Source organism: Aurantibrevibacter litoralis (genome assembly GCF_034651555.1).
GTDB lineage: Bacteria > Bacteroidota > Bacteroidia > Flavobacteriales > Flavobacteriaceae > Aurantibrevibacter > Aurantibrevibacter litoralis.
Genome location: NZ_JAYEEQ010000001.1, coordinates 341,026 through 456,368, shown reverse-complemented (window position 1 = coordinate 456,368; position 115,343 = coordinate 341,026). Strand labels below are relative to the sequence as shown.

Below are 115,343 nucleotides of genomic sequence, written 5' to 3'. Positions count from 1 at the left end.
AAGATTCTATTATACGTTGTTTGTCTCTTGAGAATTGTTGTCGGTCTAAAAATTATAACATCCTATTAAGGATTTATTAAAATTGCGTTAATTTAAGTTTACTTTAACACTCTAACTAAAATCAACTCAGCATGAAAAAAAAGTTAAACTGTTTTTTTACGGTTATTGCGCTGCTATTCCTAAATAGCATTACAGCGCAGCAAAGTATCACGATTAGGGGTACAGCCACAGATGATGGAGGACTTCCTTTACCGGGCGTAAACGTTGTCGAAAAAGGTACCGCTAACGGGACTTCTACCGATTTTGATGGCAATTACACCATCAATGCATCTAGTACAGGTATTCTTGTGTTCTCTTCACTTGGATTTACAACCAAAGAGATTGCAGTTAATGGGCAATCTTCTATCAATGTTTCGTTGTCTGAAGATGCAGAACAACTCGGCGAGGTTGTAGTTACAGCTTTGGGAATCAGAAAAGAAACCAAAGCCTTGGGGTATGCCTTAACCGAAGTTGGTGGCGAAGAACTTTCCACTATCAAAACTCCCAATGCAATTAATTCCCTTCAAGGAAAAATCGCCGGTGTTAACATCACTCAAAATGCCACGGGTGCTGCTGGTTCCAGTAGGGTTGTTATACGAGGGGCAAGTTCGCTTTCAGGAGATAACCAACCCTTATATGTTATTGATGGTATCCCAATTGGAAATGACAACAACGGATCTGCGAGCCTTTGGGGCGGATCAGACGGTGGCGACGGTATTTCCAGTATAAACCCAGATGATATTGAAACACTTACTGTTTTAAAAGGTGGAGCAGCCTCTGCTTTATATGGCTCTAGAGCTTCCGGAGGTGTAATTCTAATTACTACCAAGTCTGGAAAAGGAAGAGAAGGTCTAGGTGTGGAATACAGTAGTTCCGCAACCTTCGATGTTATAGATACTTCTATACAGGACTTTCAAAGAGAATATGGCCAAGGTACCCGTGCAAGAAAACCTGTTAACCTTCAAGAAGTAAGGGATAATGGTCTTTCCTCTTGGGGTGCAAAATTAGATGGCAGCAATGTAATACAATGGGATGGTGTGGAAAGACCCTATTCATCTGTAGGAAACAATTTAAGTCATTTTTACCGAACAGGTACCACGTTTATTAACACCGTGGCATTAACCAATGCCTCCGAAAAAACCAACTACAGGTTGTCTGCATCAGATTTAACAAATGAAGACATCATGCCAAATGCTAGTTTAAATAGAAAAACCTTTTCTTTAAATACTAGTTCGGTGCTGGCAGATAAATTAACAAGTTCTGTAACCGCCAGGTATATTGTAGAAAAAGCTAATAACAGACCGAGACTTTCGGATGCCCCAGGGAACGCTAACTTTACGGTAGCTAACTTACCGGCTAACGTAGATGTCCGGCTAATGAACCCCGGAGCCAATGAGGACCTAACTGAGCGTACCTTCTCTAACAATACGTTTACGCAGAATCCATATTTTGCAGCCTTTAACTTTAGAAATGAAGATGTTAAAACGAGAATTATAGCCTCTACTACGCTCCGATATGATATTTTAGATTGGCTTTATCTATCAGGACGTGTGGGCGTTGACCACTCTACCATTAAAAGAGTGGCCGTAGAACCCTTTGGAACGGCTTTCATCCCGCTAGGAAGTATTAACGAAAACGAAATTAGATTTAACCAAGTAGATGCCGATTTAATACTGGGTGTGGAAAAAGACATTACGGACAAATTTTCTACTGTAGCTTTTGTAGGTGCAAATAGCAACCACATTAAACAAGAATCTCTTAATTTAGGAGGTTCACGATTTATTGTACCGGGTCTTGAAGATTTAGGCAACGTAGAGCAGCAATCACGAAGTAGAAATTTCAGCGAAAGAAAAATTGGTTCGGTTTATGGCTCTGTAGAATTTTCATACGATAGATTCGCATATGTCACATTTACAGGAAGAAACGACTGGTTTTCGACTTTATCCTTTCCTGGAAAAACAAGCCCCAACGATGATTTTTATTATTCGGTTAATGGAAGTTTAATTTTGTCGGATGCGTTAGATTTACCTGATTTTGTTTCCTTTCTTAAATTAAGAGGAGGTTACTCAGAAGTGGCCGGTGGTGCACAAGATGCCTTTGCATTATCGCTAAATTTTGAAATTTTCGATCAAGGTCACTTAGGTCAACCCTTAGGAAGAGTTTCTGGAAGTAATGTACCAAATGCCAATTTAGTACCTTTTAGCAAAAGTGAAACTGAAATTGGGTTAGATGCACGTTTATTTAATAATAGGTTAAGCTTTGATTTGGCGTACTATAAAAACAATACCACTAATGATATTGTAAATGTTTCAACCTCTCAAACCTCAGGCTTCACAGGAGCAAGCGCAAACATTGGAGAAGTTCAAAACCAAGGTTTCGAATTCCTAGTAAGTGGTACACCAATAAGAACGAAAAATTTTAGTTGGACAACCACTTTTAACGGTGCCTTTAACGAGGGAAGGGTTTTAGCTACCAATGATACAAATTCTAACATAAATCTAGAAGAACCCAGATCTCAAAATGTGAGGATTACCCAAATTGTAGGTCAGGCTTTTGGAACTATCTTTGGTGTGTCCTATGACCGAGACGAAAATGGCACCATTCGTTACCAAATTGATAGCGAAGGTGTTCCTTTAGCAGTAGAAGGAGAGCGCAAAATATTAGGTGAAGGAGTACCTCCCTGGACTTTAGGTTGGACCAATTCCTTTACCTACAAAAACTTTAATTTAAATGTGTTAATCGATGGTAAGTTTGGTGGTCAAATATTTTCAGGAACCAACACGGTTACCACAGCCAACGGACTTAATAAAAAGACTCTTGCCGGTAGGGAAAATGGTTTATCCGTATCTGGAATAGATGCAGCTACCGGACAAGCCTTTACAACCACTGTAGCTCCAGAAAACTTACAAACCTATTATGGCAGAATTAGTAGAATTGCAGAAGAATTTGTGGAAGATGCAGACTTCGTAAAACTACGACAAATGAGTTTGGGGTATTCTTTTCCATCAAAATTGCTAGAAAACACATTTTTAACCGATATAAATGTTTCTTTAATAGCTTCTAATTTATTCTACATCAGCAGGAGTATCGATAACATTACTCCGGAAAGCGCGATCAACGTCGGAAATTCTCAAGGATTAGAATATTTTGGAGTACCTGCGACTCGGAATTTTGGATTAAATGTAAATGTTAAGTTTTAAAAAAATAATTATGAAAAAAATATTGATTTTATTTTTATCGATGTGCTTTTTAAGCGCATGTGATGAAGGTTTTGAAGAACTAAACGTGAATCCCACCAAACCCGTGCAGGTTGCAGCGGGAACTAAGTTAACGGCAGCGCAGTTATTTACATCTAGCGAACGTTTTGATAATTGGCGAGCCAATCTTATATACCAATCCACAATGATGCAACATTTGGCTACTACGGCCGGTTTTTGGGATGGTGATAAATATACTTGGAACAGAGGTTTTGCTTCTTCTTTATTTGACAGATATTATGTAAATGCGGTAAAATCTATAGAAGATATCTTGTTTCAGTTAGATGAAGAAGAGGCCCCAGAAGAAATGAAAAGCATTGCCAGAATTATGCGTGTTTTTATTTATTCAAGACTTACGGATCTCTATGGCGACATTCCCTACAGCGAAGCGGGAAAAGCAGTTATTTCAGGGATTTTAGCACCGAAATACGACAAACAAAGTGAAATTTATCCCGACCTGTTAAATGAATTAGAGGAATCTGCTGCTGCGCTAGGCTCAGGCGTTTCCGGTTTTGGTAATGCCGATATCATCTATCAAGGAGATCAAGGCAAATGGAAACGATTAGCCAATTCTCTAATGCTACGATTAGGTTTCCGATTAATTAAAGTAGACCCTGAAGCCTCCAGGACATGGGTAACCAAAGCTATTGCCGGTGGTGTAATGCAATCTAACGACGATATTTTTTACGTTGAACACACAGATGGTCCAGCAGGAATAAACCGAAATGGTATTGGCGAAGTGTTTACCGCAGACGACAGCCCAAGCCTTAGTAAGACCTTTGTAGACTTTTTAGAAGATGACCCAAGATTGCCCATACTAGGTCACAGAAGAAGTGATGGCAGTACAAATCCTGATGACTTAATTGGTTTCCCCAATGGTTTGGACTCGCAGCTGCTTTTAGATTTAACCGGAGAGGCAAATATGGATAATTATGCCCGTCCAAACAGGGAAATAATCACCGGTGAAGACGCACCGATGTTTTTTCAAACTTATGCAGAAGTAGAGTTTATGTTGGCCGAAGCTAGTGTTCGTTGGGGCCTAGCAGGCGACCCGGAGACGCACTATAATAATGGGGTACGCGCTGCCATGAAAATGTTAGAACTTTATGGTCCCGCCGCCGTTATTTCAGATGCTCAAGTTGATGCCTATTTGGCGCTAAAACCATATAATCCCTCGATTGCGTTAGAGCAGATAAACACACAATACTGGGCCGCAACGTTCTTTAATGAGTACGAGGCGTTTTCTAACTGGAGAAGAAGTGGTTTTCCTACATTGGTTCCCGTAAACTTCCCGGGTAATGTTACCAATGGCACAATTCCACGCCGCTTAAGCTACCCCGAAAGTGAGCAAACTGATAATCCGGAAAATTATGCCGCTGCGGTTGCATCGCAGGGTCCGGACGAGTTAACCACCCGAGTTTGGTGGGATGTACCTTAATTTTTAATATTCTGTTTGTTAGTAATTTTTATTTGAGTTAGTTTTATAAAGGAGAGGCAACTCTCCTTTATTTTGTTTATGAATTTTCAAGAATATGAAAACTTTACATTCAGCGCGGTTCTTAGGTCTGTTCATAACGGTCTTTGCTACTCTACAAACGGCAATTACAGCACAAGACAAAACGAGATTCAGCCTACTTTCTAAAAAACGAACGGGGATTGATTTTGTAAATAAAATAAAAGACACCAAAGAGGCCAATATTTTTTTATATGCCAATTATTACGGTGGTGCCGGCGTTGGTGTTGGCGATTTTAATAACGACGGCTTACAAGATATCTATTTTGCAGGCAATCTTGTGGACGACCGATTATATTTCAATAAAGGGAACTTCGAATTTCAAGATGTAACAAACAAATCAGGGATAAAAAGTGATGGTGGTTGGTCCACAGGTGTTACCGTAACAGATGTTAATAATGACGGCTTTTTAGATATTTATGTTAGTAGAGAATTATACGATGATGCTCCGAATTTAAGAAAAAACTTGCTTTACATAAACCAAGGAGATGGCACTTTTAAGGAAGAAGCAGAAAAGTATGGTGTAGCAAATGACCAACGTACACGACATGCCACTTTCCTCGATTTTGACAAGGACGGTACATTGGATCTTTTTTTGTTAACTCAGCCGCCAAATCCTGGCAGCTATTCCAAATTATCGGGTACTGAATTATTACTGCCCGAATTTTCACTACGCCTATATAAAAATATGGGGGATCACTTCGTAGATGTCACTGAAAAAGCGGGTCTAAACCTAACAGGATTCCCAAATGCTGTTTCGGCAAGCGATTTTAATAATGATGGATGGACTGATTTGTATGTGGCCAATGACTTCTATGCGCCCGATTTTTTATTTATAAATAATGCCGACGGCACCTTTACCAATATCATAGATACCGCCATGAATCATATCCCATACTACAGTATGGGTGTAGATGCCGCAGATATTGATAATGATATGCTACTGGATATCTTTGTGGTAGATATGGTTGCAGAAGACAATTTTCGACTTAAATCGAATATGAGTGGTATGAACCCTGATTCGTTTTGGCAAGTAGTGGCCAACGGAGGGCATTACCAATACATGTACAATGCATTGCAACTGAACAACGGTAACAACACGTTTAGCGATATTGCGCAGTTTACAGGAATGGCCGCCACAGATTGGAGTTGGTCTAACCTTATTGCCGATTTTGATAACGACGGATTAAAAGACACCTACATAACTAATGGCCTATTGCACGATATTCGCAATACAGATGCAGATAAAAAAGTAGGACAATACATTACGGATACAGCAAATAAATGGGTTATGGAAAATCCGGATGGGGGTAACGCTTCAATTTGGGACATATTAGATCTAAAAGAAGCTATATCTATTTTACCCTCCCAACCCATAGAAAATTATGCCTTTAAGAATAATGGCAACTTAAATTTCGAAAAAATTACAGCGGCGTGGGGATTAAACCAAGCTTCCTTTTCAAACGGTTCTGCCTATGCCGATTTTGACAATGATGGCGATCTCGATATTGTAGTTAATAATATTAATGAGTCCGCATTTATCTACGAAAACAATTCCGAGCTTTTTGCGAACGCCAACTTTTTAAGAATAGCCCTTGAAGATGAGAAAGGCAAATCGGTCTTTGGCATCAAGATTAAACTTTATGCCAGCGATACACAGCAATATTTTGAAACCTCCAATGTACGTGGTATATACTCCACAAGCGAATCCATTGCGCATTTTGGATTGGGAAATCATCAAATTGTGGACAGTATTTTAGTTCGCTGGCCCAATGACACGGAAACTGTTTTAAAAAATGTAAAAGCCAATCAAACTTTAAAATTAAAAAATACATCGGGGAAACAAAAACAACAATCGGAAGAACTTGTACATACGGCAGCACTTTTTAAAGAAACAACCAGCACTTTTCCCATAAAGCATCAACATCAAGAAAATACCTTTAACGATTTTGACAAACAAGTTTTGTTACCGCACAAATTATCACAGTTTGGTCCGGCGCTAGCCAAGGGAGACGTTAACAACGACGGTTTGGAAGACCTATATATAGGTGGGGCTACTGGTTACGAAGCGGCACTTTACATACAACAAAATGATGGAAGCTTTGTTAAAGACTCCTCACCGCTTTGGTCAAAAGAAGCCGTCTATGAGGACATAGATGCCCTTTTTATTGATATTACCGGCGATGGCTTTCTGGACTTGTATGTAGTGAGTGGCGGTAATGAATACCCAGTAAATGATCCGCACTACATAGATCGATTTTATGTTAATGATGGAAAAGGTACTTTTTCTAAAGGAGCCATTTTGAATGCGGATCGAATGAGTGGAGCCACTGTAAAAGCTGGTGACTTTGATAATGATGGGGATGTAGATTTATTTGTTGGCGCACGGCACATTCCGCATCAATACCCCTTGCCGGCCTCTAGCATGCTTTTAGAAAACCAAGATGGCCAATTAATAAACGTCACAAATACCAAAGCTCCCGAGCTAAAAAATGTAGGTATGGTCACTGATGCCATTTGGATGGATTATGACAACGACTCATTTTTAGACCTCATCCTTGTAGGTGAATGGATGCCCATCTCTGTTTTTAAAAATAAGAACGGAATCTTAGTTAAAGAACCGCTAGCCGACTTTGAAAACACCGAAGGATGGTGGTTTAGTATTGAAAAAGGAGATTTTGATAATGATGGGGATATGGATATCATTGTAGGAAACCTTGGTCTCAATTACAAATACAAAACTTCTATAGAGGAACCCTTCGATATTTATTTTAACGATTTTGACAATAACGGGCAATATGACATTGTTTTAGGGTATTACAATGATGAAAAACATTACCCTTTGAGAGGGTTCTCTTGTTCCTCAGATCAAATTCCTTCTCTTAAACAGGAGTTTCAAAAGTATGACCTTTTTGCCTCCTTACAATTGAATGAAATCTACGGCGAGCAAAATTTAGAAAATTCAATTCATTATAAAGCTCATACATTTGCATCATATTATATTGAAAATTTAGGAAATGCTAGCTTTAAATTAAAAGCCCTTCCAAACATGGCGCAACTGTCTAATATCAACGATGTTTTTGTAGATGATTTTAATAACGATGGGCATCTAGACATTCTACTAGCAGGTAATCTTTTTGTATCAGAAATTGAAACTCCGAGAAACGACGCAGGAACGGGTCTTGTAATGCTTGGAAACGGAAAAGGTGATTTTCAACCTATAAGTCCAATAGAAAGCGGATTTTTTGCCAATAAAGACGCAAAAAAAATCGTCCCTATTATTGTAAACCAAAAAAAACAAATCATAGTTGGGAATAACGATGAGTTCATACAAGTGTTTGAAGGCTTGAACAATTAATTTACTAATTTTAAATCCACACTATTAAATAGCTAAAAAATCGGTTTATTTTAAAAAAAAAGCAATGCACAGAATACTTCTTACCTGTCTTATATTTTTCAGTTTATTTTCATGTAATACCACTTCAAAGAAAACAATAGAAAAAACCGAACAACCCACAGGCATACATAATATAGCCTATCAATGGGGACAAATCGCACTTGAAGCTACTGCCAATGATACCGAACGATTTACGCCTCGACCAACAATTACATCGCGCTATCTAGGCCTCATTTTTATAGCCATTTTCGATGCATGGAGCAGTTATGACACCATTGCAAAACCCGTTTACATGACGGGAGTAGCTAAACGACCGAATAAAGAACATACATTGCGAAATAAGGAAATTGCAATAAGCTACGCAGCCTTTAGAACCATGAACGAATATTACTATAGTGATAGTTCAATGTTTTCCGAATTCATGAAACAATTGGGATTAGATCCTATGAATAAATCTCTAGATCCCAGCACCCCGGAGGGTATCGGTAATTTAGCCGCAAAAGCCGTTATTGAAGCCAGAAAAGGCGATGGCGCCAACCAATATGGGGAAGAAGATCCGAAAAATGCAGAACCCTATTATAATTACACCGGCTACGCCCCCGTAAATTCTGCGGATGAAAACGTAAATTTAAATCGGTGGCAACCCAAGTATTTTGCAGACGGTAAGGGCGGAAAATATGCGCCTGAGTGTTTAACACCTTTTTGGCAAAACGTGCAACCAATTACCTTAAAATCTGCCGATCAATTTCGTCCGGGACCTCCACCTATGCTAGGCTCAGAAGAATTAAAATTGGAAGTAGACGAGGTCGTAGCCATGCAATCTAATCTAACAGATTACCAAAGAGCATTAGTAGAATTTATGAGAGATGGGCCTAAATCTGTGCAACAAGCCGGGCATTGGTTAAATTTTGCGCAAGCCGTTTCACGTAGGGATAACCATACGTTGGATCAAGACGTGAAAATGTATTTTTTTAATCAAATCGTAGCTATGGACGCCTTTATTGCCTCGTGGGATTCTAAAATGTTCTATGATTTTGCCCGACCCTATGCGTTAGTACATGAATACTATAAAGATAAAACTGTTTTTGGATGGGGGGGCGAAGGTAAAGGAATGATGGAACTGAAAGGCGAGCAATGGAGACCTTATTCTCCAGAAATATTTTTATGTCCTCCGTTTCCCAGTTATGTTTCCGGACACAGTACCATTAGCGGGGCTTGTGCTGAAGCCCTTAAATTATGGACGGGTAGTGATACTTTTGGTGAAAAAATGACACTGGTTGCAGGTGCACTTACAGAACCGGATAATTTAGGGGATACGGTAGAATTGAACTTCCCAACCTTCACTGAAACGGCTGAAATGGCAGGTATATCAAGGGTTTACGGAGGATATCACATACAATCAGATAATGTTGCAGGATTAGAATTGGGAAGAAATGTGGCTAAAGAAGCATGGAATTTCTACAAAGCCCATGTTGGCGAGTAATTATTTTTTGCGTCTTTTTAATTTGTGTTTCACAAATACCAAAATTTTGGATGTATAAAAATAAACAACAGTCCTACGTATACCAAAAAATTATGGTATTAGAATCCTGCTTTCATTAAAATAATACGTCTTATTCCTATTTACATTTCTTAAAATTCTTAGTGATAAACTAAAAAGAAAAATTAAAAGAATTTAATTCCTTTTAAAAATAACTCGATTTCCCAGACTTCAATTTTTCGCTGTTTAGATATTGTTATCCAGCGACTCGCTTTCGTTGTTGGTCGAAATTTTTGATAATTTTTGTAAACTACAAAGTAAATTAGTACTTTAATATTAATTTAACATCTTTGCTACAAGATGTTGTTGAAAATTTACTAACTAAACTCAATGTATCATGATTAAAAAACTCAGGCTTATTATGATTCTGGCACTTGGCTTGTATGCCGGAAACGTACTTGCACAAACCAAAACAGTAACGGGAACCGTTACCAGTGCTGCCGATGGTTTGGTGCTACCCGGTGTTAATGTTCTGGTTCAAGGAACCACCAATGGCACCCAAACCGACTTTGATGGAAATTATTCCATAGAAGTAGCACAGGGCAGCGTATTGGTTTTTTCCTATCTGGGAACACAAACTGCTACTGTCACCGTTGGGGCATCTGATGTAATTAATATTGCGCTTCAGGAAGATGCCAGCCAATTAGACGAAGTGGTTGTTACCGCTTTGGGTATTGAGCGGCAAAAGAAATCACTTTCGTACGCCACGCAAGGTGTAGATAGTGAGGAACTGGCAAAAGCGCGAAATGTGAACGCCGTAAACGGATTAAGTGGTAAAGTTGCCGGTATATCGGTTACCACAGGATCTACTGGTGTTGGATCTGAATCTAAAGTACTCCTAAGGGGTAACCGCTCTATTGGAGGGAGTAGTCAACCGCTTTATGTGGTCGACGGAATACTACTTAACGGAGACATCTCTAACATTAGCCCCGATGACATTCAGGACATTTCTGTTCTTAAAGGCGCAAATGCGGCCGCCCTCTACGGTAGTCGTGCGCAAAACGGTGCTATTATAGTGACTACCAAGTCGGGAAGAGGCGCTAAAGAAGGTATCTCTACCACCATTGGGTTTACCTCTACCTTAGCCGACGCCATATTTTTGCTAGACTATCAAAATCAATTTGGTCAAGGCTCCGCCGGAGTTTATTCGCCAACTGCCACTACCTCTTGGGGTCCCGTGATGGATGGAACCCAAGTAGCGCATTGGACGAACGATCCGAACAATCCAAATTTCGGTAATACGTACGCTTTTTCTCCGCAATCGGATAATGTAGAGGACTTTTTTAGAACCGGACATGAATTGGCCACCAACGTGGGTGTTAACATTAATAATGAAAAATCGAACGCTTTTATCGGGTATACATTTACAGAAGCGGGGGGCATCATTCCCGGTAACGATCTAAAACGACACAGTATCAACACGCGTTTAACCTCCAGTATTACGGACAAATTGCAATTAGACGCTAAAGTTAACTACATTAGAGACGATTTCTCTAATGTGCTGGCCACAGGCGAAGGTTTTGATAATCCCTTGCGTTATCTGTATATTCTTCCTAGAAACATTCGTACGCAAGATATTAGACAATTCGATTTTATTAATGATGAAGGTAAAGTAAGACAACATTACTTTTTGCCGCGTTTCAATGGCGGTGGTAACCCTTACTGGACTATAAATAACGTTCGCAACCCTCGTTTAGATGAACGTGTTATTGGATTACTTTCCTTAAAGTATCAAATTACTCCAGACCTTTCCATTTTGGGTAGATCTACAATCGACAGAGCTAACAGATCCGAACAACAACTATGGCACAATGATACATTTACGGTAGCCCAGTTCGGTCAGTTCATCAATAGAGCCAGTAATTCTTATGATTGGAATACCGATTTCCTTCTTAATTACAACAAACAAATTACAGATGATTTTAAAATTGATGTGAGTGTGGGTGCCAACCAAAGGGCATTCGAATTCAATCAAATCCAAGGTCAAGGTACTAATTTTACCATTGAAAACTTCTTTGCACTCAGCAATACTGCGCTACCTAGATCTACAGAAGCCTTTAGTAAATTTGAAGTACAATCAATTTACGGCTTGGGGGAAATTTCTTATAAAAATGCCATATTCCTTAATATAACCGCAAGAAATGATTGGAGTTCCACCCTACCCGCAGACAATAGATCTTATTTTTATCCTTCCTTTGGTTTAACCGCTGTGGTAAGCGATTTAATGGAAATGCCAGATTTCTTTAGCTTCTTAAAATTACGAGGTTCATGGGCAGAAGTAGGTAACGATACCTCGCCATTTAGTATTTCCAGAAGAGCAGATATTCTTGCAGGAACCTTAAATATTAATCCTAACCAACCTGCATCCGATTTAAGACCGGAAACTACACAATCTACGGAACTAGGTTTCGATGCCCGTTTCTTAAACAACAGATTCCGACTAGACTTTACGTATTATAAAACCAACACTTTCGATCAAATCTTTCAAACCCCCACGCCGTCAGGATCTGGTATCACTTCAAGATTCCAAAACGGGGGTGATATTCAAAACAAAGGTGTAGAAATTATGTTGGGTGCCAATATCTTTAGCACGCCGGATTTTTCTTGGGATATCGATTTTAATTTTGCAACGAACCAAAGTGAAGTTCTTGAAATTTTAGACGGTGAACAGGATGAATTGATTGTTGCTACCGATTTTATCAGGCAATTCCGCTTGGTAAAAGGAGAGGAATTTGGGGATGTATATTCTAGAGGCTTTCAACGTGATGCTCAAGGCAACGTTATTGTGGGTGCCGATGGTGTGCCCCTTAAAACAAATGGGTTAGACGTTAAAATTGCCAACTTTAACCCAGATTGGTTAGGAGGTATTCGAAACTCTTTCCGCTTTAAGAATTTTAATTTCAGTGCCTTAATTGATATCCGTCAAGGCGGTACTATTGCCTCCTTTTCCGAAGCTATTTTGGCCTCGGACGGACTTTTAGATTTTACGGCTCAAGGACGCGACGGTTCATTGGTTTTTGGCCAAAATATTTTCCGAAACGAAACAGCGGTTACGGAAAGTGGTGCTCCAAACACCATTGCTGTAGATGCAGAAGCCCTTTGGAGCGGTCAAGGTTTGGGCGGTAGAAATGCTCCGGTTGGTGAAGCTTTTGTTCGCGATGCATCTAATGTTCGATTAAGAGAACTCATACTTGGATACACCGTGCCACAAAGTATTTTGTCTAAAACCTTTATCTCTTCGGCAAATATATCCTTAGTAGGTAGAAACCTATTCTTTTTCTCTAACAAAGCCGAAAATGTAGATCCGGAAGCGGTAACCGACCTAGGCAATTCTGCCGAAGGACGTGAAGCTTTTGCGCCACCCACCACAAGAACATTTGGGGTATCTATAAACTTTGGTTTCTAAAAAAATTGTAATTCTAAAAAGAAATAAGATGAAAAAAATACTAATTACATTAAGTTTCAGCCTAATGATTTTGGGGCTGTTTTCGGCGTGCACCGACGATTTCGACGGTATAAACACAGATCCTAAAAACTTTACGCTAGACGCCGTTACCTCAGCGGAATATCCACTGTTTGTGAGAAGCGCCCTTTTTACTCCGCATTACACCCCTTGGGCTCAGCCGGGTAGAGATGGTAGAGGTCCTTTTCAATTAGGGCATTCCTTGTTTCCGGATATTTACGCCAATTATTTCTCAACTACAGCGCCCAACTTTGGCTCCGATCAATTTGAATTGGTAGACCGATGGCTTAACGGAGCTTATCTCTGGTTTTACGGACAAGCAGCGCCCAATATTAAAGTGGCCGAAGACCAAGCAGAAACCTTAGGATTCACCTTAGAAAACGCCATGATGAAGGTTTGGAGAGTGTATTTTTACCACAGAATAACCGACCTTTGGGGTCCTATTCCTTATTTAAATTTTGGCAATCTTGAATCTACAGTACCTTATGATTCGCAAGAAGTTATTTATTCCGATTTCTTTACCAGCTTGGATGAAGCGGTTACGGTTCTTAAGGCAAATGCCGGACAAACATCATTTTTGGGTTCTAACGATATTATCTATGGAGGATCGGCAGATAACTGGTTAAAGTTTGCCAATACTCTTCGGTTGCGTTTGGCCATGCGTATTAAATATGTAGATGCAGCTAAATCCAGAGTAGAGGCCGAAAAAGCGGTAGCCGACGGGGTGATGACCGATAATAGCGAAAGTGCATTTATCCCAACAGGAAACGATTTTCGAAATCATTATACCACCATCACACAATGGGGCGAATTTCGTATGAGTGCGGATATGGAAAGTATCCTAAAAGGATATCAAGACCCTAGGGTTTCCAGTTATTTCTCCGAAGCGGATATTCCAGATCCATTGGATGACCCAGCCGGAGTTACCTTTAACTACGAAGGTATGCGCAACGGGCAAAGCATTGCCCAAAAGCAAGGAACGCCTTTCAATGATATTGCTTCCAATATGGCCGAAGCTTTTATCACAGCAGATACACCCGGACCAGACTGGCCGGTTATAAGAGCATCCGAAGCCTTTTTCCTAAGAGCAGAAGGAGCTGTAAGTGGATGGAATATGGGGGGTACTGCCGCAGATTTGTACAATCAGGGTATTGTTGCCTCTCATATAGAACTTGGGTTTAGTGGCACTGACCTTTCCGGAAACGATTATGTAAGCAGCACCAATGTACCAGCGGCTCTAGATGCATCAACACCACCTGTATCCACAGTACCCGTAGCGTTCGATGCCGGTGCTTCTGCAGAACGGCAATTAGAACAAATTATCACCCAAAAGTGGATTGCCCTATATCCCGACAGTGAAGAAGCCTACGCCGAAAGGAGAAGAACAGGATATCCTACATTGTACGATCGATTAAATTCTATAAACCCAAACATCCCGGTAACCGAAATACCGAGAAGAATGCCCTATGTAAGTAGTGAGTATTCTACCAACGGGGAAGCCGTTCAACAAGCCGTAAGCTCCTTGCTTGGAGGGCCAGATAATGGCACCACAAAACTTTGGTGGGATAAAAAGAATTAAGTTTTGAGTTAGTTTTAGTTGCGAAAAATGCCAATAATTACTCATTGGCATTTTTTGTTTTTCAAAAACCGATAATACCCTATCTTACTTCTATATTCAGCTATAGAAATAAAATATCGTAGACTGACTTTTGACCGTGACAAGATATAATGGCTCCTAATTTAAAAAAAATGGCAGGTACACGACACTTTTTCGCACTTTTGGCTATGCCTTTTCTGTTACTATCCTGCGCAAAGGTAGATGACAGTACCTTATTTTCGTTGTTACCTTCATCTCAAACCAATGTACATTTTAAAAATATTTTAAAAGAAACCGAGGCGTTTAATGTACTGGAATATGGCTATCTGTATAACGGAGGTGGCGTTGCCATTGGAGATCTCAATAATGACGGTTTGCCCGATATCTACTTTACAGGAAATATGGTTGGCAGTCACCTGTACATTAATAAGGGTAATTTTAAATTTGAAGAAATCGCCAAAGAAGCCGGCGTATTTGCAGAAGGACTATGGAATACCGGTACTACTATGGCCGACGTAAACGGAGATGGGTTTTTGGACATTTATGTATGTAGATCGGCAGCCCCCGATCCTAACAAACGAAAAAACTTGCTTTTTATCAATAATGGTGATCTTACCTTTACAGAACAAGGAGCAAAATACGGGATAGACGATTCCGGATACAGTACACAAGCGGCTTTTTTTGATTATGATAGAGACGGTGATTTGGATCTCTACGTATTAAATCACTCCACGCAAGAATATGCCGGATTTGGACAAATATCCGAACAATTAAAGAACAGGAAAAACCCAGCCTATTCTGATAAATTCTACAAAAACGAAAATGGCACCTATGTAGAAGTAGGTGAAAACATTGGACTTATTACCAACGTGTTGGGGTTTGGTCTTGGTATTGCCATTTCAGATATTAACAATGATGGATGGCCCGACATCTACATTTCGAATGATTATAACGAGCAAGATTATCTCTATATTAATAATACCGATGGCACTTTCTCTGAACGATTACAAGACTACATAGGGCACACCCCCTTATATTCTATGGGTTCTGATATTGCCGACATCAACAATGACGGATTTACAGATATGATGTTGCTAGATATGCTTCCGGAAGATAATTATCGGCAAAAAATGGTTTCAGGGCCGGACAACTACGAAAAATTTAGTCGCTTAGCTGCTTCCGGTTTCTATAACCAGACCATGCGCAATATGTTACAGCTTAATAATCAGGGTACTTCCTTTTCCGAAATTGGACAGTTCTCGGGCGTATCAAATACAGATTGGAGCTGGGCCTCCTTATTTGCCGATTTTGATAATGACGGTTTTAAAGACCTGTTTATTACCAATGGCTATAAACGGGACTATACCAATATGGACTTTATAAATTATGCGGTTCAGGAAAAAATTAACGAAAACAAAACAGGAAAGGCAACTGCAATTATGCAACTTTTAGAGAAAATGCCTTCCTCAGTAGTCCAAAATTACGCCTACAAAAACAATAAGGATCTCACTTTTCAAAAGGTAAATACGGAATGGGGACTGCATCAAAAATCACTGTCCAATGGAGCCGCCTATGCCGATTTGGACAACGATGGAGATTTAGATCTCGTGGTAAACAATATAGACGAAAAAGCATTTATTTATAGGAACAACAGTGAAAAATTATCTCAAAATCATTTTGTAAAATTGAATTTAAAAGGAACTGGAAATAATACGTTCGGCATTGGGTCTAAAATTCAAATTTTTACTTCAAATGCAACGTTTACTCAAGAATTAATGCCTGTGAGAGGGTATCAATCTTCTGTAGATTATACGCTTGTGTTTGGGCTTGGTGCACAAAAAAAAATAGATAGCTTAAAAATCACTTGGCCCGACGGTAAGGAACAGGTATTGTTACACATCGCTACGAATCAAACCCTAACCCTTTTTCAAAAAGAAGCAGCAATGCCCAATATTGAAACAGGAATAGCAGAATTACCTTATTTTCTTAAAGATAGCCTCCTCTTACACAATCATATTGAAAATAACTTTAATGATTTTCAAAGAGAGCGGCTTTTACCTCATAAGTTATCTACCCAAGGGCCAAAAATTGCAAAGGGGGATATCGATGGCGATGGTTTGGAAGATTTCTTCATTGGCGGTGCCAAAGGTTATGAAGGAACTGTTTTTAAGCAGTTAAAATCGGGGCGTTTTGTTGCCATGCCTCAAGTAGCATTTATCGAAGATCGACATTCCGAAGACATTGATGCCTTATTTTTTGATGCTGATAATGATGGGGATTTGGATCTTTATGTGGTTAGCGGTGGCAATGAGTTTGACCTTGATGACCCATTACTTCAAGACCGACTTTATCTTAATAATGGCAAGGGAAAATTTAAAAAATCAGTCGGACAAATACCCCAAATGTACACCAGTACTTCTTGTGTAACTGCAGCAGATTACGACAACGACGACGATCTGGACTTATTCATTGGTGGTCGTTTAGTTCCCGGAGCATATCCCACAATACCTCGAAGTTATCTTTTAGAGAATGACGGTAAAGGTAATTTTAGCGATATTACTAAAATAGTAAACCCCGCTTTGGAATTTATTGGCATGGTTACCGATGCTACCTTTGTAGATATCAACAATGATGAAAAACAAGATCTTATTCTAGTTGGTGAATGGATGCCCATTCGAGTATTTCTTAACCAAGGAAATGTCTTTACAGAGCCTACGGGGGCTACAGGATTAGAAAATTCAAACGGTTGGTGGAATACTATTATGGCGTCGGATATGGACAATGATGGCGATATCGATTTTGTGATTGGAAACCATGGTCGTAACTCCCAGCTAAAAGCTTCCCCCAGTGAACCCGTGCGTTTATTCGTAAAGGATTTTGACAATAATGGCACCTTAGATCCTATTATGTGCAGCTATATTATGGGCGAAGAATATCCGGTTTTCTCAAAAGATGATTTAGTGGACCAACTTAGCATGCTAAAAACGAGGTATGTTAATTATTCCGATTATGCAGACCAAAAAATAACAGATATTTTTTCTGCCGAGGAACTAAAAGATGTAACGGTTTTTGAAGCAACCACTTTTGACAGCAGTTTTGTAGAAAATTTAGGAGATGGCACCTTTAAAATAACCCCTTTACCAGCATCGGCTCAGTTTGCGCCCATATACGGAATTTTAGCACATGACATGAATGAGGACGGCTTTAAAGACCTCATTTTAGGAGGAAATTTCTTTGGCTCCAGAGTAAAATACGGGCGGTATGACGCCAATAAAGGTCTGTTCTTAATTGGCGACGGAAAAGGAGGGTTTACCACCGTTTCTCAGAAAGCTAGTGGTCTTAATTTGCAAACAGAAACCAGAGACTTGGCGCTCATAGAACTGCCGGATACCACAAAAATAATATTATGTGCTCAAAACAACGCCCCAATGGTTGCGTATAAAGTGTTGCATCCTAAAAAAAATTAAAAGCCAACGAAGTGCCATCCGTTCTAAAAGTTCAGAATAAATACAATTTAAATGATTAATAAACAGTTGTTTGTACCCATTTACAGCTATGAATCTCTACATTAAAACACACGTACTACTTTTTGTTAACTTCACTTTTACCGCATTGGCTTTCTCCCAATCGGCCACCATTAAAGAAGAAAATAGATCCCTAGATACCTACGGTTTTTTTGATGCCGACCCGGCACCTATTGTAGCAAAAAATCCCAAGATAACCCCCTATGTGATGTTTAACGGATACGAGCACCGTTCGCAAAAAAGAGACTGGAAAGTGATAACCCTCGAAAATGAGTATATTCAGGTTTTTGTACTCCCGGAAATTGGAGGCAAAGTATGGGGTGCTATTGAGAAAAGTACAGGTCGCGAATTCCTTTACAAAAATGAGGTCGTTAAGTTCCGAAATATCGCAATGCGCGGCCCTTGGGCCTCCGGAGGCATCGAATTTAATTTTGGTATTATTGGCCATCATCCAATGACGGCAACCCCTGTTGATTATAAGATTAGCAGCAACGAAGATGGTAGTGTAAGTTGTTTTGTAGGCGCTCTTGATCTACCCTCGCGTACGCATTGGCTCGTTGAAATACGGCTCGAAAAAGACAAGGCTTATTTTGAGACCAATGCCACTTGGTACAATGGGACAGCAGTGAACCAATCCTACTACAATTGGATGACTGGTGCTGCCGCAGCTACTGACGATCTTGAATTTTTTATCCCCGGAAATACCTATTTAGGTCATAACGGCGACGTCCATTCTTGGCCTATTGACGAGGCAGGAAGAAATTTAGCTTTCTATCGAAATAATAATTTTGGCCCCTCAAAATCATACCACATCGTAGGCGAATCCAAAGATTTTTTTGGAGGCTATTATCACGATACCCAATTTGGTTTCGGCCATTGGTCGCCCTATGAAGAAATGCCGGGGCAAAAGCTATGGCTTTGGGCACTTTCTCGGTCTGGTGGTATTTGGGAGGATTTATTAACGGACACGGATGGACAGTATATTGAATTTCAGGCAGGTCGATTGTTTAACCAATACAGTCCCGGCGAAATAAACCCGATTTCTCAAGCAAATTTTGATCCTTATGTCATGGATCGATGGAACGAAATTTGGTTTCCCTACAAAGAAATAGGAGGTATGGCGGCCGTTTCAAAACATGGAGTGCTCAACGTACATCAGCAGAATAGTGAAACCTATATCGGATTCAACGCACTTCAATTCATTAATGCGCCTATTACCGTGTTGGTCAATGGATCTAAAGTGTTTTCGCAAAACATGGTTTTGAAGCCTATGGACGTTTTTTCAACAAAAATAAATGCCCTTGCTTCGGATCGTATAGAGGTATTAGTGGAAAATGCGGATCTTCACTTCAGTAATGACCCCAAAAAATCGATACTAAAAAGACCCTTTAACGCTACCGAAGATGTAGTTTCATCGGCACACCAACAACGCTTTATGGAGGGCTGGGAAGCTATGAAGTTTAGGGAATATGAACTTGCTCGAGAAAAATTTACCGAACTATTACAACAGGAGCCGTCGCATTTAGAAGCACTTGTAAAAATGGCGGAGCTAGAATACAGACGTACTAACTATAAAGAAGCCGAAGAACATGCAAAAAAGGCACTTCAGATAGACACGTACCATTCGGGTGCCAATTATTTTATTGGACTTAGTTATCTGAGGCTAAATGATACAGTAAACGCACTAGAGGCCTTAGGATGGGCCGCAAGGGATATAAAATTTAGATCGGCGGCATATTCTGTTATGGCGGAAATCTATTTAGGATTGAATGATCTTAAAAAAGTAGCCACCTATACAGCCAAAGCCTTAGATTTTAATACCTACAATCTTAATGCAAGGCATGTGCAACTCCTAATTAGTAGAATAGGCAAAGATACTGTGGCCTTTAATAGGCAACAGCAAGTTTTAAAAAAATTAAATCCCCTAGATCATTTTGCTTCATTGGAATCATTGCTTTTTTACGAACGTTCGCCTACTGAAATATACGCCAATATTCAAAATGAGTTACCCGACGAAACTATCTTGGAGCTGGCTTTACAATATGTAAACTACCATGACAAGGATAGCGCTTTGCCACTGCTACAACTTTTGCCCAAAAACAGGCAAGCACAACTCCTTTTAGCATACCTTTCTAAAGAGACCCATCCGAATCGTAGTGAAGCGCTGTTGCAAGAAGTTGTAACGACATCTACAGATTTCGTATTTCCCTATAGAACAGAGATGATTCCGGTTTTGGAATGGGCAAAATCGCAAAACAATAGCTGGAAGTTAAAATACTATTTGGCGCAAAACTACCTTTCTGTAGGTCTCAAGGACAAGGGTATTCAATTGTTAAAAGAGTGCGATTTTCTGCCGGACAACCATACGTTTTACAGATTTCGCGCAGAACTTCTAACAACAGATTCCTATGAACAACGCTTGAAAGATTATAAAAAAGCCCTTTACCTTAATAAGAATTACTGGCAATCTTGGAACGAGCTCATTCGTTTTTATTTAGATCACGATAAATTTGAAGATGCAGAAGCCATGGCAGAAAAGGCATTCAAAAAATTCAAAAACAACTATACTATTGGCTTAAGTTATGCTAAAAGCCTAAATGCTACTAAAAAATACGCCAAAAGCATTCTTGTCCTAAAAGACCTTCAGGTCCTACCCTATGAACACGCCGCTGAGAGTAAAAGCATTTACGATAATGCCCATATTTTCTTGGCACATCAATTCATTACGCAAAAACAATTTGCTAAGGCCATAGAGCTGCTTCATCTTTCTAAAGAATGGCCCGAGCATCTGGGTATAGGAAAACCCTTTGCACCGGATACAAGGCTGCAAGATTACGTATTGGCTTACTGCTACAAAGCAATTGGTAAAGAACAGGAAGCGGCACGTACTATTCAACACATAGTAGATTACACTTTAGAATATACAGATCGAATGGATTTAAATTCGTTGTTTTCCCTTTTGTCCCTCGAAAAATTAAAACATTCTGAAATACAACAAAATTATCTAAATTGCCTCACTGAAATCGCTGTAAGAAATGAAAAAGCAGCCATAGCTTTGGCTTTATTTACTAAAAACGATACGCAAATTAAAACGCTGAAAGCTACAAACAAGATAGATGAAAGGTTATGGCAATTGATTCTTTTAGTATTGCAAGACGCAGACCACAAATAAATAGAAACACCTTAGCAAAAGGTACTAAAACCAAACGATTATGGTACTTTCTTATTGGGACATCGGGATTGTTTTTACGTATATCATTGGTGTATTATTTTTGGGATTTTATCTCTCCAAAAAATCGACCAAAAACATGGAGTCGTATTTTTTGGGCGGCAACCAGTTGCCATGGTACTATTTAGGTCTTAGTAATGCATCCGGAATGTTCGACATTTCCGGCACCATGTGGACTGTTGGCATCCTTTTCGTCTATGGACTAAAAAGTGCATGGCTCCCATGGCTTTGGCCGGTCTGGAATCAGGTATTCGTATTTGTATATTTGGCTATATGGATGCGTCGTTCTAATGTAATGACCGGCGCAGAATGGATTACCTTTCGTTTTGGCGATGGTAAAGGTGCCAAACTATCGCATATTATTATCGTAATTTTTGCGGTTATTAGTGTCTTAGGCTTTATAGCTTATCTCTTTGAAGGTATTGGAAAATACTGTACTTCTATACTTCCTTGGGACATGGCCTTTGAAATACTAGGCTATCAAATTTCTTCAGCGAAATCCTATGCGTTGATTATTTGTGGGTTAACCGCATTATACACCGTGAAAGGGGGCATGCACAGTGTTGTAGCTACAGAAGTGATGCAATTTATTATTATGACCATTGCTTCTCTTGGCGTGGGCATTGTAGCGTACAACATGGTTTCCTTTGATCAAATTGAAGCGGTAATTCCCGATGGATGGACACAGCTGTTTTTTGGATGGCAATTAGATTTGGATTGGAGCACTACGGCTTTCCCCCAAGTGAATGCCAAGATTGAAAGTGATGGTTTTGATCTTTTCGGAATTCTTTTTCTTTTAATGGTATTTAAAGGCATATTTGCTTCTATTGCAGGACCAGTGCCAAGCTATGACATGCAGCGTATTCTGGCCACAAGAACACCTTCCGATGCAGCAAAAATGGGTTTCTTAACTATTTGTGTGTTGTATATTCCGCGCTATTTTATGATTATTGGTTTTGCGGTACTATCCCTTGTATACCTAGGGCCCGAACTTATGGCTATGGGTGCCGAGGTCGATTTTGAACAGGTATTACCCTTGGCAATCAATAAATTTTTGCCCATCGGGCTAAAGGGTCTTGTGCTTGCCGGATTTTTGGCCGCCTTTATGGGCACTTTTGCAGCCTATGTTAATTCGGCTCCTGCTTATATTGTAAACGATATTTATAAAAAATATATAAATCCCGGTGCGCCCGACAAGCGGTTGGTGCGTCTTAGCATCATTTCTTCATTGGTATTGGTTTTGGTAGGCATCATTTTTGGCTTCAATGCCGGCTCTTTAAATTCGCTTACATTATGGCTTAGTTCAGGACTTTACGGTGGTTATGCCGCTGCTAACTTATTAAAATGGATTTGGTGGCGCTTCTCGGGACAAGGCTACTTTTGGGGCATGCTTTTTGGACTTGTCGCATCTACCGTAAAACTTTTCTTTTTTGGTGAGTACATCGACATTTTTGTGTTTCCCCTAATTTTCGGATTCTCACTTTTAGGTTGCATTTTGGGTACATACAGTCAACCACTACCCAATGTGGCTAGTGTAAAAAAATTCTACAAACAAACAAAGCCATGGGGTTTCTGGGGCCCTGTAAGGGATGCGGTTATGAAAGAGGATCCGGATTTTATACCAAATATGGATTTTAAACGCGATAGTTTTAATGTTATTGTTGGTATAATATGGCAAATGGCGCAATTGGTCATTCCTATCTATTTTATGTTGCGTCAAAACACAGAAATGGTTATTTGGAGTGCTGTATTCCTACTTACAAGTTATTTATTAAAGAAATTTTGGTGGGATAACTTAAAAAACATAAGTTGATTTTATGCAGATTACAGGAACTTTCATAGATGAAATAAGCCACGATATTCCCCATCAAAATTGGGGAAGTAAAGAATGGGATGCCGACTTTGCCCACATGAAACGTATCGGTATTAACACTGTAATTCTCATTCGCTCCGGATACCGGCGTTTTTTAACCTATCCATCCCAATATCTCATTAAAAACCACGGTTGCTTTAGGCCTCCGGTAGATTTAGTGCAACTCTTTTTAGAACTTTCCGAAAAGTATCAGATGCGCTTTTTCTTTGGAACCTATGACAGCGGAAAATATTGGGATACCGGCAACATGAGCCACGAAATAGACATCAACAAATACAGTATAGACGAAGTGTTCCAAAAATATGGACATTTCCAATGTTTTGGAGGTTGGTATCTTAGCTTAGAAATGAGTCGAAAAACGAAAGGTGCCATAAAAACAATAGCAGAATTAGGCCTCCACTGCAAGAATATAAGCAATGGATTGCCTGTAATGATCTCTCCTTGGATTGATGGTAAAAAAGCTGTAATGAGTGCTGAAACCACTTTACTAAAAGAAAGCAGTGTGTCATTAAAACAACATGAAAAAGATTGGGATGAGATCTTTGATGGTATTAAGGATTATATTGATATTGTGGCCTTCCAAGACGGACATGTAGATTATCATGAACTGGAAGATTACCTTAGTGTGAATAAATTCCTTGCAGATAAGTATGGAATTACATCATGGACGAATTTGGAATCTTTTGACAGGGATATGCCTATAAAATTTTTCCCTATCAAATTTGAAAAATTACTACTGAAACTAGCCGCTGCAAAAAAAGTGGGCATCCAAAAGGCCATTACTTTCGAATTTTCGCATTTCATGAGTCCCCAATCTGCCTACATTCAAGCACATCACCTGTACCAAAGATATATGGAACATTTTAATATTGAAATCCCTAAAGATTATAACCGTTGAAACAGTACGCCACTTTATACAAACAAGAATTGTTACAAGAAATTATACCATTTTGGGAAACCTATTCCCCAGATTGGGAGCACGGTGGGTATTTCACTTGTATTACAGACACGCATACGGTTTTTGACACGGACAAGTTTATATGGCTACAGGCACGCCAAGCATGGATGTTTTCTAAAATATATCTCACAGTAGAGACCAAACCCTCTTGGAAAGAAATGGCGCAACTTGGCATCAATTTTCTTGAAAAATACGGACGCGATCCAAAAGGCAACTGGTATTTTTCCCTAAACGCAGAGGGAAAACCATTGGTACAAGCCTATAATATTTTTTCCGATTGTTTTGCCGCCATGGCCTTTGGAACTTTTTACCAGATTAGTGGGCAAGCACATTATGCCACTATAGCCAAAGATACATTTTATCAAATTTTAAATCGTCAAAAAAATCCAAAAGGAGTATATAATAAAATAGTTCCGGGCACACGAAATCTACAGAATTTTGCCTTACCTATGATTCTTTGCAACCTAGCTTTAGAATTAGAACATATTATAGGTGCAAAAGAAGTTGATAAAATAGCCAATAGCATTTCTGATCTTATACTAAATCAATTTTACCACAAAGAGAGCGGTTTACTCTTAGAGAATATTTCTGAAACCGGCCAATTTGTAGACTCCTTTGAAGGCCGTCTACTAAATCCGGGGCACGCCATAGAGGCCATGTGGTTCATTATGAACTTAGGAATGCGAAAAAAGGATGTACAGTTGGTAGCCAAAGCCGAGGAAATTATGTACCAACAATTAGCGCATGGCTGGGACAAGGAATATGGTGGAATTTTTTACTTTATGGATCGTAAAGGTTACCCCCCGCAACAATTAGAATGGAATCAAAAGTTATGGTGGGTACATTTAGAAACCTTGGTTGCCTTAGCCAAAACTTATGCTTTTAATAGTAGTCCTAAAGCTAAAGAATGGTTTAAAAAGGTACATGCCTACACTTGGTCGCATTTCAGGGATCCTAAAAATGGCGGGGAATGGTATGGCTATCTCAACCGAAGAGGGGAAGTATTGCTGCCTTTAAAAGGCGGTAAATGGAAAGGCTGTTTCCATGTACCAAGAGCCATGTTAGAGGTGTGGAAGACCTTGGAACACGTCTAATATTTTATTATTTAAAAAATGAAAAGAATTGGTTTAATAAAATATGTAACCCTTATTTATTGCTTGCTCACCTTGCAGAACATCTTTTCGCAATCTGAGAAAGGTGTATGGCTAACAGACATTGCAAGTGAGGCATTGGATTCCAGAGAGGGCATCAGAGAAGTGGTGCAGCGCTGCAAAGTCTATGGTATAGATCATATCTATGTGGTGGTTTGGAACAGAGGCTATACGCTATATCCCAGCACGGTCATGGAAACTGAATTTGGAAAAAAAGTAGCTCCTCGCTTTGCGGGTAGGGATATACTGCAAGAGCTTATAGAGGAGGCGCATGCAGAAGGTTTAAAAGTACATGCGTGGTTCGAGTTCGGATTTTCAAGCAGCTACCAAGAGCCAGACGGAGGCCATATTTTAAGGGCAAAACCAGATTGGCAAGCTTTAGACCATAATAAAAAACTCGTCTCCAAAAATGGATTTCAGTGGATGAACGCCTTCCATCCCGAGGTGCAACAATTTTTACTTTCATTGATAAAAGAGGTAGTTCAAAATTATAATATTGACGGAATTCAAGGAGATGATAGACTTCCTGCAAACCCGTCAACTGCCGGATACGATCCGTTTACCATTGATCTCTATAAAAAAGAACACGATGGAAAATTCCCTCCTGAAGATTACAAAAATGAGGATTGGATTAATTGGAGGGCGCAGAAACTAAACCTCTTTGCCCAAGAAGTGTATCAGACCGTAAATGCCCTTAATCCACAGGTTGCCGTAACCATGGCACCGAGTATTTTTCCATGGAGTAAAGAAGAATATTTACAAGATTGGCCTACTTGGGTTCAAAATGGGTGGGTAGACAAAATAATACCCCAAGTATATAGGTACAACATAAAAGCATATACCCAAACACTAGAAACCAACCTAAATTTTATGCCTTTTCCGAAGCGAAAAGACTTTATCCCGGGGATCCTTTTAAAGGTAGATGAGTATACCCCCTCGCACAGGCTCCTAAAAAAAATGATAAAAGTAAATCGTAAAAATGGTTTAAAAAGTGAAGTTTTCTTTTTTTATGAAGGCTTAAAATTACATTCCAATTTTTTTAAGAAGGAATATTCAAAATTAGAGTGAATTAAAATAAACAATTTCTTGAAACTGACTATGCCCGAGGCAAGCCATAGGGGTATACTTCTATTGCGCTCAGCACAGGCTTCGTCAGTTTCATTTTGGCCTTTGAGCCAAAAACCGAAATTTTGTATTTTACCTCACCCGGAACTGCAAAAAGGCAGTTCCGACCTCTCCAAAGGAGCGATAAATAGGAAACCCCGACCCAAGGGTCTGGGAATCTTTAGATTGAATTGACATAATGCGATCGAATTAGAAAACCGAACTGATAATGGGTAGATCTCATTCCTATAAAAAATTAGGAGGAAGATAGGGTTGAAAGCATATAGCAATGGGCGTACCTACTGCCATTTTTGAGATGTATTAAAGGGTGTCGCCTTCCTTTTTCAGAATCTAAATGAAATAGTGCGATATTCTGAGTTCGATTAGGTTCTTATTGGATGAAAAATGGTCAATTCGAATGGGTTTGTGAATCCAAAATGCCGGTTTTGGATCCTCCTTCGGGGGACACGTACATTCCCAAGTTTTGGGGATCAAAACTGACGTATTTTAGGTTCGTCAAAATTAGAGTACTTCTGAAAACGTTGAAGCGCTCCCGTATAGAAAAGACGTATAATACAATGTATAACAAAAATTTATTCTGATGAAAAAAATCTGCTTGGTTATCGTTGCCCTACTGGGCATTTGTACTAGTAATTCTCAAGAAAAAGTGGACGTTCTTATTATTGGCGGAGGTGCTGGGGGTACCTCGGCAGGCATACAAGCGGCTCGTATGGGTGTATCTGTAAAAATCCTTGAGTCAACAGAATGGCTTGGGGGTATGCTTACCGCTGCAGGGGTTTCTGCCATAGATGGGAATCATGAAATGCCCTCAGGAATATGGGGAGAGTTCCGGCAACATTTATATGATTATTATGGAGGTGCCTCAGCCGTAGCCACAGGATGGGTTAGTCATACGTTGTTTGAACCATCTATAGGAAATCAAATTTTAAAGAAAATGGCAGACCTCCCCAATCTACAGATACTATACAAGACCAGGTATTCCGATATAGCACAGCACCACCAAGGATGGACTGTAAGCTATAATCAAAACGGTAAAAAACATACCACGGAAGCCAAAATCCTAATCGATGCCACAGAGATAGGAGAATTGCTACCCCTAGTTGGTGCCGATTTCCGTTTGGGTATGGACTCTAAGACCGATACTGGGGAAGAAGAAGCTCCCGAGATAGCCAATGCCATTGTGCAGGATATTACGTATGTTCTCATTTTAGAAGACGTTAAAACCTCAAAAGGACAGAAGGGATTGGTAAAAAAACCAAGAAATTATAACCCAAAGGATTTTGAATGCGCCTGTAAACGAGAAGGTGGCGAAATGTTTGGCGCCGTATCTGACTGTGTTCAAATGTTGAACTACGGAAAATTACCCAATAACAAATACATGATTAATTGGCCCAATTGTGGTAATGATTTTTATCTGGATTGGCCCGTTTTATCGGCTGCGGAGCGGAGTGAAAAACTTAAAGAAGCAAAATTATTCACTCAAGGGTTCATTTATTACATTCAGAATGATTTAGGGTTTAAAAATTTAAGAGTGTCCAATGAGTTCCCTACGCCGGACCACTTTCCCATGATTCCTTACGATAGGGAAGCAAGAAGAGTCCGTGGAAAAGCTTTTTTAACCGCAGAACATATGGAAAGACCTTATGATTTCCATCTTTATAGAACAGGCGTCGCTGTTGGGGATTATCCTATAGACCATCACCACGACAAAAATCCGGAAGCGCCTAAAATTAATTTTATCAATATAAAGATTCCAAGTTATAATATTCCTTTGGGAGCATTAATCCCGGAAAAAGTGCCCAATTTTATTGTAGCAGAAAAAAACATTAGCGTATCTAACATAGCTAATGGCGCCACGCGACTTCAACCGGTAGTTTTAGGTATAGGACAGGCCGCCGGTGCTTTGGCGGCTACTAGTATTTTAGAAAACGTCAAACCTGCCGATGTATCTGTTCGAAAAGTGCAGCAAAGTTTATTGGAACAAAAAGCCTACATTATGCCGTTTATAGATGTAAAATCCGACGATCCTGCCTTTTCATCCATTCAGCGTATTGGTGCCACGGGCATATTAAAAGGTTTTGGGATTCCCTACAAATGGGCCAATCAAACATGGTTTTATCCGGATCGTATTGTTTCAGAATACGAATGGCTTCAGGGTCTATTGCCGTACTATCCTCAAATAAAAAACATCCAAGGTTCGGGGGCGGGTATAACACTTCGTTTTATGGAAACTGTTTTCTTAGAATTAGATCCTACCTACCAAAAGGCGCATACAAAGCGGACATGGAATCCAGAAGAAATAGGGGTTACGTACAATGAAAATACCGCCTTAGATCGAAAGGCAGTTAGTGTTTTAACCGATAAATTTCTAAATCCGTTTGCCCTAGAAATTGACTTTCAAGGTTATCTACATTCGCAACCCTAGGTAATCAAGAGTTAGTCTTCATAAAGCTCTACAATCATTTCTACTTCTACGGCAATATTGCTTGGTAAGGAACCCATACCTACCGCAGCCCGAGCGTGTTTCCCGTTTTGTCCGAAAACAGCAACCATAAGATCGGAGTATCCGTTAATTACTTTGGGATGGTCTGTAAATTCGGCTGGGGCATTTACCATTCCCAATACCTTAACAATACGTTTTACTCGATTTAAATTTCCAAGTTCTGCTTTTAGAACCGCGAGTTGGTTCACCGCTGTAATTCGCGCAGCTTCATAGCCCTGTTCAATGCTTAGATCTATACCTACTTTTCCGGAGATGTATTCCCCGTTGTCCTGTAATGGCCCCTTCCCTGCCAAAAAAAGTAAATTTCCGCTGCGCACCGCATTCACATAATTTGCAACCGGTACGGCAGGTGCTTTTAACGTAATGCCCAACGAATCTAACTTGGCTTCCGGATTATAGTTTATATCTGCTTTTTCAGGCTTGTTCGCTTGTAGTGGTACTGCATTTTTTGTTTCTACGGTCTGATTGCACGACAAGGCCATACTTGCCATACCTATCAAAATTAATTTTCTCATACTCTTCTTTTTGTGTTTATTTTTTATTAGCTCGCATTTTGTAAAATCTCCTTTACACGCTGCGCTACAATGCGTTCTTGCCCAGGTTCCATCATCCATGTAGTAATCCCCACAGTTTCTTTATTACCTACAGTTTCAATAGACGGATGACCCTCTCTAAGTTGTTTACGCAATTCGTCTGGAGTAATCCTTACACTCTTCTGATCCCAACGTATGCGCAAACTGGGCACATGATTCGCATGGGGCGGTACATGTATTTCTGTTTTTACCCCGGGTACAGAAAGGGCACTATCACTAATCAGCTTAATTTGATTCTCCCAAAGTTCCCATTCCTTTTTATGATCTTTGGCTAGATACAACTCTAAAGCCACCAACATCCCCAACACTTCTTCTTTGTTTACTTTCATGCCTCTGGCAATGGTTGTTCCTCTTGGGGGTGTATGTAAACGTGCGGCTTCAATATACTTACGTTTACCCAAAAGTAAACCGGCACTCTGAGGACCTCGAAGGCCCTTGCCTCCGGAAAAGGCAACCAAATCAAACCCTAAGCGTGTAAACTTGAAAAGGTTTTCCACAGGCGGTACATCGGCCGCACAATCTATAAAAGTGGGTATATTGTGCTTTTTTCCCAATGTTACAAAAGCTTCCCAACCGATCTCCCCCATATCAGTATTGGCATTTAGAAACCAAAGCATTGCTGTATTTTTTGTGATTGCTTTTTCTAAGTCTTTGGCCGTTTTTACTTTTATTAATTTTGCTCCGGTATTCGTCAGGGCGTGGGTATAGCCAATATCATGGGCCTCCTGCAAAATAACTTCATTTTTAAGTCCGGTTGCATCGGGTAACTTCGCTACTTTCTTTTCATCCATCCCACACATCACTCCAGCCAACCCAATGGTCATTGCACCAAAGGCTCCGGAAGATACTGTGGCATATTCGCATTGCAGTAACTCCGCTATGCGTTCGCCCACCTTATCATGCAGCTCATCCAGATTTACATATTCGGTAGCCCCGTACGCTATAGCCTCGGTAACCTCTTTGCACATCAATGATCCTGTCATAGACGTGTAAGTGCCGGCCGCATTGATAAACGTACGCAACCCTAATTCTTTGAAAAAATTACGGGTTAAAGGCGGAACAGATACCAGAGATTTTTCTTGACCCGACAATAAACCGGGACTTAGCATGCCCGCCAGTGGAAGTGCAGATAAGGTTTTTAATAATTTTCTTCTGCTATGCATAATGTTTTATTTTTAGATTAATCTAATGCCGCAATACAATCCATTTCAACTAAAGAGTTTCCTGGCACCCCCCCATAAGTGGCCACGGTAGTGCGCACCGGCGGATTTTTTCCAAATCGGCCTCGAAATACTTCGTTCATTTGCTTGTAATCGGCCAAATCGGCAAGATACACATTCACTTTAAGCACTTTTTCCATAGAGGACCCGTGTTTTACCAATTCCTTTTCAAGTTCTTTCAGCACATGATCGGTATGTGCTTTGATATCTCCTTCAAAATGAGCTCCTTTTCCGGCTACATAGAGGGTATTTCCATGCTTTACGGCACCTGAAAAAAGCGGAATATCTTGATCTAAGACAATGTCTCCTACTACTTCTTTTTCTGAAACTGCTTCTTTTTCCATAGCACGCACCGAACTAATGCCCAATAGCGCAGCCAAGCCCATTCCTATTTTTTTAAACGATCCTCTTCGAGTGGTTTTGTTTTCCATTGTTTTTATATTTATTGATTAATAAAAGGGTAGTTTACCTTCTAGTACTATTTGTTCCATGGTTCGGCTGCGCGTCCGTTAAGATCGTAGACCACTTTTCCTTCACGAAGGGTAACTTCGCACTCCAATTTTTTATCGCCCTCCATTTTCTTTCCTTGGGTATCAATAAACCCAAAATTCTCTTTCCTTAGGTTTAGAATTGCTATATCGGCAACCGCTCCTACAGACAAATGTCCCAAGTCGGTTCTCTGTATAACTTGTGCCGGATGCCAAGTGCTTGCCGCAATAACCTCCTCTAAAGACATTCCTAAGTTTACGAATTTGGACATAATATTAAGCATATCTTTCATACCGCCATTCATGCTACCTGTATGAATGTCTGTGCTTATGGTATTTGGTTTAAATCCTTGTTGTACCGCCGGTATGGCCTGCGCAAACAGGAAACTACCTCCTCCGTGTCCCACATCGAAAATAATACCTCTTTTCTGAGCCTCAAAGGCAAAATCTTCCACTTTTCCTTTTTGGTTTACTATCGGAGTGCGCCCTTTAACATGGGCATAGGCATGTGTAAAAATATCTCCGGGGCGCAGTTTTTCCAAAAATAGCGTTTTAAGCGATAGTTCTGGCTGACTGCCTCCAAAATCGATCATTACGGGAATATTGGCTAATTTTCCTGCTTCTACGGCACGCTCGGTAGGTGTCCAATCAAAACCACTAAAATGGGCTAATTTAACCCCAACAATGATTCCCGGATATTTTCTGGCAACAATAGCAGTGAGTTTGGGATCCATGTCATTCACATTCTGCTCTACGGCACCACCCTTCATTCCGGCACCTACAATATTCAAAAAAGACAACACTCTGGTTTTCGATCTATCGATAGTCTGTACCTTGAACGTTTCAAAATTTCGCCATCCCGCACCACCTACATCTACAGCAGTGGTAACTCCACTTCTAAATGTAAAACCATCCGGAGGCAAGGCTGTATCACTATTGCTAAGATAGGCATTGGGTTCTGTGCCAAAAAAATGATGTCCGTGTATATCTATCAATCCCGGACTAACATACATCCCTTTGGCATCAATAATTTTTTTAGCCTGACTTAGAGGTATGTTTACGGCTATTTTTGCTATGTTATTGTCTTTAATTGCAATATCGATCACCTTTGAAATTTCATTCTTAGCATCGATTACATGACCATTTTTTATGAGAATATCAAATTCTTGTGTCCAACCTTTACTCATTAAAAAAACAAAAATGAGTACCATACAGTAGTTTAGTCTATGATTTTTTTTCATTTTATATCTGATTTAGTATTTATTCGGTACGTATAGGTATTGGGTTGTTCTCTTTTTGTTCAGATCTTACGCTTTCTACCAAATCGGTTGTTACGGCATCTGCTGCATTCCCAAAACTTGATCTTATATAAGTTAATACCTCAGCAATCTCCTCATCACTCAAAAACCCATGCTGTGGCATAACGCCATTATACACTTCATCTCCTATTTGGAGGCTTCCTTCCATACCATTTAAAATCACTTTAATCAACCGCACCTTATCCCCCGTGACCCAGTCTGTGTTTATTAACGGAGGAAACCGTCCGGAAGCCCCTTTGCCATTTAATTGATGGCAGGCACTGCAGTAGCGGTAATAGGTTTGAGCCCCACCTACTAATTGATCTTTCATTAAATCATCATCAATTATATTTGGCGTACGCACATGTGTTGCCATTTTACGCTCTTCCATTTTTGCCAGTTCTTGATCACCAAAAGAAACCTTATCACCATGAAATGTTATTTTCCAAATTTTACCCTTTACTGAGTCTGATATATACATAGTGCCATCTGGCCCAAAGGCAATACCCATAGGGCGATATACGGCATCTTTAACACTAATTATAGGATCTACCCGGGCAAACCCATCTATAAACACTTCCCACTCACCGTTGGGCTTTCCTTCTTTAAAGGGAACAAAACCAACAATATAACCCGATTGCGGATAAGGTGCTCTGTTGGTAGATCCGTGAAATGCAATAAACGCACCATGCTTGTATCGTTCCGGAAATTGATCCCCTTCATAAAATACCAAATCATTGGGAGCCCAATGCCCGGGAAAACCAATAATAGGGTTGTCAAAATCGGCACAGCGACCTATAATTTCACCATCACCGCCATATTCCGGAGCCAGTACTTTTTTTTCCTTTAATTGATCGTAATAACAATAAGGCCAGCCAAAATTAGAACCTTCGGTAACTTTCATAAATTCTTCGGAAGGAAGTAATGCACTTTGCCAGGGTGAATAGGTGTTCGGCCAAAGTCGCAACAAATCATCGCGCCCGTGTTGTACAATATAGAGTTCTTCATCTACCGGGTTCCAATTCATAGCTACCACACTTCGAATTCCGGTGGCATACTTATACCCGTCTTTTTGCGTTTGCCCCAATTTTTCTGCATCAAAACGCCAAATACCACCATGTTCTTCGAGTTGTGGACAAGGATCTAAGCCAGCTGCACCAGGGGTTCGTTTTGGATCTTGGCAGGCATTGGAAGGTGCACCAAAAGGGATATACATATTCCCCTTATTGTCGAATGCAATGGGTTTGCCTATGTGTTCGTGTGATCCATGCGGATGATCGTCTGTGAGTACAATTTCCATTTCGCCCTCCGGCACTAAGGTTTTAGGATTTAGTTTATACCGATAGACCACCAATTCCGAACTAAAATAAAGGTACCCCTTGTAAATGCGGCAACCCGTGGAATATCCCCAATTCCTTAATTTATCGGACGAGTTGCCGAATTTCTGCACTATATCTGCCTTACCGTCGTTATTGGTATCTCGTAAAGCCGCCAAGGAACCCTCTTTACCGGGATTTTTAAAATTCACATACAGATCGCCATTGGTATTTACAGCCAAATGCCTAGCCGTTTCGGGAATACTGTCTATAACTACAACAGCCTTGAAACCTTCGGGCAAATAGAGTCCGTCATTTGGAATTGGTGTTGTACATTGTAGCAAAGAGAGGGAAAACATGCCCAACAACACAAATTTGAAGTGCCGATTTTGATGCAATATAGTTCGCATTCTTGTTTTCATTGCATTTAGAAATTTATAGAAAATGCTTCACAGTTATTTAATTTTTAAAGCTTTTGTAATCATTGCTTCACATAAATTGCTTTCCCCTTTGTATTGCTCTCAGTTTGATCGATCCTTATTTTACGACTATTAATCTGCACCATTATTCAAAAAAGAGATCTCCAAAAAATAGAGGCTGATGAAAATCCGGCTTGTCTGTGCCTACAGGATGCCATGAGAGGTAATGTGGTTTTGAGGTTTCGTCACCACATTTATAAAAATTAGCTTTCGCATGTAATCCTTTTAAAGAGAGTCCCTGGGTTTGTGTAAATGCCGAAGCGGGTATTACTATCGTCATCTCCCAATACATGTTGCCACTGCGCTCTACAAATGGTGCTGTACCCAAGGAAGATGCTGTCTTTATTTCTGATTCTATAATTTTAGGTGCCACAAAAACTCTGTCCTTTCTTGATGATCCATACGCCAAGTGGGTAACCCCAATGGCATTAAACTCAAAATTGTAATAATTACCATCTTGTAACGGGTCTACAAAAAATTCTACACAACTATCCTTATGGGTGGCACTATTGGTCATTGTACGTTGTGCCAATACATGTGCTTCATTCACATAAAAAGTAAGCCAAATTTGATCGTTGTGATGTCCTATTCTAAACCGTACTTCCGGTTGATACGGAAAGGAGTCCCAATTGATTTGGTCTATGGCATGGAGGTCTGTGTTTTTCTCTAATAACACTTTTACCTCCTCCAAAGTAGGATTTCCTTGATGCTTAATTTCTTTAACTCGCAAGGTTCTTTCTGCTTTATGTGCACTATCACATCCCATACTTATAGAAAATATAAAGGCAACCAAAACTACTAAGGATGGAATTCGCCACATGGTGTATCACTTTTTAAACCAAATACGTTCTTTAATAATCTTCCTTCATCCAGTTATATGGTACTCTTTTAATCCATTGCCCACGAGTAAAATCGGGAAAATCCTGAGGTTCTCCGTTATTGGCTATAGAAAGCTCGGACAAGGGGGTAACAGCACTCCATGCCGCTGCATCATACGCATCCATAGGGGGTGTTATTTTTGCTTTTGCAGATTCCACAAAAGCATTTAAGACAAAAAAGTCCATGCCCCCATGTCCTGCATTTTCGGCATATTCTCCATATTTTTTCCATAAGGGATGATCGTATTTTTTTAACCATTCGGCATCAGCATCCCATTGATGCGCCTTTTTAGATTGTCCTTCGATATACATTCTGTCGCCATCATTTTCCCAAAGTCCATTAGCTCCTTGAACCCTAAATCCGAGGGAGTAAGGTCTCGGCAAATTACAATCGTGGGTAATCATAATGGTTTCTCCGTTAGCCGTGTCAATAGTTGACGTAATTACATCACCTTGCTTAAATTTTATCTTGGCATTAGGATGGTCCTTCCCGCCCACTTCCACGACATAATTGTGAAGTCCTATAGCTTTTGTAGCATGAGAGGTAAGGGATACCAAGCGGTTTCCCCGATTTACATTGGCCATTACGGCCATAGGTCCAAGGCCATGGGTAGGATACACATCGGCATTGCGTTTTACGGAATGTGCGGTACGCCATTTGGCCTCGGATATCCCTTTATCGCCAAATTCTGCACCTCTGCCGTACGGGTCTTTCCCATCATTGAATTTCACAAACCGCAGGTCGTGTTGGTAGCCGCAGCGAAAATGCACCAATTCCCCAAAAACATCTTGTTTTACCATATTGAGTATGGCTAAAATATCGCGACGGTAATTTACATTCTCTAAAAGCATCATATGGGTACCGGTTCTTTCATGGGTATTAACCAAATCCCAACACTCTTCTAAGGTATTGGATGCGGAAACTTCCAATCCTGCATATTTGCCCGCTTCCATGGCATCTACGGCCATGCGTGTATGCCAAAGCCAAGGGGTAGAGATGACTACTGCATCGACCTCTTTTAATTGCAGTAGTTTTTTATACTCCGTCTCATGACTGCTAAAAAGTAGGGGAGCTTTCCCTCCCGCCTCAGCTATTAAATTCTTTGCAATAGCGATACGTGCCGGATCTATGTCGCAAACCGCAGTAATATTTACATCCTTTCGCAACAATAAGTTCTGTAGGTGGTTGGTGCCTCTTAATCCCACTCCTATCATACCCACATTTAATTTGTCGTTCTTACTGTAGGTGCCATAAGTAAATGAAGGTGCCATAATAATGCCGGTTCCCAAAACGGCGGTACGCTCCAAAAAAATTCTTCTCGTCGTATTGCTCATAGGTAGGTTTCCTTATAATTTCTGTTGCTACATGTATAGTTAGTTCGTGTCACTTAAATTAAAACACCTCTGTTTCTCCCGGTGTAGGTATTTTATAAAAACCTTGTTCATCGGGCACTACCGGTGGCGTAGAATTCCAGGTTATGTCTTCCGGAACCAAAGCCAAATTAGACTGCATGGCAGCCTCCCAATCTATTACCTTGCCCGAATACGTAGCCATGCGCCCCATGATCGCTGTTAAGGTGCTTTTAGCCCCATTTTCAGCATCGGCAATAACACCGCCATTTCGGATGGATTCAAACAATCGGTAATGTTCTTCTTGATAGGGATTATGTCCTTTTTCGGTACGGTAGGTAAAAAGCTTTTCTCCGTTGAACCCTGTGATGGTAGCCGTACCTGCATCCTTCATTTCAATGATCCCTTTGGTGGTCTGAAAGGACTCTCCAACTTTATACATCGTATTGGGTTGGTGCCTGCATTGACTCGAAATTACAGCACCGCTCGGATAGGTGAATTCTACAAAATGATGGTCAAATATTTCTCCGTACTCCTTCCCTGTTCGTACTTGGCGACCGCCCATTCCTTGTGCACTAACAGGATACTCGTTCAAAAACCAGTTGGCAACATCAATATTGTGAATATGCTGTTCTAAAATATGATCGCCACAAAGCCAATTAAAATAATACCAATTTCGCATTTGATATTCCAGTTCGCTTTGTCCCGGTTGGCGTTCATTTACCCAAACGCCACCACTATTCCAGTAGACCTGTCCGGAAACAATGGTGCCCGCCTCCCCGGCATGTAATCGCTTGGCTACTTCAATGTAATTGTTTTGATAATGACGCTGAAGCCCAACTACCACATTTAGTTTTTTTTCTTTCGCTAGTTTGGCTGCGGCAAGCACCTTACGTACACCCGGCACATCGGTAGCAACCGGTTTTTCCATAAAAACGTGTTTCCCGGCCGCTATGGCGTATTCAAAATGTTCCGGTCTAAATCCGGGTGGCGTGGCTAAAATCACCACATCAGCAAGGTCTATTGCCTTTTTTGCAGCTTCAAAGCCTACAAATTTGTTTTTCTCAGGCACCGCAAGTTTTTTGGTGCCTTCAAATTCCTTATAAAGCGTGGCATGGCAATCCTTTAATCGGTTTTCAAAGGCATCAGCCATGGCTACCAACACCACGTTCTCATCGGCCTTAAGAGCCTGACTGGCTGCACCGGTTCCTCTGCCCCCACAGCCTACAAGCGCAATTTTTAATTGGGTATCCTTAGCTTCATGAAACATTCCCTGAACCGCAAAGTGAGGCAGCACTAAAGCGCCGGAAGCGATGACGGAATTTTTAACAAAACGTCGTCTGGTCGTACGAATATTGCCTAGATCTTTTCGTTTTTTCATTTCAAAATAATTTTTACACTTAGGTTTGTTGCTTGTTTTTATTGCCTTTTTATAGATTCTATTTTAATTCTCAATAAGGGCTGTAGCTTCGATTATACTTGGCGCCTATTGTGGTTACGCTGATTTTTTTTTAATTTTCCTGAATCCAATACTTTTGTAATTCTACTAAATTTTCAGGCGGATTTGCCCGAACAATCCGAAACCCCACAAAGGCAGCATCTGTATTCCACCATTTACTTTTGGGCAATTGCGGATCCCTCAAAATCCATTCCTCTGATGACGCTGTTCTTGCAGCGCTACGCAACGCCTCCTTTTCATCATCCCACGAACCGCCTCTTACGGCTACAGGATATCTTTTTTTGGTACGTACAAGCGGATTATTGTGAATTTCACCATCCGAAGGATATCCTTCACTATGATATTGATCCAATGTCCACTCGGCCACATTCCCGTGCATATCGAATAAACCCCAAGGGTTTGGTTTTTTTAAACCTCCTTTATAATAGGTAAAATCACTATTATCCGCATACCAAGCATAATTATCTAAAAGGGAAGCATCGTCACCAAAGTGATAGGCCGAAGTAGTTCCCGCACGGCATGCGTACTCCCATTCTGCCTCGGTAGGCAAGCGGTAAAACAGACCTGTTTTGGCAGACAACCATTCACAAAACTTAGAGGCCGCCAACTGCGTTATATTTACCACAGGAAGCCCTTTTGTACCCATACCCAAGCTCATATCCACATAAGGCTTTGTGGCTCCGGCAATGGCATCTATATCCCAAATTATCTCTTTTGCTTCTTGTGTTTGAGCCACATCATCAATATTCCGGTTTACATAAAGATTATACAAATCCCAAGTAATTTCATATTGCGACATCCAAAATGGCGCTAGCTGCACTTTTCGCTGCGGGCCTTCATCGGTTTTACGCCCTACTTCTAATTCCGGACTTCCCATTATAAAAGTACCTCCGGGGATGGCGACCATTTCTATGGTGAGGTCGGTACCGGAAATTTCCTGAGTATAGTGTCCGCTCTGAGCAGCTAGCGATCCATGGAGGCACATGATTAAAAATAATACATATAAACCATGCCTACCTATCTCTAGAACATTTAAGCATCTTCTTATTTTCTTCACCTGAAAGCCAATCATATATATGGAAAACCTTTTGTTTCTGAACCTTCCCGAATATATGAAATCGTTTTTGTTTTTCGCAATACAAAGCACACAATTGTAGGTTTCCAATTTCTTTTTAGTACTAGAATTATCAATGTATTGTAAATATACGTAAAATACCAAAGTAGAATAGCAAAGAATAGCATAGTTATTATGTTATAAACAAACCACGAATTAAGGCATACTTCTGCAATCAATGCAGCGTGGCACTTACCGTACCTGTTCGAAACGGAATTTATAACGATTTCCGTCGAATGAGGTGCATCGGCAAGATTTTTTTAACTTCTTTTCCATCCTTAACATGATTCGCTGCCAAATGTGCCATTTCCGTAAAACTGGTTGATATGGTTGTAATACCACCACCAACAAGTTCTTTAACCACATGATCATCATGGGATAAAATCCCGATATCGTTTCCAACCTGCAATTCAAAATCCCTGCAATCTTTTATTATCTCCCACAGATTGGTATCCGACGGACAGAAATAAAGGGTTCCTCGTTGCAAAGAACCTTCCGTATATTTTTCTTCAATAACACCATTAATGTCATAGGTCTTACTGAATTTTGTAAATGCCCTAACCACCCCCGATGACACTTCCGATTTAGGGTTGAAAAACAGTATCACTTTGTTAAATTTTCTGATATCGGGAAGGAGTGCCACGAGCTTTTCATAGTTACTCTGTTCAAATTCTTGCGCAATATAAGAGTAGGTTTCAGGCATCGTAAGGTACCTGTCTATCATAAGTAATTTTTCCGGGGGTACTGCTTTTAGAATAGGTATTATTTTGGGGTCATCTATAGGCGCTACTACATACTTTCCATATTTCCCTTGGATATTAGACATTATGGTTTGAAACAAACTCAAATTATTATGATGAAAAAACACATCAATTTGATACGGTTTTCCGAGTTGGTTCCTAAAAGTTTTATAGAATTCTTCCTGAAAGCGCTGAGAAGCATACATTAAAAGCGCAATTTTTAGCGTTACTTCTGTATTCATACTGCTAATAAAATAGCCCTTTACTTTCTTGCTTTCTACCAAGCCTCGGTCCTTGAGCTCCTCGTACGCTTTTACAATGGTCTTCCTGGCAAACCCCATCTCCTTTACCATAACATTTATGGAGGGCAACTGATCGCCTACCCCTAACAAACCCTCTTCTATGGCCCAAATAATCCCGTGCACCAGTTGTTCGTGTTTGGACAAAATAGGATCCGAAGCAAATTGTTGAATCTTGTTTATTAATTCCATCTCATAAAAATCATTACTCAAAAACAAAAAATATGTATCTTCCAATTATTTATGGACACATAAATGTATCTATTTCATGTTTTATTACAAAGTAAGAGGTAATTTACATGATAGCCATTATTGTACGACTAAAATTGATACACATTGTAGAATTCTCGTTTGAACACACCAATACGCTTTATATATTCCACAACCATGACAGCCAACCCAACCCAACGCCTGTTTTCCCTCGATGTCTTTCGCGGACTCACCATGTTCCTATTGGTGGCCGAGGCCGCCGGATTTCATCACCATTTTTATGAAATGGTAAAAGAAAGTCCCTTTTGGGCATCCATAGCGGAGCAATTACACCATCATCCATGGCGCGGTCTCCGATTTTGGGATTTAATTCAACCTTATTTTATGTTCATTGTTGGGGTAGCCATGCCCTTTTCCTTGAGAAAACGTTTGGTCGAAGGAAACCGGAAAAGTGTGACCCAACATATTCTAAAACGCTGCTTTCTGCTGTTTGCCTTTGGGGTCTTGCTCCATTGTGTCTATAGCCAGGCGTTGGTATGGGAACTTTGGAATGTCTTGGTACAGTTGGCCTTCACCATTCTTATTGCCTATGCCCTAATGGAACTGCCGCACAAAACGCAACTGCTTTTTTCTGCCGGTTTATTGGTGTTGATCGAAATTGCCTACCGCATGTACAATCCCCAAGATCCTTATACCCATGGGACCAACTTTGGATCCTGGACAGATCTGTTGTTTATGGGTAAAATAAACGATGGCGGTTGGGTCACCATCAATTTTATCCCCACTGCGGCCCATACCATTTGGGGTGTTGTTTGTGGCCAAATGTTGCTGTCTGGCAAATCGCCCGCAGAAAAATTAAAACCGATTATCATTGGGGGTTTCATCATCCTTGTGCTGGGTTTTACCTTAGATCTTTTACACATCACCCCGATGATTAAAAGAGTGGCCACCTCCTCCTTTACCTTAGCTTCGGGCGGTTTTGCGCTGCTTACTCTGGCACTGTTCTACTGGTGGATCGATGTAAAAAACAACCAAAAAAAATGGCTTCGCATCTTTTCGGTGGTGGGTACCAATTCCATTTTCATCTATCTCTTTGCGGAAACCGTTGGCCACCAATGGTTCACCGGCTTTGGAAAGATTTTCACTTATGGACTATTGGCTCCTATTGGCGTTCCGGAGGATATCATCATGGTGGTCAATGCACTGTTTGTACTTTTTATTTTTTGGTATATCACCTATTTTCTGGACCAACGCAAAATCTATTTTAAAGTGTAGCAGAATGATTCTTTTTTTGGGTGGATAATCAACAAAATCAGATTTTTTTACCATACAACCACGGAAATCTAATTTTAAAAAACAAATGCCTAATTTTGCGCCCAACAAAAAAATAGACATGACCTTACTTTTAATGGCCGCCGGGAGCGGTAGCAGATATGGAAAATTGAAACAGTTTGACGACCTTGGTCCCCTAGGCGAATTTTTAATGGAATTTAGTATATATGATGCCCTGGAAAATGGGTTTCAGCATATTGTGGTCGTTACCAAAAAAGAAAATGTAGATTTCTTGCAAAACCACTTGTCGGACAGACTACCCAAAAACATTAAGCTCGATGTCCTTGCGCAAGAACTCACCGACCTCCCCAATGGTGTTGCCTATACTGGAGAACGGCAAAAACCCTGGGGTACCGCACATGCCGTATGGACGGCAAGAAAGGTCATTAAAACCCCTTTCGTAGTCCTAAATGCCGATGATTATTACGGCAAACCTGCCTTTAAAAGTGCTGCGGACTTTATGCAAAACACGGCCCATAAAGATGCTTTCGCGCTTGTAGGTTATACCCTTAAAGACACACTTTCCGAACATGGTTCTGTTTCCAGAGGCGTTTGTACCGCAGATCATTCCAATGTGTTATTATCTGTAAAAGAACGAACCCAGTTACAATGGCAGGAAGATAAGGTGGTAGATTTAGATTCTGCCACGGAATATACCGGCAACGAACTGGTGAGTATGAATTATTGGATTTGCAGACCCTCCCTATTTGAGGTTATTGAAGACGATTTAAGAACCTTTTTCGCAAAGGGTGAAAATTTAGATAAAGGAGAAATCTACATTCCATTCGTAATTCAGGAAATGGTACAAAGCGGAAAAACAACGGTACACGTACTTCCTTCCAAGGGCAAATGGTTTGGAGTAACCTATGCTAGTGATAGAGTCATGGCTGTTGATAGTTTAGCGGAAATGACACAAAATGGTTTATATAGCTCTCCGTTATGGAATTAATAGGGAACCGTTGTGAATGAAGCGCCATTAAATCGCATCTTAGCCCATTTTACCTTACCGCAGAAAAAGTATCGCTTTAAAGGGCTGCATCAAGGGTTCATTAACGACACCTATTTGGTGGTAGAGGATACCAAACCCAAATACATCCTGCAACGTATAAACCATTTGGTTTTTAAGGATGTCCCCGGATTAATGGGAAATATAGACCATGCACTGCACCGCTTAAATGCACCGGATTATACCCGGATTTCCTTAGTAAAAACAACATCTGGTATGCCCTTTTGCCAAGATTCAGGATATTGGCGATTAATGACGTATATTGAAGAAAGTACAGCATACAATACCACTACCGATGTTGGTGTCGCTTTTGAAGCAGGGCGCATTATTGGAAAATTCCACCAACTTTTGGAGCATACCAACGTGGAAGATTACGTGGACACCATTCCCCGTTTTCATGATCTGGAATGGCGCAAGACAGAATTCTGGGAAGCTTTGGAAATGGCACAACCGGACAAATTACATCAAGCAAACGAGGGCATTATATTTGCAAAAAAAACGCTACAAATTTTAGAAAAACTACATGAAGCTAATTTTCCGGTCCGTATTTGTCATAACGATACCAAACTAAACAACATTCTATTTTCTACCGCTACGCAAAAGGCACTGTGCCTTATTGATCTAGACACCCTTATGAAAGGGTACTTTTACTACGATTTCGGGGATGCCATCCGAACCGTTGTAAACCCGGCCAACGAGGACGAAAAAGACCTATTTAAAATACGGTTTGATCCGCAGTTATTTACCGCCTTTGTGGAGGGACTACAGGCCAATGGCGCCTTTTTAACACAAAAAGAAATCGATCTTTTACCTTTGGGGGCTGCCTTTATGCCCTTTATACACGGTCTGCGTGCCCTTACAGACTACCTCAACAACAATCGCTACTATAAGGTGGCCTATGAAAACCAAAATCTGGATCGGGCTCTAAGCCTATTTAATTTTACTGAAAAAGCACTTCGTGAAATCGATTTTATGCGCACTGTCCTGAAGGAAAAATTACTGCCCCTAGCCACCTCTTAACAGCATTCGCAATCAAAATTTCCATTTTTGTGTCCCCTTGGCCAAACAAAAATCCGATCTTAAAAAGGGAATCATAGGTCTATTAGTACAGCCCATTATATACTCCTAGTTAAAATCATATTCAAAAATATACGTACTAAGGAGTTTTGTGTCAAATTGTGTTGTGCAAAGCCTAGGATAGCAACATTAAAATTATAGTTGTATCTTTCTGACAGTAACCATAAATCATCGCCAAACCAATCAACCCAAAGTAAACAAGACATGTGCAAAAAAATAGTACTCTGCGCCATTTTAGGCATGACCATTATAGGTTATCTTAGGGCTCAGGATCTTTCCGCAAAAGCCAACACCTTTCTCCAAACACTCCCTGCCGAATTGCGTTCGCAGACTGTTTTTCCTATAGACGATACCGAACGTTTTAATATGAATTACGTACCCATTCCAAGGAAAGGGCTTACTTTTCACGAGTTTAACGAAACCCAAAAAAGTGCCGCAATACAGCTCCTTAGGGCTACTTTAAGCAAGGAAGGATACCGAAAAACAAATGAGATTCAACAATTAGAAAACGTGTTGATCCTTATAGAAAATAACAACTACCTTATGCCCGACGGCAAGTTACGGCGCGATCCGTTGAACTACCATTTCAGCATTTTTGGAACTCCGTCGCCCACAAATCCTTGGGGTTGGCGGTTTGAAGGGCATCATATTTCCTTGAATTTTACCTCCGGTGACGGGAACATTATTTCCGGTACGCCCTTTTTTTTGGGATCCAACCCGGGTATTGTACGTATTGAAGAGGAACAGGGCAAACAAGTTTTAAAAAAAGAAAGTGAACTTGGGTTTGCATTGGTCAATTCTCTAAATGAAACGCAATTAAAAAAAGCCAAATTCTCAGATGTGGCACCCGCAGAAATCATCACAGAAAACAAGCGAAAAGTAGAAGGCATCGCCCTAACCGGCATTTCTTACGGCAACCTCAACCCTACCCAACAAAAGATATTTGATGCCTTGTTGAACGTGTATATCGGAAATTATATTTTTGAATTTTCGGAACGCTTTCGTAAAAAAATAGAAAACGCAGGTATGGAAAATCTTCATTTTGCGTGGGCCGGAAGTTTAAAAGAAGGGGTAGCGCACTACTACCGCATTCATGGCCCTATGTTACTTATAGAATTTGATAACACTCAAAACAATGCCAATCACATACATACCGTAATACGCGATCTTAGTAATGATTATGCGGAGGATTTTTTGCAAGCGCATTACAAAAAGGAACATAAATAGCAATATCCCCTTTTACTGTTCTTTAGATACCAACCTTAATCGTTGATTCATCCAATAGAGCAAATAATAGGGGATACTATTGATGTAAAGGGCGCTTTTAATGCTTCTTCCAAGCTCTGGAAGCAAACATGGCATCTACCTCGGTATGATTTATATGATTAAAATAATTGCTAAACGTCTTTACCCCAATCCCTGTAATGACACCCAACACATGCTCCGGAGTATAACCGGCGGCCAAAAAGGCATCGATTTCTTCCTGTGTGGCATTGCCACGACTTGATGTCATAATTTTAGAAAAGGTGCTCAAAGCCGCTAGTTTCTTGTCGGACACAGGCTTGCCATCTCTAATGGCATCTGTAATTTCCGTGGGTACGCCACTCATTTTATCGCCCACAAAACTATGTGCAGCTACGCAATAATCGCAGTTGTTTTCTACCGCTACAGAAAGTAAAATAACTTCTTGTTCTACGGATGAAAATCCGGAATGCGCTCTAAAAGAATTATAGGCATAGGCGTAAGAATCTAACAACGATGGATTTATGGCCATCCCGGCATACATATTGGGTACTACACCCATTGCTTTTTTAGTTTTTTCCAATATTTCAGCCGCAACCGGATGGGCATTTTCTATCGTTTTAGGTTCTAGTCCTTCTACTTTTACTTCATTCATTTTCTATCTATTTTAATTAAACTTCTGTTTTTCTATTTTTATCAGATCCTACAATGGAAAAAGAGGCTACTAAATAGGGAACCATAAAATTCATTATAATTTTTAGCCATGGTATTTGCTGCACATCGAGCGCAACCAACGGTTCCCAACAATTGATAAGGCTTAAAATGATCCCTACAAACATGCTTGTTTTTAGCGATCTTCGGATCACAGACTTTTGGAAAATGGCCTGTAGCATTGCCCTCATTACACCAAGCTTTTTACCGAAAGTGTAATAAAGTCATCTAACTCCTTTGAGGAAAAGTGCTTGCTGGCGGTAGATAATCCCTGCAAAACACCCATAAGATAATTGGCATAAGCATGTACATCCACTTCTGCCCTTAGCTGTCCATTGGCCTTGGCCTTTTGAAGTACACCTTGGAATAAGGATTTTATAGTTGCTGTAAATCTGGTAATCTCCATTTTCAAAACTTCATCCTCTTCCTTCAATTCTTGCAGCGTATTGATCATGAAACAGCCTTTCCCCTTGTCATCCGAATGCCGTACAAATTGGACAAACCTGTAAAAAAACGTAGCGATGTCCGTGATATCGCCTGTAGAATCTTCTAAATCCTTTAGCAAATAGGAGGTGATGTGCTTTTCATACAACGAAACCGCCTCCTGCAACAAGCCCTGCTTATTTTTAAAACTGGCATAAATGGAAAATTGGTTAATGCCTAAACGCCCTTCCAAATCCCGCATGGTAGTCCCTTCATAGCCCTTTTCCCAAAAAAGATGCATTGCTTTTTCGGCTACTTCGGCTTCTATATATTCTTTTTTTCTAGCCATTATCTAAACCTACCTCACAAAACTAAGCAATTGTTTAGTTTTGTGAGGTAGGTTTAGCAAGACTTTAACTTTCCCGTCTTTTTTAGAAAAGGTATCCTTTTTTGAAGAAATGTAGCCCGGGCTATTTACCGTAGTCCTTTTGATTATAGATCTTTACAGCCGTCTGTCTGTTTCCGAAATAGCCACATCATTGATACTGGCAAAACGTTTTTGCATTAATCCGTTTCTATCGAATTCCCAATTTTCGTTGCCATAGGCACGCCACCATTGGCCATCCCTATCTTGATACTCATATTCAAAACGTACAGCAATTCGGTTTTCAATATGCGCCCAATATGATTTCTTTAATTTATAATGCTGTTCCTTGTTCCATTTGTCAGAAAGGAAACGAATAATTTCTTCTCGCCCATTTATAAAGAGGTTGCGGTTTCTCCATTCACTATCTAGCGTATAGGCCAAAGCAACCCGCTCAGGATCTTTACTGTTCCAAGCATCTTCTGCGAGCTGTATTTTCTGTTTGGCCGTTTCTTCTGTAAAGGGTGGCAGCGGGTGCTTTTGTTCCATAAAATGAATTTATTTTTGCACTATGCAGACATTTCTCTATGAGTAGCAAACCACAAAGGGATTTCCTCTCTGTTTATTTCAATCTTTTATTTTGACGAAGGCATACATCCTTCCTTACGCACAAGAAGAGCCTTACCGTAGCGTGCTTCTAAAACCGCTTCGATCTATGAAAAAGGATGTTACGAGGTGATTGCTATTGCTCTGAGATGCTGTTTCTTCCGATTTTTGTTTCTATAGGTCGCAAAGTTCCACGTACTTTTATGTGCCAGCGCATCGTATATTATGAACTGCGTTCCGCATCATATTATACACAACCCCTCGTAACCTCAAAAAATTAATTTTTGTTTACCCTATACGTAATTCTTCGGTTCGAAATCACTGTATTCACTTGAATACGTAGTGTAGCCACGGAAGACACGGTTTCGCCACAAAAAAACGAATCATCTCTAATTAAAACACGATATTGACCATTAGTGTCGGTAGTACTTGGCGCGGTTATCGTTAAGGTAGTGGTAGCCGTGCCAGAATACATTCCGGAATCGGTCAGATCATTCCAGTTTGCTCCATCAAATAATTGCCATTGAAACATATTTCCGGAAGAAGTTGCTGTCATTGTTGTTACACATCCAGGGCAGGTAACTGCATTTACGGGTTGAGACGTTATGGTTGGCGCCATCCCCGCTTCCTGAAAATCGAACAGGGAATTGACATTCATATCATTGGGGGTGGTATATCCGTCTGAGCCGCTAGTTACTTTGCCTTGGCTGTCCACCAAAACCGGTAGCGGCCCTAAAATGCCATCAAGATTCAGATCTGTGTACCCGGCTTCTACCACATCAAAACAAGAATCGCCATCTGCATCTAATTCATACGGATCTGTAATTCCATCCCCATCAGAATCTAAAACGGCATACGTAAGATTGGCAAACTCAAAATCATTATCTTCTATGGCATTAAACAATCCGTTGGCGCCAAAAGCGGCCATAGCTCCATCGATTCTTCCGTCGTTGTTTGCATCAGTAACCCCCGACACATTTAACACTCCCGATTCTACAATATCGTAGATACCGTCATTATCAGAATCTAAATCCTTTTCATTGCTTATGCCATCGCCATCCGTATCGCAAATGGCACTCGCTAAGAAATCGCCCGTAAAGCCTTCCGGTCCCGGGCCTTGTTGATTCGTAATCACAAAGGTATTGTTGCTTCCCGGCACCCATGTAATCGTAGAAAAGGGTGTAGACGCTTGCGACCGCATCCGTTCTAGCGTTGTGGCTCCGGTAGTACGCGTGCCGTATAGGCTCACCTGCCCTAAAGCATCTACCACCAACTGTAATCGGGGCAACCCATTGGAATTGGCTACCCAAGGCGAATTAATAAAAGCACCATCGGAATCGAAAACGAAGTATTCCTCACCCGCCCCTAAAGCGCCATTCTCGAACTCAAAAACCGAAGGATGCACTGAAATTCCGTTTATGGTAAGTTGAAAAGAATTGTCCATAGACGAAAAGTTGAGACGCAAATAGCCGGTATCAGTATGGTTTATGGTTACGGAACGCGCTCCTACATCGGCAGAAACCAAAAAAGCAGCGCTAGCTGTAGTGCAATATTCTTCGGTATCCGGAATACCGTCGTTGTCGTCATCCAAATCTACAGTGTCCGGAATGCCATCACCATCTGTATCTACCTGCGGCAACGCAGCCGTAATAGTAACGTTATCTATAAATGCTCGGTCGTTATTTTGGTTCCAGTTTGCACCACCCTTTTGAAAACGTATTGTAGTATTAGCCGAAATGTAGGCAGAAATATCTTGACTAAAGGTGCCGCTTTGTGAACCGCCAAACGTAGCCAAGGTGGTAAATGTAGACCCATTGACGGATGCCTGTACTGCCAAAGTTTCGCCCGCTTCCAAACTGGAGGTGCGCCAATCAAAAGAGAGTGTGGCGGAAGCATAAGCACTCAGGTCCGCAGATCTTCTAATATTTTCATCCCATAAATAAAAAAACCGAAGTTCCTGATTACCCGCATCAATATTTATAAAACCACTTGCAGCAGCGTTATTATCGTTTGCCTCAATCCAGTTCGTGGCAAAATTATGCGTTCCATTATTATTGAAGTACGCTTGTATGGCAAACACATCTCTAAACGTATCCTGCGCTACAAGTTTTGTTATTGTAGTTAAAGTACATACAAGGAAAATTAATTGGGTGATTTTTAGCATGATATACCATTCATCTTGTGCGACTAAAATTAACGGTAACCTACGAGCGATACTAAAAATTGTTGCAAAACAGTGTTTTAATACGGTTAACCCGTTAATTTTGTCGGTTTTAAAAGCCTTTCTCGTGTTTCAGCAAATCGAACTGTACCCTATCTGCCTCCCGATAGAAAAAGATGAGATGCCATTTCCGCCCACAACACGCATTGAAATTAGCCTAACAATGGTGTTCATAGAGGTGCACAACAAATGCGTACCATGTACTACCTTTTGTTGCAAGATGACCCACGCACCATTTTCATCACTATATCCCTTGGTGGTTTCGAGGACAGTATGATTTTTTTTAGTGCTATACTTCCATAGCTAACAAAAACAGGTACGTAGAGAACCTTTATCATGAATCCTATGTACTACATCCCCTATTTTTCGCATTACAACAAACGAGGTTCATGATCTACATTGTAAAAACCTCCCCTATTTTCCTTTCTTTCTCGGGACTGTGCTATAATTAAATACGACACGTTCACCATATTCCGCAATTCGCAAAGTGAAGTATCTACTTTGGACGCCTTGTATAAGGCCTCAACTTCCTTATAAATGACTTCCAATTTAGTAAAGGCGATACTGAGGCGTTGGTTGCTGCGCACAATACCCACATAGTCCTGCATTAAAGCCTGAAGCGCTCTTGTATTGTGCTTTATTAGGATGCGCTCTTTGGCAATCACAGTACCTTGATCATTCCATTCCGGAATACGGATTTTGGGACTATTTTCTGATGCAGCAAGAATATATTTGCAGCTATTGTGGGCATAGACCAAGGCCTCCAAAAGGGAGTTCGATGCCAATCTGTTGGCGCCATGCAATCCGGTACGGGCACATTCTCCACCTGCAAACAAATGGCGTATGGAGGTTCTTCCGTGGGTATCTACCATAATACCACCGCACAAATAGTGGGATGCCGGCACTACAGGAATCCAATCTTTCGCCACCAAAATATTTCTTTTGGCGCATTCCTTATAAATGGAGGGGAAATGCTTCTTAAAAGCGATCATATCCATATGAGTAGCATCTAAAAACACACAAGGTTCACCGGACTTCTTTAGCTCGTTGTCTATACTTTTAGATACAATATCCCTTGAAGCTAATTCGCCTCTGGGGTCATAATCTAACATAAACCGTTGTCCTTCACTATTTCGCAAATAGGCACCAAAACCGCGGACGGCTTCCGAAATTAAAAACGATTGCCCTTCTTTATGATCGTAAAATACGGTAGGATGAAATTGCACAAACTCCATGTCCTTAATTCTTGCTTTAGCCCTATAAGCCATGGCAATGCCATCTCCGGTGGCAATTTCGGGGTTTGTGGTATGTCCGTATACCCGGCCAATGCCCCCGGTTGCCAAAAGTGTAATCCCGGCCTGTATGGTGTGTATTTTTCCTGTTTTTTGATCTAATATATAGGCTCCATAACAACGTAATGCCTCGGCAGGGGGTATCCCCAATTGATGCTCTGTGACAAGGTCGATGGCGAAGTGATGGTTTAACATAGTGATATTGGGCAGTTGATGCATGCGTCGCAACAAGGCGGTCTCAATTTCGTAGCCGGTAAGATCTTTGTGGTGTACAATACGGTGTTCCGAATGGCCTCCTTCCCTACCCAAATCTAAATTGCCACTGCGATCCAAATCAAAATTGGCGCCCCACTGCATCAACTCGTTCAGTCTTTTTGGGCCTTGCCGAACCACCATGTCCACCACGTTTTCATCGCATAGCCCATCGCCGGCAATTAGGGTGTCTTGAATATGTTTTTGAAAGGAATCGATCTTAAAATCCCTTACAGCAGCTACACCGCCTTGAGCGTATTTGGTATTGGATTCTTCCTCGTTCCCTTTGGTTACGATGACGACGGATTGGTCTTTGCATTTTTCGGCCATTTTTACGGCGAAGGTCAACCCCGCAATCCCCGAACCAATGACCAAATAATCTGTTGCTATCATTGTTGTAGGGCTATTTGGAAAGCGCCAACATGCGCTCTATGGGCAGCAATGCCCTTTTACGAATATTTTCGGCTACGTGTATCTCCGGAGTTTCAGATAACAAACAGTCGTATAATTTCTGTAGGGTATTCACCTTCATATAGCCGCACTCACTGCAAGCACAAGTATTATCTTCCTCTGCCGGGGCGGGAATCAGAACGGTATGGGGTACCTGCTTTTGCATTTCGTGCAAGATACCGGCCTCTGTGGCCACGATGAATTTTTCGTTGGGATGTGCGTTTACATAACTTATCATCCCCGCTGTGGAGCCCACATAGGTTGCCGTTTTCAATAGATGTGCCTCCGACTCGGGATGTGCGATGATCACCGCATCCGGATGTTCTTTGTGCAGTTTTAATAACTTGTCGATAGAGAATGCTTCGTGCACCACACAACTGCCATCCCACAGCAACATATCTCTGCCCGTTTGTTTTATGATGTAATTGCCCAAATTCCTGTCCGGCGCAAAGATGATGGGCGTTTCCTTGGGTATGGATTCCACAATTTTTACAGCATTGGAAGAGGTACAGACCAAATCGCTCATCGCTTTTATTTCTGCCGAGCAATTAATATAGGTGATCACTACATGATCGGGGTGTGCTTCCACCAAACGACGGAAGGCTTCCGGGGGACAGGAATCTGCCAAAGAGCAGCCCGCATTCAGGTCCGGCAGTACCACCTTTTTGGTAGGATTCAGGATTTTTGCTGTTTCGGCCATGAAATGTACCCCCGCAAAAACAATGATATCGGCATCGGTTTGGGCTGCTTGTTGGGAAAGCCCAAGACTATCGCCCACATAATCGGCCACTTCCTGAATTTCCGGGCGTTGATAATAATGTGCCAATACTACGGCCTTTTTTACCTTTTTAAGTGCTTTAATCTTTGCTTTTACCTCCATTGTACTCCCTAAATACTACTTTAAATGCAAATATAACGCTTTATGCTTTTGCTATAAATATCATGTGCCACAAATAATATAAAAACATCTTTTTATTACCTTTGGTGTTAAAGACGATACCTATGCTATCCAACGCTGCTAAATATGCCATACGAGCCATTCTATACCTGGCCCTGTACAGTGATGAAACACGTAAAATTGGAGTGAAAAAAATTGCGGAAGCTTTAGAGACCCCGCAACCTTTTTTAGCACAGTTGTTGCGTACACTTACCACCAATAAAATAATTTCCTCTACTAAAGGCCCTGGTGGCGGTTTTTTTCTGGACGGGCAAAACAGAACGATGTCTGTTTGGGATGTGATCATCGCCATAGATGGCACCCATAAATTTGATGCCTGTTTTTTGGGCCTTTCCAAATGCAATGATGAAAATCCCTGTCCTGCACATTATGTGGTGGCGCCCTTCAAGAAAAAAATACTGGCCGATTTTAGGGACAAAACCATTACCCAACTTGCCTTGGAAGTGGAAAAAAAAGGCACCCTAATTTCCTTAAAGGGACTTGACCTAGAGGAATAAAAAATTTCTTGAAACCGACTATCCCCGAGGCAAGCCATAGGGGTACCCCTTCGATAAACTCAGGGCAGGTTTCGCCGGTTTCATTTTGATCCCGAGGCCTAGGGAGCTAAAAACCGCAATTTTATATTTTACCTCACCCGGAACTGCAAAAAGACAGTTCCGATCGCTCCAAAGGAGAGGTAAAGCGGAAACCCCGACCCCAAGGGTCGGAGAATCTTTAGATTGACCCGCCAAGCGGGATTTGAAATTATATTTAATCGTCATTAAGTTACGTTTAAAGAGCCTCGATCTAGGTGCCAACGAATTTTAGCCATTCAGCCAGAATTACGCTTATACAATGTTGTGGGTTGTATTTCATTCGCATCCACCGCTACAATTTTTCCGTTCCTAACTACTATCATCGGACTTTTCTTTTGCTTTTTGTATTCGATAAGCCTTCTGTAAGTTTCTTCTAGGCCTTTGACTATTCTATCCCGTTCCTCTTTCAGCTGTTCTTTAGTTCCCATAGTAATTCCGTTTTAATTCTTCCCATTGTTCTACATTATTAGTTGTTTCTTCGTTCAACGCTCCTTCAGCTATAATTTCATATGTGTCACCTGAATTGTTTACAAATAGCCAGTTGTCCACCTTGTCAAGATATAGATTGAAAAAATTCTTAAGACCACTTTTATACCTCCTCCTTATAACATCTTCCGGTATGTGATGACCTCCTTCTTTTACTCTTGTTTCCACCCTTGAAATGGCCAATTCTTCCGAATTTAGCCAGAAAAACAAGCAAGTCACCTGATAATCCATTTCCTTTGCGCTATCAATAAACTGAACATAGCTTCTAGTTGAAAGCGTAGTTTCAAAGGCAAAATTTTCTCCTGATGCTAACATTCTTTTAATTCTTTTCAACATTAACCGACCCGCTTCTCTTCCGGCCTTTTCTGGCTGAAAAGGAGAAATTCCTTTAGCGATTTCATCTGCATTGACAAATTCTTTACAATCAAGAATCTCCGGTAAAATTGTATAAGAAGCGGTGGTTTTCCCTGCTCCATTGCAACCGGCTATTACGTATAGTTTTTTCATTTCATTCAAAAAGACGATTTACTATTAATGATGATAGATTCTGAATATTACCCACAATTTAAATATATAGAACCAAGTTATAATATTTCTAATTCAGGTTTACTAATTTAATGCATTTAAATCGCTTTAAATGCACCAAGATCATTTAAGGATTCATCAACAGGTTTGTTGTTTGAAATTTTTGTCCATCTTTGGCGGAATAAAAAAGCAGGAGGGTAACACGCTAAAGCCAGGTTATGGTTTTAGTTTTTGTTTAAATAACTGATTATTAATGTCGTGTGAATTTTAAGTTCAAGGTTATAGCTATTTTTTTAGTAAAAACCCTTTTGAAGTCGATAAAATCAGGATGTTTTTAGTAAAAGCTCAAAAAGAATAGTAATAATCGGGTAGGTTGCGCCCTATGCGTTTTTTTTACGTTTATCTGCCCGAACACTACAAAAACCGCAAAGAATCCATGCGTAAAGTTACGGGCTAAGATTTGGCAAACTCTGTAGTACCTGATTCCCCTCTTGGGTGGTTTGATTCCTAAAATTATATGCCCTTTTGGGGATTTAATAGCAAAATTCTTTTTGCTTTTAACCAGTAAGTACAATCGAGACATTGGTTACCTATTCGGTTACCCAAAGATACTAATTATAGTAATATACTGATATTGTAGTTTTTAAGTGGTAAAATTAAATACTGCCACCCCGACCCCAAGGGTCGGCGAATTTATAGATTGAAATGCACTTAGTCCGCCATAAGAACCTTTACCTGACAGGCCTGTTGGCTCCCCGCCAAAATGGAAGGTCTTTTGCGAATGATACCATTTTCCCGCTGATCCCTATGGTAATGCCGTAAGGCGTGTTCCTTTTGCCTGCCCGAGCTAAATGTTAAAAAGGTTTTATAAACAAATAAAACTGCTTTTTTTTATAAATTAGATTAATGGACGAAGCACTAAGAACTTGAACCTACAACTAAAACATCTTTTAGAGAATAAAAAGACGAATGTTTTCTCAATTTTTTTCTTACAAACCTCCATAATGGGTAAAAAGAGATGAAGAAACTGATTTTGTTGGCTCTATTGTTGACCAACCCCTTAACTTTATTTTCACAAGATTACATAGTTGGACGTCTAATTGATTTGGACACCAAGGAGCCTGTGGTTTTTGCGAGCATAGTGCTAAAAGGTATGGCCAAAGGTGTGATTTCAAATGAGGACGGTAGTTTTAGAATACCCTTGGATTTTAAGAAGTATAATGACGCACTACTGATATCATCCATGGGATATGAGACCATTACAATGACTTTGGACACTCTTCGGGAGAATGAAGTCAATATGGTCTACCTCCGGCCCAAAATCCATCAATTGCAGGAAACCACTGTAACAGGGTATGTCAGTAAAGTTCTTGCAAAAAAAATTGTAAGAAGAGCCATAAGGAGCATACCCGATAATTATCCAAAAGCTCCATTTGCAATAGTTGGGTATTACCGTGATTATCAAAAAGATGGGAGCAAGTACATTAATCTTAATGAATCTATTATCGAGATACAAGATAGAGGGTTTGGCAAGAAGGACTTAAAAACTACCAATTACAAAATATATCGTTTTGTAAAAAACCATGATTTTCCCAGGGATAGTATTTCAAGCTTAGCCTACAACTACGAAAACCATAGCAAAATAATAGAAAATGGATATCTCTCGCCCTATGATGGCAACGAGCTGGTCATTCTTAGAGTGCATGATGCCATTCGAAATTACGACTATGGCTCCTATTCTTTTATAGGAGTAATGAAGCGAGATCTTCTTCCAAACCACACTTTTTCTATGGGGAATGATGTTTTTCTTGATGGTTTATGGTTATATTCGATCAACTTTGAGACGAGCAAGACAAATATAACGGCTTACGGTAACATTTTGATTTCCAAAAAGGATTATGCCATTTATAGATTACGATATGGCATATACTATTTGAATGATAAAGAAACCACAGGAGACAACCGATCAGATACAAGGAAAAGGGATGTAATATTCGAGGTTAATTCCGAGTATAGGCCTCAACGGAATAAAATGTACCTGAACTACCTATCTTTTAGCAATAACTTTATGACAAGAATGCCGCCAGTTTTCATGTTGGATAACTTTGTGATTGATATGGATAAAAAAGAAATTTGGCTTTATTTCAATAATCCTTTGGATATTGAATCCACCAAAGATCCCACACAATACGAATTATATTTTGAAGAAAAAAAAATTCCTCTGAAAGTGCTATTCAATCACAAGAATGAAAAGCAGGTGAGATTAAAACCCATGTTCAAAACAGAGAAAGAGGAGCGTTTATTTTTTGGCCTAGTCAAAAATAGCTCGAAAGAGTTGGACTCTGAATCCATTGTCTACAAAATAAAGGGATTAAAGGATATAAATGGAAATACATTAGGATATTCACAAAAAAAGACCTATCTACAAATCAGGGAGTTCTTTGCGCAGAAGACCATATTTTCAGGGAATAATGAGGGGAAAGGAGGTCTTTATATGGACAAAACAAAACCAATATTCCAAAATAACATTAAAAAAATAACCCTTGATTCGATTAATGGCTATTGGATGAATACGCCCCTTAAAGGGCTACCATGACATTTTAGTGTCACAAGCCCATTTGAAAAATAAATTGGCAGTGCTATTGGTAAAACGATGGTAATCGCCACAAATGTAAACTTTACCCGATAGTACAGATTTATGGTGCAAATCCTTGCTATCGGACGGGCAAAACAGAACGATGTCCGTTTGGGACGTAATCATCGCCATAGATGGCACCCATAAGTTCAATGCCTGTTTTTTGGGACTTTCCAAATGCAACGACCAAAATCCCTGTCCCGCACATTATATTGTAGCACCGTTCAAGAAAAAAATACTGGCCGATTTTAAGGACAAGACCATTTCGCAACTTGCGCTGGAAATCGAAAAGAAAGGACCCTGATCTCTTTAAAGGGAATTGACTTAGAGGATTGACCCGCTAAGCACAGATTGAAAAACCACTATTCCGCCATAAGAACCTATACCTGACAGGTCTGTTTGTTCCCCACCAAAATGGAAGCTCTTTTGCGCATGATACCATTTTCCCGCTGATCCCTATGGTAATGCCGTAAGGCGTGTTCTTTTTGTCTTCCGGAGCTAAACGCAGAAACCCGCTTTAAGTACCCGATGACCCTTGTGGCATGATCCACATTTCGGGATTTACAATCGCTGCATTGATATAGGGTACGTTTGTCGATATGCCCACATTCATTGCATATCGTAATACGCACATTGAAACAAAAATAATTGCATCCGGCCCTTGCGGTAGCATGCAGCAGTTTTATATATCCCTCTTTATTGGGGGTTTCCGCTAGGTTTAAATGCAGGGCAGAGCCGCCGTCCAAATAGGTGATGGTCTCTTTTCCGTGCAACATTATTTTGTCCAACGCATTAGTGTTGTCATCCTCTACTACATAAAAATAGGAATTGTAGCAATCGCGTGGCACAAACAGGCCGTCGGCACGATCCCATTGGGCATTCTTGACCCCTAAATTCTCGGCAGGCACAAATTCGGTATTGAACATGTATCCATATAGGTCTTTGGCAGCCCTGTTTTCGTCATAGATCAATTTAAGATAGCCATTCACAAAATCTTTATACTTTTGGTTGTTGCCCACCAATATGCCCTTGCTCTCTGCCGCTTCCACCATACCGTTGATGCCAACCGTTAAAAACTGTTTGTTCAGGGAAATATAACCCGCCTTATACGCGGGGAGCATTCCCGCCATATCGTATTCATCGATCAGTTTCCGAAAGGCCACCTGGTATTTATGCACTTTGCGCACCTCGTCCACAATATTGGCATTTTGCTGTACCAGGCGGTTCATGTTCAAGGTAATCACGTTGATGGATCCCGTGGCAACACCACCGGCCCCCAAAGAATAGCTAAACGTCTTATCGCTAATTTCGTTGCGCAAACGGCAACAAGAAGCTAGGCTGTCCGCATTTTTCGACTGGTACACAAAGAACGAGTTACCCTCGCTCAGTTCTTTGGCGCACAGTGCTGTAAATTCGGCATCCAAAGGTGCCCCATTTTTGGTGAGCATGGCCGCAGTAACCACGGGAAAGGTGAGAATGGCCTTTTTGCGTTCGGCATTGAACCATTCCATAAAGAAAGCTTGGAGTTCTTTTACACGATGCCATTGGGGTTTTACCAAATCGGGAAACACAAAATCGCCGAACATGCTATTAAAATAGGCTTCGTCATAGAGGGAAATATTCCAAAAAACCGATTGATACCCCCTAGCGGCGGCGGGCTGATTCACAGCATAGACCACGTGCTGTAAGTGGTTGGCAATGAGTTGTTGGTGCGTTGCAAGGTAGTCCTCTCCGTAGTCCTTGGCCGCAAAATGATCAAAATACATAAGAAATTCCACGGTGGCCAGTGCCCCTGCAAATTGCGAACTTACCGCAAAAACCAAGTTAACGAACTCTCCGCAAAAACTCTCCAAATGTTTGGGAGCCCTACTTTCGCCTCCCAATTTGGTAAGACCATCTAGTAAAAAAGGATACATGCTAATAGAGGCACAGTATGGCTTAAGGGAGGTTTCGTCATGTACGTAAATCTCATGCGCTTCTATCTGCCGTATGTACTCCTCGGCGAGGTCTTCGCCAAAAAGGGATGCTATTTTTTGCCGTACCAATTCCCGATTTACTTGTATATTAATGTCCTTATTTAGCTCTGCCTCCATGGTGGCTATATTTTTGGAAGTGACATTGGCATTCGCATCCAATTTGGAGCCGTCAGCCGCATTTTTGGAATGCAGATAGTGCGAGATAAATTCTATTTTACGGGTCAATTGTTCATTTGTTAGTCGGATCATGTGTTTTTAGTTTTGGATGAATAAATGATTGCAAATTTTATTGTTTTTAACCTCTATAAATTTTTGATTGGTGGTGGCACTCTTTAATCCTCCCAGCTCGCTACGCCAAGAACCCGTCTTTACCCATGTAAGTTGTTCCAGAAGCCGAGCATTAACCTGCTCCTTACCCGTATATAAACAGGTTTTATATCCTCTTTCTCTGGCCATCTTTAGATGCGCTATAAGTTCCTCGGGGTGCCATTCGCCCCCCATAAAAACCACACAGGTGGCAAAACCAAAATAGCGATGTAGGATATCGGCATAACCATCGGCAGTCATTTTAGTTCCGGCACCTTCTTTCCATAAAAAAGGAGAATGACAACCCCTGCAACGCAGCGGACAACCTGAAATACTGAAGCATAAACTTATTTCGCCAGGCACCTCTTGCAACACTACTTTAAAGTCGTAACAATACATATTTAATGATCTTTTTATCATTTTAAAATTACAATACCTAATCAAAAAGTATAGCAAGGTAGAAATGGAGTTATTAAAAAACTTATGAACAGTGTTGGTTGGTTGTTGTCCGTTGCTGGTTGATCGTATTCTTTTGATTTGCTTATTTGTTGATTCGTTACTTTGAAACCCTTCTAAAGTGATGGAGTGATCGAGTGTTAGTTGCTGGTTGATCGTGATCTTTTGATTTGCTTATTTGTTGATTCGTTACTTTGAAACCCTTCTAAAGTGATGGAGCGATCGAGTGTTAGTTGCTGGTTGTCCGTTGCTGGTTGATCGTGATCTTTTGATTTGCTTATTTGTTGATTCGTTACTTTGAAACCTTTCTAAAGTGATGGAGTGATCGAGTGTTAGTTGCTGGTTGTCCGTTGTTGGTTGATCGTATTCTTTTGATTTGCTTATTTGTTGATTCGTTACTTTGAAACCCCTTTAAAGTGATGGAGTGTTGGTTGCTGGTTGTCCGTTGTCAGTTGATCGTGATCTTTTGATTTGCTTATTTGTTGATTCGTTACTTTGAAACCCTTCTAAAGTTGTTGGTTGTTGGTTGTTTGTTGATCGTATTCTTTTGATTTGTTTATTTGTTGATTTCGTTAATTTGAAACCTTTCTAAAGTTGTTGGTTGTCCGTTGTCCGTTGTGGGTTGATCGTATTCTTTTGATTTACTTATTTGTTGATTCGTTAACTTGAAACCCTTCTAAAGTTGTTGGTTGTCGGTTGTCCGTTGCTGGTTGTCCGTTGATCGTATTCTTTTGATTTGTTTATTTGTTGATTTCGTTAATTTGAAACCTTTCTAAAGTTGTTGGTTGTCCGTTGTCCGTTGTGGGTTGATCGTATTCTTTTGATTTACTTATTTGTTGATTCGTTAACTTGAAACCTTGCTAAAGTGATGGAGTTGTCGTGTGATGATGTGAAGGAGTGAGCGAGTGTTGGTTGTTGGTTGTCCGTTGTTGGTTGATCGTGATCTTTTGATTTGCTTATTTATTGATACGTTACTTTGAAACCCTTCTAAAGTGATGGAGTGTTGGTTGCTGGTTGATCGTGATCTTTTGATTTGTTTATTTGTTGATTCGTTACTTTGAAACCTTTCTAAATCGAAACTTTGAAACAAGAAACCTTTAAAACCGAAATCTCTAGACTTTAGACCTTTCATTATAATTTATCACTTAAATCGGATACCGCATGGGATGGTTTTTTAAGGGATTTTGCGCGGGAAACTATAAAATAAGTTAATGGCACTACCCCACCGAAAAGAAAAACGCAGGCTCCTATGGCACGAAACCACGTAAAGGATTCAAAAATACCTCCTTTTATAAATGCCTCGGAGCGGGCAAACCATAGACCATTTTCTATAACCGATTTCAACTGCAGGGTTCCCGCCGGGAGCAAATCGAGTAAAACCATGAGCATTAATCCCACATTAATAGACCAAAAAGCGAATTTTACTATTTTTTTGTTCCAACGCACCGACTTAAACAACAATCGAGTAGCAAACAGCATGGCGGCCAGCGATATATTACCATAAACACCCATAAGGGCCGCATGTGCATGGTTTATCGTGAGGTAGGTGCCGTGCTCGTAATAATTCATAATGGGCAAGTTAATAATGATGCCTAGTACCCCGGCACCAAAAAAGTTCCAAAAATTAACGGCGATTAAAAAGGAAAACACTTCGGGAAAGCCAAAATCGCCCAATTCACTGGGCTTTATTCCGTTTAGTGCTATGCGCGGCATATTCTTAAACCGCCATGCTTCTACAGTTAACAAGATTAAGGGTACAAATTGCAGCGTAGAAAATATACTGCCTAAGGCCATGGTAGCTACCGGTTTTGCATTCCAATAAAAATTATGCGAAATACCAAGCAATCCGGTACCAAGAAACAATAGTGTAGCAAAATAGATGACCCGAATCGCTGCATTACGGCTAACCAGGCCCATCAACACCATTAAATAACTAACAATTACGGTAACAAATACCTCAAAAAAAGCCTCGACCCACATATGGATCACCATCCATCGCCAAAAATCGGCAATGACAAAATTGGTTTCGGGTTGGGCTACAAATCCGGAGATAAACAATACAGGAATACCCACTACAGAATACATAATCCAATTGGGTAAATTCCATGGAAGTCCTTTTACAAAAGCTGGTCGAACACCGCGATATACGACCACGCCCCACAGTATAAAAATAAGCATCAGAAGTACTTGATACACCCGTCCGAAGTCGACAAACTCCCACCCCTGATGTCCAAAAAAATACCAGCCGTCGCCCAAATACCCCAAAGGTCCCAAAACCATCCCTGTTAAGGAACCGGCTACCAAAACAAATAGCATTACAAAAAGTGTATTTATGAGTGGTAGTTGCCCCTTAACTTCCTGTTTGGCCAACATGGGCAATATAAAAATAGAAGAGGCAATCCAGCAGGTAGAAATCCAATACAACGACAACATAAGGTGCCAGCTACGAGAAACGGTTATGGGAAACGCCTCCGATAAATGAATACCAAAATAGCCGAGATAATCTATAAACTCATTAATTGTAACAAAACCACTTAACACTTGCACTAAAAAAAGTACAATCGCCACCAAAAAGAACTTATAGGAAGCGCGCTGGGTAATAGAGGGTACAAAGTTGCGCACCTTTTCTATGGTTAAAAGCTCGTTGTTTGATGGTTTAAAAAACTTATTGGAAAGCTGGTTGTACTGCCCGATATAATACAGCACAAAACCGCAGGCGAGTACAAAAACGAGCAGGCCGAGCACACTCCATAGCATTACCGGACTTGTTGGTGTATTCCCGGCTTCCTTGTCATAGGGCCAATTATGGGTATAGCTAAAGGCTTCGCCCGGTCTTTCTGTAACACAGACCCATGCCCCCCAAAAGAAAAAATCCGATAGATCTCTTATTTCTGTTTCATTTCGAATGTAATTTTTTAAGGGGAAATGTGGTGATGCATCTTCTCCTAAAAACACACCTACGTAATAGTTCTGCAATGCTTGCTGTGCATAGACACCGGCCTTATTTAAGACCACCAAGTTATCGCGGGAATCAAACCTGTTTTGCTTTAGTTCTTGACGTACTTGTTCGGTGATCAATTTTCGGTCTACCGCCGTAATGGCACCCCCCTTTTCCTTTACCAATTGGTCTTCATAATACTGATTCATGTAAAGGAATATCTGGTGCAGGGCTTCGGCTGTAAAATCGGGACCTCTTTGTGCTCCATCGCCGAAAAAAGAACCATATTCCATTAAAGCATATTTATGAAAAACAGTCTGCCCCCTTTCTATGGTCGATTGATGCATTAAAACCGTACCCTCTTCCGATTTAAACCCGGACATGGGAGGTGCGTCGTTATAGGTTTGAAAGCCAATCAACCCCACACCCGCCACACTTATAATTAAGATAAATAGCAATGGCCCCCACCAGTTTTTGGTTTGCATCAAATAATCGATATTCTTTTTGAGGCCGTTTTCTGGAGTAACGCTATCTGCGGCCGTTGTATCTGGTTTCGTAGTGGTTTTATCGTTTGGCATATCCATGGTGTAAATTTTAATAGGATGCGGCACATCCTAATGGCACATCAAATAAAATCAATTTTTATTTAATATACAATAAAAAGATATTTTTATCATTTATATATGTTATATTTAGACAGACTAAAATACCCCTACCCAAGAACTATGGCTTGTAAATGTATTATGGAGTTACTTTCTACTGACCATCCTATTGCTACGCTGTTCGCAAAACAGCAGATAGATTGTGTTAGTAATGATCTTTGCACCTTAGTAGATATCCCTTTTTGTAGACAGAAAGATGTCCATACTTTGGTTCGTGACATTCATGAAATACGTACCTCAACGTCTTTTGTGTGCGAGGAATTTGCCGCATTTCCGCTTGACAGCCTTATGACGTTTATCACAGCTACCTACCATAGCTATGTGTTAAAAAAAATTCCAAACATAACACAACAGCTCCATACGTTATGCAACAAATACGGTAGCAACCAGCCTTCCCTTTTTGAGATTCACAAACAGTTCAGCAAAATTTCCTATGCCCTTAGCGTTCATGTGAAAGAGGAAGAACACCTTATTTTTCCTGCCTTACACAAACTGTTACAGATAAAGCAAGTTGGCATTCGGTTGTCGCACTATCGTTTTGGAACAATTTTGCCTCCATTACAACCCTTATATGCATCAAACGAAGTGCAGCGCACAAGATTACAAAAAATGAAATCCCTAACCCATGAATATCCAGCGCCAAAGGATACTTGCCACAACTACAATGTCACGTTTATGGCATTGCAACAATTTGAAACCCACATAACGCGGTATATCGAATTAGAAAAAAACATATTTCTCCCCAAGGCTGAGTCTCTAAAGGAGTGCCTCTTTTAAGGTACTCCATACGGCACATTTTACGTCCCTTTTACCTGCTCTTTTGGCGTTGCCGTACGCTGAAGAAGTAAAAGTACAAGGCTTAATACAATAAGGGCACTACCAACCACAAGCATATTAAAGTATCCTTTAGGCAAGCCAAATCCCAACCACGCTGCCAGACCTTTGTACATAATAAGTCCTTCAGTACCTACAAACCCAATAAAATAGAGTCTAAAAATGTTTTTAGATATGTGTATCCATTTACCGTAATCTAAAAGTAAAAATAGGCCTATACTTACTACACCTAAAAAAGTCCAATGTAAATAGCCAATGGTAAAGTCTGTATAGGTTGCGGCCAAATCTGCAAAATAAGGGAACGCGGTGAGTAGTTGTAATGATATTTTTACCGTAAGCAGGACTGCAAAAATATACCCTAGGGTGTGTTGAAATTGAGTTAAAAAAGTGCGCCACAAAGGTCTGGTCTTAGAAAGCATTTTTAGAAATAAAACCAAAGCCGCCACTTGTAAAATGGCTCCGAGGCACCCTAACAAATAAAACACGAAATGGGGCTTTGCCCATAAGGTCGACAGAAAAAAACTGAGTATAATACTCCAATTAAAACACCAATAAAACCATTTAAATCCTTTTGGAGGGAGTTCAATTTGATGTTGCTCTAACACAAATATGAAGAGTCCAAGGAGTCCCAGCAGCATCCATCCGTTATATTGAAAGTGCAGATAGAAGTAGATTGCCATGCGGTACCAAACCGAGTCGGTGCCTAAAGTGGCCATAATACCGCCCAGCACCCAAGGCCCTATACTGGACAACACCATATACCCTAAAGCCATCCTTATACATCTGTAGGAATTAGTAGCACAACGTGCTCCTTGCACATTTTTCAAAAACAACCACGTAAAGGCATAGGACGCAAAAAGAAACAGGGTAGAGAAAATAATTGAAAACAAGGCATACCCCTGAAAGGGAAAACTAAACAACATTCCCACTAACGTTATTTGGGTTCCCCAAAAGAGATAACCATATTTGGTATCTATCGCAGTATTCCTAACAAACCATCCATAGATTAGCGCCGTAAGTGTAAGATATACCCATCCCAATAAGGCAATATGCGAATGTGCATGCACTAAGTACCGATACGTTACGGGTAATTCTACTACATAAAACAACCGCAAGATAAAGCCTAAAGCAGCGGCCAACAGAAAATAGCATAAGGCGCTCCGTATTTGAAGCCTTATATGTTCCATAAAAGAAAAATTTTAAAAAGTAAATGTAGCTTAAAATTTTAATTGCCACCCGTCTAATAGAATACTGCGAACAAATACATGATTTATATCATAGAATTACAAGCTTTAAAAATAGACTTTTGCCCCTATTTGCTGTAACACTGAGATGCATGGATTTTTTTAAAAATAGTACAAGGCTGTTCGCTTTTCTTTTGTGTATGCAAGCCTATAGCCAACTTATGGTAGAGGCAGAAGTACGGCCTCGATTTGAATACAGGCATGGATTTTCGACGCTATTCCCGGATGGTGAAGATCCAGCGGCCTTTATATCTCAAAGAACGCGCCTCACCACTTCATTTAAAGAAGATCGGCTTCAATTCTACTTAAGCGTACAAGATGTACGGGTATGGGGCGATGTGCCTCAACTTAACGCTTCCGATAAAAACGGTATTGCCATACATCAAGCTTGGGGAGAATTGTTCTTTGATACTACCGTTTCGTTACGATTGGGTAGACAGGAAATTGTCTATGATGATCATCGTATTTTTGGAAATGTAGATTGGGCGCAACAAGCTCGAAGCCACGATATCGCCGTTCTGAAATATGCCAAAAATAACCTAAAACTAGACCTTGGTTTTGCCTTTAATCAAGATTCTGAAAAAATTACCGGCACAACCCTAACCACACCGGGAACATATAAAAGCTTACAATACGGATGGTTGCATAAGGATTGGACACATTTTTCTGGAAGTTTTCTATTTCTAAACAACGGACTTCAATTTATAGACCCTATTGATGAGGCCAATAACGAAACTAGATTTAGCCAAACTGTAGGAGGTCATTTCAAATTCAATAAGGGACGCTACGCGCTCAGCTCTAATCTGTATTATCAATTTGGAAAAGACGCTCAAGACAACGATGTAGACGCTCATTTAGTTAGTCTAGAGATTGCGTATAACCTTTCGGACACTTGGAAAGCCACAATTGGTGCAGAACGCATTAGCGGTAATACCAACGGAGCACCATCTAACGGAACTAATGATGCCTTTACACCCTTTTACGGCACCAATCATAAATTTAATGGTCTTATGGATTATTTCTTTGTTGGGAATCATAATGGCAATGTAGGTCTTATGGACATTTATGGCAAAGCAAAGGTGGCTTTAACCCCAAAATCGAGTCTTGAGGGAGCCTTGCATCATTTTGCAGCCGCCGCCGATATTTCTGGAACCAATTCCAGACAGTTAGGACTCGAGTTAGATATAGTGTATTCTCATAGCATTGACAAAAACATACAACTGCAAGCGGGGTATTCCCAATTATTTCCTTCGGATGGCCTTGAAATTGTAAAGAACAATACCGACGGAAACATTAATAATTGGGCTTGGATAATGATTACCCTAAAACCCACTCTGTACAAAAACAATAACTAATACGGAAGCTAAACAGACGTAGTAGATTCCAACATAAAGCTATTTTAAAATGACAACAACACACACCTTTCATATTCCTGTAATGGGTATTGGCTATACCATAGACACTCCGCTAAAAGTTTCTAAATACGGGATCGATTCCGTTATATCGTTAGTAGACGATATTTTGCTGGAGCGACTCCGTAAAATGTACAGTAAAAACTTTCAACTGCCCTACGAAGAGATCACCGAAAAGATGGCCGATTTTAGAGCGAAACGCATTACCTCTTATCTTAATCTAATTCAAGAATTGGCAGAAAAAGAGTTTGAAGCTATAAAGGCTGCCACCCAAGAAAATAGCATAGCACTAAAAAAATATATGGGAATGTTGCCCGCTGCCTCGCACCTTAAAGCCGAATTTGAAAAACTACTTCACGATTGCCCAAGTTGGGATGAACTAAAAAAATGGGCTGCAGACCACCTTAAAATGGGGAGTATCGACGTTAACATTATGACCAAGATCGATAAGGAAAACTACCTTAAAAAGGAAAAATTACCCACCGAATACAATGATGCCCATGCAGCCCTTCGAGGCTTTGCAAAAAGCAATTTACAATCGTCCGTGATCCTTTCTGCAGGCATGAATCCGAGATTGTACGCATACATGGAAGAATTTGAAGATTTTTATCCGGATGCTACTGGCACCCTAAAAAAGAAAATTATTCTAAAGGTTAGCGATTACCGATCGGCCCTAATACAAGGTAAATTTCTCGCCAAAAAAGGATTGTGGGTTTCGGAGTTCAGAATTGAATCCGGTCTCAATTGCGGCGGCCATGCCTTTGCCACAGAAGGCCATCTTATGGGACCTATATTGGCTCAGTTCCGAGACGAAAAACAAACCTTAATGGCCACCCTATATGAGACCTTGATGGCGGCGTTACAACAAAAAAACCGATCCATTCCAAAAAACACATTGCCTCTTAAAATAACCGCTCAGGGCGGGGTTGGCACCTCGGACGAGCATCAGTTTCTTTTAGAACATTATCAGGTAGACGCTGTAGGCTGGGGCACTCCATTTCTATTGGTTCCAGAGGCCACTACCGTAGATAAACAAACCCTTACACAACTAACACAAGCTACCGAAGACCAGTTGTATATAAGCAATACCTCCCCGCTTGGCGTACCCTTTAATACCTTAAAAGGAAACACCAAAGACGATGAAAAAAAGACCCTCATAAACAAAGGAAGACCGGGTAGTTCCTGCCCCAAAAAGTTTGTTGCCTTAAACAAAGAGCTTACAGAAAAGGGAATATGTACGGCATCGCGACAGTATCAGGATTTAAAAATAAAAGCGCTTGATAACGAGGGACTTACCGATACTGCCTATGACAATGAATACCTTAAAATTGTTGAAAAATCGTGTATTTGCGTAGGTTTGGGCACATCTGCGCTTTTACAATATGGACTAGATACCAAAGTAGAAGGTACAGGGGTTTCTATTTGTCCCGGGCCCAATTTGGCTTATTTCTCTAAAGAAATGACTTTAAGCGAAATCACCGATAATATCTACGGAAGAACTAACGTCATTGTCCGAAACGATAGACCTCATATGTTTATTAAAGAATTGCAGTTGTATATCGACTTTCTTAAAAACAAAATAGAAGATGTACATACAGCACGTTCTGAAAAACAAAAACAGGGCTTATTGCAGTTTGCCAAGAACCTAAATGACGGTATTTCGTATTACAAAAACGTATTTGAACACGCAAAAGGGTATTTTCTAGGCATCCATCATCAACTACAGACTGATCTCGAAAATAGTCAGCGAGAATTACAAAGGTTGTTTCTGCGAATAAACCTTCTTTAAAAGGGGAATATGATAAGTGTCATATAATAATTTAGAAGGGCGAAGTATTTTTGCTTAAATAAAAGATAAAAAAGTCTTATTTTAAGATAATACCATTACAGTATCAACTAAAACCGATTTCAAATGAACTTAAAAAAATCCTTTAAAAAATCTACAGCTGCACTTTACGGCATACTACTTTCCGTATGCATTGCTTGTGTAGGTACTAATGAAAAAAAAGAATACGCCAATGCGGAAGACATTCCCGTAAACCGAGAAATGACCGCAGAACTAACAGCACCCCCAAATGTACCCCGGCCAGTTGGAAAACGAAAGGCAAAAAAATTAATTGTCGATATGGAGATTTTAGAATTAGAAGGCGAAATGACCTCCGGCGTACGCTATATTTACTGGACCTTTGGCGGGTCGGTACCAGGAAGTTTTATACGCACACGGGTAGGCGATGAGGTAGAATTCCATTTAAAAAATCACCCCGACAATAAACTGCCACATAATATTGATTTACATGCAGTTACCGGTCCCGGTGGTGGTGCAGAATCTTCCTTTGTGGCTCCCGGTCATGAAAAAGTGTTTTCTTTTAAAACATTAAATCCCGGGCTTTACGTATACCATTGCGCTACGGCGCCCGTGGGTATGCACGTGGCCAACGGTATGTATGGTCTTATCTTGGTAGAACCGGAAGGCGGATTACCTCTAGTGGACAAGGAATATTATATAATGCAAGGAGATTTCTACACCAAAGGAAAAAATGGTGAAAGAGGGCTACAGCCCTTTGATATGCAAAAAGCCGTAGACGAAATGGCAGATTATGTGGTATTCAATGGATCGGTGGGTGCCCTAACCGGCGATAACTCCATAACAGCAAATGTGGGAGAAACCATTCGGTTATATGTGGGCAACGGGGGTCCCAATCTAGTGTCTTCTTTCCATGTTATCGGGGAAATTTTTGATGTGGTACGCGTAGAAGGAGGCGATCTGGTGAATACAAATGTACAAACGACCCTAATTCCGGCCGGTGGTGCCGCCATTGTAGAATTTAAGGTTGATGTACCCGGCACGTTTATTTTGGTAGATCACTCCATTTTCCGAGCCTTTAACAAGGGGGCGTTGGGGATGTTAAAGGTAGAGGGCGAAAAGAATCCGACGATCTACTCCGGCGAATTAAGTGACGGTATCTATTTGCCCGAGGGTGGCGGCATACAAACCATGCCATCTACGAATGGCGTGGTAGAATCGGCTATTCCCGCAAAATCGTTTGAAGAAAAAATGAAATTTGGTAAAGCTACCTATATGCAAACTTGTTTTGCCTGCCACCAAGCCGAAGGTCAAGGCATCGCAAGTGCATTCCCTCCTTTGGCTAAATCGGATTACCTCAATGCCGATGTTAATCGCGCTATAGATATTGTTTTATATGGCCTAACCGGAGAAATTACCGTAAATGGTGAAAAATACAACAGTTTAATGACGGCTCAGAGCTTGTCTGACGATGAAATCTCTAATGTACTCACATATGTATACAACAGTTGGGGAAATTCTAAAAAAGAAGTTACGCCGGACATGGTAAAAGCACGAAGAAACAAATAGACTACACTACTATGATACGTCCTTTCTTTAAAACGATTTGCCTTCTCTGCGGCTTGGTCATGGCAGCTATGGCTATGGGACAAACCCAGACTATGAAGCTCATTAAAGGAGGGACATATATTCCGCTGTATGGTACTGATTCTACCTTGGTCACCGTGACCGATTTTTGGCTAGACACCATTCCCGTAACCCAAAAAGACTATCTATCTTTTGTTTTACACTACCCGGAATGGCAAAAAAGCAGGGTGAAAAAATTGTTTGCCGATGGCAACTACCTCGTTCATTGGGAAGCCAATAGCGTTCCTGGAACTTCCCAAAATCTAAATAGTCCAGTTACCAATGTGTCTTGGTTTGCCGCTAAAAAGTATTGTGAATGTCAAGGAAAACGATTGCCTACCATGGACGAATGGGAATATGCTGCCATGGCCAATGAAACCCAAGCGGATGCCCGAACCATAGCAAGGTATAACCAATACATTCTGGAATGGTATGAAACACCCAAAACATTTACGAAACCTGTGGGATCAACCTTTAAAAATTTCTGGGGAATCTATGACCTGCACGGTTTGGTTTGGGAATGGACGTCCGATTTTAATTCGGTGCTTATTTCGGGAGAATCCAGAAAAGATGTGGACAAAGACAGCAATCTATTCTGTGGCAGTGCTGCCGTTGGAGCCACAGATCTAATGAATTATGCCGCCTTTATGCGCTACGCGTTTAGAGGAAGCATAAAAGCAAATTATGCCATAAAAAACCTTGGGTTTCGGTGCGCTAAGGATAAGGAAAGGCTGCCATGATGCGCTAAAATTTGACTTATGTACCATAAAAACCCTGAGGGTAAATGGTATTATAATTAGAAAATCAACTTTACCTTAGTAACTGAATAACCCTATGGCTTTTACGACATTCCTGTTGCATTCCTAAGTAATGTTTAGGTGCACAAACTAAAATATAAATCTAAAAAAACATGTACATGAAAACGAAACTTCTATTCTTTGCCGTACTTATCATAGCATTAGGTTGTAAGGAAGTAAACAACTCCCAAAAAATGGAAACGGCCCGGACCGAAACTCCTGATGCTGTTTTATCCGATCTTTCAATTTACCATTTGCCCTCCAAATGGACTACACAAGACAATGAAACGATAACCTTAGAGGAATTAAAAGGGGATGTGCTGGTAATGGTTATGATTTATACCTCCTGTCAAGTGGCATGCCCTAGATTGGTGGCTGATATGCGTTCTATAGAAGCCCAAATTCCGGAAGACAAAAAAGATGGAGTTACCATGGTTTTAGTAAGTATAGACCCTGAAACCGACACCCCGCAGCGACTTAAGGCATTTTCCATAGAAAATAAGATGGACTCTAAGCCATGGGTTTTTCTTAGAGGCACCGAGGAAGATACGCGCGAATTTGCAGCTGTATTAGCCGTAAATTACAAGAAAATATCGCCCATGGATTTCTCTCATTCTAACATTATTAGTGTGTTTAACCAAGGTGGAGAACTGGTACATCAGAAAGAAGGATTGGGTATAGATTACAAGGACACGATAGAAAAAATTATCGCCTTAACAGAATAAGTACCATTTAGTTGTTGTCGTGATTTTTTCCTAGCCCGAATATTCTTTTTACGCCAATTACCAGAAGTAACACTATAAACCCGATACAAAGGCCAACCAAGAATTCCTTTATCATATCCGGTACGCCAGGCAAGATATGATGGAAAAAATCTATCTGATGCACAAAAATACCACCAGACACCAATACTAAGGCAATGGTACCAATGACCGACAAGCTTTTAATCACCTTTGGCAAGGCAAGTACCAAAATAGTCCCCATTTTGTGAAGCCAATTCTTGCTTCCGTTGCTTAAACTGATTAATCGAAGCCCAAACTCGTCCATTCGTACTATAAGCGCAACAATACCGTACACGCCAACCGTAGCAATAAGAGCAATTAAGGAAACGACTATAATTTGTGTGGTAAGTGGTTTGCCCATAACAGTGCCCAAGGCAATAATTACAATTTCTACGGATAGAATAAAATCCGTTACAATGGCCGATTTTATTTTCTTTTTTTCTAGAAGTAACATCTCGGAGTTACTGAGCTGTTCCAGAGCCGTCTCAGCATGTATATGGCTATTCGGTACAAAAAAATGATATATTTTCTCCGCACCTTCGTAAGCTAAATACAGTCCTCCCAGCAACAAAGCCACCACTACGGCTACCGGAGCATAGGCACTTAACAAAAAAGCAATGGGTAAAATTATCAACTTATTTACAAAAGAACCCTTCATAATGGCCCATAACACCGGCAATTCTCTGTTCGATAAAAACCCGGAAGCCTTTTCTGCATTCACAGCCAAATCATCTCCTAAAATGCCTGCCGTTTTTTTTGCGGCGACTTTGCCCATAACCGCCACATCATCCATTAAAACCGCGATATCATCGAGCAATGCAAAAAATCCTGATGCCATATATTGTTATCGTATTATATAAGTTTGGGGGGATTTAGGAATGTTCTCAACCCATTTTTCAAAATCCAAAGGTAGAACTTTTGCCCATGCATTAAAATATCTATTTCAGAAATATCATGAGATTTCAGCCAAAATAAGTGCCAAAATTCCCTACTGTTTTAAGGAATACCATTGGTTCTTATCTAAATGGATCATAAAATGAGCCGCCGGGTGGGTTTTTGTCGCATCGGTAACTATCTGCGCCCATAATTGTGCCATAGCATCGTTGGAAAGCGCCATCCGTTCGGCAAGATAGACATACTGAGCCACTCTTTCGTTCCCTATGACGGGAATGGCCAATTCGTCGGCTCCTCGTAATCTATAGTAGTCGTAAATCATATCAAAACCCGTCCATTTTTGAAACGATTGCAATCGCATCCCTCGATTTTTCAATTCCTTCTTGAGCTCGGACTTTTTCAGGTTTTCAAAAGTCTCCTCCAATAATTGGGTGCCTGTATACGCCATTAAATAATCTGCAAATTCCGTAGGCCAGTCTTCCGGTATAAATCGTAAGCGCACCAATTCTTTTAAATGAAATTGCACAAATGCATCATACGCAGTGGTATTCAAGATCGCCTTATCCCACAGTACCTTATCGCCTAATGAAGTTAATTGCACATATTCCATTTTATATAAGGGAAACAATTCATCAAAGTGCGGAACATGCGTTAACGGTATTGTCTCTATTTCAACTTGGTTGGCATCATGCACCGTGAGGATTTTATAGGCCGGTAGATAGGCCGCTAAAGAGGGTACCTGAATATTAAAAAGCGTTTCCCCATTTTCGGCGGTAAATACGCCGGTATCATTGATATGCATATGTCCGCCAAAGTGGATTTTTAGTCCGGCTTTTAGGAATGCTTTGGCCACTTCTTCTGACGGTACTCTGGCTAACTGCATTTTGTTAGCTCCAAAAAAAGACCGCATCGCAGCCGAACTTCCATCGTTAAATTCAACCATAGGATAATGGCTAAAAGCAACAAGCAGCTTATTCCTTTTTTGTGCTTCTGTAGTCACTTTCCGAACCCAATCCAGAAGATGTGGCTTATGCGTTAGTACAAGGTTATACCCCATGCCGGCACCATTAAAATCTGAAGGGTTGTCTGCCATACCCGAAAGCGAATCCTTTGGAAGATACACGTTGCCATCTAACGCCATGAGCCACAGTCCTTCTACAGGCTCTACCAAATAACTGGCGTCCGGCACATTCAGAGTCGTTGTTGGTATAGGATATCGCCGGTAACGTAAAGACGCGGAGTCCATAGCTGTTTCAAAACTATAGGTGTCGTAATTAAACTTAGAAAATGGGGTTTCCCAATACAAATAATTAGCCTTGGGATAAAACCCAAAATGCGATAGTATTTCCACAATTCCTTCATATCCCATTTCTTGGATATCCCTTGAAACCTTTGCCGGCAAATCCGTAATGGACGATGAATTAATTTCCATTGGCATGCTGGCCACTATCTGATTTTTACCGTCTTCCCCTAAAAAATCCTTTTTTATTCCCTCTTTTGCAAAAGGTCGTACCGGATCGTGATTGCCGGTAATCGCAAAAAACTGAATGTTGTACCTATCCGTATAGTTTTGAAGTATTTTTTGCAGCCCTTTTACATGTACCGGCTGCCCGTCATCGCTAAAATCTCCGGGAAGTGCTACTAATTTTATTCCTCGCTTTGCCACATCATTTAATGCAGCTAGAAAACCGAAATAGTTTTCATTAAAAATACGGGTCGAATGTAATTGTGCATTCATGGTTCTCAGCGTAGTATACTTTCCGGTGCCGGGATTTAAAATACCCTTATACTCGCTATCGGAAAATTGCCCATAAATATCCTGAAAATGCACATCTGCCAGAAAGGCAATTTTCACATTTACCGTATCCTTATTTTCGACTTGAGCCGTTGCACCGGATGAGCCCAAAATAAGAATTACGCCAAAAAAATACTTAAAATACCATTTTATACACATGCTATTCGGTTTCCTTTACCCGCTCATAGGTGCCATCCGGGAAAATCACTTGAAAAGAACTACGAAACAAGCGGCTAGGAATGTAATAATCCGTAGTGATTACTTGCGCTCCGGAAGCCATTGCCCGATGAAATCGGGTATAATCATTTGTTCGTGCTTCTTTTGTATCTGCATCAGCCCGCGTTCTTACCATATATCCTAAATGTACCAAATTTTTAATTTTGTCGAAATTTTTAATGGGATCATTTATAATTCTAAATGCGGCCTCAGGATTTCCTTCTTCCTTGTTTACAAACAGTACTGCCCCTTTTAAATGAGGGTATTTTTGAAGGTATCTTTCGGTCTTTGCCTCACCTTCATCCAGCACAAACAAAAATCTGTTCTTCACTTCATTCCATAAAGGCCAACCATTTGTCAGAACGGCCATTTCTAAAGTTTCGAAGCTTCCTCTTACCTTGTCTGGAGTAATTAACTGTTCTTCACTAAACACCGACCGAATTTCATGATCTATCTGCTGCAAGGCGTCTGCGGTAAAAGGCAGTGGGGTTCTGGTAAGTGGTATTTCGGCATCTTTGGCATTTAAGGTAACAATAATTGGCGTATGTCCTTGGTTTTCTTCGGACCATTTTTTTAATTCCCTAAGAGCGTCTGTAAATACCAACTGATGGCTTCTAAAATCTATTTCCTGTACATGAAACACTTTTAAGCCCGGTGTTTGTAGTTTTTGTGCGGCATCAAAGGGTTTTGGTTCTTTGCCTAATGATTGTACAATTTCCAATCCCTTGGGATTTGTATAATATCCCCCTTCAGGATCATGGAATACATCGAGTTCCAAGCTACGGAGGCCCAAGTTTAATTGATCTGATAACGGAAGGTGTTCGTATTCTAATCCTATAGATGAAGGATTATTAGCTACGACATAGTCTAAAAGGGGTTTGTCTATTGCTATTTTGTAACTGTTATGACTGCCAATGACCTGAATTTGGTTGAAGGGTATGCCCTCTGAACGCTCCTGACTTGCACCATTTTGGATACAAAGTCCGAAAAAGGCAATAAATAAGATGCTATATTTCATGTGTATAAAATTAATTTTTTTAAGGTTTAGTGCCTGTTTTACCGTATAATTAAAAAACCACGGCAAGAAAATCGCTTCCTTACCGTGGTTTTTTTCATTATCCTATCAATTTAATAGCCTTGGTTTTGGACTAAAAATCCTTCTACGGTAGCGCTTGATGCACCATCAATTGCCCGTTGTGGTATAGGAAACAATCTTTTGTTTACATCAGCGTCCGTTTTTCCGGTCCAAGAATCTTCATATTTACCAAACCGTATTTGATAGGTTCTTCTTTGACCCTCCCAGTACAGTTCAAATCCCGATTCTCGGAATAATATATCTAGATCAATAGCGTTCAAAGCATCCGGTGTTTGCGCTGGTCTGGCATTTCGAGATGTTCTCAACGTATTGACATCGGCTAGTGCGCCGCCAGTATCTCCGTTTCTCAATTTCGCTTCTGCTCGCATCAAATAAATTTCACCCAAACGAATCAAAACTATGTCCACACTACTAAAGGAGCAACAATTGTTAGCCGTTCGACTAAATTGGTGTTTTGAAAACCTATATCCTGTGTTGTGTAAACTCCCCTCATTGGTAAAATCGACCTGAAGATTATGGTCTACATAAGTTCGGTTAGCGCCGCTTGTTCTTCTATTGACCACGGGATAAATCCGAACTCGGCCATCGTCGCAAGTCAATATATTACCCGCTGCGTCTTTTCTTGGACCCCAGATGACGCCGCGTAACAATCCTCTGTCCATTTCAAACTCGTTAGCTTCTACGCAGAAAAAATGATCCTCATCATTATCCGGGGTTACCCCAGTAAGGTCCTTTAAATTATCTGGTATTACTATATTTTCTTTAAAGAACCGCGCATCTGCATCTGCCGGATCTACTTCCCCATAGGCATCAACCCAAGTCTGATAAAAATCAGTAGTGGCAGCTACCGCGTCCGTTCCTCTGGTATTAGGAAATTCTGGTCTTGGCACCTGATCCCCGGAAATAGACCAATAGGCCCAACGCTGATGCTCTGTTTGAAGTACCCCTCTTTGGTCAAGCGCAAAAATAAGTTCCGGATTGGTGTTGTTATCATCATCAAACAAATCAAAATATTCTGGAGATAATGCATAAGGCCCAGAAATAATACTATTTGTTAATTCGATCACCCGATCCATATCCTGTCTATTAAATTCCGGAGTTCCATAAGGATTACGATACACAGCAGCATTCAAATATAACCTTGCCAACAAGGCACGCACGGCATCTCTTGTAAACCTACCGGGGCCCTTATCATTATTTATCACATCTACAATCGATAAAAGTTCGCTTTCAAGATGATCTACTGCCTCTTGTCTTCTCAAAATTTCAGATAAATCATTTGATCTCTCCTTCTTAAAAACCAATCCCCAGTTGTCTAGCATCATCATATTAAGATATGCCTTTAGGGCTATCATTTCATATAGTGCATTTTGCGCTTCTGCGTTACCTAAATCGGCTTCCGGTTTTAATCTTTCTATGGCAACAACTGCTCGCGACAAATTTAAGGTTACTTCCGTCCAAGTATCGCCCACTAAACTATTACCCGGAGTCATTAGGTGCTGGTGCACCGCAATAAATTTTCCCCCGTCAAACCAATCCGTGCCACCTCGAAACGGCAGTATACCCTCGTCTGAGGCAACTTCTTGAAGTCCAAAATTACGGGTATGCAACCACACGTTGCGCAGTAATCCATAGACCGGCGCAATAGATCCGCTCACAAGTTCCGCTTGTCCTGTGCCGGTAAGCGACTCATCTAAAATATCTTCCTCTAAGGAAGTACAACCCAAAAAAGCGAATAAAAACGCTGTTATTGGTAGTATTCTTTTAAATTGTTTTGTTTTCATTTTCTAATGATTTTATAAGATGTATTACAATGATTTGCTACTGATTAAAAGGTGAAATTGAGTCCAAACAAAACGGTTCTTGCTCTAGGAAATGTAAATCGGTCGATACCGAAAGTTTGAATACCCGCTAATGAACTACCTGTATTCACTTCCGGATCAAATCCGGAATAGTCTGTTATTACAAATAGGTTTTGACCTGTTAATGAAAGACGGATATTTTGGAAAATATCTCCAAGACCAATCTTTTCAGAACTTAGGCTATACGCCAATGTGGCATTGTTTAATCGTAAGAAAGAGCCATTTTCCAAGAAACGGGTAGATACCGTGTTGGCATTTGTACCCGCTTCTTCAGGAAACTGTACGGCAAAATCAGTTGTATTATTTGACCTAGCCAATTGTGGCTTATTAAAAAGTGTCATGGTAGTATGATTGAAGATTTTGTTACCACTAACACCATTGAAATTTAAACCTAAATCAAAAGCCTTATATTTAAAATTGAGATAAAAGGCATAAATGAACTTGGGTATAGCACTGCCTACAACCCTACGGTCGTCGTCCAGAATTTCACCGTCGCCATTACTATCTGTAAATACATTAAGACCATCCGGACCAATACCTTCAAATCGCTGCATATAAAATGCCCCTATTGGCTCGTCGTTAATAAATCCGTTAATAGTAGCACCTGTTTGGCCGGATCCTTGCGCTGCACCAGTGGTTAAAACAGAAAATGGTGAATCTCTTACTTCATTTTTTATGTAGGTTACATTACCCCCAATATTATAAGAGAAGTCTTGTTTTGGGTTACTGTTATAATCTAAAGACAATTCAATACCATTGTTATGGATTTCCATATTCTCAATATTGGTCCAAAATGTGGCGGTTGGCTGTACGGGATCTGCAGGAACGACTTCTAACAAAATATCAGTTGATTTTTTGTTGAAATAATCCAAAGTTCCCGTCAATCTATAATCAAACAAGGCAAAATCGATACCAAAATCCAGTTGTGTTGATACCTCCCATTTTAAATCTGGATTTGCCAAACGCGTAAAAACAACTCCGAATGGAAATTCTTCGATAGAACTGCCATTGGTATCTATAGGATAGGTGTTTAAACTTTGACTCCCCGTTATCAGTCTGTCTTCCGAAAAACTTGCTTTTGTAATTTTGGAAGGTATCTCCTCATTTCCGGTTTGCCCCCAACTTGCACGAAACTTCAAATTATTAAAAACTGAGTTTTCCATAAAATCTTCATTACTTACATTCCAGCCCAAAGCAAAAGATGGAAAATAACCATATCGGTTATCCTCACCAAATTTAGAAGATCCGTCGGCCCGCAAGGTTGCTGTAAAAAGATATCTATTGTTGTAGGAGTAGTTTGCCCGCCCAAAAAATGACTGTAGCTCATTCCTTACCGCAGAGGAGGTTAAGGTCGTTGGAAATTGGGTAGAGCTTGTCTGGTCTTGAAATTTGGGCTCAATATTATTATTTGCAAAACCTCTTGCAGAAAAAATCCTCGTAATGTCTTCAAACTTTTGATAAGAATGTCCCGCTAATAAAGTAACATTGTGCATATCATTGCTCCAATTATAAGTAAGCGTATTCTCTATAAGTTCATTCGTATTCGTGCTGTTAGCACTGTCTAAAACCCCATCAGAAACATTGGATTCATTGGTTACCGCAGGAAAAGGTTTAAACTGTTGATCTCTATTCGTATCAGAATAATCAACACCTAAATTAAGTCTATAGGTAAGTCCGTCTAAAATTTCAAAAGAAGGTGCTATGTTGATAAGAATACGATTGTTAACAGACAAGTCGCTAAATAGTTCATTCCTTTTTATAGGGTTTAGGGCATTTGTTGGCAGTAAAGTAGGTTCACCATCTGTAAACGTGGGTACGGTTGGGTTTAGACTGAGCATATCACTTATTATAGATGTTATACTCGGTCGCAAGTTTTCAGTATGTGAAGCCGTAAGGTTATAGTCAATATTCAACCTACCATTTAGCCCTTTTTGATTCATGTTCAATTTTCCAGAATAACGTTTTAGATTGCTATTTTTTAAGATTCCTTCTTGGTCTTGAACCCCAATAGAGGCAAAGTATGAGAATTTATCACTAGCAGCGCCACTCATAGAGAAGTTATAGTTTTCTGAAAAACCGGTTTGACTTAGCTCGTCTTGCCAATCGGTATTTCCTCCCAAATCTTCTAAAGTGCCGCCTACAGCCAAAACCTGAGTTCTAAATTCATCGGCACTAAACACATCTAATTTGTTCGCTAACGTGGAGAAGGCCGCAGATACCGAAAAATTCATTTCTGCTTTTCCTGATCTTCCTCTTTTGGTGGTGATTACGACAACACCATTGGACGCTCTGGAACCATATACCGCAGTTGCACTGGCATCCTTTAGCACGTCAATGCTTTCAATATCGTTAGGATTAATAAAGTTTAAAGGATTGGTATCTACGCCAGTAGAAGAATTACTTAGCAAAAACCCATCGACCACAAAAAGTGGCTGAGTACCTGAACGCAAACTACCAATTCCACGGATGATGAAATTCTGAGCCGCACCGGGTTCACCACTACTTGCAGTTACATTTACTCCTGCTAGCTTACCTTGTAAAAGTTCGCCGGGATTGGTAACGACCCCTTTGTTAAAATCTTCACTTTTGAGGGACGCGATTGCGCCCGTAACATCTGACTTTCGTTGGGTTCCATACCCCACCACAACAACATCATCGAGCTGGGCGGCATCCGATTCCATCACGACTTGAATGGTAGTGCTGTTGCCAATGGTGACTCTTTGCGTTTTGGTACCCAAATACGAAATTTCTAACACATCGCCTTGAGTGGCTGCAATCCTAAAGTTACCGTCAAAATCGGTAACCACTCCAGTAGAAGTACCCACAATAACCACATTTGCCCCTGGCAAAGGTGCTCCATAATCATCTGTTACCGTTCCGGTAACCTCTGTTTGCGCAAACGACATGGCAAAAAAACCCATCGAAAGCGCACATAATAGTAGTTTTAAATTCATCGTGTTCTGATTTTATATTTTTGAGCCACAAAGGAAGATTGTCCATGTTCCGTGAGCGTTAGATTCAGTTTAATAAATAATGAATAATAACGGGCTTTAGGTATTTTTTGATTACCTTTTCATAACATAAAACCACAAAGTTTTTTTAGACCTCACTTCATCAATTGGAGGTATTCTATTTGTTTTTCAGGGCGTTGAAGTATCCTTATGACTTATTGACCACACTCCAAGCCCAGTGTTAATTTTACGTAATCCTTGAGTGCTGCACTTTTTCTTGCTTCTAAGGCACCTGATGCCGACTGCCAAAAGCATTGGTAATTTGTGTTAATTTCCATTAATTTGTGTTGTAGATGTATCTATTGATAGCCTCTAGTACGCATCACAATGGCAGGACATAAGGAATCCTTTAATACAATGCCATTCTGAGGCAGGGCACACAACCCATCGCCTTTAAAAATGAAATACCAAAAACACCATGAAACCCTTGTACAAAATTCTTAGCCTACTTACCATATGCTGCTTTCAACTCGCTAGGACGCAATATCGGGAAGCTATAAAAATACATTCCCACAATGACTACCATCAGACCATTCCTTTTTGGGAAGCCTATGGCCATGGACTACAGTCTATAGAGGTAGACGTGTTTCTTAAAAACGATGAGCTCTTTGTAACCCACGACGAAGAAGATATTAGGACCGATCGTACCGTAGAGCGACTTTACCTTAAACCACTAGAAAATGCCCTTGCCTTATCTTTAGGAAATGAAAATCAGCCTTTACAATTGCTTTTCGATCTAAAATCGGATGCCGAACCGACACTTAAAAAATTAAGTAGGCTTCTGGAAAAATATCCCCATTTAACCCAACGAAAGGAAATTACTTTTGTAATCTCTGGCAACAGGCCAAAACCCGAAACCTACCCTACATACCCAGCTTATATTCAATTTGATTATCAAAATTTGGATAACATTGAATCTCCGGAAATATGGAACAAAGTAGCGCTTATCAGCTTACCCTTTCAAAAATATTCGCACTGGAATGGGAAAGGACGGCTTACCCATGAAGACTTGGCCAAAGTAACCACAGTCATAGCCCAAGCGCACCAATTGGGAAAACCGTTTCGTTTTTGGGGCGCTCCGGATTCTGAAACTGCCTGGAAAACCTTTGTAGATTTGGGTGTCGATTTTATCAATACCGATATGCCTTATGCTGCCTCCCAATATATACGAAGTTTAAAAGAAAGGGTGTATTATAACCCTAATGAGACCATGGTTTACAAGCCTACCTTTGCTTCTGACAAAAAAAATGGCCCAATTAAAAATATTATTTTACTTCTTGGCGATGGCAATGGTCTTTCGCAAATATCGGCCACAGCTCTGGCCAATGGGGGGCAGTTAACCCTTACTCAACTAAAATCTATAGGCCTCCTTAAGACCCAATCTGCAGACGATTTTACGACCGATTCCGCTGCCGGTGCTACCGCTATTGCCACAGGATATAAAACCAATAACAGGTATATTGGGGTGGATTCGGATGGAAAAAAAATCCAAAATATTACGAAAATTTTGTCCGATTTGGGTTTTAATACCGGATTCATTACCACAGATGAGATTACCGGTGCTACCTCGGCTGCTTTTTACGGCCATCAGAAAGACCGAGATTTAGAGAAGGAACTAGTAGCTGATCTTTTGAAAAGTAAATTAACCCTATTTGTAGGTCATGGAAGTGCTAAATATCAAAAAAATATTTTTAAAGATCATTTTACACTGGTACAACACACTCACGAATTAGGTAAAAGTACGGCGTCTAAAGTGGGTTTATTTTTGGAGGCATCAAAAGATAATGACACATTGGAGCACAAAACGCCAAGCTTAGCTGAGGTTACCAAAAATGGATTACAGTTCTTGACTACTAAAAACAAACCCTTTTTTTTAATGATTGAAGGGGCTCATATCGACAGTAACGGCCACCGCAACAATACAGCGGGTATCATTACTGAAGCCCTTGATTTTGATGGTGCCGTAATGGAAGCGATTCAATTTGCTGATACGCATAAAAACACCTTAGTCGTAATTACGGCAGACCATGAAACAGGCGGATTTAGCATCCCCCAAGGACAACTACAACACAAGATGATCGAGGGCGATTTTACATCCTTTGATCATACCGCTACCATGGTTCCTTTGTTTGCCTATGGCCCGCATTCGGATGTATTTTCCGGTGTTTACGACAACACTGAAGTTTTTCATAAGCTACTACAGCTTGTAAAAGGCCAATATTAACGTTTTAAATGTACTCGTCATTCATTACATAAATGCAGGAAGCCCCGTAATATCGGCTCCGGTAATTAATAGATGAATGTCGTGTGTACCCTCATAGGTAATGACACTTTCAAGGTTCATCATATGCCGCATAATACTATATTCGCCGGTAATACCCATGCCTCCAAGAATCTGCCTTGCTTCTCGGGCTATATGTATAGCCATATCCACATTGTTGCGTTTGGCCATAGAAATCTGGGCTGTGGTAGCGCGACCCTCATTTTTGAGTTGCCCTAAACGAAACGCCAGCAATTGTGCCTTGGTGATCTCCGTAATCATTTCGGCCAGCTTCTTTTGCTGCAATTGGGTGGCGGCAATGGGTTTCCCAAATTGCACCCGTTGTTTGGCATAGCGCAAGGCTGTATCGTAACAATCCATAGCCGCACCAATGGCTCCCCAGGCAATGCCATACCGAGCCGAATCTAGGCATCCTAAAGGCGCTCCAAGTCCATTTTTTCCGGGTAATAGATTCTCTTTTGGCACCTTAACATTATCAAAAATAAGTTCCCCGGTAGCCGAGGCGCGCAACGACCATTTATTGTGGGTTTCGGGCGTGGTAAACCCCTCCATGCCCCGTTCTACGATAAGCCCATGAATACGCCCTTCTTCGTTCTTAGCCCAAACGACGGCGATATCTGCAAATGGAGCGTTAGAAATCCAGAGTTTTGCTCCATTTAAAAGGTAATGGTCGCCTTTGTCTTTAAAGTTGGTTGTCATCCCACTAGGGTTAGAACCATGATCGGGTTCGGTAAGACCAAAACACCCCATAAAGACACCGCTGGCTAATTTGGGTAAGTATTTCTTGCGTTGTGCTTCGGTACCATACTTGTAAATAGGATACATCACCAATGACGATTGCACAGAAGCTGTGGAGCGCACTCCGCTATCTCCCCGTTCTATCTCTTGCATGATAAGACCATAACTAATCTGATCTAAGCCTGCGCCGCCATAAGCTTCAGGAATATAGGGGCCAAAAGCACCTATTTCGGCCAATCCATTAATAATTTGTTTAGGAAACTCTGCCCGCTGTGCATAGTCCTCAATAATTGGAGATATCGCTCTTTTTACCCATTGACGGGCCGCATCGCGAACCAATTTATGCTCTTCGGACAATAGGTCATCCAACAAATAATAATCTGGTGCTTCAAACAAATCAGGTTTCATAGGACATTTTTTCTAAAGTTAGGCTTCTTTTAGCCTTTATGTAAAGAAGCCGTAGCAATCTCATCGAAATGATACCGAAGCTCCATTGGCAAAAATAATCAAATATTCAATCTAAATTAAATATAACAATCATAAGTGTTATTGTTGTATTTCGAACAATAAAAAAACAATCTATAGCGGTACAGTAGATGCAACTTCATTTTGTTTCACAGACACGCTTCCACATGATGGGATCTAAATCTGTCTCCCGAATTTCCTAAACGCACCATGCCACCATTCCTTATACGGTGGGGTCTCCTTGTGACCTTCCACATTTACATTTTCAAATAAAAATCTTTAGTGAGCTTAGTATAGGCATCCGTGTACCTATGCCTTGCCTCTTCAATTACCAGTTCGCTTATGTCGTGGGTTCTTTTGGTGAAACTAAACGCCATCAAACTTCGTTTAATTTCCGAATTGGGATGCCCCTTGGTTCGTGTAATCTGATTTGGATATAGTCCAAAATTATAAGCCATTGCTTTAAAAGCTTCTTCTTCTTTAAAGGGAATAATAACGGTGAAAATCCCGATTTTGGATAGCAATTTGGAAACTCCCGAAAGCAATTTCGAAAAAGGAAGTGCATGGCTATTCCGAGCTAAATCGCGTGGCATAGCGCCACTAGCAACAGAATCGGAGTAAAAAGGCGGATTAGAAACAATAAGATCGTAGGTGTCGGTTATTTCGGCGACGAATTCATCGAAACCTGCATGATAGCAAAAAAGACGATCTGCCCAAGGCGAGGCCTCAAAATTAGCCACGCATTGTTCAAAGGCTTTGTCCTCAATTTCTAAGGCATCAATGGTTGCTGCAGTGCTTCGTTGTGCCAGCATTAAGGCGATAAGACCTGTACCTGTGCCAATGTCTAAAATCGTTTCCGGTGTGTGCGCCAAGGTAGTCCAAGCTCCCAATAACACCCCATCGGTGCCTATTTTCATGGCACATTGGTCTTGCTGTATCGTAAATTGTTTGAATTGAAAAGCGTCTCCCATACGTCCTATACTATTTCAGACAATGGATTACAAAAATAGTTTGGATATGTACTGGTACAAATTCCTTTGCGGTTATTAATCATGGTTCTGGTTTATTCTTTAAAATCTATGTCTGTTATAAAAAAGTGAATTCTCCACCCTTGGTGCTTCTTTTAACTCTTTTGACTTTCCTAAGGCGATGCCCAAGATTATGGATTTTGTACCCTTGGCGCTCTTTACTTTTATCATTTATGCCCGGACTGATGCTCATGGTTAAGGTTTCATAGGGCGATGCCCAAGGTTAACGATTCTGCACCCTTGGTGCTTCTTTTTAACTCTTTTTGCTTTCCTTAGGCGATGCCCAAAGTTAAGGTTTCATGCCTAGGGCGATGCCCAAGGTTATCGATTTCGCACCTTTGGTGCTTTAGGATAATCAATGCACCAAAGGTGCAAAATCATTAACATAGCCCGCAAGGGCTATGTTAATAAGCCTCCCGAATTCCGGAGCACCAAAGGTGCGCCATCACTATCAGTCCCACAAATAATGCGCATCATAATCCACCTTATATTTTTTCAAAAATGCCATATACTCCTCTTGAAACGTTTTCTTCCTATGATGCTCGGCCTGATTTTCAATATATCTTACTACAACGCCGATCTCTGCAGGATTCACCGAAAAACTACCATAACCCCTTTGCCAATAAAAGTTTTTATATTTATCACCTTTCGTCTTCATCCATTTGGACGAATGTGATTTAATTTCTTCAATAAACTTCATTAATGTCACTTTTCGTGATAAAACACATAATATGTGGATATGGTCTTTATAGCCACCTATTTTCACAGGTTTAAAATCTAAATTCTTGCAAATACCCCCAATGTATTGAAATAATTCATCTTGAATTTCCTCGTCAATAAATGGGTATCTTCCCTTTGTACTAAAGGTAATATGGCTGTAATTATAAGCTATTGATTGTGGCATCATTTAAATATATTTTACCTACTAGACTCTTTCCTGATTTATATCGCAAGGTTGACACGCGATTGTATTTCTTATTTTTTAATCTTTGGGGCGATGCTAAAGAATCTTGTTGGCATAGCATTGGCTTTTCATATCTTTTAGTGCTATGGTTCTGCCTTATTTCTGTAGGTTTGTCATTTTTACATAATACGCTAACATCTAGACTTGTAAATCAACCCCACCGTCTACGCCATTTTGCTACAAACCATCTAAAATTCATTAGCCTCCGCGGTGCCGGGAGATCTGTTTTCAGTGCCTTCCACTCCCTGTAGCGCATCGCCTAGTTTAGAACGCATTTGGTTTGCCAACGCTTCTATTTTGGCAACTATTTCCGGATTTTCGGCGGCTACATTTTTAGTTTCGCTTATATCCGCTTCCAAATCGTACAAGGCTATATCGGTAAGATCCACATAGGCATAGTCGCCCGGTAGTCCGTCTTTTCCGGGTGTTTGTCCGTCCATAGTTCTATAATTATGCGGAAAGTACAATTTCCATTTACCGTAACGCACCCCGTGGAGCTCATTTACTTTGTAATAAAAATAGTAGGCTTCTTGTGGACTCTTTTCTTCTACACCGGAAAGGAGATTCCATACATTTTTACCGTCTATGGGTTTTTCAGGTAACGCAGCCCCGGTAACGGCGGCAATCGTCGGCAGTAAATCGATAGCCATAACCGGTTCATGAATGATGCGGCCAGACTTTAGCCCTTTTGGATATCGCATTATAAAAGGTTCTCTTTGTCCACCTTCCCATGCGGTGCCTTTACCTTCTCGTAAAGGCACCGCACTTCCGCTATGATTGCCATAGGAAAGCCAAGGGCCATTATCTGAGGTAAAAATAACGATGGTATTATCTTCTAGTCCATTCACTTTTAGGGCACTTAAAATCTGACCCACAGACCAATCAATTTCCATAATAACATCGCCATATACTCCTTTATCCGACTTCCCTTTAAATTTATCAGACACATATAGCGGTACATGCGGTTGGGGATGTGGAACATAAAGAAAAAAGGGATGTGCTTTATTTTGTTCGATAAACGCCACGCTACGCTCGGTAATTTGTGTAGTTAATTGAGATTGGTCTGTAAGGGTATCGATTACCTTTTCATTCTCATAAAGTGGTAACGGCCCAAAATTGAAAATGGGGCCTTGTTGCGGGTGCAAAGGCCACATATCATTGGAATAAGGAATACCAAAATAGGTGTCGAATTCCTGACGGGTAGGCATAAACTTGGGATGATCGCCCAAATGCCATTTTCCAAAAATCCCTGTTGTATAGCCTACCGTTTTGAGCATTTCTGCCAAGGTTGTTTCGTCTGGATGTAAACCAATAGCACTTTGAGGCATAAGTGCATTGTGGATCCCCACCCTATTGGGGTAGCAACCTGTAAGTATGCCGGCACGAGACGCAGAGCATACCGCTTGCGCCGCATAAAAGTTAGTGAGCACAACGCCTTCTTTTGCCAATTGATCCAGATGAGGCGTGGGCATCCCTTCGGCACCAAACACACCGACATCGGCGTAACCCTGATCGTCTGTAAAAATCAGTACAATATTTGGTGGTCGCTCCGGTACCACTGTTACCTCATTCTTGTTTTCTTTGCACGCTACTATTAAAATACCCCATAAGGCCACTGTAAAATACCGAATCATCTTAAAAATATTATATACGGAAAGATACAAATAATATGGGCATTGCGAGGCACTTCCATAGAATTAGAGACCACCCCTTACAGCGAAACCACAGAAATAAACAAGGTTTTGGAAGCTTATTCTGGCACTATTAAAGCTGCTCCATTAAGAAAAAAAAAGTGCGCTTAAACATTGAGATACAAGGCAACCAAACCTTCCGGTGCATCTACAAAAATAATTCGTTGTTCCCGATCTACCTTATCAATAATTTCGTCGGTAATCGGAATCAAGATTTGTTGGCCATCCTTATCTACTTCAAACAATGCTTGGGCAGTAGTGTCATTGATATTTTGTATTATTCCTATATCGCCGTGTACCTTATCTATAACCGAAAAACCAATGACCTCATGATAATAGAATTTATTGCCGGACAGTTTAGGCAAAAAGTGAAGTGGAAGGTATATTTCGGATCCCATGATACGATCGGCATCGGCTTCATTTATCACCTTATCAAAACGAACTCGTAATAGTGCCGACCTGTGTAGTTGTGATTTTTTAATAAAAAATGGAACCAGATTGCCTCCTAAGAGTACAAATACTGATTCCATGTTTTCGTATGCTTCGGGTTCATCGGTATCTAACTTAATGAGCACCTCCCCTTTAAAACTATGCTTGGAAACGATTTTACCTAAATAGAAACAATCGTTTAGTTGCATTGATTTTTACTCTTATTTTTCTTCTTCGGTAGTAGTTTCGGCAGCCGGTGCATCTTCTTCCGTGGCAGCCACAGCATCAGCCGTTTCAGAGGTTCCATTTTCAGGAGAAGTTTCCACAACCTCAGCAACTTCTTCTACAACCTCAGCAACTTCTTCTACGACCTCTTCAACCGGTGGTGCCGCAGCTTCAGCCGCAGCCATAGCGCGCTTTTCATTTACCTCTTTTTCGGCCTTCAAGGCTTCTGCTTTAGCTTTGGCCTGAGCCTCTGCCAAACCTTCAACCTTATTGCCTACTATTTTAGATTTTTCTTCTAACCAAGCGTTGAATTTTTCTTCAACCTGCTCTTCAGTTAAAGCCCCTTTTCGGACGCCTCCTAATAGGTGGTGCTTAAGAAGTACGCCTTTGTAAGACAAAATACGTTTTGCCGTATCGGAGGGTTGTGCCCCGTTTTGTAACCACTTTACAGAACTATCAATATTTAATTCTATGGTTGCGGGATTCGTGTTAGGATTGTAGATGCCCAACTTTTCTAAAAACTTTCCATCTCTTTTTGCACGGCTATCTGCGGCAACTACCCAATAGAATGGTTTTCCTTTTTTTCCGTGTCTTTGTAATCGTATTCTAACTGGCATATCACATTAATTTTGTAGGGTGCCCGACCCTTGGTTATTAATTCAATTATTTTATTCCATTTCCACGAAACCGGGAAACCAACTTTGCCTTTCTTTTGAAAGCGGCTGCAAATATAGCAATACTATTTGAATTTGAGAAGCCTTACTGCCGAGAATTAGTGTCGCTCTAGCAATTAGTGCCAGTATTATATGCGTTCTATACGTTTAGGTTGATAGCCCTATGGCTCTATTTCTTTAAAACACTTAAAATAAACTATTTAGCCTTGGCTAAAGCGAATAAAAAAAATAAAAATCTTCTTCTAAAAACAAATACCCTAGTAATCGCAACTGCCAACAAGTATAAAAATCCGTTGTGTATTTTGATTATTACGTGCTTATTGGATACTAAAATCTCCATTATTTGCTTCAATCCTTAAGGAAGTACTAAAAATTTCTTGAATGTATCCTTTAGCCCAAGGCAAAAAATAAAAAATTTCTTGGAACTGACTATCCCCGAGGCAAGCCATAGGAGTATACTTCTACTGCGCTCAGTACGGGTTTCGCCAGTTTCATTTTGGCCTTTGGGTCAAAAACCGAAATTTTGTATTATACCTCATCCGGACCTGCAAAAAGGCAGTTCCGATCGCTCCAAAGGAGCGATAAATAGGAAACCCCGACCCAAAGGTCGGGGAATCTTTAGATTGAACAAATCAAGACAAAATGAACAACGGGGTATAAAAATGATTTTCTATATTACGAATCACCCAAAATATTTTACTTTTGCCCCCTTGGTTTTCTGTTTTTACTGATTTCTAAATTGGCCTCATAGTTCAACGGATAGAATAGAAGTTTCCTAAACTTTAGATCCAGGTTCGATTCCTGGTGAGGCTACTTTTTAAGGTTTATGTAGCCTTCCCCAGTTTAACGCATCAACTAAAGCTTCATATTGAGTTGTTGAAATGGTTTTGTTAAACTCAACAAAATTATTATTCAGCTTAATTAGTTCTCGAAGTTCTGGGCTTGATGGCGGTTCTATTCTTCGGCTATTTACTGCTATTTTTATGATTTTAGAAAAAATTAGAGAAAGAAGAATTCCTGTAATTGAGGTAAACATGGCAAGTTTCAATCCATCTAAAAGGATTTTGATACTTTCCTTTATTTGTTCTGGGGAAGTGTCAAAGTACAAAAGACCGTAGGCAATACCTGTGAAAGTTCCGAATAAACCAAGTGTTACAAATACGCTTGGTATAGACTCAACGATATAGAAATTTGAAAAACCACGTCTGATAGGTTTGAAAATTAAGACTAGAACTGAATAAAACGCCCACGTAGCAATTAGAATCCACGGTAATTTTTTTAAAAGAAACTCAACCGTTTCACCATTTGCTTTCAAAAGTTCTTCCATAAATATTTGTTTGTCGTTTTATTGTTGATTATATCGTTTAGTATATGAAAAGTAGGCGATTTCGAAGCACTAAGCTTTTGGTTAAGCACAAAGTTTGATAGAAGCCAAAAGTCTTGATTTTATTACTGTTTCGCCTATTTTTTATATACATTTTTAGCCACTGGCATTTCTTTCACGTTGTATTGAATGTCCGTTATTTTTAATTTTAACCAAGTCCATTTACCATTTTCCAATTCCCAACTTGCTTCGCATTCAATAGGTATTTTAATTCCATTCCGTTCTTCTGTTCTTGTTGCAATCACAGTCCAATCAGTAGGTTTGATAGCGTTTGAATCTTGATAGCGCATTGCTACGAATTTTTTAAAATTACCATCTTTATCAAAATGAAATTCTCCTGAACCTTTAGTCCCTTTAAATTCCATTGTTGCTCTTGCAGAAAAGTCGTCTATAGTCTCCCATTTTATATATTGACTTAAAGATGCTGAAGGAAACCAAACGATTTCAGCCAAATATCGTTGCAAAGTTGCTTGATTTACCTTTTCGTCATTTTTTGCATTTGCAACTGGAATTAGTGAAAGAACTTTAATTTTCATTTCGCCTTTACCATCTTCAAATTTGTCTCTACCTACTACACTCAATATTGAATTCATTTCAGTATCAATATTCCAATTGAACGCTGGCGGTTGAATAGTAAAATATTGTTCTGCCATACCATTGTTCCAACTAGTTTGTTCGGGTTTCATTTTGAGCTGTAGTTCTTGAACTAAATGCACATTAGAAATCAATTTCTTTCCGATTATTCCGCTATTAGTCAACCATTTTTGAACAATTGGTGGTAAATAGAGCAATGATTTATCGGTAACAATCTCTTGATTTTTGAGTTGCGAATTTTCAAACAGACTTATTCTTTCTCTTTCGATTTTATTGTTAAAGTTGAAACTTGAATATCCAATAATTGTCGCCAATAGAATAATGACGTTTGCTACCGTACCAAATTTTGCGTCAGACCAATAATTAAAAATCAATACCTGCGAAATAATCACAGCCAAAAAACCGCTTAACCACCAATAGTCCGAATAAATAAGTATTAAAATGATAGTAATAGCAAAAAGTAGAAATGTCAAGAACCAAAATATTCCATAGGTCTTTGAAATTGGTTGTGACATCGCATTAATTTCAGATATCCCAAATGCCTTGAAAAATCCAAATAAATGGATAATTCCGTGTATTCCTATCAATATGATTAAAGCTATTCGCATTGTTTTTTTGCTTCTGACTAACGTAAAATTATGTTTCTGAAAATCAGCTTTTTATAAATATTTAAATTTCTCATTCCATCTTTAGATTTTCAGCCACAATTTACTCATTTTACGTTAGCTTACGTACTGAAGAGTTTTGGGCTCTATGAGGGATTGTGCACAACGGTTTGGCTATGAGCAGTAGCGGATTTATGCACTAACTTTCGGTTTAACCTTATGTCTATTAATATTCAAATCGTTCAATTTAAGCACTTTATCCGCTATTGCGTTTATACTGTGTTGCCAGTAGTTTTTATTCTTTCTCGAGTTTTACAAATTCAATAGGTTCTTTTTGAGAATATAGTTTTAGGTGCGACACATTTCCTTCCAAGTCGTTGAAGAATTCTAATCTAAATTCAGGATTGAAAACTTCAGAAAATTCGCTGGTGCCTTCTAAATGAAAAGCGTTAAAATTTAAGTGCTCTAACTGAAATAAAAATGTGGGAAATTGTGCAAATAATTTTGTCCCTTCAAGAGTAATTTCAATGGTTCCAAGATCTTCTGCATCAAACTTACCGCAATAACCTTTCAATGGGTGTGAGGGCAGTTTTTCTTGATTGAGTGGTTTGTCGTTGGTATTCGGGTGGTAAATTTCCTTAACTACTACAGGGTAATCTCCACCATAGGGTTGTATACCAAAAAGGTTTCTTGCAATCATATCCACAACCATATATGGCAACTGAGAATTATCTTGGTTGGTCAAAACGACAATACCAACATTGTCAAGTGGGAATATGGCTAAGTCAGAGCTAAATCCATAAGTATTGCCACCATGTTCTATTCTAAAATTGCCATAGCTGCTTCGTAATCGCCAACCAAAGCCTTGCCCAAAAAGAAATGCATCTTTCTCGTATGCGTCATGATTTATATTTTGAAGTTTGGTAGCTCTTTCAACATAGTCTGTTGGTATGATTTGCTTTTCCTCAAAACGTCCATTATTTAGCCATGTCATCATCCATTTGGACATATCTATAACATTACTTTTGATAGCTCCTGCCGGACTCAAAGAGTGAAACTTTTCATATTGCACTTCTTCAATATCTCCTTTATATATTCCATAGGGTAATGAATAGTCAGCAGTTTGCTCCATTTGGGATAATTTTGTGTAGGAGTTTTGCATTCCTAAGGGTTCAAAAATTTGTTCCTTTATATTAACATCCCATGTTTTTTTTGTGACTTGCTCAGCAATAGTTCCTGCTAGTGTATAGCCCATATTACTATAGGCGAAGCTATTTTGTACGGCTGCTTCTGGCTTTAAATACTTTAATCGCTTCACTGCGTCTAGTTTATTTTCAATTGAGAAAAAGACATCAGCTGTGCCCGTATTGCCTATGCCGCTTTTATGACATAGCAAGTCTTCGATGATGATACGGTTATTCATTTCATCATTATAGAATTCAAATTCGGGAATATAATCTGAAGGTCTTGCTTTTAGATCAACCTTATTCTCTTCTTCCAAAATACCCAACAATGCACCTGTGAAAGCCTTAGTAACTGACCCAATAGGAAAAACGGTACTGGTTGTAACCGGAAGTTTCTTTTCTAAATCCCGATACCCAAAACCTTTTGAATAGATGACTTCATTATTTTGGATCACAGCAACCGACAGTCCAACTGCGTTGTAATCTTGCATAAGCGACTCAATTTTTTGGTCAAATTCACGAAAGACTTTTTCATTTGATTGAGCAAACCCAGTATGCACGAAAAAAAGGAAATAGATGGTAAAAAAAATGTTTTTCAAGTTCAAATATCTAATATCTTTCATAATTGCTTTCATTTTCATAATTATATTAAGTTGTACACAGTTATAATCGCATAATTTTATGTTATTCATTCATTAAAAGTAGATAACCGTTAGCTTTAGCATAGTCCTCAAGCGTTTCTAGCCCTAATTTTTTTCGCCTTTCGTTCACCGATTCCATATTTTCTGTGGGATATATTTTATTTTTTTTCAATACATTATCCCAAACGGCTTGAGTACCATAAATTTGCTTTTTTTTATTACGCATTAAAATACGGTCTTCAAGAAATGCAAGATGCCAGCCTTCGGACTCTCCATTTTTTACAGATTCTTTTAATAAAGGAAGATATTTTTCTTGAGTTTTTAAATCCGAATGTTGAATTGTGAGCCAAATGGTTTGGTTTGCAGTATTTCCGACCCTGCTTTTACCTAACCAACCGTGGTTATCTAGTATTGTAATTAATTTATTAGAGCTAATGCTATCTTGTTTTTGTATTAAAAACCAGAAGTATTCATACTCTTCTGATTTACGCCCAAATTTTTCTAGCACAGTTGGAAGCAAAAGGCGTAATGTTTGGTCTTCAACCTTGATAAGTTCAAGTTCGTTTTTTATGATGCTGTCAGTTTTATTTGCCTGATTTTTAATTATTTCAATTCCCTTTTCTAAAGTTTCATCTTTGTTCGTTTTGGATTGTTTTACATAGTTTGTTGGAACGTATTTTTCTCTTAAGACCCCGTTGATGTGATATAATTTGGCACCGGATAATTTATAGCCATATTTTTGATGTTTAAATTTAAAGTTAAAAACTTCACCTGCTAATCTTTCCATCTCAGAACCTACTATTTCTGCGCTTCCTATACTTTCAAAACCTATAGCAAGACCTTCGCCCATACTTCCTGTCCAACGTCCAACTAACACAATAACAGGTTTTATGTAAGTTTCTCCTCTTGGAATTACATACTCAATCCAATTTCTTTCAACATCTGGATTACCTTCAGATTTTTCAATAAATGAATGTTGTTGATATGGTCTTTTTTCGGTAATAAACCTGCTCATAATACCACGGGCTTCATAAGAATCACCACCATTTGGGGTATTTCTTAAATCAAGGATTATACCATTGGTGTTCATTAAGTGATTTAAAGCTTTGTCAAATTCTGTAACTAAATTATCATTGCCAAGTGAATTGTTAATTCTAATGACTCCTATTCCGTTTACAATTTTTGAAGTTAAAAGACCATTATCTTTTTTGATTTTAACCTTGTCTAAATCAAATTCAATTACTTTGTTGTCAACTAATTTTAAAGTTAAAATGCGAGGTTCATTATATCTACCTGCTAAGATTCTGTTTGCAATCCATTCTTTCGTTTCTAGATTGTTTTTGTCGTTGCAATGCGTCGGGAAATCATTAATTGCTTCCTGAAAGTCAGTTCCATTGAACTTTAGAATTTCAGCTCCAACTATATTTTGATTGAGATTTTCAACTTGTGTTTGCCAAACATTTGCTACTATTAATTTGGTATTTTCCAATGTTGTATAAATTGGTGCAAACAAACGAAATGAGGATTTTCGGTTTGTGTTTAATAGTAGGTGGCTATCATAAAATTCATTCAATAAGTATTCAAAAAACAAAACAGTTTCCTCTTCAGTTTTTATATATTTTATTTCATTGGAATAATACTCCTTTACACAGTTTATGTCAACATTTTTATCCTCTAGATAAACATAATTTTGTATTACATTATTGATGATTTCTTCTAAATCTTCTTCGATTTTTGTGTGGTTGATTTTAATTTCCTGAGAATGAACATCAGACAAACTACATAAGGCAATAAGAATTAATATTTTTATTTTCATAATTAATTGAATCTTTCATTCATTAAACTATTCGCTTTTAAGTAGATAGCTGCACTGTCCTTATCAAAGATGATATTGAATCGCTTTATCATATCTCCACCCATCACACTCATTTTTTGTTTGCCAATAGTCCCCTCAAAAAAGCCAACAGGCACATCGAAAAATTGCATTTCACCCAGGCTAAATTTTGGTAATATTCCTTTTTTGGTCTTTAAAATATTGCCGAAAGAATCCTTCAACACCTCCTCTGAGGTGATTTTAATATACTGACCCATTTGTGTTTCGTTAGAAAATTTATCATCAAATAGCAAAGCACCCGAGTAGCCAGAATGAATTAAAAAAGGATTATCATAATCTGAGCTGTCAATGCGGCTTGTTCCCGTAATAAAGAGTAAACCATCTTTATTATCCAAATTCATTTTAATGTAATCTTCAGTATTAGGAAGGGTATGATGCAGCTTTATTAGACTTTCGTCAAAGTTGATCTCCACAACATAATCATCAAAAAGGTTTATACCAAATTTACCATCTGTACCGGGACCGGACTTTTCGTTTTCCCAAATGCTAAGGCTATCAAAAACCATATTGCCAATTTTTAAAGTATTGGCTTGACTATATCTCGAAACACCATTGCCTCCCCAAGAAGCGGATACTGCTGTTTCGTTGGTCCATGTTATACTGTTTAGGCGCTCAGAAGATGATTTTATTACAGATGCAGAATTAGCTGCTGTATGAAACATCAAATTGACTGTGTCTGTAGTATTTAAGACGGCTTCAACAACTATGTTGTTGTATGTGCTTAGTTTGAATGGAATGATATCTACAAGCGTAATTGTTTGATTTCTATGTAGTTTATGACTACACCCAAATAAAAAAATCAAAACAAATAATATTAGCAGTTTCAATTGTTTTGTATAGATCTTTTTGTTCATATCATTTATGGAGTATTTGGGATAATCCGATGCATTAAAAATTACACTTTGAATTCTCGTGCTTCCATACTACCTCAATTTCGGAAAGTTCATCATAAAGCTCATTTGTATTACCCAAATTCTCGCCAGCGCAGTTTAGGATGAATGATACGTAATTGACAGCTGGGTCGCAATTAACATAAAAGAAAACCCTTTCGCTTTGATACAAAGCCGTGGAATAATAGGAGTATTCATCATTACGCACCTCATCAATGGCTTCTTTTAGCCACTCTAATTCCTGTACTGCGTTTTGTACTCCACACAGATTTTTTGGTGATAAGTCGGAGTCGTTTTTTTCACATGAAATAAGTGTGAATGAAAATACCAAAATGATTGATTTTGTTAGATTTAAAATAGTTTTCATTTTATAAGTCATTTAATTGTTTATTATAATTTTATTTATTCGCTTACTCTTATCACTATATTCCCCTTCTTTCTTCCTGTATCCACATAGGCATGGGCTTGCTGAATGGCTTCAAGTGAATATGTTTTATCGATTATTGCTTTCATCTCTCCCTTTTCAAAAACAGTTTTAATAAATTCCAATTGAGCTGTTGTTTCAGTTGCATAGGACAATCCGTCAACAGAAACAAATTTCCCCTCAGGTTTTAAGAGGTGTCGGCAAAATTTTAGCTTGGTGCATCCAACGGCATCAAAAAGGATGTCGTAGCAGTTGGATTGCTTTCTAAAATCATCCTGGTCGTAAAAAATCGTGTTTTCGACCCTCAATGCTGTCATCAGTGCTTTACTTGATGAACCACAAACAGCCGTTACTTCTGCTTTATAATATAGAGCGATTTGAATGGCAGCTATGCCCACCGAACCTGTTGAACCTATGATCAAGACCTTAGGCCTAGATCTTTTGGAAAGTCGGGCCTTTTCCAGAAAGTAATGTGCTGTTTGTCCACCAAAGATTAATGCAGCCGCCTCTTCAAAGCTTGCGTTCTTTGGCATTAAATGAACAGGACTATTCTCCTTTGTGGAAAGATATTCAGCATATGTTCCAAAATGGAAACCTGTACTCCCGAAAACCTTATCTCCTGGTTTAAATCGGGTAACGCTTTCCCCAATCTCCTCCACAACACCGGAATATATCGTTCCCAATATGGGGTTTCTTGGCTTTTTGAATCCTAAAACTACTCGCATCAGTGGCTTTAAAATGCCTTTTACTGCTAGCCCTCTAACTTTTACATCAGCAGAGTTTACTGCGGTAGCCATTACCTTTGTCAAAAGCTCATGACTACCACATTTGGGCTTTTGTGCTCCTTGAATCTGGAGCACTTCGGGACTTCCATATTTGGTACAAATAACCGCTTTCATTACCTAAAAATTAAATCCAAAATGTAGACCTGGTTCTCCGAAAAAGAATTTCGAATTTTTATCATCAAGTTGTTTAAGCGAATCAGGCATTTCTGTGTGATACAGGCGATGCGTAATAGCAATAGATGGTTCTATAAAGAATCTGTCTTTAAAAAGTTTAACTTGATAGCCCACTCTATAAGTGTTGAATATTTGAAAGCCATTGTCGATTTTCTTATTATCTTCATCAACAAAACTTTGCCAGGCATTCATAACATGAATTCCCGTATAGAGTCCTTTCCACCAAAATCGCTGATATACCAATGCGAAGCCATACTCTCTAATATAGCCGGGAAACTTCTCTTTAGATGCTTCATAGGAATCTCCATAGGGAACACCCAGCGACCATGCATATTTCCATGTTTTGAACTCCAAGGATACCACATCCTTTTCTGTTAAACGGTAGCCAAAATTAAGCTGAGCAAAATCAGGTTTATTGGTCTGAGCGAAATTTCCCAACACGAAAAAGGTGCTTCCAATAAAATTTCTTTTAGAAGTGCTATCCTGTAGGGTGTATTGTGCATTGACGTGGAAGCAATTTGTCATCAAAATGACAAAACCCATCCACATTATTTTTTTTTGCATATCTTCTTTTTGTGTAAAATGATAATGCAAAAGTAGATTAGTGAGCTGCTATAACTCGTTCACTTAAGTTAAGAAAGCAGGCTAACCCTTATTTTTTTCATTGACTCTTGCTCTTAACCTACTTAAAGATTGTGGCTTGATTCCTAAAAAACTGGCTAACTGATATTGTGGCACCCGTTGGATTAAATCTGGTCGTTTTTCTAAAAGGTTGAGGTAACGTTGCTCAGGCGAAGAAGTTTTAAAGGCATCAAAGTCTAATTGTTGTTTAATCAATAGTTCTTCAGACAAAACCCTGCACATCGTTTCAAACTTTGGGAATTTCTGAAAAACTTCAACTTCCATGCTGGAGTCAGAAATCGTAAGGATAGAGTCTTCCACACAAGAAATAGAATATGCTGAAGGCTTTCCATTTAAAACACAGGGAGGAGTTAAGCCTTCCATTTCAGTATAAAATGCTGTTGTTTTTTCTTCTCCATCAACATTATAATATGACCGAATACAACCTTTTAATACAAAATATCCTTTATTCGATTTTTGTCCTTCTTCCAACAAAACAGCGCCTTTTTTGAAGGAGTGAAATATATCTAGATCAATCAGTGTGTTTTTTTCTTCTTCTGTCAACGAAATGTATCTTGATATGAAGTCAAAGAGTAAGTTTTTCATTTATCGTCATGTTTTTTAAAATTACTGGCAACGTTCTCTGGTATGGCAAGTAGCGTGCAAATAATCGCTAGCCTTTCCGAGTTGGTTTCATGTTTTTAAATATACAAAAAGTTTGGGTTAAGCACTTAGCAGCTATTTGTTATACCAGTTGTTGGCATTAGTTTTTTTAATTTATAACATTTAGAATTTCAAGTGTATCTTTTATTCCGTACTTATTTTCTAAAATTAAATCGTGATAAAGATGGTTATTCTTTTTAAGAATTGCTGAAACATTAAAACCTGCATTCACATTTGGATATATTATCCTAGGATTAACTTTCACCTCGTCGATTATAGAATCATATTCAATAAAATAAGTTTTATTTTGAGAGAAAGCTGCGATTACAAACTCAGCAGTTAACTCCGAGTTGGGCTCGTAAGAATTTGAATGATCATAAATTTTTCTTACCGATATACTGTCAAAAACATATTTAGTATTGATTTCCGCAAGAATTTCTTTTAGACTGTCATTTTCTTTTCTTAAGTTATAAATTGTCGCATCAGAATTTTCCATATTATTGTTGTCTGCGCAACTAAAACCTAGTAAAAATAGAATTACTATTATTATCGATTTATTCATTTTTTTAAATTAATGCCAACGTAAACGCTATAGACCGTATCCCGAAGGGTATGGTCTATAGCAAGTGTTGGGTTCTCGTAATTTTTTATTTTTTTTGTTTATCAATCAAATACTATAAAAATTAAAAATACTTTAAATTCTTCATTTTTCTTAATTTAAAGTAGCAGACGAGTTACCGTCTAGGATTTTTACCTCTAATCATTTACTTTGGTAAATGATTAATCTGCTATTTTATTGCTTTTTTATGAAGTATAAACATCATATGCTTCGTCAAAAAAAAGGTAGCTTGGGATCTATTTAATTCATCAATTAGCGGCTTGATTTTGAAGTTATCAAATTTAAAAACTTGACAATGTCAATTTTAAAGTCGAACTTCGCCTTAAGTCTTTTGACGATATCACTCGTCTGAAAGTAAAACTTTCCACGGTAACACCGCAAGACTTAAAAAGTGATGACTCTCTATCACTTTAAATCAAACCGGCTATTGATATCCTAACCAAGCTAAATATTTAGCAGATTTCAAACCCTAAAATCCTATATGGAACCCAACGTTTGGCTATGAACACTGGTGATCCTATATCTACTTTATATATGCTACTAAACTAATGAATTTTGATTATTAGTAGCGATAAGGAAAAAGACTTAGTCAAAATATTCTTACGTTTTTCTAGGATTGATTCGTTCAATAGCAGCATAAATTGAAAAAACAGGAGTATAATTATAGTGGTTATTTGGTTTTTCTCGTGCCATATCTTCAAAATTAAGCCTCATTATTTTCCATACTAAAAAATTTCTTGAAACTGACTATCCCCGAGGCAAGCCATAGGGGTATTTCGCCAGTTTCATTTTGGCCTTTGGGCCAAAATCCGAAATTTTGTATTTTACCTCACCCGGAACTGCAAAAAGGCAGTTCCGACCTCTCCAAAGGAGAGGTAAATAGGAAACCCCCACCCAAGGGTCGGGGAATCTTTAGATAAAACCGTTTTGCGTTCCTACGACCCAACTTGCAAACCTGAGTTCAATTACTGCATTAAGGCTGTCAGTCTCATATCTTAATTTTGTTGGGTTACTGAGGTTTTACATACGATATAGCGCATCACAAGATACGACATTCCTTTTCGGATTTATCGTGCTGCACCTACCCCCTATTCTTTTCAGATTCATGCAACATGATTATTCCGAATTTCGTAGTTCACCTCATTCATTTCTCAGTTCCATGTGGTTTGTCTGTGCACCGTATGCTAATATCTTCCAAAGCACGCGGTACAATTTCACTAACACCCGAATACGAAGCAGATAAGCCTGTTACGGAAAGCGTACATTTGGGTTTAAATTGATGCAAGTGATTCAATATTCCGGTGCCCGTATTAATAAAAACCATCAAGGTACCGCTTCCGTCATTGATATATACTTTATACCCATAAGGCATATCGTTCTGTACACTGTCTATGGCGCCACTCGTTTTTAGTATTCGTCCCTCCGTAGCGGTATGTACATCCGATGTTGCTAAAACAAGGGGCACTATCTGCCTTCCTTTTCCCTTTTTTTTGACCTTAATTTGTTTTATGTACAACATGCCGTTACTGGCTTTTATCCATCCGCTGACCGTTACAAGTTCGCCGCGCTTGGGCCTCCTTCGAGCCAAACCATCTTCCACATAGATACCTCCAGAATCGTCCTGAATGGCATAACCATTTGGCATGGAAGACGCAAAGATCCCCGGGGCAACGGTTACCGTTCCTTTTAAGTTTACCCATGAATCTAAAGGCATTTCACGGGCAGATTTAATCGATATAATTTTATGTTGATGGGCTGCAGCAGACCCGGTTTTTTTGGTTAAAATACAACTGCTCAACAACGCAAAAAGACATAAAAACCGTCCAATTTGTAGCACTTGTTGATCTTTTAATAATCGCATGAGCCTTCCGTTTCTTTGTATCCATATAGAGCTGCTTAAAAATACAAAACAATTCGCAGGTTCCTTTTTTTTGAATCCTAAACTTCTTCAAAGCCAACACATAAACCTACCCAAGGAAGATACCTAGACCTTGTACATCGTCATTATTGCGCTATTTTGGTTATTTTTAGGCAAAAAATGTAATTATCTTTACGGTAGAAACCTTAAAGGAAAATGGTCGTGTAAAGCGCACTAAACAGGCGATGCTCCAACGCTCACAAAACAAATATTTCATGAAAGTTCCTAAAACTCTTTTTATATGCAGCATTTTTCAAATCCTATTTTTTTATGGATGTGCACAAGAGAAAAACACTATGGAAAAAGGAAAACCAACCGCTAAGAACCGCTTGGCCAAAGCTAAAAGTCCGTATCTGCAACAGCATGCCGATAATCCGGTAGATTGGTATGAATGGGGTGAAGAGGCTTTAGAAAAAGCCAAAAAAGAAAATAAACCCCTGCTTATTAGTATTGGTTATGCCGCCTGCCATTGGTGCCATGTTATGGAGCGCGAATCTTTTATGGACAGTACTATAGCTCAATTGATGAACACCCATTTTGTACCCATCAAAATAGATCGCGAAGAACGACCCGATATCGATCAAATTTACATGAATGCGGTGCAACTGCTTACAGGCAGCGGTGGTTGGCCTCTAAACGCCTTTGCCTTGCCAGACGGGCAACCTTTTTTTGCCGGCACCTACTTTCCGGTAGACCAATGGAAAAAAGTGTTAGAAGAGATTCATAAAGTATATACCGAAAAACAGGATAAAGTAGAAGCGCAGGCGGCACAGTTAACCAAAGGGATCAAAGAACAAGAGGTCATTTCCCTACCGGCTCAAAGTGACGCCAAATTCACAAAAAATACCTACCGCGCTATTTTTTCTAAAATGAGCAAAACCATCGACTACAAAAAAGGAGGGTACCAAAGATCGCCAAAATTCCCTATGCCGGTAGGATGGGAGTTTTTGCTGCAATACCATTACCTTTTAAACGAGGCAAAAGCACTCGATGCTGTTAACGTTACCTTGACTGCCATGGCTAATGGCGGCATCTATGATCAAATAGGAGGTGGTTTTTCCCGATACTCCGTAGATGAAGTGTGGTTTGCTCCACATTTTGAAAAAATGTTGTACGACAATGGCCAATTGGTAAGCCTGTATGCGCATGCCTACAAAGTAACCGGCGATGAAACCTATGCCCAAGTTATTCGAGAAACATTGGCCTTTATTGAACGAGAAATGACCAGTGCCGAAGGCGGATTTTATGCTTCCTTAAATGCAGACAGCGAGGGTGTAGAGGGAAAGTTTTATGTGTGGACAAATGCCGAAATCGATGCGCTATTACCCTCAAAAACAGCCGCTTTTTTTAAAACATATTATAATATAACACCAAATGGGAATTGGGAAAACAATCAAAATATTCTTCACAAAAAAATGACAATGTCCCAATTTGCTACCGAACACAATCTTACGGTAAGCCAATGGGAGCAAATGTTAAACGAAGGGAAAACGATTTTGTTAAAGGCTCGGGATAAACGGGTTAGACCCTCCACCGATGATAAAGTGCTTACCAGCTGGAACGCCCTCATGCTTAAAGGATATGTGGATGCGTATTTGGCATTGGGAGACACCGCTTACCTTAATGCAGCCTTAAAAAATGCCCAATTTATAGCGCAAAATATGATTCGGGAAGAGGGTCGTTTGTGGCGTAATTACAAAGATGGCGAAGCCGGTATTGAAGCCTTTTTAGACGATTATGCCCTATTGGCAGATGCGTACATCCTATTGTATCAGGCCACTTTAGACGTACAGTGGCTACAACTTGCAAGAACCGTTTCGGAGTATGCCATTGCCCATTTCAGAGAACCCGAAAATGGTTTATTTTATTATACTTCAGATGTATCGGAAGCATTAGCGGTGCGCAAAATGGAACTTGCCGATAATGTAATTCCGGCTTCCAATTCGGTCATGGCACAGGTGTTGTACCGCCTTGGAGAATATTTTTACCACCAACCTTATATCGATATGGCCACAGCCATGCTCAATCAGGTGCAAAAAGATATGGTGAATCAAGGAGGGTATTATGCCAATTGGGGCCTTCTGATGGGACTTATGGCTCATACCGCCAACGAAGTGGCTGTTATGGGCAACGATGCATTGCCCGTTGCCTTAGAATTACAGAAAAAATACCTGCCTACTTCACTATTTATGGGGGGATCCGAAGAAAATCTTCCGCTGTTAGAATACAAACTCGCACCGGAAGAAACCATGATTTACGTATGCCAAAACAAAATTTGTAAATTACCGGTACGGGAGGTTTCTAAGGCCTTACAGCAACTCGGAAAATAGGGCGTTTTAAAAGGACTACTCCCCTACCCAACATAGTAGCATGATGTGCTTAGACTTAAACGAAGACAGAATATCAGCCTTCCAATATTTCCAGTTGCTTTAAAATTTGCGCCTGCGTTACCGGATAGGGCTTCGCTTCCCTTATGGTTTGGTACACATCTTCAAAAACGTGCATATAGGAAGATTTTACAGGAATAATTTCTGTTACGGTTTTTGTTCCATCGGCATCTATAAGAGTAAGAACCCCATTATTTTCCGATCCTTCTATGCCGTAATTTGGATCGTTTAAAGACATTCCTGCCAATAATTGTTCTTCTTGAATATTGGTTCTGTCCTTAACATAAGAACCCTTAGTACCATGCACAATAAAAGAAGGAAGTGGTGCGGCCACCAAAAGACTCGTCGTTACAAACACCTGCAACTGATTGGGATACTCCAAGTGAATGTGCACATAATCATCTACCTGTGTATGAGGCCTAAAATGCCCCGTTGTTTTTGTCCATTTAAGCGGATTCCCAAAAAGGGAGAGCAACGAATCTAATAAATGAGGACCCAAATCGTATAATAATCCACTTCCCGGCAAAGGTGTTTCTTTCCCCACCTTTGGGCCAATGGCGTACCGATACCGATCAAAACGCATATGCACTTCCACTAAATTCCCCAATTTTCCCGATTGCAACACCTGCACCAGAGATAGAAAATCACTGTCGTACCGCCTGTTTTGATACGGAAGCACGTAGCGTTGCTGTTTCTTGGCTTCCTCAAAAAGTTGTTGGGCTTCTGCTGAAGTTACCGTAAATGGTTTTTCTACCAACACATGTTTTTGCGCCTTTAGCGCCATCATAGCAAACTCAAAATGGGTATAATTCGGAGTGTTTACCACCACCAATTCTATTTCGGTATTGGCCAATAAGGCTTCCACACTTTCAAAACGTATCACGTTAGGATAGATGTGCTGTGCTTCATTCTTAGAGCGCTCTACAATACCGTAAAATTCAAATCCGGAATGTTCTGCTAAAAAGGGAGCATGAAAAATTTTACCGGAAAGGCCAAAAGACAATACTCCGGTTTTTATAGGTTTATTCATTAACATAAATTTTAAAAATTATTTTTTGATTTTACGATTGGCTTCAATTCCAAAAGTTCCAGTCTGTAGCATAGCAGATTCTGTTTCATCATAAAAATAGTCGATTTCATTGGATTGGGCATAATGATGCCACATAACTTTGGTAGTAGATGGCTCTTTCTTCATAATCGTAGAGCATATCAAAAAAAAAACTATCATAGACTCGTCCGCCAGCAATTCGGCGGGGCAAGCCATAAGAGTACCCCTTAGATAAATACCATACTGCGCTTATCGAAGTACTCAGGACAGGTTTCGCAGGTCTTAGTTCGATGCGCTCTATACATTACATTTTGGCTTAGCGCCAAAAACCGCATGGTTGTATCTTACTTCAATCAGAACTTCAAAATTGTTTTGCAAATACTTTAACACCAAAATTGAAATAGAGGCAATACATTTGTATATACAAATAAAAGAATGCACAAATGAAAACAACGCAACCCTTATTAACGTCCTTTAAAATGGGCGATTTAGAGCTTCAAAATAGAATTGTCATGGCGCCGATGACGCGCTCCCGTGCCGACAATCCTGAAAATGCCCCCACAGCCATGCACGAACTGTATTATAAACAAAGAGCCTCGGCCGGACTCATCATTACCGAGGGGTCTCAAGTGTCTAAAGAGGCTGTAGGCTACATTAACACTCCCGGCATCTATTCCGAGTCGCAAGTAGCAGGCTGGAAAAAAGTGGTTGATGCCGTCCATAGTGAGGGCGGTACCGTATTTATACAATTATGGCATTGCGGCAGCATGTCGCATCCCGATTTTCACAATGGAAAACCTCCCTTGTCGGCAAGCGATGTTAATCCGAATGAAAAATCATATACCCCCGAGGGTTTTAAAGACACTGTTGCCCCAAAACCGATGACTTCGGAAGACATTTCTCGTACTATTGCCGACTTTAAGCAAGCGGCCATAAACGCAAAAAAAGCAGGCTTTGATGGGGTAGAAATACATTCGTCTAACGGGTATTTGTTTCATCAATTTTTTAATGCACATACCAACAAACGAACTGATGCCTATGGCGGAAACATTGAAAATAGGGCGCGTTTGCTCTTTGATGTCCTTGATGAGATTAAAACAGTATACCCAGAAAATCGCATAGGTGTGCGGCTAAATCCATCCTTGCACGGTGTGTTCGGGATGCAGGCCGATGCTGAAACCATTCCGACTTTTGAGTACATCATTACTCGTTTAAATGACTACGATTTGGCCTATCTTCATCTATCAGAACCTTTTACAGATGTAAGCGAAGTCCCTTTTTTGGTACCTAACATCGCAGCACATTTTAGACCGTTATACAAAGGTACTTTAATGATCAACAACAATTTCGATCGCGAAAAGGGAAACAAGATTTTGAACGAGGGACTTGCGGATCTTGTAGCTTATGGCAAACCATTTATTTCTAACCCGGACTTGCCATTACGTTTTGAACGAGAAGCCCCGCTACAGGAATGGGATCAAAACACGTTCTATGTACCCGGAGAAAAAGGGTACACTGACTATCCCGCATTAGAGGTCTAAAATAGGCAGTATAGCAGAAAACGCCTTGGTAATTCGGTTGCCGGGGCGTTTCTTTTATAGTAGGCAAATTTTAATATAACAAAAGCGAAATAAACAACATGAGCACAAAGGAAATTGGTGCCACAATCGTAGCATAAATAAAGGTTAGTACACCGGTCTTTATTATGGTACGCATAATGCGCTGTTGGTAGAATTTTCTCAATGCCAAAATAAGATATACAAAAGTAGACATGAAAACCAAGATATCTATCCAGCGCGGGACATCAATTATCAGGTTTAAAAAAGTCATAAAAGAGAATACCATAAACAAAAACGTAAAGTAATAGAAACTAAACACCATATGATGGGCAAAAGTACCACTCTTGCGGTACAACACTTTTAAGATCAAAGCAAAAATGGGCAAAACAAAAAACATAACTACCGGAATGGTGTCGTAAAAAGACTTTAAAATACCTCCTCCTCGTTGCTCATAAATTTTTAAACTTTGGCCGCCCACAAGCCGAACAAATCCTCCACTGTGTTCCGTAATTCCAAAAAGGGCCAATTTATCTTCTTTGGATGCACTTATGATAATTAAGGAATCTAATGTGCTCTTTTTTGCCATATATCCAAAAAGTGCCACGTTTACGGTATCTAAATGAATCGAATCTAGAACCATCCTTTTTTCGGCAGGCAAGTCCTTCTTTAGTAGATCCTTGTCTTCTGTTTCTATGGGGCTAGTTGCTAAATCTGTTTCAAATCCTTTTTTTAGCACTTCGTCAAATTCGTATTGCTGTTGCCGGGTCACCAAAGAAAAGAGGAAGAAAAAAACGACGGAAACAAAAAGGTAAAATTGGGCAGGATGCAAATACTGTAGTCGCTTGCCGTCTACATAACGCCTCGCTACCACACCAGGTTTAAACATCAGCGGAATATAACTTTTAAAAAAACGAGCGTCCAACGAAAAATAATTACTGATGGTCTGGCTAAATAATACCTTCATGGTAAGGGTATCGTTTCCCTTTTGTCCGCAATGAGGGCAATAAGCAAAGGTAGCTTCATAATTTAATTCACAATTAAGGCATTCTTTGGTGGTACTCATGATAATGGTGGTTATTAATTGTTTATGTTGATTTACTAATACACGCACTACAACAGCGGCATACAGAATTATTAACTAACAGCTTATTGGTGTAGCACCACTAAAATACGTTACAAAAAGAAACATTACAGACCATCCTATTTTTTATCTTTAAGCGAAGAAGATGACCTGCATATTAAATGATAGTAAAAATGGTACTACCTTTGATTGTACTATTATGAAAATCTGTACCTTCTGACTTGTACCTTTAGATAGATTCAACCTTTTAAAAAGCAATATCAAATTTACTAAAGGTGTAACAAATAATTAAGAACAGCAAACAGCACAAAAGAATCTAATGAAAAAGCACTTCCTATGCCTTGGGGTATTCCTCAGTACTTGCTTTATAATTTTTGGACAAAAAGCGACCAATGAGTACATTAGAGCACAGATTGAGACCTTTAAAAAGGACTTTCGCGGACCCTATAAAGATCTGCGCTGGTTTTGTACGGATGGCAGTACGCGCCAACCCAAAGACCCCTGTCCGGATGCTATTGGCCCGGGTGTACAACACGCTCGCTACAAAGATGCCGTAGTCGCATTAGGCAAAAGCAACCATATTTATTTAGGGCAAATCTTGGCCTATACGACCAAGGAGGAATTTTGGGACGATGCCAACCATGGTTCGCGTTTAAAACAATATCAGCTCGACAAATACCTGCGTTCCGTAGACAACGGTTGGATATTGCAAAAAGGACAATATTACCGAGGGTCGGTACAAGTAGAGGATGAAGAAGCATGGGGAATTGATTTTTACAAATGGCTTTTGGCAAAAGATGACGCTCTGGAAAAGCACTATTTCCTCATTCGGCAGTCGCTACGCGATGTGCCACATAGCGGGGAGGACAATCTTTCGCAAAGGATACGTAGCCAATCTAAAGTAATTTCAGATGTATATGCGCCATTTATGGATCTTAGAGTAAAGATACACGGGCAACCTGAGCATTCCGATATAGAAAAAGTAATCGCTTTTAAACAATCGCACCACAGTAAATTGGATGCGGAACTTCTGAATAAAATAGATGAATTGGTAGGTTCTATGACCCAATTTTACAAGCCGATCGAAATTAATTCCATTCAACAAAAAACAGGTCTTGTAAAAAACACCCCTATTGGTAAGACCATTCAGTCCTTTGTAACCAAAAATAGTAGTGAAAAAAAACCATCCATCCTCATTCCCGAAACTGCTCAATTGTTGTTAGCGCTCCGAAACGCCCTTATCCTCGAAAAACAGGCTGCTGCCAGATTGCAATTACTAGATGCTTCCCTTAACCTTGAGACCATTATTTTTAAAGTTGCGCCGGAGTGGAAACCTGAATCTTTACAAGAACTGCTCACAAAAATTTACTATTTAAGCATGGCTACTGTAGGCGCAGGCTATGTAGAGCAATGGGAATGGGATGAAATTAAAGCATCGCTGCAACCGCCTACCAATTCGGAAATGTCCTTGGGTTCTTTAACTAAATTCCTGCAGCATGCGCGCAGTCTAGTAGAATGGAGTGCGGCTATGGCAAAAGCGCATTATCAAGAAATAGCAGCTACTTATGCCGGTTTTGAACCCCTAGCACACGGATTTATCGATGATAGAATACGAAGTTCCATGGCACTGTATTTGGGTGAAAGCGTAGGCGTTTTGGGTGATATCATTGCCCAAGAATCTTCCTTAACCAATAAAGTATTCGCTGTTCCTAACCAAAGTACCTTTAGAGGCTTGAATCCTGGGTATGCCTTCGGGGAATTGGTTGTTATTACGGGCTCAGCGGACAATATTGACGTAGCATCAAACAAAATATACATCTTTCAAAGAGCACCTGCAGATCTTAAACCCGTAGCCGGAATCGCTACGGTTTCTGAAGGCAATATGGTATCGCATGTACAGTTATTAGCTCGTAACTTGGGAATTCCGAACGCCGCACTGTCCGATGCCAATTTGCAATCCCTTCTAAAATACAATGGCACTAAGGTATTCTATGCCGTTTCCAATAAAGGAAATGTCATTCTGAAGCCCGAAACGGAAATGACTGAGGAAGAACAAAATCTATTTGCCAAAACGCAACGTAGCGAAGAAAAAATAGCCGTTCCTATCGATGAAATCCGTTTGTCTGAAAACAATATCCTGAATCTTAGAAACGTGGATGCCAAAGATTCCGGAAAACTTTGCGGGCCCAAGGCAGCCAATCTTGGTCAACTAAAGAAGATGTTTCCGGATAAGGTGGTAGAGGGTTTGGTGATTCCTTTTGGTGTTTTTAAGGCACATATGGAGCAGCCTATGCCAGGACAACCCGTTTCGTATTGGGAATTTTTAACTGCGATGTTTAAGGAAGCCGATGCGCAGCGTGCCAAGAATATCCCGGAATCTGAAGTGGAACACTACCAGTTAGAAAAATTAGAAATCTTGCGCAACGCCATTAAAAAAATTACCCTAAGCCCCGAATTCATGAGTGCGCTCGAAAAAGGTTTTACCGATATTTTAGGAGACAATATGGGTAACATTCCGGTATTTCTCCGAAGTGATACCAATATGGAAGACCTCAAAGATTTTACAGGTGCCGGCCTAAACCTTACCATTTTCAACGCTGTAGATAAAAATAAAATATGGGAAGGTATTAAAGATGTTTGGGCATCACCGTATACCGAACGCAGTTTTAAATGGCGTCAAAAATACCTGCTAAACCCCGAGAATGTTTTCCCTTCTATTCTGATAATTCCAAGTGTAGATGTAGACTATTCCGGAGTCCTAATTACCAAAGGAATTAGTTCAGGTGTCGATGAAGATTTAACCGTAGCCTTTAGTCGCGGTGCCGGTGGTGCGGTAGACGGGCAAGCAGCAGAATCTTATCTTATTCGCATGGACGGAAGTTACGACTTACTGGCACCGGCACGTGAAAGCCTCTTTAATAGTTTGCCTACTACCGGCGGTACCCAAAAGAACAGGGCTACTTTTGAGCATAGGATATTAACCGAACAGAACATTCATGACATTTGCGAATTCGCAGAGATCATCAGAGAAACGCTAGCTAATGCTACGGTGTCTGATTACCAAGGTGCCTATGATATAGAATTGGGCTTTAAAGACAATACCTTATGGTTATTTCAAATTCGCCCTTTTGTGGAAAACAAGAGAGCCTTAAGTTCTTCCTATTTGGAGTCTATAACCCCCGATCTAGATCTCACAAAAATGATTTCATTAACTACAAAATTATAGCATGGCCAAATCCATAAAATATCTACTTTTAGCCTTAATTTGTTCGGCATTTTCTTCCGTAACCTACTATCCCATAGACGGATACGAAAAAACAGGGATAAAGCGTCTAAAACGCTTAGAGCGCATTAAAAGTGGCGAAATCAACGATTCGCACGCGTTACCCCCCGGAGCAATGAAGCTGCATAGCGAGATACGGCTAAATCTTCTGTCTCGAAAAGACGACAGTGCAGCTGCTATTCTTACAACCGATGCATCTTTTCAAAAGGAAATAAACGCCCTATTTAAAGGGTTAGACAAGAGTTATTCGTTAGCCATCGTAGATATTTCGGATCCCAACGCTATACGGTACGCCCATCGCAACGAAACCGCCGGATACCAACCCGGAAGTGTTGGTAAGTTGGCCGTATTATTGGGATTATTCACCCAGTTGGCAAAACTATATCCCGATTCTTGGGAAATGCGAACGCAACTCCTCAAAGATAAATCGGTAAAATCAGGGGTTTGGGGATTAACAGACACGCATACGGTGCCTATTTACAATGTAGAAAAAAACACTTTGGTAAAACGACAAGTGATTGCCAGTGATGTTTTTACGCTATATGAATGGACAGATCATATGCTCTCTGTAAGCAATAACGGAGCCGCTAGTATCGTGTGGCGCGAAGTACTTCTTATGGCCGCTTTTGGTGAAGCTTATCCAGAATTAACAGAAGAGCAGGCCACCGCTTACTTTAAAGAAACGCCAAGAAAAGAACTTACAGATTTAAGCAACGATGTAGTAAATCTTCCACTGCGCGATTTAGGAATATCTTCGGACGAATGGCGTTTGGGTAGTTTTTTTACAAAAGGAGCGAATACCTACGTAGGAGATAAAGGCGGAAGTATTGGCACTCCTGTAGGACTTCTTAAGTTTTTAATACATCTAGAACAAGGTAAGGCTGTAGACGAAGCCTCTAGTTTGGAAATGAAACGATTAATGTACATGACAGATCGGCGTATACGCTATGCCCAAGCCCCCGCCCTAAAAGATGCAGCCGTATATTTTAAATCGGGTAGCCTATACAAATGCGATAGAACTACGGGAGAAGAATGCGGGCAATACAAAGGCAATGTGCAAAACTTTATGAACTCTGTGGCCATTGTAGAACATCCTGATAATTGCAATTATTTGGTGGTATTGATGACGAATGTATTGCGCAAAAATTCGGCTACCGACCATATGTATCTTGCTGCCAATATCGACAAGGTGGTTAAGAAAGCGTAGACCGCTGGGCAATTTCTCTGATCGCCTCAGAAGTAAATGTCCGAAGTTTTACATCATCGCTTAGCAAGAAATGTTGTATTAATGAAATGTATTTAGGATCACCTTGCTTGCGGATAAGGTATAATACTGCCAACTTTATTTTAAGGTCGTTGGCATCTAATAATAATTGAAAACACTCACTTTCCGAAGGTGTTTTGTGTTGCAAGTGCTGCAATGACGCTTCAGAGTTTACATCCAAAACCGTATCCTCTATAATGGGAAGTACCCGCTTTTTAAGTTTATTATCTAACAAATTGTCTAAAAATTCCAAGGCATTGGCTTGAATTTCCTGCTTTTGACTTTTAATGCCTGCATACGCAATTTCAATGTCTTTTTGACGATATCTTAAGCCAAGGAGCATAAAGATACGCTCTAAACCCGCTTCGAGCCGCCGATCTAAGAGTTCTAATAAACTATTCCGCGCTTCCCGTTCCTCGTCGCTAACCGGTTGTTTTAATTTTTTTCGATTGCGGTACGAAATTATAATTTGAGTATGCATGGCTAATAGAGTTTGATGGTAAAGCTGGCATTCTTCAAAAATAACGGCAACCACTTTATAGGCGTTAAATTTTAAATGAGGTGATTTCAATTTTAAACTACTTAACGATCGCAGTGCCTCTACCCGAATATTTAGATCTTCATCATCGGCTATTTGAAGCAGCTCGTGTACCGCATCTTGCGTGTTAAAAGCACCAATAACCATGGGTAGATAGCGGCAAGTATCGAGTGGTGCCAAACGATCTTTCACGGTCTTTTTAAGCAGCGACAAAAGAAGTGTGCCAAAATTAAGTAATGCGTCTTCAGTTATTTTTCGCAGCGTCTTATCAGACAAAAATCGAAAAAGATTTGGCGCCAATTCCATATCCATGGTATTGCCAATAGAAATAATGGCTGTTTCCTGTAGTTCAATATTTTCCGAATCTAAATACCGTAAAAGGAAAGGATAAAATTCGGGTAGTTTGGACGAACCAATCGTTAACAACAACATTTTTAGGGAAGACTTATCCTCTAGTCCATGGCATACCATTTGCACGCCATTAGCGATGCGTTCTCGCAACGTATAGGCTTGTTTTAAGTCTAAATTGTCGCCAGATTCTCGAGCAAGACAATACAATGCTGCATTGGCAATTTGGGTGTTTTCATGATCCAGATATACATCAAAGACATAATGACTATTTCGGCTGGCATGCAAAAGAAGATACTCTAAGGTGGCCACAATAAGCTCATCGTCTTCGGTTTGTAACAGTTGTGAAACTTCGGTAACTACAGAGGCGTTATTTAGAAAATACATGTTTTGTATCGCCGCCGTACGCACCTGATATGACGGGTGCGAGAGCAGGGCTTGCACATCGTTTACAAAGCGTTTATCATTAATTTCTTGTAATTTTTTTAGCATAAAAAGAATCTGAGATTCCGTACCATTCAGAAAGACATTCTTCATACCCTTTACCACCGAGACCTTTTTTTGGCCTGGTTTATTCTTTTCGGGGGCGTCGGATATCAACGCTAAATTTTCTCTAAATGTTTTGAAATATTCTCGGCGAACTCTGGAAACAAAAAAGACCCACACACCTACAAGCATTAAAACGATACCTGAGATATACCTAGATGGAAGTTCCAAGCCCTTTATCACAAAAATGAGTATAAACCCTGCCATTCCTGTCGCCAGACTATCAACAACAACATCAATAAACGATTTTGTTTTGTTTTTTAGCTCAAACGGCAAGGGCAATGTCAGTAATTCTATGGCACTTTTATTTATAGATTGCTTTAATGTGGCGTCTGCTGCCTTAATAAAAATAACAATAGCGAGTTCCGGTACCACAAAAAAGAGAAGACAGCCAGCAAAGATCCCAAAAGGTAAAAGAAGCAATGAAAAACCTACACCCCAAGTACCCACCACCCTTTGGGTAAAAAACAATTGCACGCCCAAAGACATTAAATTAAAAGTAGAAAACCAAAACCCAAAAAAGGAAGTCAGCGCATCTGGATCCGTAATGGCAGCGGCAGCAAAATCGTTAAAAAGGTAATCCACAAGTTTCGCAACCAACACGCTTATGGCCACTATGCCGGCAATGTAAGTGAGGTGTCTGGAGTTTTTAATGAGCATCATGGGTCGGTCTGCCGCTACTTCAGAATGTGTTTTTTGCTTGCGTATGTGCACATTTTCTACTCTAGATCGCCATATTTTCTTGAGCAACGGAATACAACACAAGAGCATGCCAGCAGCAACAAAAAACAAGTTTTCATTCCCAATTACAGGCGCCAACCAAGAGGTAAGGTATCCTCCAAAAATACCGCCTAGAATGGCTCCCGATCCTATAAAACCAAAAAGGCGTTTGGCCTCTCTGGCATTAAAAACCAAATTGGTTAACACCCAAAACTGAGAAGCAGCCAATACCGCATGTATCGCTACCCAGGTATAAAAAAAGTATAAAATCCAGGGACTTGTCCAATGCACTTTTAAAAGTATGGCCAAACTAAGAAGCAACACTATAGCGGTAATAAGTGTAAATTGGATAAGCCGGTTTAGTGCTATTTTTTGAAGCGCTTTAGAATAAAAGTAGGAACTTATAATAGCGCCTACAGCTACTAAAAGAAAGGCAAACGGTAAACGCTCTACACCCAGATCTGACAGAAAAATGGCGTTTACTGTGGGTTTAAAAATAAGAAGGGAGGCAATAATGAGGAAAATATAAGCCTGCATCAGAAAAGAGATGCGAAATTCCCCATCTCTAATATCGAAGGCTTTTTTTACAATATTTCGGAGTATCATTTTCTTAAAAACAACGTATTACTTTACCGCGAGGTTAAAATAAGATGTTTTTAAAGCTTTTTCTACCGGTTTCACCAAATCCCTGATAATTTGTTCCCCATTTGCATCTTGAATAAGAGCTACAAGAATATAACGCCTGCTTCGGTTTTTACTCCAAACCAATACAGAATCGGAATGAAAATCCTTCCAGGAACCCGATTTTCTGAATAATCTGGCGTTTGGAGCAATTTGATCTAAGGTATTTACAAACTTATGATGCAGTTCGGGGTTTTCCATAATGTTTAACATTTGTGCCGAACGCTTGCTGTTCACCAACTTTCCATTGGCCAACATATAATAATATTTGCAAACTTGAGCTACCGTAGCGGCGTGACTTAAATTTTTTAAAGGCTCTCTGTTGGTGTCGCCACCACCACCGTACCGCTTTCCTACCCATAATCCGCCACCCTGTTTCTCATTATAAAGTTCGTACCTTGGGTGCGTCATTACCGCTTCAATTTTTTTATACCCCAACCGATCTATCATTCTAGTCGAAGCCTGGTTGTTGGATACGCTTATCATCAAGCGCATATCTCTTTTCACTTCATCGGTCT

General features: G+C 39.9%; 82 protein-coding genes and 1 tRNA gene (1 of these 83 running past the window's edge). 32 read left to right on the top strand and 51 right to left on the bottom strand.

The genetic code is table 11. From position 1 onward, the window contains the following. The first annotated feature begins 131 nt into the window (after positions 1-131). The 13 genes from U1E44_RS01850 (at position 132) to U1E44_RS01790 (ending at position 29,091) form a co-directional block, all read left to right on the top strand. Complete coding sequence (locus U1E44_RS01850; RefSeq protein WP_322929230.1) at positions 132-3,239, top strand: SusC/RagA family TonB-linked outer membrane protein; 3,108 nt, start codon at positions 132-134, stop codon at positions 3,237-3,239. A 10-nt stretch (positions 3,240-3,249) separates the two neighbouring features. Continuing rightward, positions 3,250-4,734 carry a SusD/RagB family nutrient-binding outer membrane lipoprotein gene (locus U1E44_RS01845; protein WP_322929229.1) on the top strand — a complete coding sequence of 495 codons (1,485 nt, stop codon included), beginning with the start codon at positions 3,250-3,252 and terminating at the stop codon, positions 4,732-4,734. Positions 4,735-4,828: 94 nt separating this feature from the next. Continuing rightward, complete coding sequence (locus tag U1E44_RS01840; protein ID WP_322929227.1) at positions 4,829-8,167, top strand: VCBS repeat-containing protein; 3,339 nt, start codon at positions 4,829-4,831, stop codon at positions 8,165-8,167. Positions 8,168-8,231: 64 nt separating this feature from the next. Continuing rightward, complete coding sequence (locus tag U1E44_RS01835) at positions 8,232-9,689, top strand: vanadium-dependent haloperoxidase (RefSeq protein ID WP_322929226.1); 1,458 nt, start codon at positions 8,232-8,234, stop codon at positions 9,687-9,689. Positions 9,690-10,083: 394 nt separating this feature from the next. After that, positions 10,084-13,152 carry a SusC/RagA family TonB-linked outer membrane protein gene (locus U1E44_RS01830; protein ID WP_322929225.1) on the top strand — a complete coding sequence of 1,023 codons (3,069 nt, stop codon included), beginning with the start codon at positions 10,084-10,086 and terminating at the stop codon, positions 13,150-13,152. 28 nt (positions 13,153-13,180) lie between these two features. After that, complete coding sequence (locus tag U1E44_RS01825; RefSeq protein ID WP_322929224.1) at positions 13,181-14,788, top strand: SusD/RagB family nutrient-binding outer membrane lipoprotein; 1,608 nt, start codon at positions 13,181-13,183, stop codon at positions 14,786-14,788. 170 nt (positions 14,789-14,958) lie between these two features. Then, a complete protein-coding gene (locus U1E44_RS01820; protein ID WP_322929223.1) occupies positions 14,959-18,273 on the top strand; it encodes a VCBS repeat-containing protein in 3,315 nt (1,104 codons plus the stop codon). An 88-nt stretch (positions 18,274-18,361) separates the two neighbouring features. Then, the gene (locus tag U1E44_RS01815; RefSeq protein ID WP_322929222.1) at positions 18,362-21,502 is read left to right on the top strand and encodes a DUF5107 domain-containing protein; all 3,141 of its coding nucleotides are present in this window, start codon (positions 18,362-18,364) and stop codon (positions 21,500-21,502) included. Positions 21,503-21,542: 40 nt separating this feature from the next. After that, a complete protein-coding gene (locus U1E44_RS01810) occupies positions 21,543-23,372 on the top strand; it encodes a sodium:solute symporter family protein (RefSeq protein WP_322929221.1) in 1,830 nt (609 codons plus the stop codon). Positions 23,373-23,376: 4 nt separating this feature from the next. Further along, on the top strand, positions 23,377-24,330 hold the full coding sequence (locus U1E44_RS01805) for a DUF4434 domain-containing protein (RefSeq protein WP_322929220.1): 954 nt from the start codon (positions 23,377-23,379) through the stop codon (positions 24,328-24,330). Further along, positions 24,327-25,484 carry a n-acyl-d-glucosamine 2-epimerase gene (locus U1E44_RS01800; protein ID WP_322929218.1) on the top strand — a complete coding sequence of 386 codons (1,158 nt, stop codon included), beginning with the start codon at positions 24,327-24,329 and terminating at the stop codon, positions 25,482-25,484. Before U1E44_RS01805 ends, U1E44_RS01800 begins: the two co-directional genes overlap by 4 nt. Before the next feature lie 18 nt (positions 25,485-25,502). After that, positions 25,503-26,609: a glycoside hydrolase family 10-like protein gene (locus U1E44_RS01795; RefSeq protein WP_322929217.1), complete on the top strand. Its 1,107-nt coding sequence runs from the start codon at positions 25,503-25,505 to the stop codon at positions 26,607-26,609. Positions 26,610-27,246: 637 nt separating this feature from the next. Beyond that, positions 27,247-29,091, top strand: coding sequence for an FAD-dependent oxidoreductase (locus U1E44_RS01790; protein WP_322929215.1), 1,845 nt, complete (start codon positions 27,247-27,249; stop codon positions 29,089-29,091). Positions 29,092-29,102: 11 nt separating this feature from the next. On the opposite strand, the gene U1E44_RS01785 is transcribed toward U1E44_RS01790, so the two are convergent. The 10 genes from U1E44_RS01785 to U1E44_RS01740 form a co-directional block, all read right to left on the bottom strand. Beyond that, positions 29,103-29,684, bottom strand: coding sequence for a RidA family protein (locus U1E44_RS01785; RefSeq protein WP_322929214.1), 582 nt, complete (start codon positions 29,682-29,684; stop codon positions 29,103-29,105). 26 nt (positions 29,685-29,710) lie between these two features. Continuing rightward, the gene (locus tag U1E44_RS01780) at positions 29,711-30,925 is read right to left on the bottom strand and encodes a hypothetical protein (protein WP_322929213.1); all 1,215 of its coding nucleotides are present in this window, start codon (positions 30,923-30,925) and stop codon (positions 29,711-29,713) included. Positions 30,926-30,942: 17 nt separating this feature from the next. Beyond that, positions 30,943-31,413 carry a RidA family protein gene (locus U1E44_RS01775; protein WP_322929212.1) on the bottom strand — a complete coding sequence of 157 codons (471 nt, stop codon included), beginning with the start codon at positions 31,411-31,413 and terminating at the stop codon, positions 30,943-30,945. Positions 31,414-31,460: 47 nt separating this feature from the next. Then, the gene (locus tag U1E44_RS01770) at positions 31,461-32,711 is read right to left on the bottom strand and encodes an amidohydrolase/deacetylase family metallohydrolase (RefSeq protein WP_322929211.1); all 1,251 of its coding nucleotides are present in this window, start codon (positions 32,709-32,711) and stop codon (positions 31,461-31,463) included. 19 nt (positions 32,712-32,730) lie between these two features. Beyond that, positions 32,731-34,506: a PQQ-dependent sugar dehydrogenase gene (locus tag U1E44_RS01765; protein ID WP_322929210.1), complete on the bottom strand. Its 1,776-nt coding sequence runs from the start codon at positions 34,504-34,506 to the stop codon at positions 32,731-32,733. Positions 34,507-34,648: 142 nt separating this feature from the next. Further along, positions 34,649-35,383, bottom strand: a complete 735-nt coding sequence (locus tag U1E44_RS01760; protein ID WP_322929209.1) for a carbohydrate-binding family 9-like protein — start codon at positions 35,381-35,383, stop codon at positions 34,649-34,651. 31 nt (positions 35,384-35,414) lie between these two features. Continuing rightward, positions 35,415-36,776: a Gfo/Idh/MocA family protein gene (locus U1E44_RS01755; RefSeq protein ID WP_322929208.1), complete on the bottom strand. Its 1,362-nt coding sequence runs from the start codon at positions 36,774-36,776 to the stop codon at positions 35,415-35,417. A gap of 58 nt (positions 36,777-36,834) precedes the next feature. Further along, positions 36,835-38,172 carry a Gfo/Idh/MocA family protein gene (locus tag U1E44_RS01750; protein ID WP_322929207.1) on the bottom strand — a complete coding sequence of 446 codons (1,338 nt, stop codon included), beginning with the start codon at positions 38,170-38,172 and terminating at the stop codon, positions 36,835-36,837. Positions 38,173-38,302: 130 nt separating this feature from the next. Beyond that, positions 38,303-39,235, bottom strand: coding sequence for a formylglycine-generating enzyme family protein (locus U1E44_RS01745; protein ID WP_322929206.1), 933 nt, complete (start codon positions 39,233-39,235; stop codon positions 38,303-38,305). Between the two features lie 346 nt (positions 39,236-39,581). Beyond that, on the bottom strand, positions 39,582-40,595 hold the full coding sequence (locus tag U1E44_RS01740) for a GntR family transcriptional regulator (protein ID WP_322929205.1): 1,014 nt from the start codon (positions 40,593-40,595) through the stop codon (positions 39,582-39,584). A gap of 195 nt (positions 40,596-40,790) precedes the next feature. On the opposite strand from U1E44_RS01740, the gene U1E44_RS01735 reads away from it, so the two are divergent. The 4 genes from U1E44_RS01735 to U1E44_RS01720 all read left to right on the top strand — a co-directional run bounded on the left by U1E44_RS01735 (position 40,791) and on the right by U1E44_RS01720 (position 45,255). Next, a complete protein-coding gene (locus tag U1E44_RS01735) occupies positions 40,791-41,888 on the top strand; it encodes an acyltransferase family protein (RefSeq protein ID WP_322929204.1) in 1,098 nt (365 codons plus the stop codon). A gap of 118 nt (positions 41,889-42,006) precedes the next feature. Then, entirely contained in the window at positions 42,007-42,894 is an 888-nt protein-coding gene (locus U1E44_RS01730; RefSeq protein WP_322929203.1) for a nucleotidyltransferase family protein, read from the top strand. Positions 42,895-42,906: 12 nt separating this feature from the next. Next, the gene (locus U1E44_RS01725) at positions 42,907-43,971 is read left to right on the top strand and encodes a phosphotransferase enzyme family protein (RefSeq protein ID WP_322929202.1); all 1,065 of its coding nucleotides are present in this window, start codon (positions 42,907-42,909) and stop codon (positions 43,969-43,971) included. A gap of 261 nt (positions 43,972-44,232) precedes the next feature. Continuing rightward, a complete protein-coding gene (locus U1E44_RS01720) occupies positions 44,233-45,255 on the top strand; it encodes a DUF3500 domain-containing protein (protein ID WP_322929201.1) in 1,023 nt (340 codons plus the stop codon). A gap of 97 nt (positions 45,256-45,352) precedes the next feature. On the opposite strand, the gene U1E44_RS01715 is transcribed toward U1E44_RS01720, so the two are convergent. The 7 genes from U1E44_RS01715 to nadA all read right to left on the bottom strand — a co-directional run bounded on the left by U1E44_RS01715 (position 45,353) and on the right by nadA (position 52,469). Beyond that, complete coding sequence (locus tag U1E44_RS01715; protein ID WP_322929200.1) at positions 45,353-45,925, bottom strand: carboxymuconolactone decarboxylase family protein; 573 nt, start codon at positions 45,923-45,925, stop codon at positions 45,353-45,355. 16 nt (positions 45,926-45,941) lie between these two features. After that, positions 45,942-46,172: a hypothetical protein gene (locus U1E44_RS01710; RefSeq protein WP_322929198.1), complete on the bottom strand. Its 231-nt coding sequence runs from the start codon at positions 46,170-46,172 to the stop codon at positions 45,942-45,944. Next, positions 46,172-46,753, bottom strand: a complete 582-nt coding sequence (locus tag U1E44_RS01705) for a TetR/AcrR family transcriptional regulator (protein ID WP_322929197.1) — start codon at positions 46,751-46,753, stop codon at positions 46,172-46,174. The genes U1E44_RS01710 and U1E44_RS01705 overlap by 1 nt, the downstream gene beginning before the upstream one ends. Positions 46,754-46,906: 153 nt before the next feature. Beyond that, a complete protein-coding gene (locus U1E44_RS01700; protein WP_322929196.1) occupies positions 46,907-47,317 on the bottom strand; it encodes a nuclear transport factor 2 family protein in 411 nt (136 codons plus the stop codon). A gap of 334 nt (positions 47,318-47,651) precedes the next feature. After that, positions 47,652-49,538 carry a hypothetical protein gene (locus U1E44_RS01695; RefSeq protein ID WP_322929194.1) on the bottom strand — a complete coding sequence of 629 codons (1,887 nt, stop codon included), beginning with the start codon at positions 49,536-49,538 and terminating at the stop codon, positions 47,652-47,654. A gap of 428 nt (positions 49,539-49,966) precedes the next feature. After that, positions 49,967-51,532 carry an L-aspartate oxidase gene (gene nadB, locus U1E44_RS01690; RefSeq protein WP_322929193.1) on the bottom strand — a complete coding sequence of 522 codons (1,566 nt, stop codon included), beginning with the start codon at positions 51,530-51,532 and terminating at the stop codon, positions 49,967-49,969. A gap of 10 nt (positions 51,533-51,542) precedes the next feature. Then, positions 51,543-52,469 (bottom strand): quinolinate synthase NadA, encoded by a 927-nt coding sequence (nadA, locus tag U1E44_RS01685; protein ID WP_322929192.1) that lies wholly within the window; start codon positions 52,467-52,469, stop codon positions 51,543-51,545. 122 nt (positions 52,470-52,591) lie between these two features. On the opposite strand from nadA, the gene U1E44_RS01680 reads away from it, so the two are divergent. Next, positions 52,592-53,044 carry an RrF2 family transcriptional regulator gene (locus tag U1E44_RS01680; protein WP_322929191.1) on the top strand — a complete coding sequence of 151 codons (453 nt, stop codon included), beginning with the start codon at positions 52,592-52,594 and terminating at the stop codon, positions 53,042-53,044. A gap of 314 nt (positions 53,045-53,358) precedes the next feature. On the opposite strand, the gene U1E44_RS01675 is transcribed toward U1E44_RS01680, so the two are convergent. Further along, entirely contained in the window at positions 53,359-53,550 is a 192-nt protein-coding gene (locus U1E44_RS01675; protein ID WP_322929190.1) for a hypothetical protein, read from the bottom strand. Further along, positions 53,540-54,124, bottom strand: a complete 585-nt coding sequence (locus U1E44_RS01670; protein ID WP_323673824.1) for a zeta toxin family protein — start codon at positions 54,122-54,124, stop codon at positions 53,540-53,542. The genes U1E44_RS01675 and U1E44_RS01670 overlap by 11 nt, the downstream gene beginning before the upstream one ends. A 1,027-nt stretch (positions 54,125-55,151) precedes the next feature. On the opposite strand from U1E44_RS01670, the gene U1E44_RS01665 reads away from it, so the two are divergent. Together U1E44_RS01665 and U1E44_RS01660 are read left to right on the top strand one after the other, a co-directional pair. Then, positions 55,152-56,729, top strand: coding sequence for a carboxypeptidase-like regulatory domain-containing protein (locus U1E44_RS01665; protein ID WP_322929187.1), 1,578 nt, complete (start codon positions 55,152-55,154; stop codon positions 56,727-56,729). 142 nt (positions 56,730-56,871) lie between these two features. After that, a complete protein-coding gene (locus U1E44_RS01660) occupies positions 56,872-57,072 on the top strand; it encodes a hypothetical protein (RefSeq protein ID WP_322929185.1) in 201 nt (66 codons plus the stop codon). Positions 57,073-57,148: 76 nt separating this feature from the next. Here the strand turns inward: U1E44_RS01660 and nrdD are convergent, their stop codons facing one another. The 3 genes from nrdD to U1E44_RS01645 form a co-directional block, all read right to left on the bottom strand. Next, positions 57,149-58,993, bottom strand: a complete 1,845-nt coding sequence (gene nrdD, locus U1E44_RS01655) for an anaerobic ribonucleoside-triphosphate reductase (RefSeq protein ID WP_322929184.1) — start codon at positions 58,991-58,993, stop codon at positions 57,149-57,151. A gap of 6 nt (positions 58,994-58,999) precedes the next feature. After that, positions 59,000-59,449, bottom strand: coding sequence for an anaerobic ribonucleoside-triphosphate reductase activating protein (nrdG, locus tag U1E44_RS01650; RefSeq protein WP_322929183.1), 450 nt, complete (start codon positions 59,447-59,449; stop codon positions 59,000-59,002). A 1,188-nt stretch (positions 59,450-60,637) separates the two neighbouring features. Further along, positions 60,638-63,028 (bottom strand): nitric-oxide reductase large subunit, encoded by a 2,391-nt coding sequence (locus U1E44_RS01645; RefSeq protein WP_322929182.1) that lies wholly within the window; start codon positions 63,026-63,028, stop codon positions 60,638-60,640. A gap of 141 nt (positions 63,029-63,169) precedes the next feature. Here U1E44_RS01645 and U1E44_RS01640 point away from each other — a divergent pair, with 141 nt between their 5' ends. Then, positions 63,170-63,883, top strand: coding sequence for a hemerythrin domain-containing protein (locus tag U1E44_RS01640; protein WP_322929181.1), 714 nt, complete (start codon positions 63,170-63,172; stop codon positions 63,881-63,883). Positions 63,884-63,903: 20 nt separating this feature from the next. Here the strand turns inward: U1E44_RS01640 and U1E44_RS01635 are convergent, their stop codons facing one another. Then, the gene (locus tag U1E44_RS01635; protein ID WP_322929179.1) at positions 63,904-65,127 is read right to left on the bottom strand and encodes a hypothetical protein; all 1,224 of its coding nucleotides are present in this window, start codon (positions 65,125-65,127) and stop codon (positions 63,904-63,906) included. Between the two features lie 149 nt (positions 65,128-65,276). Between U1E44_RS01635 and U1E44_RS01630 the strand changes: the two genes are divergently transcribed. The 5 genes from U1E44_RS01630 to U1E44_RS01610 all read left to right on the top strand — a co-directional run bounded on the left by U1E44_RS01630 (position 65,277) and on the right by U1E44_RS01610 (position 71,548). After that, a complete protein-coding gene (locus U1E44_RS01630; protein WP_322929178.1) occupies positions 65,277-66,539 on the top strand; it encodes an alginate export family protein in 1,263 nt (420 codons plus the stop codon). 49 nt (positions 66,540-66,588) lie between these two features. Then, positions 66,589-68,385 carry a hypothetical protein gene (locus U1E44_RS01625; RefSeq protein WP_322929177.1) on the top strand — a complete coding sequence of 599 codons (1,797 nt, stop codon included), beginning with the start codon at positions 66,589-66,591 and terminating at the stop codon, positions 68,383-68,385. A gap of 123 nt (positions 68,386-68,508) precedes the next feature. Then, positions 68,509-69,969 carry a copper-containing nitrite reductase gene (gene nirK, locus U1E44_RS01620; RefSeq protein WP_322929176.1) on the top strand — a complete coding sequence of 487 codons (1,461 nt, stop codon included), beginning with the start codon at positions 68,509-68,511 and terminating at the stop codon, positions 69,967-69,969. Positions 69,970-69,980: 11 nt separating this feature from the next. Further along, positions 69,981-70,766, top strand: coding sequence for a formylglycine-generating enzyme family protein (locus U1E44_RS01615; RefSeq protein WP_322929175.1), 786 nt, complete (start codon positions 69,981-69,983; stop codon positions 70,764-70,766). 176 nt (positions 70,767-70,942) lie between these two features. Then, positions 70,943-71,548, top strand: coding sequence for an SCO family protein (locus tag U1E44_RS01610; RefSeq protein WP_322929173.1), 606 nt, complete (start codon positions 70,943-70,945; stop codon positions 71,546-71,548). Positions 71,549-71,555: 7 nt separating this feature from the next. Here U1E44_RS01610 and U1E44_RS01605 read toward each other — a convergent pair whose 3' ends face one another. The 6 genes from U1E44_RS01605 to U1E44_RS01580 all read right to left on the bottom strand — a co-directional run bounded on the left by U1E44_RS01605 (position 71,556) and on the right by U1E44_RS01580 (position 80,757). Next, a complete protein-coding gene (locus U1E44_RS01605) occupies positions 71,556-72,443 on the bottom strand; it encodes a DUF808 domain-containing protein (RefSeq protein ID WP_322929172.1) in 888 nt (295 codons plus the stop codon). Positions 72,444-72,593: 150 nt separating this feature from the next. Next, the gene (locus tag U1E44_RS01600; protein ID WP_322929170.1) at positions 72,594-74,453 is read right to left on the bottom strand and encodes a metallophosphoesterase; all 1,860 of its coding nucleotides are present in this window, start codon (positions 74,451-74,453) and stop codon (positions 72,594-72,596) included. Between the two features lies 1 nt (position 74,454). Next, complete coding sequence (locus tag U1E44_RS01595) at positions 74,455-75,528, bottom strand: phosphatidylinositol-specific phospholipase C1-like protein (protein WP_322929169.1); 1,074 nt, start codon at positions 75,526-75,528, stop codon at positions 74,455-74,457. Positions 75,529-75,638: 110 nt separating this feature from the next. Then, a complete protein-coding gene (locus U1E44_RS01590; protein ID WP_322929168.1) occupies positions 75,639-77,390 on the bottom strand; it encodes a RagB/SusD family nutrient uptake outer membrane protein in 1,752 nt (583 codons plus the stop codon). A 44-nt stretch (positions 77,391-77,434) separates the two neighbouring features. Then, positions 77,435-80,422: a SusC/RagA family TonB-linked outer membrane protein gene (locus U1E44_RS01585; protein WP_322929167.1), complete on the bottom strand. Its 2,988-nt coding sequence runs from the start codon at positions 80,420-80,422 to the stop codon at positions 77,435-77,437. 212 nt (positions 80,423-80,634) lie between these two features. Further along, positions 80,635-80,757: a hypothetical protein gene (locus U1E44_RS01580; RefSeq protein WP_322929166.1), complete on the bottom strand. Its 123-nt coding sequence runs from the start codon at positions 80,755-80,757 to the stop codon at positions 80,635-80,637. A 140-nt stretch (positions 80,758-80,897) separates the two neighbouring features. Here U1E44_RS01580 and U1E44_RS01575 point away from each other — a divergent pair, with 140 nt between their 5' ends. Next, positions 80,898-82,703: an alkaline phosphatase gene (locus U1E44_RS01575; RefSeq protein WP_322929165.1), complete on the top strand. Its 1,806-nt coding sequence runs from the start codon at positions 80,898-80,900 to the stop codon at positions 82,701-82,703. A 24-nt stretch (positions 82,704-82,727) separates the two neighbouring features. Here U1E44_RS01575 and U1E44_RS01570 read toward each other — a convergent pair whose 3' ends face one another. The 6 genes from U1E44_RS01570 to U1E44_RS01545 all read right to left on the bottom strand — a co-directional run bounded on the left by U1E44_RS01570 (position 82,728) and on the right by U1E44_RS01545 (position 88,917). Then, complete coding sequence (locus U1E44_RS01570) at positions 82,728-83,906, bottom strand: acyl-CoA dehydrogenase family protein (RefSeq protein WP_322929164.1); 1,179 nt, start codon at positions 83,904-83,906, stop codon at positions 82,728-82,730. Positions 83,907-84,220: 314 nt separating this feature from the next. Then, positions 84,221-84,934, bottom strand: a complete 714-nt coding sequence (locus U1E44_RS01565) for a tRNA1(Val) (adenine(37)-N6)-methyltransferase (RefSeq protein ID WP_322929162.1) — start codon at positions 84,932-84,934, stop codon at positions 84,221-84,223. Positions 84,935-85,442: 508 nt separating this feature from the next. Next, positions 85,443-85,898, bottom strand: coding sequence for an IS200/IS605 family transposase (gene tnpA / locus U1E44_RS01560; RefSeq protein ID WP_322929160.1), 456 nt, complete (start codon positions 85,896-85,898; stop codon positions 85,443-85,445). Positions 85,899-86,143: 245 nt separating this feature from the next. Further along, a complete protein-coding gene (locus U1E44_RS01555) occupies positions 86,144-87,589 on the bottom strand; it encodes a sulfatase family protein (protein WP_322929159.1) in 1,446 nt (481 codons plus the stop codon). Between the two features lie 164 nt (positions 87,590-87,753). Continuing rightward, complete coding sequence (gene rimM / locus U1E44_RS01550; RefSeq protein WP_322929158.1) at positions 87,754-88,284, bottom strand: ribosome maturation factor RimM; 531 nt, start codon at positions 88,282-88,284, stop codon at positions 87,754-87,756. 12 nt (positions 88,285-88,296) lie between these two features. Then, a complete protein-coding gene (locus U1E44_RS01545; RefSeq protein ID WP_322929157.1) occupies positions 88,297-88,917 on the bottom strand; it encodes a 30S ribosomal protein S16 in 621 nt (206 codons plus the stop codon). Between the two features lie 798 nt (positions 88,918-89,715). Here U1E44_RS01545 and U1E44_RS01540 point away from each other — a divergent pair. Continuing rightward, positions 89,716-89,787: transfer RNA gene (locus U1E44_RS01540), tRNA-Arg, on the top strand. A 4-nt stretch (positions 89,788-89,791) separates the two neighbouring features. On the opposite strand, the gene U1E44_RS01535 is transcribed toward U1E44_RS01540, so the two are convergent. The 11 genes from U1E44_RS01535 to U1E44_RS01485 all read right to left on the bottom strand — a co-directional run bounded on the left by U1E44_RS01535 (position 89,792) and on the right by U1E44_RS01485 (position 101,313). Further along, positions 89,792-90,301 carry a hypothetical protein gene (locus tag U1E44_RS01535; RefSeq protein WP_322929155.1) on the bottom strand — a complete coding sequence of 170 codons (510 nt, stop codon included), beginning with the start codon at positions 90,299-90,301 and terminating at the stop codon, positions 89,792-89,794. A 134-nt stretch (positions 90,302-90,435) separates the two neighbouring features. After that, positions 90,436-91,560: a DUF6920 family protein gene (locus U1E44_RS01530; protein WP_322929154.1), complete on the bottom strand. Its 1,125-nt coding sequence runs from the start codon at positions 91,558-91,560 to the stop codon at positions 90,436-90,438. A 292-nt stretch (positions 91,561-91,852) separates the two neighbouring features. Further along, the gene (locus U1E44_RS01525) at positions 91,853-93,376 is read right to left on the bottom strand and encodes a serine hydrolase (protein WP_322929152.1); all 1,524 of its coding nucleotides are present in this window, start codon (positions 93,374-93,376) and stop codon (positions 91,853-91,855) included. A gap of 49 nt (positions 93,377-93,425) precedes the next feature. Further along, entirely contained in the window at positions 93,426-95,198 is a 1,773-nt protein-coding gene (locus U1E44_RS01520) for a DUF6624 domain-containing protein (protein WP_322929151.1), read from the bottom strand. 2 nt (positions 95,199-95,200) lie between these two features. Beyond that, a complete protein-coding gene (locus U1E44_RS01515; RefSeq protein WP_322929150.1) occupies positions 95,201-96,130 on the bottom strand; it encodes a pepsin/retropepsin-like aspartic protease family protein in 930 nt (309 codons plus the stop codon). Positions 96,131-96,164: 34 nt separating this feature from the next. Beyond that, entirely contained in the window at positions 96,165-96,533 is a 369-nt protein-coding gene (locus tag U1E44_RS01510) for a hypothetical protein (protein ID WP_322929148.1), read from the bottom strand. A gap of 35 nt (positions 96,534-96,568) precedes the next feature. Then, complete coding sequence (locus U1E44_RS01505; protein ID WP_322929147.1) at positions 96,569-97,489, bottom strand: NAD(P)-dependent alcohol dehydrogenase; 921 nt, start codon at positions 97,487-97,489, stop codon at positions 96,569-96,571. A gap of 3 nt (positions 97,490-97,492) precedes the next feature. Then, positions 97,493-98,113: a hypothetical protein gene (locus U1E44_RS01500; RefSeq protein ID WP_322929146.1), complete on the bottom strand. Its 621-nt coding sequence runs from the start codon at positions 98,111-98,113 to the stop codon at positions 97,493-97,495. An 81-nt stretch (positions 98,114-98,194) separates the two neighbouring features. Beyond that, positions 98,195-98,776: a Crp/Fnr family transcriptional regulator gene (locus U1E44_RS01495; RefSeq protein WP_322929145.1), complete on the bottom strand. Its 582-nt coding sequence runs from the start codon at positions 98,774-98,776 to the stop codon at positions 98,195-98,197. A gap of 166 nt (positions 98,777-98,942) precedes the next feature. Next, a complete protein-coding gene (locus U1E44_RS01490; protein ID WP_322929144.1) occupies positions 98,943-99,395 on the bottom strand; it encodes a hypothetical protein in 453 nt (150 codons plus the stop codon). Positions 99,396-100,596: 1,201 nt separating this feature from the next. Further along, the gene (locus tag U1E44_RS01485) at positions 100,597-101,313 is read right to left on the bottom strand and encodes a hypothetical protein (RefSeq protein ID WP_322929143.1); all 717 of its coding nucleotides are present in this window, start codon (positions 101,311-101,313) and stop codon (positions 100,597-100,599) included. 272 nt (positions 101,314-101,585) lie between these two features. On the opposite strand from U1E44_RS01485, the gene U1E44_RS01480 reads away from it, so the two are divergent. Beyond that, complete coding sequence (locus U1E44_RS01480; protein ID WP_322929142.1) at positions 101,586-103,700, top strand: thioredoxin domain-containing protein; 2,115 nt, start codon at positions 101,586-101,588, stop codon at positions 103,698-103,700. A 73-nt stretch (positions 103,701-103,773) separates the two neighbouring features. Here the strand turns inward: U1E44_RS01480 and U1E44_RS01475 are convergent, their stop codons facing one another. Beyond that, positions 103,774-104,787: a Gfo/Idh/MocA family protein gene (locus U1E44_RS01475; RefSeq protein ID WP_322929141.1), complete on the bottom strand. Its 1,014-nt coding sequence runs from the start codon at positions 104,785-104,787 to the stop codon at positions 103,774-103,776. An 18-nt stretch (positions 104,788-104,805) separates the two neighbouring features. Continuing rightward, positions 104,806-104,952: a hypothetical protein gene (locus U1E44_RS01470; RefSeq protein ID WP_322929140.1), complete on the bottom strand. Its 147-nt coding sequence runs from the start codon at positions 104,950-104,952 to the stop codon at positions 104,806-104,808. A 296-nt stretch (positions 104,953-105,248) separates the two neighbouring features. Between U1E44_RS01470 and U1E44_RS01465 the strand changes: the two genes are divergently transcribed. Continuing rightward, complete coding sequence (locus U1E44_RS01465; protein ID WP_322929139.1) at positions 105,249-106,346, top strand: alkene reductase; 1,098 nt, start codon at positions 105,249-105,251, stop codon at positions 106,344-106,346. A gap of 70 nt (positions 106,347-106,416) precedes the next feature. Here the strand turns inward: U1E44_RS01465 and U1E44_RS01460 are convergent, their stop codons facing one another. Further along, the gene (locus tag U1E44_RS01460) at positions 106,417-107,427 is read right to left on the bottom strand and encodes a DUF3667 domain-containing protein (protein ID WP_322929137.1); all 1,011 of its coding nucleotides are present in this window, start codon (positions 107,425-107,427) and stop codon (positions 106,417-106,419) included. Positions 107,428-107,764: 337 nt separating this feature from the next. Between U1E44_RS01460 and U1E44_RS01455 the strand changes: the two genes are divergently transcribed. Together U1E44_RS01455 and U1E44_RS01450 are read left to right on the top strand one after the other, a co-directional pair. Further along, positions 107,765-110,671, top strand: a complete 2,907-nt coding sequence (locus U1E44_RS01455) for a PEP/pyruvate-binding domain-containing protein (protein WP_322929136.1) — start codon at positions 107,765-107,767, stop codon at positions 110,669-110,671. Between the two features lies 1 nt (position 110,672). Continuing rightward, entirely contained in the window at positions 110,673-111,935 is a 1,263-nt protein-coding gene (locus U1E44_RS01450) for a serine hydrolase (RefSeq protein WP_322929135.1), read from the top strand. Here U1E44_RS01450 and U1E44_RS01445 read toward each other — a convergent pair. Together U1E44_RS01445 and U1E44_RS01440 are read right to left on the bottom strand one after the other, a co-directional pair. Beyond that, complete coding sequence (locus U1E44_RS01445) at positions 111,922-114,750, bottom strand: hypothetical protein (protein ID WP_322929134.1); 2,829 nt, start codon at positions 114,748-114,750, stop codon at positions 111,922-111,924. The two genes, U1E44_RS01450 and U1E44_RS01445, sit on opposite strands and share 14 nt — an antisense overlap. Before the next feature lie 18 nt (positions 114,751-114,768). Then, positions 114,769-115,343 carry the 3' portion of a serine hydrolase gene (locus U1E44_RS01440; RefSeq protein ID WP_322929132.1) on the bottom strand. Its footprint extends 343 nt past the window's final position, so the window shows 575 of its 918 coding nt (coding positions 344-918); the start codon falls outside the window, past its right edge; it ends in the stop codon at positions 114,769-114,771.

What these genes read in the sequence shown, in the direction of transcription:
- U1E44_RS01700 (WP_322929196.1), bottom strand. Translation starts at nt 47,317, where the DNA reads ATGGAACAAAAGCACCCGCTGCCACCCTTTACAGAAGAAACGGCCAAA.
- nrdD (WP_322929184.1), bottom strand. Translation starts at nt 58,993, where the DNA reads ATGATCCGACTAACAAATGAACAATTGACCCGTAAAATAGAATTTATC.
- U1E44_RS01770 (WP_322929211.1), bottom strand. Translation starts at nt 32,711, where the DNA reads ATGAAAAAAAATCATAGACTAAACTACTGTATGGTACTCATTTTTGTT.
- U1E44_RS01815 (WP_322929222.1), top strand. Translation starts at nt 18,362, where the DNA reads ATGAATCTCTACATTAAAACACACGTACTACTTTTTGTTAACTTCACT.
- U1E44_RS01475 (WP_322929141.1), bottom strand. Translation starts at nt 104,787, where the DNA reads ATGAATAAACCTATAAAAACCGGAGTATTGTCTTTTGGCCTTTCCGGT.
- U1E44_RS01835 (WP_322929226.1), top strand. Translation starts at nt 8,232, where the DNA reads ATGCACAGAATACTTCTTACCTGTCTTATATTTTTCAGTTTATTTTCA.
- nadB (WP_322929193.1), bottom strand. Translation starts at nt 51,532, where the DNA reads ATGATAGCAACAGATTATTTGGTCATTGGTTCGGGGATTGCGGGGTTG.
- U1E44_RS01775 (WP_322929212.1), bottom strand. Translation starts at nt 31,413, where the DNA reads ATGGAAAACAAAACCACTCGAAGAGGATCGTTTAAAAAAATAGGAATG.
- U1E44_RS01535 (WP_322929155.1), bottom strand. Translation starts at nt 90,301, where the DNA reads ATGGAAGAACTTTTGAAAGCAAATGGTGAAACGGTTGAGTTTCTTTTA.
- U1E44_RS01460 (WP_322929137.1), bottom strand. Translation starts at nt 107,427, where the DNA reads ATGAGTACCACCAAAGAATGCCTTAATTGTGAATTAAATTATGAAGCT.
- U1E44_RS01570 (WP_322929164.1), bottom strand. Translation starts at nt 83,906, where the DNA reads ATGAAACCTGATTTGTTTGAAGCACCAGATTATTATTTGTTGGATGAC.
- U1E44_RS01515 (WP_322929150.1), bottom strand. Translation starts at nt 96,130, where the DNA reads ATGAACAAAAAGATCTATACAAAACAATTGAAACTGCTAATATTATTT.
- U1E44_RS01780 (WP_322929213.1), bottom strand. Translation starts at nt 30,925, where the DNA reads ATGCATAGCAGAAGAAAATTATTAAAAACCTTATCTGCACTTCCACTG.
- U1E44_RS01660 (WP_322929185.1), top strand. Translation starts at nt 56,872, where the DNA reads ATGTCCGTTTGGGACGTAATCATCGCCATAGATGGCACCCATAAGTTC.
- U1E44_RS01505 (WP_322929147.1), bottom strand. Translation starts at nt 97,489, where the DNA reads ATGAAAGCGGTTATTTGTACCAAATATGGAAGTCCCGAAGTGCTCCAG.
- U1E44_RS01795 (WP_322929217.1), top strand. Translation starts at nt 25,503, where the DNA reads ATGAAAAGAATTGGTTTAATAAAATATGTAACCCTTATTTATTGCTTG.
- U1E44_RS01720 (WP_322929201.1), top strand. Translation starts at nt 44,233, where the DNA reads ATGTGCAAAAAAATAGTACTCTGCGCCATTTTAGGCATGACCATTATA.
- U1E44_RS01820 (WP_322929223.1), top strand. Translation starts at nt 14,959, where the DNA reads ATGGCAGGTACACGACACTTTTTCGCACTTTTGGCTATGCCTTTTCTG.
- U1E44_RS01625 (WP_322929177.1), top strand. Translation starts at nt 66,589, where the DNA reads ATGACAACAACACACACCTTTCATATTCCTGTAATGGGTATTGGCTAT.
- U1E44_RS01530 (WP_322929154.1), bottom strand. Translation starts at nt 91,560, where the DNA reads ATGCGAATAGCTTTAATCATATTGATAGGAATACACGGAATTATCCAT.
- U1E44_RS01585 (WP_322929167.1), bottom strand. Translation starts at nt 80,422, where the DNA reads ATGAATTTAAAACTACTATTATGTGCGCTTTCGATGGGTTTTTTTGCC.
- U1E44_RS01745 (WP_322929206.1), bottom strand. Translation starts at nt 39,235, where the DNA reads ATGTGCCTCCATGGATCGCTAGCTGCTCAGAGCGGACACTATACTCAG.
- U1E44_RS01750 (WP_322929207.1), bottom strand. Translation starts at nt 38,172, where the DNA reads ATGAAAAAACGAAAAGATCTAGGCAATATTCGTACGACCAGACGACGT.
- U1E44_RS01850 (WP_322929230.1), top strand. Translation starts at nt 132, where the DNA reads ATGAAAAAAAAGTTAAACTGTTTTTTTACGGTTATTGCGCTGCTATTC.
- U1E44_RS01600 (WP_322929170.1), bottom strand. Translation starts at nt 74,453, where the DNA reads ATGTGTATAAAATGGTATTTTAAGTATTTTTTTGGCGTAATTCTTATT.
- U1E44_RS01525 (WP_322929152.1), bottom strand. Translation starts at nt 93,376, where the DNA reads ATGAAAGCAATTATGAAAGATATTAGATATTTGAACTTGAAAAACATT.
- U1E44_RS01480 (WP_322929142.1), top strand. Translation starts at nt 101,586, where the DNA reads ATGAAAGTTCCTAAAACTCTTTTTATATGCAGCATTTTTCAAATCCTA.
- U1E44_RS01615 (WP_322929175.1), top strand. Translation starts at nt 69,981, where the DNA reads ATGATACGTCCTTTCTTTAAAACGATTTGCCTTCTCTGCGGCTTGGTC.
- U1E44_RS01830 (WP_322929225.1), top strand. Translation starts at nt 10,084, where the DNA reads ATGATTAAAAAACTCAGGCTTATTATGATTCTGGCACTTGGCTTGTAT.
- U1E44_RS01630 (WP_322929178.1), top strand. Translation starts at nt 65,277, where the DNA reads ATGGATTTTTTTAAAAATAGTACAAGGCTGTTCGCTTTTCTTTTGTGT.
- U1E44_RS01590 (WP_322929168.1), bottom strand. Translation starts at nt 77,390, where the DNA reads ATGAAAACAAAACAATTTAAAAGAATACTACCAATAACAGCGTTTTTA.
- U1E44_RS01495 (WP_322929145.1), bottom strand. Translation starts at nt 98,776, where the DNA reads ATGAAAAACTTACTCTTTGACTTCATATCAAGATACATTTCGTTGACA.
- U1E44_RS01455 (WP_322929136.1), top strand. Translation starts at nt 107,765, where the DNA reads ATGAAAAAGCACTTCCTATGCCTTGGGGTATTCCTCAGTACTTGCTTT.
- U1E44_RS01785 (WP_322929214.1), bottom strand. Translation starts at nt 29,684, where the DNA reads ATGAGAAAATTAATTTTGATAGGTATGGCAAGTATGGCCTTGTCGTGC.
- U1E44_RS01790 (WP_322929215.1), top strand. Translation starts at nt 27,247, where the DNA reads ATGAAAAAAATCTGCTTGGTTATCGTTGCCCTACTGGGCATTTGTACT.
- U1E44_RS01555 (WP_322929159.1), bottom strand. Translation starts at nt 87,589, where the DNA reads ATGATTCGGTATTTTACAGTGGCCTTATGGGGTATTTTAATAGTAGCG.
- U1E44_RS01675 (WP_322929190.1), bottom strand. Translation starts at nt 53,550, where the DNA reads ATGGGAACTAAAGAACAGCTGAAAGAGGAACGGGATAGAATAGTCAAA.
- U1E44_RS01575 (WP_322929165.1), top strand. Translation starts at nt 80,898, where the DNA reads ATGAAACCCTTGTACAAAATTCTTAGCCTACTTACCATATGCTGCTTT.
- U1E44_RS01760 (WP_322929209.1), bottom strand. Translation starts at nt 35,383, where the DNA reads ATGTGGCGAATTCCATCCTTAGTAGTTTTGGTTGCCTTTATATTTTCT.
- U1E44_RS01565 (WP_322929162.1), bottom strand. Translation starts at nt 84,934, where the DNA reads ATGGGAGACGCTTTTCAATTCAAACAATTTACGATACAGCAAGACCAA.
- U1E44_RS01735 (WP_322929204.1), top strand. Translation starts at nt 40,791, where the DNA reads ATGACAGCCAACCCAACCCAACGCCTGTTTTCCCTCGATGTCTTTCGC.
- U1E44_RS01710 (WP_322929198.1), bottom strand. Translation starts at nt 46,172, where the DNA reads ATGAGGGCAATGCTACAGGCCATTTTCCAAAAGTCTGTGATCCGAAGA.
- U1E44_RS01695 (WP_322929194.1), bottom strand. Translation starts at nt 49,538, where the DNA reads ATGCTAAAAATCACCCAATTAATTTTCCTTGTATGTACTTTAACTACA.
- U1E44_RS01645 (WP_322929182.1), bottom strand. Translation starts at nt 63,028, where the DNA reads ATGGATATGCCAAACGATAAAACCACTACGAAACCAGATACAACGGCC.
- U1E44_RS01805 (WP_322929220.1), top strand. Translation starts at nt 23,377, where the DNA reads ATGCAGATTACAGGAACTTTCATAGATGAAATAAGCCACGATATTCCC.
- U1E44_RS01755 (WP_322929208.1), bottom strand. Translation starts at nt 36,776, where the DNA reads ATGAGCAATACGACGAGAAGAATTTTTTTGGAGCGTACCGCCGTTTTG.
- U1E44_RS01605 (WP_322929172.1), bottom strand. Translation starts at nt 72,443, where the DNA reads ATGGCATCAGGATTTTTTGCATTGCTCGATGATATCGCGGTTTTAATG.
- U1E44_RS01500 (WP_322929146.1), bottom strand. Translation starts at nt 98,113, where the DNA reads ATGCAAAAAAAAATAATGTGGATGGGTTTTGTCATTTTGATGACAAAT.
- U1E44_RS01640 (WP_322929181.1), top strand. Translation starts at nt 63,170, where the DNA reads ATGGCTTGTAAATGTATTATGGAGTTACTTTCTACTGACCATCCTATT.
- tnpA (WP_322929160.1), bottom strand. Translation starts at nt 85,898, where the DNA reads ATGATGCCACAATCAATAGCTTATAATTACAGCCATATTACCTTTAGT.
- U1E44_RS01490 (WP_322929144.1), bottom strand. Translation starts at nt 99,395, where the DNA reads ATGAATAAATCGATAATAATAGTAATTCTATTTTTACTAGGTTTTAGT.
- nirK (WP_322929176.1), top strand. Translation starts at nt 68,509, where the DNA reads ATGAACTTAAAAAAATCCTTTAAAAAATCTACAGCTGCACTTTACGGC.
- U1E44_RS01765 (WP_322929210.1), bottom strand. Translation starts at nt 34,506, where the DNA reads ATGAAAACAAGAATGCGAACTATATTGCATCAAAATCGGCACTTCAAA.
- U1E44_RS01730 (WP_322929203.1), top strand. Translation starts at nt 42,007, where the DNA reads ATGACCTTACTTTTAATGGCCGCCGGGAGCGGTAGCAGATATGGAAAA.
- U1E44_RS01840 (WP_322929227.1), top strand. Translation starts at nt 4,829, where the DNA reads ATGAAAACTTTACATTCAGCGCGGTTCTTAGGTCTGTTCATAACGGTC.
- U1E44_RS01470 (WP_322929140.1), bottom strand. Translation starts at nt 104,952, where the DNA reads ATGAAGAAAGAGCCATCTACTACCAAAGTTATGTGGCATCATTATGCC.
- U1E44_RS01450 (WP_322929135.1), top strand. Translation starts at nt 110,673, where the DNA reads ATGGCCAAATCCATAAAATATCTACTTTTAGCCTTAATTTGTTCGGCA.
- U1E44_RS01680 (WP_322929191.1), top strand. Translation starts at nt 52,592, where the DNA reads ATGCTATCCAACGCTGCTAAATATGCCATACGAGCCATTCTATACCTG.
- U1E44_RS01825 (WP_322929224.1), top strand. Translation starts at nt 13,181, where the DNA reads ATGAAAAAAATACTAATTACATTAAGTTTCAGCCTAATGATTTTGGGG.
- U1E44_RS01595 (WP_322929169.1), bottom strand. Translation starts at nt 75,528, where the DNA reads ATGAAATATAGCATCTTATTTATTGCCTTTTTCGGACTTTGTATCCAA.
- U1E44_RS01810 (WP_322929221.1), top strand. Translation starts at nt 21,543, where the DNA reads ATGGTACTTTCTTATTGGGACATCGGGATTGTTTTTACGTATATCATT.
- U1E44_RS01665 (WP_322929187.1), top strand. Translation starts at nt 55,152, where the DNA reads ATGAAGAAACTGATTTTGTTGGCTCTATTGTTGACCAACCCCTTAACT.
- U1E44_RS01445 (WP_322929134.1), bottom strand. Translation starts at nt 114,750, where the DNA reads ATGATACTCCGAAATATTGTAAAAAAAGCCTTCGATATTAGAGATGGG.
- U1E44_RS01510 (WP_322929148.1), bottom strand. Translation starts at nt 96,533, where the DNA reads ATGAAAACTATTTTAAATCTAACAAAATCAATCATTTTGGTATTTTCA.
- U1E44_RS01715 (WP_322929200.1), bottom strand. Translation starts at nt 45,925, where the DNA reads ATGAATGAAGTAAAAGTAGAAGGACTAGAACCTAAAACGATAGAAAAT.
- U1E44_RS01610 (WP_322929173.1), top strand. Translation starts at nt 70,943, where the DNA reads ATGAAAACGAAACTTCTATTCTTTGCCGTACTTATCATAGCATTAGGT.
- rimM (WP_322929158.1), bottom strand. Translation starts at nt 88,284, where the DNA reads ATGCAACTAAACGATTGTTTCTATTTAGGTAAAATCGTTTCCAAGCAT.
- nadA (WP_322929192.1), bottom strand. Translation starts at nt 52,469, where the DNA reads ATGGAGGTAAAAGCAAAGATTAAAGCACTTAAAAAGGTAAAAAAGGCC.
- U1E44_RS01465 (WP_322929139.1), top strand. Translation starts at nt 105,249, where the DNA reads ATGAAAACAACGCAACCCTTATTAACGTCCTTTAAAATGGGCGATTTA.
- U1E44_RS01635 (WP_322929179.1), bottom strand. Translation starts at nt 65,127, where the DNA reads ATGGAACATATAAGGCTTCAAATACGGAGCGCCTTATGCTATTTTCTG.
- nrdG (WP_322929183.1), bottom strand. Translation starts at nt 59,449, where the DNA reads ATGTATTGTTACGACTTTAAAGTAGTGTTGCAAGAGGTGCCTGGCGAA.
- U1E44_RS01845 (WP_322929229.1), top strand. Translation starts at nt 3,250, where the DNA reads ATGAAAAAAATATTGATTTTATTTTTATCGATGTGCTTTTTAAGCGCA.
- U1E44_RS01485 (WP_322929143.1), bottom strand. Translation starts at nt 101,313, where the DNA reads ATGCGATTATTAAAAGATCAACAAGTGCTACAAATTGGACGGTTTTTA.
- U1E44_RS01520 (WP_322929151.1), bottom strand. Translation starts at nt 95,198, where the DNA reads ATGAAAATAAAAATATTAATTCTTATTGCCTTATGTAGTTTGTCTGAT.
- U1E44_RS01740 (WP_322929205.1), bottom strand. Translation starts at nt 40,595, where the DNA reads ATGGAATTAATAAACAAGATTCAACAATTTGCTTCGGATCCTATTTTG.
- U1E44_RS01580 (WP_322929166.1), bottom strand. Translation starts at nt 80,757, where the DNA reads ATGGAAATTAACACAAATTACCAATGCTTTTGGCAGTCGGCATCAGGT.
- U1E44_RS01705 (WP_322929197.1), bottom strand. Translation starts at nt 46,753, where the DNA reads ATGGCTAGAAAAAAAGAATATATAGAAGCCGAAGTAGCCGAAAAAGCA.
- U1E44_RS01545 (WP_322929157.1), bottom strand. Translation starts at nt 88,917, where the DNA reads ATGCCAGTTAGAATACGATTACAAAGACACGGAAAAAAAGGAAAACCA.